We start from the raw sequence: 115,343 nt of genomic DNA, 5'->3' as shown, positions 1-115,343 counted from the left end.
TGAGTACCGGGCCATGGGCATCCCGTTCACGCCGGGCGCGCAACGGATCTCGAAGCTCGAGGAGGTGGTGGCGCTGTTCAAGGCGCACTGCTCCGGCGAGCAGTTGGACATCGCGGGCGACTACGTGACCGCCCGCGACTACGCCGGACTGCCGCTGCCGGTGCAGCGGCCGCATCCGCCGATCATGATCGGCGGCAGCCGCCGCCGGGTGCTGTCGCTGGCCGGCCGCGAGGCCGATATCGCCAGCATCAGCAATGTGCCCTTCGATCCGGTCGACGCGGCGGGCCGGACTCCGCAGCAGGAGGCCGCGCGGCGGCTCGGCTTCGTACGCGACGCCGCCGGAGATCGCTTCGGCGACATCGACATCGAGAGTTCGCCGTTCTTCACCGCCGTCACCGCCGACCCGGCCGCGGCGCTGTCCGGGATCGCGACGGTGCTGCGCATCTCCGCGGACGGCCTCGGTGATCACCCCAACGTACTGACCGGCACCGTCGACGAGATCGCCGACCGGCTGCTGGAACGACGAGAAATCTACGGCGCCAACTACATCACCGTGCAGCAGACCGAATTCGCCGCCTTCGCACCGGTTGTCGAGCTGCTCACCGGCAAGTAGGCCGCGCACCCGGAGCGCGCACCCGATCGAAAGGACCGAGATGGTCAAACGCACACGCTACAGCGAGTACAAGGACCGCTACGCCAACTACCGGTTCGAACTCGACGCCGACGGCATCCTGCTCATGCAGTGCCACACCGACGGCGGCTCGCTGGTCTGGGACTGGAAATCGCACGACGACATGGCCGACGCCTTCGCCGACGTGGCAGGCGACCGGGAGATCAAGGTGCTGATCCACACCGGCACCGGCGAGAACTACAACGCCGACTGGGGTTTCATGCCCGACGGCTCCCGCATCGATCCACCGGTCTACCAGGCCATGCCCGGTGACCGCGGGTTGTGGAAGCTGGACGAGAAGGCCTGGTACAACCGCAATCTCATGTTCAACGTGCTGAACGTGGACGTGCCGATGATCAGCGCGGTGAACGGGCCGTGCAACATCCACTCCGAGGTCCCGCTGATGGGCGATATCGTGCTGGCCTCGGAGGACGCCTGGTTCCAGGATGTCTCGCACTTCCCGCGCGGGCAGGTGCCCGGCGACGGTCAGCACGTGATCTGGAACTTCCTCGTCGGCCACAACCGCGGCCGCTATCTGCTGCTGACCGGCAAGAAACTGTCGGCGCGGGAGGCCCTGGACTGGGGTGCGGTCGCCGAGGTGCATCCGAAGGACCAATTGCTGGACCGGGCCTGGGAACTGGCCCGGGAGCTGGTGAAACGGCCGCCGCTGACGCTGCGCTACACCCGGCAGTTGTTCACCCATGAACTCAAGCGGGCCTTCCTCGACCAGATGGGCCAGGGCATCGGTCTCGAGACCTACGCCCAGCGCGCCTTCTTCCCGGCCGGCGGCCGGATGGCGCCGCTGGACCGGGCCTGGGACGACAAGCCGTGGAGCGGCGGGGCCGAGCCCGGCCCGCAAGGCTGACGAAAATCACAGTGCCGGAAGGCTTCTCCATGCAAGCGCTCAACGGGATCCGGGTCCTGGACCTGGGCACCTATATCGCGGGCCCGTTCTGTGCGACGGTGCTCGGCGAGTTCGGGGCCGACGTCGTCAAGATCGAACGGCCCGGCAGCGGTGACCACCTGCGCCGGTTCGGCACCGAGACCGACTGCGGTGACACCCTGGTCTGGCTGTCGGAGGCCCGCAACAAGCGGTCGGTGACGCTGAACCTCGCCGATCGACGCGGCCGGGACCTGTTGCGGGAGTTGATCGCCGAGGCGGACGTGGTGATCGAGAACTTCCGTCCCGGGGTGATGGAACGCTGGGGGCTGAGCTTCCCGGAGATCCAGGAGCTCAACCCACGCGCGATCCTGCTGCGGATGTCGGCCTACGGGCAGTCCGGGCCGCTGGCCGACCAGCCCGGCTTCGCCCGGGTGGCCCACGCCTTCGCCGGATTGTCGCTGCTGGCGGGCGAACCCGGCGGGCCCCCGGTGACGCCGGGCTCCACCTCGCTCGGCGACTACCTGGCCGGCCTGTACGCGGTGGTGGGAGCCCTGCTGGCGCTGCGCGCCCGCGAGACCACCGGCCGCGGCCAATGCGTCGACCTGGCGCTGTACGAGCCCATCTTCCGGGTGCTGGACGAGATCGCGCCCGCCTACCAGCAATTCGGCTTCGTGCGGGAACGGATGGGCGCCGACACCGTGAACGTGGTGCCGCACAGCCACTATCGCACCGCCGACGACCGCTGGATCGCGATCGCCTGCTCCAACGACGAGATGTTCGCCCGCTTGGCCCGGGCCATGGGTGATCCCGAGCTGGCAGCCCCGGATCGGTTCGGCCCCAAGGCGGCCCGGCTCGCCGCCCGCGACGAGGTGAACGAGCTGGTGCGCGCGTGGGCGGCGGCGCTGCCCCGCGACGAGGCGCTGGCCCGCTGCCGCGCCGCCGAGGTCCCGGCCGGACCGCTGAATTCGATCGCGGACATCTTCACCGATCCGCAGTTCGCGCACCGCGGCACGATCACCGAGGCCGACTCCCGTATCGGAGCACTGGCGGTACCCGGCGTGATTCCGGCGCTGTCGGACACCCCCGGTGCGATCCGCTGGCTGGGACCGGCGCTCGGCGCCGACACCGATGCCGTGCTGCGCGGGCTGCTGCACCGCGAACCCGCCGAGATCGCCGCGCTGCGCGCCGCCGGCGTCGTGTGATCCCGGCCCGAAACCACACCGAGAGAAAGGTTGTGCCATGGCGATTCAAGAGAAACTGGCCACCGGCCGGGGCAAGTTCACGCCCCGATATCCGGAGCTGGGCACCGGCCCGGTCGATTACGACGATGCGGTGTCCGAGGAGTTCTTCCGGGCCGAACGGGAGGCGGTGTTCAAACGGTCCTGGCTCAAGGTCGGCCGCATCGAACAACTCCCGCGCACCGGCAGCTATTTCACCCGGGAACTGCCCGGCCTCGGCTCGATCGTGCTGGTGCGCCAGGCCGACGGCACGGTGAAGGCGCTGCACAATGTGTGCGCGCACCGCGGCAACAAGGTGGTCTGGCAGGAACATCCGGCGGAGGAGACCGCGGGCTCGTGCCGGGTGTTCACCTGCAAATACCACGGCTGGCGCTACGGGCTCGACGGCAAGGTCGCGCACGTCACCAACGAGGACCAGTTCTTCGATCTGGACAAGAACGCCCTCGGCATGCCCGCCCTGCACTGCGACACCTGGGCCGGCTTCGTCTTCGTGAATTTCGATCCGCACGCCCAGCCGCTGCGCACCTTCCTCGGCGAGAAGTTCACCGCGGTGGAGAGCTATCCGTTCGAGCAGATGACCGAGCGCTATGCCTACAAGACCCGGGTCAAGGGCAACTGGAAACTGTCGATCGACACGATCCTGGAGTGGTATCACCCGCCGTACGTGCACGGCCGGTTCATCAATCCGGACGTGTCGAAGGCGGAGAAACTGGTGCCGCCGCCGGACTCCTACCACTACGACCTGTTCACCTCGCACATGCTGAACTCGGTGCCCGGCCCGCCGCCGCTGCCGCCGCGCGCCCCCGGCGCGCTCGGCCCGGCCAGACACGATCAGCGCTGGATCTACAAACTGTTCCGGGCCGGCCTGTTCGGCCCCGACGACGTGCCCGACGTCGGCCCGCTGCCGGATGTGCTGAATCCGGGCCGGATCAAATCCTGGGGCAACGACGCCTACTGGCTGTTCCCGAATTTCTCGGTGCAGCTCTGGGCCCGCAACTACTACATCACCTACCAGTACTGGCCGGAGGCGGTCGACTCGCACAGCTACGAGCTCGACATCTTCTTCGTGCCGCCGCGCAACGCCGCCGAACGGCTGGCCCAGGAGATGACCGCGCAGACCACCATCGAATTCGCGATGCAGGACTCCAACACCGTGGAGGCCACCCATTCGGCGCTGGCCACCGGCGCCAACCGGCAGTTCCACCTGTCGGATCAGGAATTGATGATCCGCAATTTCCACAAGGTCGTCCGCGACACGGTGACCGCCCACCAGAATCTCCCCGGGAAATAGGAGCAGCAGATGACGACCGCACTTCTGCCCGAACCGTTCCGCGATCTCGAACCGTATCTGACCGACTGGGCCCTGCCGACCCGGCAGCAGCGCTACGACACCCGGATGGCGAAGACGATCGAGGAACTCGACGCCTTCTACGACGCGATCGCCCCGCACGCCGAGGCCGCCATCGAATACCTCAACGAATTCGATCTGAACGAGCTGCCCGAGGCCGAGACCCGGCTGCTGCGACTGCTGTATTCGCTGGTGATGGTCTCCTATCCGGTGAACGTGTTCAAACAACCGCGCATCCCCGATTCCGGCGCGTCGTTCTTCGACACCGTCACCGAACCGGCGGTGTGAGGCCGGTATGGCATATTCCGTCACCGAACTCACTCCGACCACCGGTGTGCAGATCAACGGGCTGTCCGGCGCCGCCCTGGTCGATCCCGGCGTCGCCGCGGAATGCGCGGCCGCGCTGGAACTGCGCGGTGTGGTGATCTATCGGGACGCGCATCTCGACGACGACCAACTGGTGGCCTTCAGCCGGCTGCTGGGCACGGTCGTGCCGCTGCCGCTGGGCGGCGAACCACGGCATCCGGAAATCCAGAAGGTGACCCGGGATGCGGCGCAGAGCAAATTGGCCGCATACCGGGAGGGCACCTTCTTCTGGCACATCGACGGCACCACCGCCGCGATCCCGGACAAGGCGACCCTGCTGACCGCCCGGCAGATCGCCGCCGACGACACCGGCGACACCGAATTCGCGAACACCTACGCCGCCTACGAGGCGCTGCCGCCGCAGGAGCAGGCCGCACTGGCGGACCTGCGCGTGGTGCACAGTTTCGCGGCCTCGCAACTGCTGGTGTACCCGAATCCGTCGCCGCGGGAACGGGCCGCCTGGGACCGCAATCCGGCCCGCGAACATCCCCTGGTGTGGACCCGCGGCTCCGGCCGCCGCTCCCTGCTGCTGGGCGCCACCGCCGACGAGGTCGTCGGCCGCTCCCGGCCCGAGGGCCGGGCATTGCTGGACCGGCTGCTGGACTGGGCGACCCAGCCGCGCTTCGTGCTCCGGCACCGGTGGCGCGTCGGCGATCTCGTCGTCTGGGACAACACCGGGCTGCTGCATCGCGCCCGCCCGTACGGCGAGCATTCGGCGCGGCTGATGCACCGCACCTCACTGGCCGGCGAGGAGGCGGTGGCATGACGACCGCGATCGTCACCGGCGCGGGATCCGGGATCGGCCGGGCCGTCGCGCACCGGCTGGCCGAGGACGGCATGCACGTCGCCGTGCTGGACCGCAATTCCGAAGCGGCCGAACGGGTCACCGCCGAGATCACCGGAAAGGGCCACGGCGCGGCCGCTTTCGGCGGGGTCGACGTCTCGGATCGGGCTCAGGTGGAGGCCGCGGTGCAGCGCGTGCGCGACACCGCCGGCCCGGCACTGGTCCTGGTCAACAATGCCGGAATCACCGGATTCAAACGGTTTCTCAACATCACCGACCAGGAGTGGGATCGAATCCTCGCCGTCAATCTCAGTGGGCCGTTCTACTGCACGCAGGCGGTCGTCCCGGACATGGTGGCCGCCGGCTGGGGCCGGATCGTCAACATCTCCTCCTCCAGCGCCCAGTCCGGCCAGCAGTACATGACCCACTACGTGGCGTCCAAGGCCGGACTGATCGGTCTCACGAAATCCCTTGCGCTGGAACTGGGTCCGGCCGGGATCACGGTGAACACCATCCCGCCCGGCTTCGTCGACACCCCGATGCTGCGCGATTCGGAGCAGCACGGACTGCTCGGTGGCAGTGTGGACCAGCACGCCGGGGCCACCCCGGTCCGGCGGGCCGGCCGCCCGGAGGACATCGCCGCGGCCTGCGCATTCCTGTGTTCGGCCGAGGCCGGATACATCACCGGCCAGGTGATCGGCGTGAACGGGGGCCGCAACACCTGACCCGTCATCGAAAAGTGGAGTCGCAGGCCGCCTTTCACGTGTGACCGACCTCACCAGCCACGACCGCCGTCGGATGCTTGGATGGACGAGATCCACGAAGGGATGGTCGGGATGGCAATCACACGAGCCGATGTCGCGCGGCTGGCCGGTACCTCGCCCGCCCTGGTGAGCTATGTGATCAACGGCGGACCACGCCAGGTCGCACCGGCCACCCGCGCCCGCATCGAGGCGGCCATCGCCGAATTGGGCTACCGGCCCAACGTGTCCGCGCGCAGCCTGCGGATGAACCGCGGGCACGCGCTGGGCATGGTGATCCCCGACGGCGCCAATCCGTTCTTCGCCGAACTGTCGGCGGTGATCGAGGCGGCCGCCTTCGCCCGCGGCTATCCCCTGTTCGTCGGCAACGCCGCCGGTGACGAGGAGCGCGAGCGCGCCTATGTGCGTACCTTCATCGACCGCAGAGTCGAAGGGCTGCTGGCGATCTCGTCGTCGTGGGAGACCGGGGTCGCCGACGCCTGCGAGGAGTCGGACATGGCGCTGGTCGCCCTGGACCGCATCATCGATCCGGCGCGCTGCGCGCATGTCATGTGCGATTCGGTGGCCGGGGCGCGGGAGGCGGTGGCGCATCTGATCGCGCACGGGCACCGGGCCATCGCCTGTGTCAGCGGCCCGCACGTGTCGACCGCCGAGGACCGGGTGCAGGGTTACCGGAAAGCGCTGGCGGAGGCCGGATTACCCGAAGGCCCGCTGGTGCGGGCGGATTTCGGCGGGGCCGCCGGGTACCACGCGCTGGCCGCGCTCACCGCCGCCACGCCACGGCCCACCGCGGTGTTCGTCACCAGTGATCTCCAGGCGATGGGCATGCTGCGCGCCGCGCACGACGCCGGGCTGCGGGTGCCGGACGATCTGGCGATGGTGGCCTTCGACGGCATCGAATACGCCCGCTACACCCGGCCGGGCCTCAGCACGATGGTGCAGCCCACCCGCCGCATGGGCGAACTGGCCGTCGACCTGCTGCTGGAGCAGATCGCCACCCGCACCGCCCACCCGGGCGTGGTGCACCTGACCGCCGAACTGACCCGGCGCGGCTCCTGCGGGTGCCCCGACGACTTCTGACCGCACCGGACACGCCCGGATCCCCCGGGTGCCGCGAATTCGCGCGCGTGCGGCCGATACTCGGGCACAGCACGCACCGACCGTTCGGATTCGTCACCGGCACCCGAGGAGCTGTGATGCGGACCGCCGTAGCAACGCCCGACCACCGGAGCCGGCGATGACCGACGGTTCCGGCGTGCACGACCTGCGCTCGGCCCTGGAGCTGCTGCGGCGCCATCCCGGGCAACTGCTCGAGACCTCGCATCCGGTGGATCCCAGCGGCGAACTCGCGGGCGTCTACAAGCGGATCGGCGCGGGCGGCACCGTCGAACGGCCCACCCGGCTCGGCCCGGCGATGCTGTTCGAATCCGTCATCGGATATCCGGGAGCTCGGGTTCTGGTGGGGCTCATGGCAAGCCGGGAACGGGTCGGGCTGCTGCTGGATTCGCCGCCGCGGCGGCTGACGCAGCGGATGGCCGCCGCCATCGACGACGCGATCGCGCCGATCGAGGTCGCCGCCGACATCCCGCCCTGCCGCGAGGTGGTGCACCGGGCCGACGATCCGGGCTTCGACCTGCGGAAGATCCTGCCCGCGCCGACCAATACCGATCAGGACGCGGGCCCATACTTCTGCCTGGGCCTGGTGCTGTCCAGCGATCCCGAGGCCGGCACCGACGTCACGATCCACCGCCTGTGCGTGCAGGGCCCGGACCGGATGACGATCTTCTTCGCCCCCGGCCGCCACATCGACGAATTCCGGAAGAAGGCGGAGGCCCAAGGCAGACCGCTCGCGGTCTCGGTGAACATGGGCCTGGACCCGGCGATCCACATCGGCGCCTGCTTCGAGGCGCCGACCACGCCCTACGGCTACGACGAACTGCACATCGCGGGCGGATTGCGCGGCCGCCCGGTGGAATTGACCGACTGCCTCACCGTGCCGCAGCGGGCGATCGCCGCCGCCGAGGTGGTGATCGAGGGCATGATCCTGCCGAACGTCCGCGAGGCCGCAGACCAGAACACCCGCACCGGCCACGCCATGCCGGAATTCCCCGGCTACACGTCGACCCCCGCCCCTTCGCCCCGGACCTGAACCTCACCTATCCGTGAGCCGCGCCGGTGCGCCGCCGGGAGCGACCGACCCGGGCCATGGCGGCGGTGAAGTCGCCGGGGCCGGCCATCCGCTCCACGTGTGGCGGCATACTCGGGCCGCGCGCATCGGGGCCCGGACACCGCGCCGGTCCGGGCCGGACCTCGGCGACGGCCGCGGTTCCCGGGATCGTCCAATCGGCCATGAATTCCTCAGCGCGGCAGCGCATTTCCGCCACGATAGCCGAGCATCGGATCGTAGAGATCGGTGCGGCGGTCGCGGTGCAGGTCGTTGAGCGCGTTCCAGATCGGCGCCGAGCGGGCCGCGGTCAGGTCGATGTCGGCGTACAGGATGGTGTCCTCGTCGGGCCCCGCGATCCGGCCGATCGGCCAGCCGTCGGTGCCCGGGATCAGCGAATTGCCCATGAATCCCGAGGTGCGCTCGGTGCCGATCCGGTCGGCCGCGGCGAGGAAGACACTGTTGACGTGCGCGGCGGACATGGTCGGATAGGCGGCCATGCAGGTGCCGGAGTCGTCGTACAACGGCGGCGGCGTCCACACCCAGCAGGCCGATCCGGCCGATCCTGGTGTCGAACACCGGATAGCCGAGGTCGCCGGGGGTGAAGCTGGCGGCGGACCACCGGCGCGCGAGCGGGACGGCATCGCACGGTGGATCCCGGGCCGGGAGAACCCGAACGTTCGGCCCGAACGTTCGGGCATAGAAAGGCCGCCACCTGTGCGACCACTCCGATTCCACCGGTCCGGCACCACGCTGACCGCCACGATCCGCGACGGCGAGGGCCCACCCCTGGTGCTGTTACCCGGCGTCATGGCCGACGCGGCGAGCTGGCAACCGGTCGTCGACCACCTCGAGGGACCGTCCCCGGTGGTGACGATCGACCGCCGCGGCCGGGAACCCAGCGGCCCCTCGGCCCCGGCTATTCGGTGCGCACCGAGATCGACGACCTGCACCACGTGCTCGACATCCTCGGCGGCGGCGTCACGCTGTTCGGCTGGAGCTACGGCGGCCTCATCGCGCTGGAGGCCGCCACCGAACGCGGGCTTCTCCACGGAATACGTTGCGGCCCTGCGTAGCACACCGACCTGGCCGGCCCTGCGCCGCCTCGCACCACCCCTGGCCGACGAACTCACCGCCCTCGACGCCCACCACCCCGCCCTGCACAGATACCCGAAACTCCCGATCCCGGTCACCCTGCTGCTCGGCGAACTGAACGAGGGCCGACCCCCGTACGGCACCACCTTCACGACCTTCACCGCCGCCCTCCCCCAGGCCACCGTCGTCCGCCTGCCCGGCCAGGGACATCTGGCGCACGCGCAGGCACCCGACGTCCTCGCACGACACCTCACCGCCGCGTTCACGGCGAACCCGCAGCGCGCCCGACCTCGCCCCGGCCTCGGCGACAGAGGCCGGCCGCAACCACGGGTAGTTCGACGCGCCCGTCGGCCTGCGCGCGCAACAACCAGTCGTCGACGCGGTACCCGGCCGGCGTTCCGCGTGACGATGTGCTCGACCTCCAGCAGGACCGACGGCGACACCACGGTGAGCGCCGCTCGGTCCAACGCCACGCGAGCCTGGGCATGCTCGGGCGGTCTGCTGGATCTCCTCGGCCGATATCGGCCGACCGAAATCGACCACCGGGATATCCCACTCCTCGGACCAACGCCGAGTGCGCAGTGCGATCAGGTGAAAGGCTTCCCCACCGGAGCCGGGACGGCTACGCCGAGCTTCTCCGCGGCGGTTTCGAGTTCGGCCCAGACCTTGGCGGCGACCGGGATGCCGCTGGTGGCACGCTGTTGCGCTGTCGCCGAGGAGGATTCGCCCGGATAGCGGATGTCGGTGCTCGCGTCGGCGCGCGGCAGGGACTTCAGGGTGTCCAGGGTGGTGTCGACGGCGGTGGTGAACCGGTCCCGGTCGCCGAAGGCGGCCGGGTCCAGGGCGATGATCAGGGCGTTCTGGCGGTGTACGCGGCCTTCGGGGTCGTCGCTGTGGAAGGACGAGAGGATCGGTGCGCCGACCAGGACGCTGGTGAGCAGTTCGAACAGCAGCGACATGCCCGCGCCCTTGGCGCCGCCGAGGGGCAGGGGCATCGTCGCCAGGTTCGGGTCGGTGGTGGGGGTGCCGTCCGCGGTGGCGGCGGTGCCCGCCGGCAATGGCTTTCCGGCATTGCGGAATTGGGCGATCCTGCCGAGCGCGATGCCCGCGGTGGCCATGTCCAGCAGCGGGGTGCTGTGGGTCGCCGCGGGAACCGCGATGGCCAGTGGGCTGGTGGCGACCGCGGCGCCCTTGACGCCGGTGTAGCTCATGTTCGGCATGCCCGCGACGAAGCCGATGCCGATCAGGCCGGCCTCGGCGATGCGCGCGGTGTAGTAGCCGATGGCGCCGGTGTGCACGGTGCGGCGCACGCCGACCGCGCCGATACCGGTGGCGCGGGCGCGGGCGCGGGTGATCGCCTCGTCCGCGGCGGCGGTGAGCGCCACCGGGCCGGGGGCGCGGTCGGCGTCCAGCACGGCGACGGCGGCGGCGGTGGAGCTCAGGCGCAGGTCCGGATTCTTGTTCGCCTCACCGGAATCCAGCAGTTCCAGGTAGCGCGGCACCCGGGAGGCGCCGTGCGAGTCGACGCCGCGCAGGCTCGCCCACGCCAGCACCTCGGCGACGGTGGCCGCGTGCTCGGCGGATGTGCCCGCGCGGGTGAACAATGCGGTGAAGAAGGTGGTCAGTTCCGCGGCGGGAACGACGACTGTGGCCGGTGGCACGGATATCACACTCCGGGTGAGGGTCAGCGGGAGACGGCGACGTTGACGACGGCGGTGGTGCCGCCGCGCACGGATTTCAGCGCCCGGTCCAGGGCGGCTTCGAGATCGCTTGCGGTGGTGACGCTTTCGGTGTGGAAACCGAATGGTTCGGCGAACCGGGCCGGGTCGGGCTGGGTGGACAGGTCCACACCCAGCCACTCGCCGGTGTCCACCGCGGCGCCGTCGGGGTAGAAGCGCAGATGGTTCATCTGCATCGAGAGGTACTTGTGATCGTTGAACACCACGATCAGCACCGGCAGGTCATGGGCCTGCGAGGCGTGCAGCGACTGCACGATCGGGTTGTAGAGATAGGCGCCATCGCCGACGGTGAAGACCACGGTCCGGTCCGGGGCGGCCAGTTTCACGCCGAGTGCGACGGCGATGCCCTGGCCGAGCCCGCCCTGCACATAGAAATACGAGTCGGGGGTCTCGCGACGCAGATGCCGCTGTACCACCCGGCTGTGGGTGATGGTCTCGTCCACCACGATCGGATCCTCGTCGGCCAGCAGCCGGCGCAGTGTGGCGGCGACCAGCACCGGATCGATCGCGGTCCCGGCGGCGGCGCGTTCCTCGATCTGCTCGAGCGCCTGTACCTCATCGGTGTGACGCGCCAATTGAGTTGCCCGGTAAGGGCTTTCGGCCGCCCGATCGGTCAGCCGCTGTTCCCGGGCCAGCCGGGCCAGCGCACGCAGCGTGGCGGCGACGCCGCCCTCCAGGTAATGGTCGACACCGAGCCGACCTGGTTGGCCCACTTGGTGAACGGCGCCGCGATGCCCTGCATCCCGCCGACGAAGGACAGGTTGCGGTACCACTGGCCGCCGGGATCCGGGCCCGGACCGTCACCGTAGGTGATCGACTCCGAGGAGGCCACCACCATCGGCACCCCGGCCAGCAGCGCCCCGTGCACCGCCATCGACCCCTGCAACAGGCCGGGGCCGGCGTGCAGCAGCACCCCCTGCGCCCGCCGGGTCACCAGGCCGTAGCCCGTGGCCATGCCCACGGCCACGGTCTCGTGCAGCAGGTCCAGGTAGCGCGGGGCCGGCAGGCCGTCGCGCCAGCGACTCCCACACCGGCGCCCACTCCGAGCCGGAGGCGCAGAAGATGTAGTCCGAACCGATCGCGTCGAAGGCGCCGACGACGGCGTCGCCACCGTCGGGAGTGTAGTTGTCGCTGGTCACATCGAATCCTGTTCCGGTAGTCGCGCTCGGGTGGGTCAGCCCTCGATCGGCCAGCCGAGGCATTCGCTGATGCCGCGGCCCATGATCCACTCGAGCTCTTCCTCGCTGAAGTCGAAGTGCTTGGTGAACTGCTCGATGGTGTCGGTGTAGCTGAGCCCGTGGCCGAGCAGGCGGGTGATGTCGGTGCCCCAGAAGCAGCGCTGCGGGCCCATCTTGTCGACCATCTCGCGCACGTACTTCTCGATGTTCGAGTTCGGGAAGGGCTGGGTCGAATAGCCCGGCAGCGCTGACACTTTCACATAGATGTTCGGGTGCTTGTTCAGGTCCGCGGTCTCGCTCACCCAGTAGCCGATGGCGTCGTCGACGCAGCGGGCCATGATGCCCATGTGGTCGATGATCAGCTTCAGGCCCGGGTGCTTCTCCGCGATCGCGCCGAGCTCGGCCTTCCAGACCGGCGCGTGCACCATGGTCGGGATGTTCAGCGACTCGGCGACCGGCCAGTACCAGTCGTTGGTGCCGTCGATCATCCAGTTCCGGTCCTGCGGCCGGTGGAAGGTCAGCCGGGTGCCCTTCACGTGCGGGTTCTCGGCGTACTCCTCGAGCAGCCGGGTGCCCTCGATCGGGTCGTTCTGCGGGATGCGGGCCATGATGCCGAACCGATCCGGGTGCGCCGCACACGCTTCCAGCGCGTAGTCGATGCGGTCGCCCTCCCAGGACGGCGGCACGATCAGGGCCCGGTTCACCCCGGCCTCGTCCATCAGCGCCAGGCATTCCTCGTAGCTGAACGCCTCCTCGCGGTGGCCGTTGAGCCGAATCCGCTCTCGCGCGCCGGGCACCCACGGCCGATCGGGGGTTTCCTCTTTCCAGATGTGGACCTGGGTGTCGACGACGAACATTGTTCTCCTCGCTTCGTGTCGGGCTCTTGCCGGCGCCGATTCAATTCTTTTCGGCGACAATTCGGACGTTAGTCGAAAAAATTCGCGCCGCGGAGTCCGCGGAATGCAAACGTTTGTTGCGCGTCATGCCGGTATTTTCTTGCCGTCGATGACGTCGGCCACGTATTCCGCGATCGCCATGCACGACGTCGCGGCGGGCGACGGCGCGTTGCGGACAGCGGTGATCGGGCCCAGCCGGTGAATACAGAAATCGTCCACCAGGGCGCCGTCGGCGCCGAGGGCCTGGGCGCGCACGCCGGCGCCGCCGCGCACCACGTCGGCCACACCGATCTCCGGGACGTATTTCCGCGCACCCTGCATATAGGCGCGCATCGAGAACGACCCGTACATCTCCCGGATGCCGGTCAGCCAGTGCTGACGGGCCATCCGCCAGAAACCGGGCCAGGCGGCGATCCCGGCCAGATCGCGCACCGACACCGTGGACCGCCGGTAGCCCTCGCGGGCGTAGGCGAGCACCGCGTTCGGGCCCACCTCCACCTCGCCGTTGACCCGGCGGGTGAAGTGCACGCCGAGGAACGGGTAGCGGGGATCGGGCACCGGATAGATGAGGCCGCGAATCATGTGCTCCTTCTGCGGTTTCAGCAGCATGTACTCGCCGCGGAAGGGGATGATGCGCGGTCCGGGGTCGTCCCCGGCCAGGCCCGCGACGACATCGCTGTGCAGTCCGGCGCAGACGACCAGGCTGGACACGTGGATCGCGTCGGTATCCGAGCTGATCTGTAATCCATTGGGCACCTCGCGAATTCCGGTGACCTCGAAGCCGAACCGGACCTCGCCCCCGGCCCCGCGGATGTCGTCGGCGAACGCCTCCGCGATCCGGGTGTAGTCGGTGATCGCCGTGTGCGGCGAGTGCAGCGCCGCCAAACCCGTTGCGTGCGGCTCGATCTCGCGGATCTCGGCGGCGTCGACGCGGCGCAGGCCGGGCACCGCGTTGGCCCCGGCGCGATCGGCGAGCGCGTCCATCCGGACCACGTCCTCGGGCGTGATCGCCACCACCAGCTTGCCGACCTCGTCGTAGGGCAGCTCGCGGCCGGCACAGTAGTCGCGCAACATGTCCCGGCCGCGGCTGCACAGGGTCGCCTTCAAACTGCCCGGGGTGTAATAGATTCCGGCGTGCACCACGCCGGAATTGTGACCGGTCTGGTGGGCGGCGACCCGATCCTCCTTCTCCACGATCACGATGCGCGCGCCGGGCCGTCGCCGGGTGATTTCCCGGCCGATCGCCAGGCCCACGATGCCGGCGCCGATGATGCCGATGGTTTCCTCAGCCATGAAACGTTGTCCTCTCTCGCCACTGTCTCCGGGCTCGGCAGGATTCTCCCGGATCGATCCGGGCGGCTGCGCCGGTCACGACCGGAAACGAATCGCGAAGGTCTTCACCCGGGTGTAGAAGCGCAATGCTTCCTCGCCCTGCTCCTTGAACGGCGATCCGGAGTCGCGGAACCCGCCGAACGGCAGGTGCACATCCCAGCCCGGGGTGGTCGTGTTGACCGCCACCTGCCCGGTCTCCACCTCGTCGACGAAGCGGTACGCCGCCGCAGCCCGGTGGTGAACACGGCTGCGGCCAGCCCGAAGTCCGAATCGTTGACCGCCGCGACGGCCGCGTCCAGATCGTCGACCGGGGACAGCACCAGCACCGGCCCGAACACCTCCTCCCGCCACATGTCCATCTCCGGGGTGACCCCGGTCAGCAGCGTCGGCGTCACGAAGCAACCATGCGCGAACTCGGCATCGCCGGGCGCGGTCCCTCCGAGTTCGATCCGCGCCCCCTGCGCCACCGCCTTGTCGATCGCCGCCAGCACCCCGTCCCGATGTGCCGGACCGGTCAGCGGCCCGACGGTGGTACCCACCTCGTCACCCGGCCCCACCCGCAGCGCCGCGATCCGCTCCCGCAGCAGGTCCGCGAACCGGTCGTACACCGCCCGTTCCACCAGCACCCGGCTGGTGGCGGTACAGCGCTGCCCCGCCTGCCCGAACGCCGCCGCCGTGATGGTCGTCGCGGCATACTCCAGATCGGCGTCCGCCAGCACCACCGAGGCGTTCTTGCCACCCAGCTCCCCCTGGAACCGCACGGTGCGCGCGGCCACCCGCAGCCGCAGCCCCTCCCCGACGGCATTGCTGCCGGTGAAGGTGACCGCCGCGATCCGCGGATCGTCCAGCAACGCGTCCGCCAGCTCCGAGGTGCGCCCGGTGATCACATTGAGCACCCCGGCAGGCAGCCCCGCATCGTGCAGCGCCCGCGCGAAATGCATTCCGGACAAGGGTGTTTCGGTGGCGGGCTTGAACACCGCCGCATTCCCCGCCGCCAGCGCCGGCGCCAGTTTCCGCGCCGGGGTGATCAGCGGATCGTTCCACGGCGTGATGGCCAGCACGATCCCCACCGGCTCCCGCTGAAAACCGGCCCGGGTATCGGGCCGCGCATCGTGCAGCAACGTCCCGTATCCCGCCCGCGCGATCCCCGCGAAATACTCCAGGAAATCGGCGGCCTTCCCCACCTCCCCGGTGGCCTCGGCCCGCGTCTTGCCGTTCTCCGCGGTGACATCGGCGGCGATCTCCCCCGCCCGCTCCCGCAACAACCCGGCGGCCCGCACCAGCACGGCGGCCCGCTCGAACGGCGAGGTCGCCTTCCACACCTTGAACCCCTGCGCGGCCGCATCATACGCAGCCCGCACATCGTCCACGGTCAACGCCGGAATCCGCGCGATCGGCGCCCGCACATCCGTCGGATCGAACACGTCCAACCAGCTCTGGGCCCCGACCCACTCCCCACCGATCAGGGTCCGGATCGACTGCACGGACTGCACGGGCATCGCTGCTCCTCGGGAAACTCGTCGCGGTGAAATGCGCCGGAAGCACGCATCGTCGGGTCACGATAAGAAATCGCGCCCGGTATCCACCACGGTCCGGGGAGCATCCATTGCTTGCAGGCTCCGCACCCTGTATCCGGCTCCCGCCGTGATCGAATCGGTGAGGATTACACGTTCGACGAAGGAGTATCCGTGCCCTATGCCGTGATCGCCCGCTACCGAGTGGCGCCCGAGGATACCGCAGTGGTCCGCGCCGCACTGGAAGAAATGCGCACACATACCCTGCGAGAACCGGGAAATCTACTCTACATCCTGCACACCGACCCCACCGACCCGGAAATCTTCACCATCTACGAACAATATGCCGACGAATCCGGTTTCCAGGCCCACAAGAACACCCCCCACTTCACCGAACACATTCTCGGCACGGTATTCCCCCGCCTCACCGAGCGGGTGGTGAGCTTCGGGGACGTGCTGGACTGATTCCGGGCTATCCGAGGGCCGGGACGCCGCGGGCGGCGCGGAGCAGGCCGTCGAGCCAGTCCTGGTGGCCGTTGAGCATGGGGTTGGGGTGGCGGCGGGCCAATTCGGCTGCGGGGGTGCCGATTTGGGATTCCTGGGTGAGGATGCGGATGCGGCCGCCGGGCAGGTCCTCCAGGAGCCAGGCGTGCAGGACGTCGAGACGGGATTCGGGTGGGCCGTCCTGGTGGGCGGTCCAGGCCAGGCGCGCGGGGGTGGCGGGGGCCGGGGGGACGCATTGGGTGACCTGTGCGGTCAGGGGCGGGAATCCGAAGGTGGCGAAGGACAATCGCAGGCCCGGGGACAGCTCGGGGCCGCCACCGTCGGGGAAGGTGATGTCGGAGACGTTGTCGTAGTAGGTGGGCCAGGCCTCGGTGTCGGCCAGATAGGGCCAGATCTGCGCGATCGGCGGGCCGGCCGCGATCACCTCGTTGGACACGAAATTGTCGGTCGTACCGGGCAGGTATTCCTCCGGCCAGTCGATCGCGTTCGCCAAGCCCATCGAATGCACCTCCGTGTCGAAGTCGCCGTCGTCAACGCATGCTGCCGACCGGAATCCGCACGGGCCCGCGTCGTTGCGGTCTCCGACCCGAGGGGTGACGATACCGACTTTTCCAGCCCAGGCGCAGGGGGCGTGCGCACCTGTTATCCAGACGCCGAAGAGGGGCCGCGATCGGATGGATCGCGGCCCCTCGGGCCCTGCCGTGGCCGGGCGAGGGGGCTCCGGTGTCCGGCACGAATCACCTGCCGGCCGGGCCGGACTCGACGGGGGTGGCGTCGGTGCTCCGGCCCGGCGGCACGGACCAGCGGCAGGGCGGCCCCGGGCGGGTGCGCGGTGGGGGCGCCCGGGGCAGCCTCGGGGCTAGAGTTCGTTGCCCCAGGTCATACGGGCGCTGGTTTCGACGTGGATCAGCTTGCGGCGCTGGTCCTCGGCGGTGAGCGCGGTGGCGCCGGGGAGGTCGGCGAAGCCACGGCTCGGGCTCACCGCCAGGTCCTCGACGTCCTTCAGTTCGGCGGCGATATCGATGCGGCGCATGATGTCGTCGACGTCCTCCAGTGCGGCGGTCTCGGCGTCGACGACGCCCAGGCAGGCGTCGCGGTCGGCGGGGACCGCGCGCAGCAGGTCCACTTCGGCGTCGGCGCCGGCGAAGTACGGCAGCACCCAGCGGTCCACCGGCAGTTCGGCGAACAGCTGCTCCGCCACCGCCTTGTCGACCGGATCGACCGCGCGGTGGGCCGGATTCAGGCCGATGCGGACGTCCGCCGGTTTGGCGTCGATGCGGATCGCCTGCGCGTCGACGGCGATCGCCTCGTCCAGGGTCAGGGCGTCGGCGCCGCGGGCGAACAGGGCCTTGGCGTAGGCCGGGTTGTTCAGCTGGATCAGCTTCGCGCCCGCGGCGACGACGGCCTCGATCTCGGCGCGCACGATCGCGGCCAGCGCGGCGCCGAGTTCGGCGGCGCTGCCCCACGGGCCGCCGGCCTCGAAGGTGCGGGCGGCCAGGAACGCCGGCGACGGCAGGGTGACCTTGACCGGGGTGGCCACGCCGGGGCCGGGGGCGACGGCCAGGGCGGCGAGGGCGGCGACGTCGGGGGCGATCAGCGGGTGCGTGGCCCCGAGCGCGCCGACGGCGGTCCAGCGGCGGTAGCCGTGCCGGTCGGTGCCGGCGCCGCGGCGGAAGCCGCCGACGGTGTCCAGGATCGCGCCGCGGAAGTCCGCGCGGCGGTAGTCGCCGTCGGTGATCACCGACAGCCACACCGAGCGCTGCAACCGGACGGCCTCCGCGATCGCGGCGTCCTCCACGGCCCGCAACTCGCCGTCACCGAGTTCGCGGGCCTCGTAGCGGGCGCGGGCGGCGATCAGTTCCGCGGAGCGGATCAGGCTGCCGTGGTGGTCGATGCGGAATTTGTAGGTGTCGGCCATTATTTCGCCTCCCCGGACTCGGCCAGCTGCTGCGCCGACTGGCCCCAGGCCCGGAAAACCAGTTCGTAGCCCAGGGATTCGAGCACCTCGTTGCAGGTGGCCTCGTCCTCGTCGGGGGTGCCGCCGGAGATGCCGAGGCCACCGAGCACCTCACCGTCGCGCTTGATGGTGACCCCGCCCTCGGTGGCGACGATCGGGTACAGGCTCATCTGCGAAAGCTTGTCGAAGAAGCCGGGATTGGACTCGGCCCAGGCGTGCAGATTGCGGGTGGGCCGCTCCATCACCGCGGAGCTGTGCGCCTTGGAGATGGCGATGGCGGGGGTCAGCGCCCGCGCGCCGTCGGTCCGCTTGACCTGGAGGATGTAGCCGCCCGCGTCGACCACGGCGACGCTGAGCGCCTTCCCCAGCGCCTCACCGCGTTTCACGGTCTCGGCGATGATCGTATCGACCTCGGCGGTGGTGAGTTTCGTCATCGGTGTGCGGTCACCTTCTGTGAGACGGCTTCCCGGATGCGGACGACGGCGGCGTTGTACAGGTCCGGGCGTTCCCAGTACATCGAGTGCGGGCCGTCGGGGACGATCGTCAGCCGCGAGCCGGGCAGCAGTTCGTGTGCGCGGCGCACGGTCTGCGGCCACAGCACGGCGTCCTTGTCGCCGGCCAGGAACGTGATGTCCAGGCCGGAGGCGGCGATCTCGTCCAGGCTCGGGCCGTCGGCCGACAGATTGCGCAGGTCGGCCATGGTGGCCACGTTGAAGGTGCCCATCTGCTGGAACAGGAACAGCTTCGCCTTCTCCTGCTCTTGGAACCGCTTGCTCATCAGCCGGTCGACGACCGGCAGCTTGTCGGCCTCGGCCCGTTGTGCCGCAACCAGTTCCGACAGTTCCGGATGCTGGATACCGCCGAGCGAGTGGCCGAGCACCACGCCCGAGACCCGTTCCGGGCGCAGCAGCGCCGCCTTCAGCGCCGCCACCGAACCCACGGACTGGCCGATGAGCACGACGTCGTACAGGTCCTCGGCCTCCAGCACGGCGACGATGTCGCCGGGGAAGTCCTGACCGTCGAAGCCCGCCATCGGCTTGCCGGAGTTGCCGAATCCGCGCAGATCGACGGTGACGACGGTGTAGCGCTCGCGCAGTTCGACCACCTGCTGATACCAGATCGCATGGTGGCCACCGGATCCCTGCACGAAGAACAGCGCCGGCCCGTCGCCGTGGCGTTCGTAGTAGATGCTGGTGCCGTCCGGGGCGACGACTTTCGGCATGTTGATTCTCCTTGTGGCCGTTACCGATTCATTCCGGGCGGTTGGCGTGGTAGACCAGTTCGATCATGGTGTGGTCGGGATCGTGGATGTAGCAGAACAGCGAGTTGTTCTCCGGCCGCCGCACCGGGCGGGTGTGCCGGACGCCGATCTGCTTCAGGTGGGCGAGGAATCCGTCCCAGTCGTCGACCTCGACGGCGAAGTGGTAGGGCGCCATCCGATCCATCTCCTCGACCGGGGTGAAGTGCAGGTCGAAGGTGCCCAGCGTCATCAGCAGCACGCGGGTGTTGCTCTTGGGGATGATGCCCTTGAACCCGAAGACCTTCGAATACCATTCCTTGGTCCGCTGGATGTCGGTGGTCGGGAAGTTGACTCGGTGGATGTAGCGGATCTTGCCGTTGGGCTCGACCGCAGTCGTTTCGGCGACGGTGGCTTCGGTCACGGTCGGCACCTTTCTGTGTCGGTATCTTCTTCTGCGACAATCGGATTGGACAACACGCCGATCCCGCTGACCTCGACGTCGACGGTGTCGCCCGGTGTCAGCGCACAGGTGCCGTCGGCGCCCATCCAGAGCACGTCACCGGGTTGCAGCGTGCTGTACTTCGAGGTCTCGACGAGAAAGTCGTACGGATCGAACAGCATTGCCCCGGTGCGGAATTCGACCCGCATCGCCCCGTTCACCCGGATCGTGGTGGTCTGCGCCAGCGGGTCCACGCCGGTCTCGATCCACGGGCCCATCGGTTTGAAGGTGTCGGCGTTCTTGCTGCGCCAGAACGAGCGGTCGGCGTGCTGCCACTCCCGCGCGCTCACGTCGTTGCCGATGGTCCAGCCGAAGACCGCCTCGCGCGCCTGCTCGTAGGAGGCGCGGCGCAGCGGGCGGCCCAGCAATCGAGAAATCCATCCCGCCCGCGGTCATCAGCAGGGTCAGGCCCGCGGCGATCACCGCGACGACGCTGACCTGCCGCAGCACGTTGACCACGTTGGTGGAGGTGAGAAAGGCGTCGGTCTGCGTCGCGGCGAAGACCACGATCAGCACCAGGACCACCAGCAGACCCGCGTGCGGAATCTGCCGCAGCGACGGACGTCGGCGCGCGGCGCGAACACCCGTGGTCCCCGCCTTCGCCGGGCCGTTGTCCGTAGTGGGCACGCCGCCGCTCACCCGAGCGCCGACGCCCGTGCCGTACTCGTCGGGCGAGGACGGAGGGCCTTCCTGGTTACGCTCCGCTGCCGCCGCCGGCCCTTGACTCATGCCGTATCTCCTCCGAGAACCGCGGCGATCAGTTCGTCGCGAGTGATGTCGTCGATCCTGTGCTCCGCGATCGCCCGTCCGTCGCGGACGATGATCACGCGGTCGGCCAGCCGCATCACCTCGTCACAGGACGAAGAGGCCAGCAACACGGCCGCGCCGCGCTCGGCGAGGCGGTCGATGAGCGAGTGGATCTCGGCCATCGCGGCGATGTCGACGCCGTTGGTCGGATCCTCCAGCAGGCAGGCCGCGGGCTCGGTGGCGAACCACTTGGCCAGCAACACCTTCTGCTGATTGCCACCGGAAAGCCGATCCACCGCGGGGTTTTTCGTGAGCGAGACCACGCGGTACTCGTCGCGCAGGGCGGCGGCGCGCCGGCCCAGCCGGTCCCAGCGCTGCACGAACCGGCCGGCCAGCCGATCCTCGGCCAGCACCAGGTTCTCGTCCACCGACAGTTCGGGAACCAGGCCGAGGCGGCGGCGATCGCCTGTCACACAACGCAATCCGCTGGCCAGCGAGCGGCCGACCCGCCCCGGCGGCACATTCCTCCCGCCCACCGCGAGGGTGCCGCGATCGGGCCGGCGACGGCCGGACAGCAGATCGAACAGCCGGGACTGGCCGTCACCGGCCGGGCCCAGGACCGCGACGATCTCGCCGTTGCGCACGTCCACGCCGAAGCCGTCGAGGAACCGGCCCTGGCTCAGATCCCTGATCCGCAAACCGATCTCGTCCCGCGCGGCCGCGCGGGCCGGGCGCACCGAGACCACGTCGCGGCCGACCATGTCGCGGACCAGGCCCGCCTCGTCGGGCGCCGCGGCCGGATAACTCTCGACGACGGCGCCCTCGCGCAGCACGGTCACCCGGTCCGCGATCGACAGCACCTCATCGAGGTAGTGCGAGATGAACACCACCGCGACCCCGTTGTCGCGCAGCCGGCGCACCAGCGCGCGGATCTGCTCCGCGGCCGCGGCGCCCAGACAGGCGGTCGGTTCGTCCAGGATCAGCACCCGGCCGCCGCGGCGCACCTCGCGGGCGACCTCGGCCATGGTCTGCTCGGCGACGGTCAGCTCCCCTGCCACCTGGGTCACTTCGATGTCGATACCCAACTGTGCCAAGGCATTCCGGGCGATCTCGGTCACCGACGACCAGCGCACCACCGACCGCCGGGTGGGCAGGTCGCCGAGCATGATGTTCTCCGCGACGGTCAGGCCGAGCACGAGTTCGCGCCGCTGCGGCACGATCGACACACCCTGGCGCCGGGCGCGGCGGGTACTCCACGCCGATTGCACCCGGCCCGCGACCTCGATCCGGCCGGAATCCGGACCGTGCACCCCGGAGAGCACCTTCACCAGCGTCGATTTACCGGCGCCGTTCATACCCATCAGTGCGTGCACCTCGCCGGGATACAGGTCCAGGCTGACGTTGTTCAGGGCGACCGCGCCGCCGAAACTCTTACAGACCTCGTGCAGGCGGACCACGGCGGCGCCGGTCGCCGGTGTGGCGGTCGTCGCGGGTGCGGCGGTCACGGTATCCTCCCGGTCGAGCGTGGTGGGGGACACCGGGGTCATTCCGGCGCTCCCGCGCCGACGGCCTGTCCGCCGCGGATCAGATGGGCGGCCGGAACTGATCCGGTCCGATCCCCCCGGCTGATTCACCCGGCTGATTCACCCGTACGGATGTGCTCGCGCCACCGATATCCGCGCGCCCATCCACCACATGTCGAACGCGCATTTTCCGCACCGCCACCGCGAACCGCGATCCGGCGGAATACGCGCACGCCCCCGTCGTGCCCGACGCAGCCGCGAAAAACGCTGTGCGCGAAGGGAAACCGATTCGGCGGACAATGCAGGTTTTCCCGGCCGTGCCGGACCGGGAATCACAGAAAGAAAGAGATGAGGAGTTATGTACAGCATCTCCCGGGCCACGGCGATCGCCACCCTGGCCATCGCCGCCACGGCCGGTGCGATGGGCGTCGCCTCGGCCGCACCCGCCGAATCCCCGGTGCCGATCCTGGCGTCCACCGCCGGTGAGACCGGTCCCGCACCGGTCGCCGACCAGGGTCACCCCGACGCCGCACCGGCCCCGGTGATCCCGGAAGTCGAATACGACAAGGCGGTGGGCGCGCTGACCGGCGCGTTCAACAACGCCAACCACGACGGCACCCTCTTCGGCACCGCCGCGGGCGTCGTCATCGGCTGCCCGCTCGGCGCGATCACCGGCGGCACCCTGACCGCGCTGGTGTCGGCCGGTGCGCTGACCCCGGTCGGCGTGGTCGGCGGCTGCATCCTCGGCGGCGTCACCCTCGGCGGTCTCGGCGGTACCTTCGCCGGTGCGATCACCGGATTCCCGGCGCTGGCCGACGCCGCGGGCCAGCAGTACGGCCACCTGCACTCCGAGGGCCTGATCTCGGCCCCCCTGACCACGAATCAGTAACTCCCCCACCGCGAAAGAGCACTGCAATGAAGCACACCACGCACGCGGTCGCGGTGACCGCGCTGGCCGCCGTCGCCCTGGCGGTCGCCGACGGCGCCGCCCACGCCGACCAGGTCCAGCCCACCGACCCAGACAAACTGACCGTCCAGCTCGCCCCCGGCGTCTCCTTCACCGGCGCCGCCTCCGACGGCTCGTCGGTCCTGACCACCCCCGCGGGCACGGTCACCACCCGCGACGGGCAGGTCGCGGTGCAGGACGCCACCGGCATCCCGATGCTCGGCGCCCCGCTCGAAACGGTCGCGAGCAACACCGACATCACCGCCGCGGCCGCCGCACCCGAACCGGTCGCCGGCACCGGTGACGTCCTCGGCAACCTGACCGCCGCCTGGCACAGCGCCGGCGCCTACACCGGCCTCGCCGCCGGGGTCGGCGGCACCGCGGGCGCCCTGATCGGCACCGTCGTCGGCTGCCCGATCGGCGTGATCACCCTGGGCAGCATGGCCACCGTCATGTCCGCCGCGGCCCTGACCGTCCCCGGCATGATCGGCGGCTGCCTCGCCGGCGCCGCCACCACCGCCGCCTTCGGCGGCATGGTCGGCAGCGTCGCCGTCGGCCTCCCCGTCGGCCTGGCCGTCACCGCCCGGAAGTTCAACGAGATCCAGTCCGGTCACGCCCCCGCCGCGCCGCAGCACTGAGTCATCTCTCCCGACCGACGGCCGCACCGAACCCTGTCGAACGCAGGGGATTCCGGTGCGGCCGTCGCCGTACGTGACCACGACAACGTTGTCCGGCACATCAGCCCCACCCGGCACGATTGTCGCTCGGACGCAGCCGACGTGATCGACCCCGCCCGAACCGGAGTCGCCGTGCTCGAGCCGGCGCGGTCGGTGCGGCAGCGCGCCGCCGGCTCATCGGTATCCCCGATTTCTCCGTACCCCGACAGCTTCACCGGATGAGCAACGTGAAGTAACCCACCACCGCGGGCGCGATCAGCAGCAGGGCGACCGTGATGTTGGTGCGCGGCTTCAGCGCCAGCAGCGCCACGAATTCCCGCAGAAAGCCGGTGAGCACGAAGTATCGCGCGGTACGACCACCGACCACCCGAGCCCCGAGCCCGAGACGCCGACTGAGGATCACCGCCCGCAACACATGGAAATCGCTGGTCACCACCACCATTCGCCCTGCCCGGGCACGCAGCCCGCGTCCACGCAACTCGGCATCGGTGCACCGCAGATTCTCCTCGGTGTTCCGCGACCGCCGCTCCCGGATGATCCGCTTCTCCGGAACACCTTCCGCGACAAGATAAGCCGCCATCGCATCGGCCTCGGCCACGGTCTCGCCCGGCCCGCGCCCACCGGAGGCGACCACGATCGGAGTCGCACCCGCCGCCGTCTCCGCGCGATACACCTGCACCGCACGATCCAGCCGGGTGGCCAGCAGCGGCGTGACCTGCTCCCCGTCGAGCCCGCACCCGAGCACCACGATGACATCGCTCCCGGTGGGCCGCGGCAGCCGCGAGTAGGCCAGCGCGTACCCGGTGAAGGCCAGCAACTGCGCGACCAGGAACGCACCGAGCACCACGATCATCCCCGCCGTCACCGAAAGCCACGCGGGCGTACCGGATCCCGGCTCGACGACATCCCGGATCGCCATCGACAACACCAGCAAACCCAATCCTGCCAGCGGCGCGATCACCGTCGCCACCCGCGGACCTTCCCGACGGACCACCACCACCCCGTTCGCCAACAGCCCCAGCCCCGCCACCAACAGCGATACCTGCGACAACACCAGCAACAGCCCGAACCCGAGCAGCTCGGCCGCGACCCGATGCAACGCGCCCAGCCCCAGCACCATCCACGGCGACAACATCGCGGTGGCGCTGAGCAGCAGGGACACCCGCCGCCGCAACACCCGGGGCGGCGCCGTACTGCCGCCGACCTCTGCCGCACCGCCCTGCTCACGACCCGGGACGAGCACCGAACCCATGCCGGAACCTCCTTCGCCGATAACCACCTGCGCCGTGCCGATGACCGCCACTCTCGTCGGCCGACCTGCGCCGACGACGAGCCCCGGCTGGGAGCCCGCTGCGAGTCCATCCGCCCTGCCGGAGCGATGCACCACCGCTCCCGCTGTCGGGGTACCACGCGCAGCGCCATCCTCCCCGATATCTCCCGGCCGATGGCCCGTCCGGCCCCTCCGGGACGAATTCGGCGGTTGCCGGAACAGGGGCACCGCTCACAGCAGACCTGTGCACCCGGCGAACCGCCGACCACTCGCGGCCCCGATATCGAGTTGTCCGGGGCTGTAACGCCGCGATCCGCGATGTCGCCGTCAGATCCACGAAGGATCGAGCACCATGACGAGTATCCCGCACGCTCTCGCCGGTCCGAGATATTCCGAATCCCGTGTTGCACACATCAATTTGTCACACCGGAGGACCAAGTTTCGAACAGTGCCGAACACGCTCGCACACGAATTCCCGCTCCCGTCGGCACCGGTGGGGGCGCACCCGTCCGGCGGCAGTCCGACACGCCCGAATGCGCTGGTAGCGAGAATATTTCGCTAGCGTGTCCGATCCCCGGACGGATATCATGGGAACATGCGTTCGAGCCTCGAAGTTGTCAGCGACCCCGCCGCGGAAACCGCCCTCCGCGCGCTGGAGCACGCTGCTGCCGAGGTATCGAACATGTGCACCCAGGCATTGTCGAATCGGGACAGGCTCAGCCTGATCCGGCGGGTGGAAACCATCACTCGTATGCTGCCCGCCGCGAGTCTGCAATGGACCGCACAGATGCAGGAACAATGGTCGAATACCGAATTCGCCGCGAACAATCTGGTGGATACTCTCGCCGACACACTGCGAATCACCGTGGCGGAAGCGCGTGCCCGCTGGCGTGCCGCCGACGATCTGGCGACCCACATCGGGATGACCGGGGAGACCCTGGCCCCGCCACTGCCCGCGACCGCGACAGCGCAGCGAGAAGGAGCGATCTCACCCACGCATGTGAAGATCATCCGTGACGTGATCCATCGTCTGCCGGTCATCGTCGATGCCGAGACCCGCGCCGATGCCGAGGCGATGCTCGCGGGTCAGGCGCGCGAGTTGCGTCCGGACCAGTTGCGCAAGGTCGCCGACAAACTCGAAGCGCTGATCAACCCGGACGGGACGTTCACCGACACCGACCGGGCGCGGCGGCGGGCATTCACCCTGGGCCGCCAAGGCCCGGACCTGATGTCGAAGTGCACGGTCACCGCGGATCCGGAACTGCGCGCCTATCTGGAAGCAATCTTCGCCACCTACGCCAAGCCCGGACTGCTCAATCCCGATGATCCGGCATCACCGGCCGATGATGAGCCGGATGAGGCTGTCGTGCAACGTGATACCCGCAATGCCGCGCAACGTCAGCACGATGCGATGAAGGCGGTCCTGCGCGACAGTATCGCGTCCGGCCGATTGGGTCGGCATCGCGGTCTTCCGGTCACCGTCGTCATGTCCATGACGGTGCGGGAACTGGAAGATGCGGTCGCCCAGGCCACTCCGGAGGGCTCGGTGGCCGGTCCCGCGGTGGCGACCGGCGGTGGCGCGATGATCTCGATCGGCGATGCGTTACGGCTGGCATCCCATGCCCACCATTATCTCGCGGTGTTCGACGACAGTACCGGTCGCCCGCTGTATCTCGGCCGCTCGAAGCGGATCGCGTCCGCCGATCAGCGGATCGTGCTGCACGCCCGCGATATCGGCTGCACATTCCCCGGCTGCACCAAACCCGGCTATCTGTGCCAGGTTCACCACCGTACCGACTGGGCCGCCGGTGGCACCACCGACGCCGACCAACTGACCTTCGCCTGCGAACCCCACCACCATCTGGTCGGAACACACGCCGCCGGGTGGGGCACTCGCACGGCCGCAGCCGGGCACCCGGATGCCGGCCGCACGCAATGGGCCCCGCCCGCCCACATCGATCCCGCACGCCACCCGAGAGTGAATCGATACCATCATCCTCTCGAATATCTCACGCGCACAAGGGAATCGGTGTCCCGAAAATCGGGCTGAACATCTGCGGCCGCCGCCAACCGCCCCGTCACCGACGGAGGCGGGCAGCGGCATGTGTATTCGCTGCCTCAACTGTCAATATGAGGGTTCAGGACATGGGCTTACCCCGGGATTCGGTTCGGGATCGACCGGATCGGCGCAGCGAAAACAGTCGGCCCCGAATACTCTCCCGCACACCTCAATTGGCCGGACCCGGCCGCAGTGACAGGGACCGCGCCGTGGCGAACGCACTCGAGCACGAATTCCTCCACCTGTTCCGCGGCAATCCGGACCTGGCGGCACGACTGTTGCGGGACTACCTGGGCATCGCGATACCCGAATACACCTGGTGCTCCTGGAACGTCGCGGCATGCCTGTGACAGACGAGGTCCGGAAGCGGATCGCCTCCTGCTCCGATATCGATCAGCTGGAGCAGTGGATCGGCCGGGCCGCCGATACCACCGAGGCCGACGAGCTGTTCGGCTGACGACCGGCCCGGAGTAGCCTGCCCCGTCGATGATTTCGGCGGGGCATCGTTGTGTCGAGATCAGCCGATCGTGGCCGATATCCGGGCCACTCGCGCGATCCGCGGAATCTGGTGTGGCGGGGTCGAATACGTGCGACGGGCGCAGGTGGGCGCCTGAGCCGGGCAAGGCTGTGGCCGGTACCCCGGCGGGTGGTTAGGGTCGCAACCATGGAGTGGAGCTTCCTTTCGGCCGAGCAACTCTTGGCCGCCTTGCGGGCCGGTGAGGTGACCTCGGTGGAACTGACCGATGCGGCGATTGCCCGGATCGAGCGGGACGACAAGGCGATCAACGCGATCTGTGTGCCGGACTTCGAGCGGGCGCGGGCGGCGGCGCGGCGGGCCGACGAGGTCCGGGCCGCGGGTGGGGAGTTGCCGTTGCTCGGGGTTCCGGTGACGGTCAAGGAGTCCTACAACGTCGCCGGGCTGCCTACCACCTGGGGGATGGCGCAGTACGCCGACTATCTGCCCACCGAGGACGCGGTGGCGGTGGCGCGGGTGAAGGCTGCGGGGGCGGTGATTCTCGGGAAGACCAATGTGCCGTTCATGTTGCAGGATTGGCAGAGTTTCAACGATGTCTACGGGGTGACGAACAATCCGTGGGATCACGGGCGTACCCCGGGTGGGTCGTCCGGTGGGTCGGCGGCGGCGCTGGCGGCGGGGTTCGGGGCGCTGTCGATCGGGTCGGATCTGGCGGGGTCACTGCGCAATCCGGCGCACTGCTGCGGGATCTATGCGCACAAGCCGACTCTGGGGCTGGTGGCGAGCCGGGGGATGGTGCCGCCGCCCGCGCCGGCGTTGCCGGTCGAGGGCGACCTCGCCGTCTGCGGGCCGATGGCGCGGACCGCACGTGATCTCGCGCTGCTGCTGGAGGTGATGGCGGGGCCGGATCCGCTCACGAGCGGCATCGCCTACGGGACGGCGCTGCCGGCCGCGCGGCACGAGCGGCTCACCGATTTCCGGGTGCTGGTCCTCGACCAGCATCCGCTGGTTCCGACCGGCTCCGCGGTGCTGGCCGGGGTGAATCGGGTCGCCGAGGCGCTGGCCGAGGCGGGGGCGCGGGTCGAACGGCACAGTCCGCTGCTGCCGGATCCGGCCGAAGCGGCGGGACTGTATGCGCTGCTGCTGTTCTCGAACATCGGGGGGCGGCTGCCGGCCGCGGCGTACGAGCAGGTGCGGGCCCAGGTCGCGGCATGGCCTGCCGACGATCCGAGTCTGGATGCCGTGCGGATGCGCGGCATGGTCGTGAGCCACCGCGACTGGATCGCGGCCGACACCCGCCGGGAACTGCACCGGCAGGGGTGGCGGCGGTTGTTCGCCGAATTCGATGCGGTGGTGTGCCCGATCTCGCCGATTCCCGCGTATCCGCACGCGCACGATCCCGGCCGCCGGGAACTGCGGATCGAGATCGACGGTGTCGAACATCCGTACTCCGACCTGTCGGTCCGGCCCGGTGTGGCCACCATGCCGGGACGGCCCGCGACCGCCGTCCCCGCCGGTCGGTCACCCGAAGGGCTGCCGGTCGGGGTACAACTCCTCGGGCCGATGTTCGAGGACCGCACGCCGCTGCGGCTGGCGGAGTTGCTCGAACAGGCGATCGGCGGATTCCATGCGCCGGGCGACACGTAGCCGATCCGCCGGTCGGCCCCGGCGAGGTCCACCGCGCTGCGGAACTCGTGGACACGAGTCCCTTCAGGTGATCGAACAGCACGCGACACCGCGCGGTGGTCAGCCGCGGGCGGCACCGTCCGGCCAGACGATGTCGACGGTCAGACCGCGTGCTCGGGCCAGCGCCACCACCGAACCGGTGCCGCCGGGATCACCGGCCTGCCCGTCCCAGACGGCGACGAGGCGGTCGCACGAGGCGAGCATCACCTCGTTCGCCGCCTCGTAGGCCGCGACACCGGATTCGTCGAAGTCCATGACGCGCACGGGATCCGCGCGGCCCAGCAATTCGTCGAACAGTGGCGCGTAGTCGGCGGCCACCTTGCGCTGCCGGTAGGTGCGGGAGGGCAGTACCACTTCCAGTCGGCCACCGGCATCGAGTACCGCCTGTGCGAACACCGAATCAGCGCCGCGCGCAAGGCAACTCACGCCGGTCAGGTCCGGGCCCGCGCCGAGACCGGCCAATCGCTCGGTGATCCCGGCATACACCAGGGCCGCCGTGTCCGCGGTGATGTTCATGTGCCCGGTCACGCCTACCCGTATCACTGCCGAACCTCCGCTCTCGCCGATCACGCCACGGTACCCGAGCGGAAAGGTGGTGCCCGGCCCGCGGTTTCGGCGGCTCCGGGCGGCGGCCGGCGCGCCGGCCGCCGGGGGTTGCCCGGCCGCGGCACCCGGGCGCGATGCCGGGCCGGAACACCTTGCCCCGCTACCGGTTCGACACCGCTATGGATGACTGCGGGTGCAGGACAGTTCGCGCCCGTCCGAGGTGCACCACAACTGGTATCCAGAACGGAAGTCGCCGCCCCATTTGTAGTGGTCGTCGTGGGGTTGCGGGAGGATCGCGGCGTAACTGCCGGCGGCGTTGCGATCCCCGGAACCCTTGTAGGCGGTCTGGGTCGGGTAGGGGTAGATCGGGCGGGCCGTGACGACGGGCGCGGTGGGGTCGGGTGGAGTGGGGGCGCTCGCGCCGGCGAAGTGGCCGTCGCTGTCGGTGGCGGTCTTGGTGGCGATCACCGCGTTCGGGGTCTGGTCGCGTTCGGTCCACTGGATCAGCGGGGTGAGCAGGTCGGTGTGGCTGGGGCCGTAACCGCCGGCGCAGTGGAACATGCCGGGGAACAGGTAGAGGCGGTAGAAGCCGTCGGCGATCTGCTGGCCGAGTTTGTCGATCACGGCCTGGCGGTAGGTGATCGAGCCGACCGGCGGGATGTAGCCGTCGGACCAGCCGTGCCACTGGATCAGTTTGCCGCCGCGCTGGGCGAAGGCGGACAGGTCGGGGTCGGTGGCGTCGTAGAGGCCGCCCACCGAATCCAGGTACGACCGGAGGTTGTCCACGGTGAACAGGGAGGCGTCGATCTGCTTGCCCGGATCGGGTTTCCAGGTGCCGAGCCAGCGCAGGAATCCGGTGCCGAGGCGGTACATGAGGATCTGTTCGCGGTGCTGGCCGTCGCGCGGGACGATCAGGCCCACCCACTGCGGTTCGGAGCCGATCGGTTCGCCGCCGGTGTACAGGTGGGTGCCGCCGGAGTCGACGACACCGGTGTAGATCTTGCGGACCACGTCGACCTGTTCGGCGGTCAGGCAGTCGGGGCGGTCGGGACCGGGCGGGCAGGCGATGCTGCCGGGGTCGAAGCTGCACGCGCGCGGGTCCTGGATGGCGCCGTCGCCGAGATCGGGGTCCGCGCAGGCCGCGATCGCCGCGTCGTGCACCACGTCCACCTTGGCGGCGGGCAGGATCACCGAGCCGTCGGGGCGGAAGTCGACCGTCGACAGGTACGCCTCCTCGAAGGCGTTCAGCGCGGTCTGATTGAAGGCGGGGGCGCCGGCGAGCACGCCGTCGAAATCGGTCGGGTAGCGCTGAGTCTCCATCAGGGCCTCGCGGCCGCCGTCGGAACAGCCGTCGAAGTACGAATAGCGCGGCGCCACACCGTAGAACGCGGTGATCACGGCCTTCGCGGCGGCGGCGAAGACGTGCTCGGAGCGATAGCCGAAGTCCGCCTTCAGTTGTGGGTCGGTGGCCCAGACGTCCACCGCGCCGGTATCGCGGTGGCCCTCGTCGTCCTGGCCCAGCGCCAGCGAACCGTCGGTCAGCGGGGCGCAGCCGGTACTGGCCGGCGGATGCTGCCCGAGGTTGATATTGCCGCAGAAGCCGCCGCAACCCTGTTGCAGGTAGCGGCCGCGGTAGGTGGTTGTGGGCAAACGCAATTCGAAGCCGATCTGCGGGTCGATGTAGCCGACCACCTGGCAGTATTCGTAGGGGCTGGCTTCGCTTTTCGGCACCAGGGTGGCGAGCGCGATCGAGACGGCTCCCTCGCTGAGCCGGGTGAAGTCCTGTCCGGCGAGGTCGGGGCAGCCGATCTTCGGGGGGAGCACCTGCAGTTCCTCCCCGGCGGCCAGCCGCGGCACCGAGGGCGGCGGGGGTGGGGGCGCGGTGGTGACACCCGGGGGCGCGGGGGCCGGGGCCGGCGCGTGACCGGACGAGCATGCCGTGACCGCGACCAGCACAGCGGTCAGCGCGGCCGCCGCCATCGCGGGCCGCCACCGCCTTCGCCGCGGAACGGAATCCTGCCCGGGGTAACGCCGCATGGTGCCTACCTGCCTGTGTCGGAGCGAGCGGAGAGGCCGGGCCGAGGCACGGCACGACAGCGGGCGCGCGACCGCGTCGCACGTCTCAGCGAGCACCATAGACCGCGGCGGGCTCGGAACCCCGGACCCGCCTGCCTTCCGTCGCCGTGGTCTCAGGCGGGAACAGACTCCCGTTCGGCGGCCCGATAGGCATCCACCTCGGGATTGCGCCGGATGAAGGCGATCGTCACCACGGCGATGGCGGCCGCGATCGCGAACACCCAGAATCCGGCGGTGTCGAATCCGTGCGACAGCAGCACCCCGCCGAACCACGGACCGAAGATCGAACCCCAGCGGCCGACGCCGGACACCCAGCCCAGCGCGGTCGCCCGCACGCTCGGCAGATAGTAGGTGCTGGTGCTCGCGTAGATCAGCGTCTGCGCGCTGAACAGGAATCCGCCGGTCACGAACACGATCACGTAGGTGAGGACCTGTGAGGTGTGCGCCGCCAGCAGCGCCACGCCGATCGCGGTGCAGGCGAACCAGATCAGCGCCACCCGGCGCGGGCCGAACCGGTCGGCCAGCGGGCCCGCGACCAGCATGCCGACGATGCCGCCGAGGTTGATCACCAGCAGGAAGCTGATGGCCGAACCCAGGTTGTAGCCGTGGCCGCGCATCATCGTCGGCAGCCAGGTGTTCATGCCGTAGACCAGCAGCAGGCCGAAGAACGACGCCACCCAGAACAGCAGCGTGGTGCTCCATACGGTGCGGGTGAACAGCTGCCGGACATCGCCGCGGCGCCGTTCGCCGCCCGCCTCCGGGGCGTAGAACTCCAGCGGCACACCGTATTTCGCGGCCTGGGCCTGTGCCTGCGCGGTGCGGCCGGATCCGATCAGGAAGGTCATCGACTCCGGCAGCAACGCCCAGATCAGCGGCACCGCCAGCAGCGGCAGCGCGCCGAACCAGTACACGGAGCGCCAGCCCAGGTGATGCACCACCGACAGCGCCAATCCTCCGGCGAGCGCCCCACCGGCCTGGTGCGCAGTCATCACGACGGTGACGGCGAGGTTCTTCCGGGCCGGCGGTGCGAACTCCTGTACCAGCGCCAGGCAGGTGGGCAGCAGCGCACCCAGTCCGTAGCCGGAGATGGTCCGGGCGACCCCGAACAGGGTGACGGTGTGCGCGGCGGCGGCCCCGGCCGAGGCGAGCGCGAAGATCGTCACGCCGCCCATCAGCGGCAGCCGCCGGCCGATGCGGTCGTTGAGCAGACCGGCGGTCAGTGCGCCGAGCAGCATGCCCAGATTGGTGCAGCTGCCGATGTCACCGCCGGCGGCCTTGGTGAGGTGGAATGCCTTGTCCTCGAACACGCCGGGCAGCACCGCGCCGTAGACGAACAGGTCGAGGCCGTCCAGCAGGACCAGGAACCAGCACACCGCGATCACTCGGGTGGCCAGCCGGCCGATGGCGGGTGAGCCGCCACGCAGATCTAACGAGGACAAGCTTGTCTCTTTCCTGGGAAACCGTACAACTGTGAGCCAGGCTATATTGCGCCCTAGATTGAGCGCAATACGATACACAAGATTGTTGACAATACTCCGGGAGGGTGCGACCGAGGCGCCGCCGGATACCCGGCGGCGCCCGCAGCTATCGGTCAGCGAATTATGCGCGATCGGTGCCGGCGAGTTGCGCCTCGCGTGCCGACTCGGCGGCGGTGGGGGTGCCGTGGGTGTGGAAGGACTCGATGGTCTTCAGCCCCCACGCCTGACCCTTGGCCCGTTCGGCTTCGGTCCAGTCGACCCGCTTCCAGTCCGGCGCCAGGATCAGCCGGGCGCCCGCGTTGCACAGTTCGATACGGTTGCCGCCGGGCTCGTAGACGTACAGGAAGAAGGTCTGCTGGATGGCGTGCTTGTGCGGGCCGGTCTCGATGAACACGCCCTGGTCCAGGGCGACGTCGCAGGCCCGCAGGATGTCCGCGCGGCTGTCGGCGGCGAAGGCGATGTGGTGCAGCCGGCCGGACAGGCCCAGATTGTCCCTGGTGTACACCAGGTCATAGCTCTTGTTGCCGAAGGTGGTCCAGGCGGCCGCGACGGTGCCGTCGTTCAGCACGATCTGCTCGGTGGTCATCGCGCCCAGCGTGTCCACCAGGAAATCGCGGTTGTCCACCGGCGCCTGCCCGAGGAAGTTGACGTGGTCCAGCCGCCGGGCAGGGACGCCGCCGCCGGGATATCTCGCGGCCTGGTTCTTCAGCGACGGCCGGGTCTCGTCGCCGGGCTCGTACCAGTCCGCATCGTAGAACACGCCGAATTCGTGGCCGTCCGGATCGGTGAACAGGTAGGTGCGGCCGAAGCCGGGTTCGCCGTCCACCCAGCCGATGCCGCGACCGGCCGCCGCCAGCGCCGCCACCCGGCGCTCCAATTCCTCGGGGCCGAAGGCGCGCAACGTGGTCCGGGCGATACCCGCGTGCCGGTGCGCGCGCAGGGTCAGGCTGTGGTGCAGGTAGTCGTCCCAGGCGTGCAGATAGACGTCGTCACCGTCGCGCCCGACCACCTCCAGACCCAGGAAATCGGTGCAGAAGCGGATGCTCTCGTCGAGCTTCGGGGTGAGTAGCGTGACGTGCGCCAGATGCGCTATCTCGTGACCGGGGGCCATGTTTGCCAGTCCTTCTCGGGAAAATCGGTGCGGTTCAGGCACACTCGGCGGCGATGCGGGGAAAGACGGTTCCGGCGAACAATTTCCGGGCGGTGCGTATCACGCCCGCGCGGTGCACGACCGGCGGGGTGACGGCGGTGTCCAGGGCGATGTCGACCAGCAGGTGCCCCGACGGATGCTCGACATCCACCCGGGACAGCGCCGCCGGCCAGTCCGCGGTGAGCTCGTGCCCCACCGCGCCCGGGGTCAGCAGCGCGGTGACCGCGCTGATCGCCGCGAACACCCCGACCGCGGTGTGCGGCTGCACCGGGATGAACGAGCGGGTGCACACCTGGCCGCCGTCGCGGCCGGGCGCCACCAGGATGGTCTTCGGCACCGAGGATTGCGCCACGTCGCCGAGGCCCATCAGCGCGGCGGCCTTGCGGCGCAACGCATCCACCCGGTCGAGCAGGGCGGCGTCGGCGGCCAGGTCGGCGTGCGACTCGTAGCCGGTCAGCCCGAAGGCGGCGGCCGTCGCGACGACCACCGGCATGCCGTTGTCCACGCAGGTGACCTCCATGCCGTCGATCTCGTCGCGGACGTTGCCGGTCGGGAACAGGCCCGGGGTCGCCGAGCCCGCGATGTCCTCGAAGGCCAGCAGTACCGGCGCCGCCGTGCCCGGAACGCCGTCGATCGCGGTGTCACCGGCATAGACCGGGCGGCCCGCGCGCAGCGGGAAGGTCGCGGTGGCGACGCTGTCGGAGTTCACCAGATGGATACGCACCGAACAGGTTTCGGCCCCCGGTGGCGGCTCGATCAGCCCGGACTCGACCGCGAACTGCCCCACCCCGGCGAGGATGTTGCCGCAGTTCTGCGTGTCCGACACCGTGGGCCGGTCGACCCCCAGTTGCAGGAACAGGTAGTCCACGTCGACACCGGGCCGCTGCGAGGCCGAGACCACGGCGACCTTACTGGTCAGTGAGGTCGCGCCGCCGAGGCCGTCGATCTGCCGCGGGTCCGGGGTGCCCATGATCCGCAGCAGCAGGTCGTCGCGGGCCGCCGGATTCGCGGGCAGGTCGTCCGCCCGGAAATATCCGCCCTTGGACGTGCCGCCGCGCATCCACAGGCAGGCGATCCCGGCTGTCCCGGACCGCGGCAACCACTCACTCACTTCGATTCTCCGGCAACGTAATCCGCGTGGGAGACATAGGAGATGCCGAAGTCGGCCAGCTTCGCGCGCATCCCGTAGATGTCCAGCCCCAGTTCGCCGCGGCGGAATGCCCGACGATTGCGCTCCTCCTTCTCCAGCCGGGCCTGCGCGGCGGTGAGCACTTCGGGGACGTTCACGCGGGACACCACGGCGACCCCGTCGTCGTCCGCCACGATCACGTCACCGGGCTGGATCAGCTGCCCCTCCACCACGATCGGCACATTGATCGCGCCCGCGGTGGCCTTCACCGAACCCTGCGCGCTGACCACCGTCGACCAGGCCGGGAAACCCATCTCGCGCAGTTCCGCGACATCGCGCACACCGCAGGACAGGACGACGCCCCGCACGCCGCGCTGCTGCAACGCGGTGGCGAACAGCTCGCCGAACAGGCCGTCGGACGACGGCGAGTTGGTGGCCACGACCAGGATGTCGCCCTCGCGGCACTGCTCGACCGCGACGTGGATCATGAGATTGTCGCCGGGCCAGCACAAGACGGTGACCGCGGTGCCGCCGATCCGGGCGCCGGGCCACGCGGGCCGCAGCCGCGAGCCGAGGTAGCCGATCCGCCCGGCGGCCTCGTGGACGGTGGCGGTGCCGTACTCACCCAACTGGGTGGCGTCCGCGAGCGAGGCGCGCGGCGGATCGGTCACGACGACCGACTTCATGGTGTCCTCCTGTGGTGTGCCGACGGTAGCTCACAGCTATCACCGACGTCGACAATATTGCATACAATCAAAACCCGAGTGGGGCCCGGTGTTGCCCTCATCGTCGACACCGGACGCCCACCCGAGCGGGGATCCGGCGGGGACCTGCCGGACCACGTTCAGCGCCGCACGCCTACCCGGCGCCAGCGGCGATCGCGCGCAGCGAGTCCCGGGCCGCGGTCGCGATGCGGGGTTCGATGCCCAGGTCGGTGAGTTGTTCTGCGGCGGCGGCCATCTCCTCGGCGCGGCGGACCGCGTGGGTGTAGCTGCCTTCGAGGAAGCCGTCGACCATGTCCGGGTCGAAGCGGACGAATTCGGTGGTCAGGTGTTCGTGGAACCAGTCCGCGCAGCCGGCGGCGCGGGCCCCGGCCATCGCCTCCACGATCGCGGCGGCCAGGCCCTTGTAGACGACGCTGCGCAGCAGTTTGCGCGAACTCGCCACCCCGACCGGGCCGGGCATGTGCTCGACGTCGACGCCGTAGGGTGCGAGCAGGTCGCGGAATCGGGCGGCGTCGGGGCCGGAGACGTACATCGGCACGCGCAGGCCCTTGCCGGGCACGGGGGCCATGATCGCGACGTCGACCAGCGTCGCACCGGTTCCGGCGACCAGTTCCGCCAGCCGCACCTTCAGCGCGGGAGCGACGGTGTTCGCCTCGGCCCACAGCGTGCCGGGCCGCAGGCCGGACAGGGCCGCGCGGGTGGCGGCCTCGGCCTCGTCGCCGGTGGTCAGGTCGAACACCAGGTCGGCGTCGCACACCGCATCCGCGTCGCTGTCGCGCTGCCGCACCCCGGCGGGCGCGGCGATCACCGGATCGAAACCCCGGACGTCGGCCCCGGCCGCCACCAGATCGCGGGCGAAGGCGGAGCCGGCCTCCCCGAGACCGAGTATCGCCACCCGTGGCGGGGCACCGCCCACCGCGTTCTCCGGCACTGGATCACCTCGACTCGTCATCACCTCCGGTCACCGGTGAGCGACCGGGACGCACGCCGCGTGCGTCACCTCCGCCAACGACCGTAGGCGCGTGTGCGCAGAATTGTCAACAATTTCGTCGGAGAACGACACCACCGGCACTGCACCGACCCGATGGACGTGGGCTGCCACGTGCTCGGCGGCACGGTCGCGCGGTAGGCGCGGTCACGTCGACGGGCACGGTCACGTCGGTCGGACACGGTCACGTCGACGGGCACGGTCACGTCGATGGACACGGTCACATCAATGGACACGGTCACGTCGATGAACACGGTCACGTCGATGAGCACGATCACATCGGTCGGACACGATCACGTCGGTCGGGCACGGTCACGTCGGTCGGGCACGGTCACGTCGACGGGCTTCCACCGCGACTGTCGCGACCGAATCCGCGCGGCGGCATCGAACCACGAGCAGCGTGACCGATTGCCACACCCGGACACGAATGCCCGGACAACCGCCCTGAACCGCGCGCCGCCGGCGCCCGTCCGATAGGCCGGACACCTTGCAGCTCAGTCGAATCGAGCGAGGGCCACGATGACGCTGTCCAGGTGGTCGCGCATCGCGCGCTCGGCGGCGGGGGCGTCACCGGCGATCACGGCGTCGACCACGGCGAGGTGTTCGCCGAGCGAGACCTGGGGGCGGCCCGGGAGCAGGGCCACCTGGAACTGGTGCCGCACGATCTGGGCGTTGAGACGGCCGATGAGGTCCGACGCGGTGTCCTGTCCGGCGATCTCGCGCAGTACCGCGTGCAGTTCGTGATTGAGGCTGGAGTACTTCAGCGGCTCGCCGTCGCGGACGGCGGTCGTCAGGCGGTCGGAATAGTCGCGCAGGCGCTCCACGTCGGCGGGGGTCACGCGCTCGGCGGCCTTGGCCGCGATGAGGCCCTCCAGCACCTTGCGGCATTCCAGGATCTCCACGGCCTGCCGCCGCGACACCGACCGCACCCGCGCACCCCGGTTGTGGATACGCTCGATCAGGCCCTCGGCGGTCAGTTCGTCGATCGCGGAGCGCACGCTGCCCCGGGTGACCCCGAACTGCTCGACCAGTTCGGCCTCCACCAGGCGCTGCCCGGGAGCCACCTCACCCGCGCGGATGGCACGGCGAAGTCGTTCGGCGGCAATGGCCTTGCCCTGCGTCCCGCGTTGCAACTCGCGAATATCCGACACCGACACCGTCCTGGCGCTCCCCACGATCGTGTTTTGTTGGAAATTATGCCAAATTTTTTGGCAACAATTCACCCGGCCATAGCCGGGGTGCCGCGCGTCACACCGGTATGTGACACCGGGACGATCACGCGGGCGCTGCCACCGGGTCGAACGGGTGGTTCGCCCAGATTCGGGCCGAGGCTTGCTCGGGATAGCGGCCGGTGCCGGACACGATATCGAACAGCCGGGTCTGCTCCGACTCCGGCCCGTAGCTGACCCAGCCAGGAGATCCGTTCGCGGCGAAGGAGATCCAGGCATCCCGTAATTGCTCGCCGAGTGCCGACGTGCCGGGATCCGGTCGGCCGGTGCCGAAGACCAGCGGCACCTCGGCCCCGTGCCCGGCGCCGGACGCGGGCCGCCCGTAGCGGAATTCGTACAGATAGGACGTGCCGCCGCCGCGCGCGTGCGCGCGGGCCAGGAACAGGCTCGGCATCCGATAGTAGAAGTCCGACTGCACGATCTCGTAGAGTTGCCCGTCGCCGACGCCCGGGTAGGCGGCCCGGTATGCCCGCGCGCCGTCGGGCACCGGTGCCAGCTGCCGCAGCAGTTCGTCGGTGCGCGCGGCGGCGATCCGAGTGGCCCCGGCCAGGTACACCCGGTACTCGTCGCGGGTGTGGCCGACGATCAGCGGCACCTCCCGGCTCACGCCGCGCGCCAGCGCGTGATGCGGCGCCTCGGGCAGCACCACGCCGTCCACCACGGGATGGAAGACCGTCACCGCCACCCCCGGCCCCCAGCGCAGCCGGTTCGCGGCGCCGTCGCGGGCCGCCGCCCACACCCCCGCGCCGAGTGCGGCCGGTGGCAGGTCCCGCAGCTCCGCGGCGGTCGCCCGGCGGCCCAGCCGGGCCGTGAGCACGTCGGCGATATCGCGGGCCAGCTCCGGCCGCTGCGAGGACAGGGGCACGCTCTGGCAGATGGCGCCGTGGAACAGGCCCGCCGCGGACGGCATCGCCAGCAGGCAGGCGATCGATCCGGCCCCCGCCGACTGCCCGAACACCGTGACCCGCCGCGGATCGCCGCCGAAGGCCGCGATGTTGTCGCGCACCCAGCGCAGTCCGGCCACCTGATCGAGCAGGCCTCGATTGGCCGGGGCCCCGGCCAGTTGCAGGAAGCCCTCCGCGCCGACCCGGTAGTTGATGCCGACCACCACGGCGCCGCGCTCGGCCAGCCGCCGCCCGTCGTAGCCGGGCAGGCTGGCCGCGCCGCCGGACCAGGCCCCGCCGTAGATCCAGACCAGCACCGGCAACCCGCGGGCCCGCAGATCCGGCGACCACACGTTGACGGTGAGCCATTCGTCGCCCGCCGCACCGGCATTCGCGGCGACGTTCTGCACGCTCGCGGCCACCGGCGGCGGTGGCGGGCCGAACTGCCCGGCGTCGCGGACACCCGGCCAGCCCGGATGGGCGACCGGCGCCTGGAACCGCAACTCCCCCACCGGGGCCGCCGCGAACGGAATCCCCCGGAAGACCGCGACATCCCCCTCCGACCGGCCACGCACCACGCCACCGGTGGTCAGCACATGCGGATGCGCCACCGGCGCACCGACCGCCGCCGAGGACGCGGCCAGCGCCGACACACCGGCCACCGCACTCATCCCGAGAAACCGGCGGCGGTCGAATCCTCGCGCCTTCTCGTTGCGCGCCCGCCGGTTGCCCGACACTTCACACCATCCTGCGTACACACGTCCGAACCGCCCGATTGTGTCCGATCCGAATCCGGGCGTCCAGCCCCGGAAATGGCCCGTACATGCCCGCAACCGATCGACCGGCAGGTTTGCCCGGCGGGCGAATCAGCTGTTCACGAGCCTTTCACCAGGGCATTTCCGGCTGTTCCGACTTCACGCCCCGGCCGCTGGCGGACGGTCCCGAGGCCGATCCGATCGCGAAGTCCGATCGGCCGGGCCACCGACACCGTGCGATTGTCCGTCGGCAGTGCCGCGCACGACGCGACGCCGGTGTGCCACAGCAGGGCCCGCTACAGCGTCCCCGGACCGGACAGCAGGGTCACGGCCGATACCGCGGTGGGGCCACCGAGGTTGTGGGCCAGGCCGATTCGGGCGCCGTCCACCTGGTTGACGGCCTCGCCGCGCAGCTGCTGGAACAGTTCCACGCACTGGGCGACGCCGGTGGCCCCCGGCGGGTGGCCCTTGGTCTTCAGGCCGCCGCTGGGGTTGACCGGGAGGGCGCCGCCGACGGAGGTGACGCCGGCCTCCAGGAGCTTGTAGCCCTCGAAGCGCTCGGCGAAGCCGAGATCCTCGTAGCTCATCAGCTCGATACCGGTGAAATAGTCGTGGACCTCGGCGACGTCGATATCGCCGGGGGTGAGCCCGGCCATCGAGAACGCCTGCCTGGCGGCGCGGACCGTCGCCGGGAAGGTGGTCATGTCCCGCTTGTGCTGGTGCATCACCGAATCCAGGCCGAGCCCGACCCCTCGCACCCAGACCGGGCGATCGGTGTAGCGGTCGACGACGTCCGAGGCGGCCAGCAGCACGGCGGCGGCGCCGTCGCTCTGCGGGGCGCAGTCGAAGCGGCCGAACGGGCTGACCACGGTCGGGGCATTCAGCACCTGTTCGAGGGTGACCTCGAAACGCAAGCGCGCCTTCGGGTTCCGGGCGCCGTGCCGGTGGTTCTTCACCGCCACCATGGCCGTGTGCTCACGGGTGGCAGGCGACTCGTGCAGGTACCGGGCCACGTGCATGGCGAAGCCGGCGGGGGCGATCAGGCCCAGCGGGTAGTCCCAGGCCTGGTCGCGGGTCATCGCCTCCCACTCCCACATCAGGTTCTTCGACGGGGATTCGCGGACCTTGTCCGCACCCACCACCAGCGCCACGTCGAAAGCGCCGGAGGCGATACCGAACAGGGCATTGCGGATCGCGTCGTTGCCGGTGGCACAGGAGTTCTCGATGCGGGTGACGGGAATGTCGGGCAGCCCCAGGGTATCCGCGAGGTTGCCGGAGGGGAATCCGTCGGTGGTGCCCATGGCCCCGAACCAGGCCGCCTGCACGTCCGACTTGCGCAGGCCCTTGTCGACGCTGCCCGCGCACTCGGCGTACGCCATCGGCAGCAGATCCTTGATGCCGAGCGCGAAATGCTCGGCGAACGGCGTCATCCCGGCGCCGACGATGGCGACTCTTCTCAAGACACACCCTCCAGAGGCTCGAAGGCGTAACCGTAGTCGGGCACACCGGAACGAATCGCGACCCGCCGCAACACCATCCGGCCGCGGTCGCCGATGCCGACCACGCCCGGATCGGCGCCGGTCACCTTCACCAGCGCCCGCACGCCGACCTCGTCGAGTTCGACGATGACCAGCGAGTACGGGCTGCGCAGCCCGGGGACCGGAACCTGCACGGTGACACCGGTGTACACGGTTCCGGTGCGCGGCAACGGCACCAGCGTGTAGTCGGTGCTCAAGGTGCCGTCGTCGCCCACCCGGTAGCGCGGCGGGAAGTCCAATTCGTCACTGCCGGAATGCTTTCCGGCCTCCCAGCGCACCTTCGCCTCGAATGCCCGCTCGTAGGCGGCCAGCGAGATCGGGATGTCGCCGCCGGGCACCACATATCCCTCGGGGACCGTGCGCGCGGCCGGTTCGTGCCGATGCACCGCGGCGACGCCGTCGGCGACGGTCACCCCGGAGAGGCTGGCCTGCTCGATACCGGCCAGCAGACCGGTCTGACCCCATTCGGCCATCGCGGCGAGCGCGAACAGTCCGGCGCCGGCGCCCAGGGTGGGCAGCCGGGCCGGCTCGCCGACGCACAGCGCCTCGGCCTCCCGATGGTCCACCCCCGCGACCGCCGCGGGGGTGTCGACCCAGGCCGCCGTCAGCGAGGCCAGCAGGCCGCGCTCGTGCAGCAGTCGCGGATCGCCGTAATCGTGGATACCGACCGCGTTGCGGGTGCGCACCGGCAGGCTGCGCGCGATCCGCGCGGCCGTGCGCACCTGGAGTCCCCGCTCCCCCACCAGCGCGGCCGCGGCTCCGGCCGGCTCGGTGTCCACCCCGATGATCAGGGTGCGGGGACGGGCGGAACTGAGCGCGTCGAGCGTGGCGGGCGCGCCGCCGAGCCGCTCGGTCACCTCCAGTTCCGGATCCAGGCCGAGTCCGGCCAGCAGGACCGCCGCATTGCTGCTCTCCAGCAGCGGCAGATCCCGGCTGACCAGCACGACCCTTTCCACCGTGGCGCCGGCCAGCGCGGCGCGCCCGGCCTCGACGGCGAGGGTGATGGCATCCTCGTCGTCACCGAGCACGCGCGCGTGCGAGGCGCCCCAGCAGGGCAGATAGGTACCTATCGAAGCGATGTACGGCATGGCGACTTCTCCAGCGGCATTAGGTGATCGCGCCCGCTGTCTTGAGGGCGATGATGCGGTCCCAGTCCAGACCGAGTTCCAGCAGGACCTCCTCGGTCTGGGCGGCGAACTCCGGTCCGGGGCGCAGGTCCGGCGCGGTGACATCGAACTGCACCGGGCTGGCGACGAGGGTCAGATCGCCTGCCTGCCGGACGAATTCGTTGGCCCGCACCTGCGGATCGTCGACGGCCTGCAACGCGTCCTGCACCGGCGCCCAGGGCCCGGACAGGGTGGCGAGCTTCTCGGTCCACTCCGCGAGGGTGCGGGAGCCGATGGCCTCGCGCAGGATCGCCACGCCCTCCTCGGTGTGCTCGGCGATCGAGGCCGCGGTGGCGAAGCGCGGATCGTCGGCCAGTTCCGGGCGGTCGATGTGGCGGGCCACGTCACCCCAGAACTTGGTGGGCTGCAACATGACGAACGACAGGTAGCGGCCGTCCTTGGTGGCGTACAGCCCGGACAGCGGGTTGGTCGGCGCGCCGTGGGATCCCACCGGCGGGGCCTGCAACGGCTCCTTCACATAGGCCGACAGCGCGATGGTGTGGCCCATCGACCACAGGCCGCTGGACAGCAGCGACACGTCCACCACCGACGGCTCGCCGGTGCGCTCCCGCTTCAGCAGCGCCGCCGCGATCCCGCCGGCCAGGTTGGTGCCGGAGATGGTGTCGCCGAAGGCCGGTCCGGGCGGGTTGATCATGCCGTCCACATTCGGCGGCGTGATGGTGGCCGCGACCGAGCCGCGGCACCAGTACGCGGTCATGTCGAAGCCGCCCTTGCCGGACTCGGCGCCGCGCGGGCCCAGCGCACTGCCCCGGGCGTAGACGATCTTCGGGTTGACCGCGCGAATGTCGTCGACATCGATGTGGAACTTGGTGCGGTGTGCGGGCAGGAAGCTGGTGAGGAACACGTCCGCGGTCTTCGCCAGCTCGTGGATCACCGCCTGTCCCTCGGGATTGGACATGTCGATGCCGATGCTGCGCTTGCCGCGGTTGGCGTGCTCGACGTTCGGGTTCGGGTCGCCCTCCACCTTGAACTTGCCGATCTGCCGCAGGCCGCGCTGCGGATCACCGGTCACCGCGTGCTCGACCTTGATGACGTCGGCACCCCAGTCCGACAGCACCGCACCGGCCGACGGCACGAAGCCGTACATCGCGACCTCGAGGACACGGATGCCCGCCAGCGGGCCGCTACGCTCCGGCTGCTCGTTCTCGGTCATTATCGGGCCACCTCCGCCAGCGCCTTGATCTCCAGGAACTCTTCCATACCGGCCACACCGCTCTCGCGGCCGATGCCGGACTGCTTGAAACCGCCGAAGGGCACGTCGGCGGAGAAGTAGTTGCCGCCGTTGATACTGAACGTGCCGGTGCGGATGCGCCGGGCCACCGCCTTCGCCCGCTCCTGATCGCCGGAGAACACCCCGCCGGACAGGCCGTACTGCGAATTGTTGGCGATCGCCACGGCCTCGTCGTCGTCATCGAAGGGGATGACGGCCAGCACCGGGCCGAACACCTCCTCCTGCGCGATCTCGCTGTCGGGATGGACATTCGCGAGCAGCGTCGGCTGGTAGAAGAAGCCGGGGTCGACCTTCTCGCCGCCGAAGGCCAGCGTGGCGCCAGCGGCGACCGCGCGCTGCACCAGGCCGTCGACCTTGTCGCGCTGCCGCTCGCTGATCAGCGGGCCCATGTAGGTCTTCGGGTTGTGCGGGTCGCCGTAGCGGACCATGCCGAAGTTGGCCTTGACCAGCTCCACGATCTCGTCGTGATGCTGCCGCGGCACCAGCATGCGGCTGGTCAGCGCGCAACCCTGGCCGGCGTGCGTGACGATGGAGAAGCCGACGAACTGCGCGGCCTGCTTGAAGTCGGCGTCGTCGAGCACGATCGCCGCGGACTTGCCACCCAGTTCCAGGAACACCCGCTTGAGGGTATCGCTGGCCGCCGCCATGATCTTGCGGCCCACCGGGGTGGAGCCGGTGAAGGTGACCGCGTCGACGGCCGGATGCGTGGTCAGCAGCTCGCCCACGGCGACCTCGGTGCCGCCCAGCACGTTCACCACACCCGCGGGGATATCGGTCTTCGCGATGATCTCGCCCAGCGCCAGCGTGGACAGCGGGGTGTCGGGGGCGCCCTTGAGCACCACCGTGCAGCCGGCCGCCAGCGCCGGGGCCAGCTTCGCCAGCGCGAGTTGATGCGGGTAGTTGTAGGCCGCGATCGCGGCGACCACACCCGCGGGCTCCTTCTCCAGCCAGCGGTGGTGCGCGGTGCCGCGCACGTCCACGACGCCGAGATCCTCGGTGAAGGAATAGGTCTTCAGCAGTTCCGCGTAGTAGCGGACGATCTCGAGCGGGATCTCCAGCTGATTGCCCTTGGTGAGCACCACCGTGGCGCCGACCTCGGTGATGGTCAGCTCCCGCAGCTCCTCCACGTCGGCGCGCAACGCCGCGTACAACTGCTCCAGGCAGCGCCGGCGCAGCGCGACGTTCGTGGACCAGTCGGTCGTGTCGAAAGCGCGGCGCGCGGCCAGGATCGCCTGCTCGGCCTGTTCGAGCGAGGCGTCGGGCGCGTATCCGAAGATCTCACCGGTGGCCGGATTGATCGAGGGGAAGGTCTGCTCGGCGGTGACCAGTTGTCCGTCGATCAGCAGCCGCTTCACCACGTCCTCCGGGGCCGCGCTGATCGCGGCGTCGGCCGAGGTCGCCGCCGCTGTTTCCTGAGATGGCATACGGTCTCCTCCAAGATGGAAACAACATTCTCTTTATTGGAGAATGATACATTCGTCTGCGGCGGACTCTAGCAACAATCCCGAACTCTCGACACCCCCGCCGACGACCTCGAATTTTGCCGTCGCCGCATCTCGGCGGTAACTCGACGGCGAGATTGCTACAGCCCTTGCGTAGCCATTCCGCGCGAGAGTACGGTTCTCACATCCGAAAGGGAGATTCTTGTGATCGACACTACAGCACTGAGCCCCGCGTTAGGGGTGGAGGTCACCGGCGTCGACGGGCTCGACGACGCGGTGATCGCCCGGTGCCTGGAAGCGCTGAAATGGCGCGGCGTGCTGCTGATCCGCGGTCTGCACCTCGACGACGAGGCACAACTGACGTTCAGCCGCCGGCTCGGCACGGTGCTGGCGCCGGGCGGCCGGGAGATCTTCACCGTATCCCTGGACCCCGCGAAGACCCCCGCCGCCGAGTATCTCAGGGGAACGCTCTGCTGGCACATCGACGACACCACCAACGACGTCCCGGCGAAGGCGACCATGCTGACCGCCCGGCACGTCGCGATGGTCGGTGGCGGAACCGAATTCGCCAGCACCTACGCCGCCTACGAGGCGATGACCGACGAGCAGAAGAAGCGGTACGACGGCCTGCGCGTGGTGCACAGTTTCGAGGCCGCGCAGCGACTGGTCCATCCCGAGCCCACCGACGCGCAGCTGGCCGACTGGCGGCGACTGCCCACCCACGAGACGGATCTGGTCTGGCAGCGCGCCGACGGCCGCCGCTCGCTGGTCATCGGCGCGACCGCCGATCACATCGTCGGCCTGGAACCCGGCGAGAGCCGTGAACTGCTCGACGAACTCCTGGAGTGGACCACTCAGGAACGCTTCCGCTACACCCACGACTGGACCGTCGGCGACGTCGTGATCTGGGACAACACCGGCATGCTGCACCGCGCGCTGCCGTACGACCCGAAATCCGAACGGACCATGCACCGCACCACCATCGCAGGCGAGGAGCCCTGGGCATGAACGCAGGTAAAACGGCCATTGTCACCGGCGGTGCGTCGGGTATCGGCGCGGGTATCGTCACCCGGCTGCGGGCCGACGGCTACAACGTCGCGATTCTCGACCTGAACCCGTCCGCGGACGACGACTTCGCCTACAAGGCCGACGTCACCGACCCGGACGAGATCGCCGCCGCGGTCTCCTCGATCCGCTCGAAGCTGGGCCCGATCACGGTGCTCGTCAACGGCGCGGGCATGGAGAAGTACCGCCGCTTCCAGAACCTCGACTTCGAGCAGTGGGAACGGATCATCGACATCAATCTGCACGGCGTCTTCCACGGCGTGCAGGCGGTGCTGCCGGACATGATGGAGGCCGGCTGGGGGCGCATCGTCAACATCTCCTCCTCCAGCACCCACTCCGGTCAGCCGTTCATGTCCGCCTACGTGGCGGCCAAGTCGGCGGTCAACGGTCTCACCAAATCCCTTGCCCTGGAACTGGGTCCGCACGGGATCACGGTGAACGCGGTGCCGCCGGGGTTCATCGACACCCCGATGCTGCGACGCTCGGAGGAGAAGCAGCTGCTCGGCGGGACCATCGAGGAGCATGCCCAGCGCACCCCGGTGCGCCGGGTCGGGCTGCCCTCGGACATCGCCGCCGCCGTCGCCTTCCTCGTCTCCGAGGACGCCGGGTACATCACCGGGCAGATCCTCGGCGTCAACGGCGGTCGTAACACGTAACCCCATATCCCACCCGGATTTTCGAGTGGGGCAGCCCGAAGAAGAACTAGGAAAGGACAAGCCGTGGGACGCGTAGAGGGCAAGGTCGCCTTCGTCACCGGCGCCGGACGTGGACAGGGCCGCAGCCATGCGGTCAAGCTGGCCGAAGAGGGCGCGGACATCATCGCTGTCGACATCTGCAAGCAGATCGACACGATCCAGTACCCGCTGTCGCGGCCGGAGGACCTCGAGGAGACCGCCCGTCTGGTCGAGAAGACCGGCCGCCGCATCCACGCCGAGCAGGCCGACGTCCGTGACGGCGGTGCCCTGAAGGCCGTGCTGGAGCGGGGCGTCGCCGAGTTCGGCCACCTGGACATCGTCGTCGCCCAGGCCGGGATCGCCGGTATGAAGGGCGATCCGGCGTGGCAGGCGTGGTCGGATGTCATCGACACCAACCTGATCGGCACCATCAACGCCGTGCAGGCCGCGCTGCCGTACCTGGAGGAGGGCGCCTCCATCATCGCCACCGGTTCCACCGCGGCGCTGATGGATGCCTCCAACAAGCCCCAGGTCGGCACCGATCCGGGCGGTGTCGCCTACATGGTGGCGAAGCGGCTGCTGTCGCAGTACATCAACGACATCGCCACCCATCTCGCGGCGCGCAAGATCCGGGCCAATGTCGTGCATCCGACCAACTGCAACACCCCCATGTTGCAGAGCGAGCCGATGTACCAGTCGTTCCGTCCCGACCTGGAGCACCCGACCAAGGAAGACGCCACCCCGGCGTTCTACGTGCAGCAGGCCATGCCGATTCCGTGGATCGAGCCGGAGGAGATCAGCAACATGGTGCTGTTCCTCGCCTCGGACGAATCCCGTTACGTCACCGGTACCCAGCAGCGCGTGGACGCCGGTGGTTACCTCAAGTGGTACGACTACCACGTCTAGGAGAAAACGCATGAAGGTACGCGTCGATTCGGAGCGCTGCCAGGGTCACACGCTCTGCGCCATGATCGCCCCGAAAGCATTCCAGCTCAGTGAAATCGACGGTCACTCGACCCCGGTGAGCGAAGACGTGCCGGCCGATCAGGAGGATGCGGTCCGCGAGGCCGTGCACTCCTGCCCGGAACAGGCCATCTCCATCTACTGAACAGGACAGCGCAGTGACTGTGGACAACGGGCCCGCCGTGACCGAGCAGGCCGCACACCGACAGCCGACGTTCCATTTCGATCGGCACACCGCGGAATATCGTGAGCAGTTCGGCGATATCACCCGCGACATGCAGGAGAAGTGCCCCGTCGCATGGTCGGAGACCTACGACGGGCACTGGGTGGCCGCGGGCAACCGCGAGGTGTTCGAACTGGCCCGTTGCCCCCACGTCTCCAACGAGAACGATTTCGACAACACCCGCCGCGGGTACAAGGGCATCTCGATTCCGACCCCGGCGCGTGCCCGTGGCGTGCGCGGCGGCATCCTGGAGATGGACGGGTCGGAGCACCGGGAGTTGCGAGGTGCGCTCAATCCGTATCTCTCACCGGCAGCGGTCAATCGGTGGATTCCGTTCGTGGACGAGGTCGTTCGCGCCGCTCTCGACGAGAAGATCGAGAGCGGCCGGATCGACTTCGTCGACGAACTGGCGAACATCGTTCCGGCGGTGCTCACCCTGGCGATGCTCGGCATCCCGCTGAAGAAGTGGGTCGTCTACAACGAGCCGGTGCACGCCGCCGTGTACACCCCGCCGGATTCGCCCGATATCGAGCGGGTCACCGCCCTGCACGCCGAGATGGGCCGGGATCTGCTCACCAACTACTTCGAGGTGAAGCAGAATCCGCGTCCGGGCATGATCAAGGCCGTCGCCCAGTCCACCATGAACGGGGAGCCGATCCCCGACATGGAGGCGCTGGGCATGCTGGGCCTGATCATCGGTGGTGGTTTCGACACCACCACCGCGCTGACGGCCCACTCCCTGGAGTACCTGGGCCAGAATCCGGACAGCCGCGAATTGCTCAGCAAGGAGCGGGATCTGATTCTGGACTCGGCCACCGAGGAGTTCCTCCGCTACTACACACCCGCCCCCGGCGACGGTCGCACCTTCGACGCCGACGTCGAGGTGGCGGGCAAGGAGTTCAAGGAGGGCGAGCGGCTGTGGCTGTCCTGGGCGATGGCGAATCGGGATCCCTCGGTCTTCGAGAATCCCGGCGAGATCGATCTGGAGCGGAAGGGTAACCGCCACTACAGCTTCGGTCTCGGCGTCCATCGCTGCATCGGGTCGAACATGGCCCGCATGGTGTTCAAGCGGATGCTGCTGGCCGTGCTGGACCGGATGCCCGACTACGTCTGCGACGCGGAGGCGACGGTGCACTACGACACCATCGGCGTCATCCAGGGCATGCGGCACCTGCCGGCGACGTTCACTCCGGGACCGAGAATCGGTGCCGGACTGGACGAGACACTGGAGAAGCTCCAGCAGATCTGCGACGAGCAGCAGCTCGCCGAGCCGGTGACCGTCCGCAAGGACCAGGCACAGATCTGATTCCGTCATCCGCCCCGCTGCCGCCGCGACCTTCCGCGGCGGCAGCGGGGCGGTCCATGCACACGATCGACCGAGGAGGCGACATGGCCGACGCATCGGGGCGTCCCCTGCCGCAGCTGACCCTGCTGAACGAGTTCTTCTGGACCTCGGGCGAGGACGGGCAGCTGCGCATCCAGGAATGCCGATCCTGCAACTCCCTGATCCACCCGCCGCAGCCGGTCTGCCGGTACTGCCACGGCACGGACATGGGCGTGCGGGTCGTCTCCGGCACCGGCACCCTCGCCGGATTCACCGTCAACCACCGGTTCCCGATGCCGGGAGTGCCGACGCCGTTCGTCATCGCGCAGGTCGCGCTCACCGACGATCCGCGGGTCCGGTTGACCACCAACATCATCGACGCCGAGCCCGAGGCGCTGGAGCTGGGGCAGCGGGTCGAGGTCGTGTTCGAGCAGCACGAGGACGTGTGGCTGCCGATGTTCCGGCTCGCCGCCGAACAACCGGCGACCCCGGATCCGTTGCCGCGCGACGAGATCGAGCCTGGCGAGTTCGGCAAGCACATCCGGCCGATGCTGCGGCAGCAGAAGTTCGAGGACACCGTCGCGCTCACCGGGATCGGCATGTCGCAGATCGGCCGCCGGTTGATGCGGCCGCCGCTGGCGCTGACCGTCGAGGCGTGCGAGCGCGCGGTCGCCGACGCGGGCCTGACGATGGCCGATATCGACGGCCTGGCAACGTATCCCGGCGGCGGTGAGATGGGCGGCTTCAACGAGGGCGGCGTCACCGCGCTGGAGGCCGCGCTCGGCCTGAAACCCACCTGGCACAACGGCGGCATGGAGAGCTTCGGCCCCAGCGGTTCGATCATCGCCGCGATGATGGCCGTCGCCACCGGAATGGCCCGGCACGTGCTGTGTTTCCGCACGCTGTGGGAAGCCACCTTCACGGATCTGATGCGGCAGGGCAAGATTCGCCCCGGCCGCGGCGGGCGCACCGGCAGCTGGCTGTACCCCTTCGGCGCCTCCTCGGCCGCGCACACGCTGGCGATGAACGCGCAGCGGCATTTCCACCGTTACGGCACCACCAAGGAGACCCTGGGCTGGATCGCGCTCAACGCGCGCGCCAACGCGGAGCTGAATCCCACTGCGATCTACCGGGATCCGATGACGATGGACGACTACCTGTCCGCGCGCCCGGTGACCACCCCGTTCGGCCTGTACGACTGCGACGTGCCCTGCGACGGCGCGGTGGCCGTGATCGTCTCCGCCGTCGACACCGTCGCCGATCTGCCGGTGACACCGATCCTGGTGGAGGCGGTCGGCACCCAGATCGTGGAGCGCATCGACTGGGACCAGTCGACGCTGACCCACGAACCGCAGGTGCTCGGCCCGGCCGCGCACGTGTGGACCCGAACCTCGTTGCGGCCCGGCGATGTCGACGTGGCGGAGCTGTACGACGGCTTCACCATGAACGCGCTGTCCTGGCTGGAGGCCCTGGGCTTCTGCGGGATCGGCGAGGCGAAGGACTTCCTCGACGGCGGCAAGAACATCGCCCGCGACGGGCTGATCCCGCTGAACACCCACGGCGGCCAGCTCTCGCACGGCCGCACCCACGGCATGGGCCTGCTGCACGAGGCCATCACGCAGTTGCGCGGCGACGCCGGGGACCGTCAGGTCGCCGACGCCCGCGTCGCCGTGGTCTCCAGCGGCGGCCTCACCCCCGGCGGGGTGCTGCTGCTCCGGGCGGATTCGTGAGCCGCGCCGCCCTTTCCACCCCCGAGCAGAGCGCCGACGTCGCCGTGAACTGCCGTGAACCGCGCACCCGCACCGGGGTGCCGATCCGGAGGACCGAGTGACGATCATCGACGCCGAGCTACCGATGCTCGGCAACAGCGAACCGGCCCCCGTGCTGGTCGACGTGGACGGCATCCCGATCTCGGGCCTGTTCGCCCCCGCTCCCGAACCACGCGCGGTCGTCCTCGCCTTGCACGGCGGCGCAACCACTTCCGCGTATTTCGACTGCCTCGGCCATCCCGAGCTGTCGCTGCTGCGCCTGGGTCCCGCGGCCGGATTCACCGTGATCGCGCTGGACCGGCCCGGTTACGGCGCCTCCCGGCCCTACGGCGACGAGGTCGCCGACGGGCAGCGCCGCGTCGACCTGATGTACGCCGCCGTGGACCGGATTCTCGGCGATCTGCCGCGCGGCGCGGGGCTTTTCGTGCTGGCGCACTCGGCCGGCTCCGAACTGGCGGTCCGGATGGCCGCCGATCCGGAGCGCGGGCCGCGGCTGCTCGGCGTCGAACTGTCCGGCACCGGGCGGGAGCGGCAGCCGCTGGCCGAGGAGATCCTCACCGTCCGGCCGCGGCCGGACAACGCGCGGGTCGGGAAGCTGCTGTGGCAGCCGGGCCGGCTGTATCCGCCGGAACACGTCGGCGGCGGGCTGATCGGCGCCGCCGGTCCCCGCTACGAGGGCACGCTGCTCAACGAGTGGCCGGAACAGCATTTCCCGGCGCTGGCCGCGCGGATCCGGGTGCCGGTGCGATTCACCGCCGCCGACCACGAGCAGGTCTGGCGCAACGATCCGGAGGGCCTGCGCGAGGTCGCCGCGCTCTTCTCCGCCGCGCCCCGGCTGATCTTCGAGACCCAGGACGACGCGGGCCACAACATCAGCATCGGATACACCGCGACCGCCTACCACCTGAAGGTGCTGGCGTTCGCGGAGGAATGTGCGGTCGCCCGGCGGGCCGGGGCATACTCCGATCCGGCAGAACAGTTCGACGGCGCCGCGGCGCCGGAGCAGAGGAGGTGAGGCGGTGCACGTCACGGATGTCGCGCTGCTGTTGGTCCGCGTGGTCGTCGGGATCACGATGATCGCGCACGGGGTCAACCATTGGATCGGCGGCGGCAAGATCGCCGGCACCGCGCGCTGGTTCGGCGGGCTGGGGCTGAAGCAGCCGGTGCTGCAAGCGTGGCTGAGCGTGCTCACCGAGGTCGGCGCGGGTGTGCTGCTGATCGTGGGCCTGCTGACCTCGTTCGCGTCGGCGGCCGTCGTCTCGGTGATGCTGGTCGCCGGTCTGCTCGCGCATCGGCCCAACGGGTTCTTCGTGTTCAAGGAGGGCTACGAATACGTGCTGGTGCTGGCCGTGGTGGCGGTCGCGATCGGCATCCTCGGGCCGGGCTGGCTGTCGCTGGACCATGCCGCGGGGATCGAGATCACCGGCTGGGCCGGCGGCGGCATCGCGCTGCTGCTGGGCGTCGCCGGTACCGCCGGGCTGCTGGGCGCCTTCTACCGCCCCCAGCCGAAGGCCGCGGCCACCGAGGCCGCGGCGTAGATGTGCCCGGGCGTCGCGGTCGCGGCGCCCTTGTTCGGATGTCAGGAGGACAGCTGATGCGGGTCGGATTCATCGGCCTCGGCAGCCAGGGCGGGCCGATGGCGCGCCGGATCGTCGAAGAGGGCTTCGAGACCACCCTGTGGGCTCGCCGCCCGGAATCGTTGGCGCCGTACGCCGACACGGCGGCGAAGACCGCCGCCACCCCGGCGGAACTGGCCGCCGCCAGCGATCTGGTGTGCCTCTGCGTGGTCGCCGACACCGACGTCCGCCAGGTGCTGGAGGCCGAGGACGGCGTGCTGGCGGGCCTGAAGCCCGGCGGGATCGTGGCCGTGCACTCCACCGTCCATCCGGACACCTGCCGCGAGCTGGCGGACAAGGCTGCCGCGCACGGGGTTTCGCTGATCGACGCGCCGGTCAGCGGTGGCGGCCCGGGTGCGGCCGCCCGCCGCCTGCTGGTGATGGTCGGCGGCCCCGACGAGACGGTGGCGCGGGTGCGCCCGGTCTTCGAGAGCTACGCCGACCCGATCGTCCACCTCGGTGGCGTCGGCTCCGGCCAGGTGGCGAAGCTGCTGAACAACCTGCTGTTCACCGCGAACCTGGCCACCTCGGCCACCACTCTGGCCCTGGGCGAGGCGCTCGGCGTCGACCCGCTCGAGCTCGGCAAGGTCATCTCGCACGGCACCGCGAACAGCTTCGCCCTCGGCCGCATCATCGACGGTACCGGCGCCATGGACCGCCTTGCGCAGCACGCCGGTGGCCTGCTGCGCAAGGACGTCGGCCTGATCGCCGGTCTGGCCGAGGCCGCCGGGGCCACCCCGGGCGTGGTGCTGGAGGCTGCCGACACCACGCTGGGCCTGATGAACCACTCCCGCTGACGATGGCCGTCCCGCCGTCCGAGGGCAGTGCCCACTACTCATCGACGAGGAGACGATTCGCATGCGACTGGGATTCGTAGGCGCCGGCCGGATGGGCCGGCCGATGGTGGACCGGCTGGTGCAGGCGGGCCACGAGGTCGCGGTGCTGGGCCGGTCGCCCGAGAGTCGCGGCGCGCTGGCCGATTCCGGCGCGCAGGCGCATGCGGACCTCGCCGCGGTGGCCGCCGGCGCGGACGCCGTACTGGTCTGTGTCTTCACCGACGACCAGGTCCGGCGGGTGTGCGTCGACGACGGCCTGGTGGCGGCCATGCGACCGGGCGCCACGCTGGTGGTGCACACCACCTGCAACCCCCGCACGGTCGAGGGCCTCGCCGAACACGCTGCCGCACATGATGTCTCGGTGGTGGACGCCGCCGTCAGCGGCGGCCCGCACGATATCGCCGCGGGCCGCCTCACGATCCTCGTCGGCGGTGCCGAGGCGGCCTTCGCCGCCGTCTGCCCGGCACTGTCCGCCTACGGCGATCCGGTGCTGCACGTCGGCGCGCTCGGCCACGGCCAGCGGGTGAAGCTGGTCAACAACGCCGTCTTCACCGCGAACATCGGATTGCTCGCCGCCGCGGTGGATCTCGGCAAACAGCTCGGCATCGACGAGACCACCCTGCTGTCCGCCCTGCCGCACGGCAGCGCCGCCAGCCGCGCCCTGGCGGGCGTCGCCGCGAAGGGTTCGGTCGCCGGATTCTTCGACTCCGTCGGCGAATTCGTCCGCAAGGACATCGCCGTGGTCCGCAGCGTGACCGCCGACCTCGGCACGGATCTCGGCGTGCTGGACGCGGTGATTCCCGCGAACTCCTGACACCGGCCGGTATCGGGCCGAGGCCGTCGGGATCGGCGTATACGGCGGGGCCGGTCACTGCCTATCTGCCGGACTCGGCTGCTCGGTGCCGCCGCAGGCCGCCCGCCGCTCCCGCGATCTCGGTGTCGATGGTGTCCGCGGTGGCGGTGCGCGGGCGGTCGTGGGATTCGGTCGAGATCTCGTCCAGCGCACGGGCCGCCGCGTCGCCGAGTCCGACGGTGATGATGCGGATGTCGTCGGCGCGCATGGCCGCGGCCTTGGCGAGGGCCTGTTCGCGTTTGCCGCCCAGATCGCCGTCGCCGAAGATCACGACGACGCGGTCCAGCCGGGGGTCGCGGGCGCGGAGCAGGTCGTGGGCGGCGTCGAGGGTCGGGTTGATCTCGTTGCCGCCGGAGGCGGCCGCGGCGTCCAGCAGACCGAACACCGGGGCCAGGTCCCGCGTCGGCGCGATGCTCGCCGCGATCGCGTGGTGCCACAGCGTCACGCCGACCTCGTAGTAGGCGGCCACCGCCTCCTCGGCGAAGGTCTTGGCGCCGCGCACCGCGCTCGCCAGCGGCTTGCCGGACATCGAGCCGCTGACGTCGATACACAGCAGCACCACGCCGCCGAACCGCCGCTGGATCGCGGCCAGGTACGGGCCGACCGGGTAGTGGGTCAGCCCGGCGGAGTCGAAATCACGTCGTATCCAGGTGTTCACCGCGTCACCTTTCCGGCGGCACTACAGACGGACCCGGAGCCGGGCGAGCAGGGCCTGCTGCCGGGCGGAATCCGCCGCGTCGAGCACGCCCTCCATGTACGACTCCAGCACCAGGCGCCGGCCGCTGTTCGGTTCGGTTGCGGTGCAACTGATCCGGCCGTCCGCGCCGATGTCGAAGACGATGTCGATCGGCGAACCCGCCGACAGCGGCGGCACGTCCACCAGTTCGCCGTCCAGCACCCGGCGGTTGTGCCCCGGATCCGAGGAGGCGACCGCGCCGGCCTGTTCGTAGACCTCCACCCGGATGCGGTCCTGGCCGTCACGCACCGTCGCGAACCGGGCCCGCGAATTCCGCACCGGCAGGGCGGTATTGGCCTCCACGACATGGTGCACGACGCGGCCCTCGCCGGACGGGTCCCGGCTGTCGTGCAGCAGGATGCCCAGCGCGCGTGGCAGTACCGTGCGCACGGGTGCGGCGAGTACCCGGCCCGCCGCACCGGCGGGCAGCGCCGGATGCGACGGCGCGGCCAGGTGGTACGCGTGCATGGCGGCCCCTTTCGCCACGGCCAGATCGGGTTCGAACACGGCGACGCCGACACCGAAGTGCGCCGCGAGCGCCGCGCGGATCATCGGCATCCGGGTCGCGCCGCCGACCAGCAGGATGCGCTCGAGCCGGCCCGCGCCCCGGGAGCGGGCGGCGGCGAGCGCGCGATCGGCGACGGTGAGGCAGTTGCCCACCAGCGGGGCCGTCGCCGCCTCGAATTCGGCCCGGGTGAGCTGCACGATCCGGCGCTCGGCCGCGTACTCCAGCACGACCGGAACCGAATCCCGGCCCGTCAGCGCGATTTTCGCCCGTTCGGCCGCGGCGGCGAGCGCTTCGGCGAAACCGGGGTCGACGGCCGCGTCCTCGGCGGTCCCGGATTCCATCGCGGCACTGAACTTCTCCCACAGCAGCTCGCCGAGCCGATCGTTCCAGTCCAGCCCGCCCAGCTGCGAATCACCGTCGGTCACCACGACTTCCGGGACGCCCGCGGTGATCCGCAGCACCGTGGTGTCGAAGGTGCCGCCGCCGAGGTCGAAGACCAGCACCGCACCGCTCGCGGTCCGCCCGGCCCCGTAACAGGCCGCGGCGGCGACCGGTTCGGCGACCAGATCGAGCAGCGTCAGCCCGGCCAGCCGCACCGCCTGCGCGGTCGCCTCCCGTTCGGTCACACCGAAATACGCCGGGACGGTGACCACGGCCGCCAGCTCACCGGCCGGGCAGCCCAGCGCCGCGGCGGCATTGTCCGCCAGCGCCTTCAGGATCAGCGCGGACACCGTCTCGGGGGTGTACTCGGCACCGTCGAACCCCAGCGTGAAGCCGGTGCCCATGTGACGTTTGATGCCGCGCACCACGCGATCCGGATCGGCGAGGCCGAGCGCGTTCGCCTCCGCGCCGACCACCACCCGCTCGTGATCGATGTGGACCACCGACGGGGTGATCGCGCGGCCGTCGGGCGCCACGATCACCCGGGGTGCGGCGGAGCCGTCGAAATGGGCCACCACCGAGAAGGTCGTGCCGAGATCGATGCCGATGGCGATCATGGCGCGCGCTACTGCCACGGGAACGGCACCAGATGTGAGATCGTGTGCTGCCACCGCTGCAAGGTGTGCACGATGTCGTGCTGCGGGGTGGCCCAGCCGCCGCTGGCGTAGTAGCCGACGGTCAGCGCGACCGCCACCAGCAGGGCGAGCACGACGGCGCCGGCCAGCGCCCGGCGCAACAGGTTGACGGTAAGCGGGAGAACGGGATTCACCGGTGTCCTTCGATCGAGAGCGGAACTACAGCCGCATCCCCGCGGCGGGAGCGGGCACGAGATCCACGCCCACCTGCCGGGTCAGCCAGTGCAGGGTGTGGACCGGATGACAGGGGTCCGCGACGGACAGCCCCATCGAATCGGCCAGGAAGTAGTGGACGGACCGGAAGTCCTGCCGCGCCCGGGCCACCAGATTGTCCAGACCGTGATCGACCAGCCACCCCACGATGGTGTCCTGGTCGCGGGGGTCCAGACCGCCGTCGAAGCCCAGCCGGCGCAGGTCGTCGACCTTCGACACCACGATGCCGAGCGCGCGCTTGTTGGTGTGCAGCCCGGCGGACCGCAGCTGTTCGATGGTGATCGAATACGAATCCTCCGGGGCGGCGGCGCCGACGACCAGTCCGGCGGTCGCCGGGTCCGGGATCGCGGCCCGCAGTTCGTCGGTGGCGAACGGATCGATCACCAGCAGCAGTGTCTCGGCCGAGTGCAGATAGTGCAGCGACTCGGCGCCTTCCTTCATCGAGAAATGCTCACCGGCCGCGTCCAGCAGATGCAGTTCGAAGGGCCGTTTCCGTTCCGGGGTGACGAGGATGCCGAGGGCCTCCGGGGTCGGACCGTGGGCGGTCTTCACCGTCCGGCGGCCGGCGGTGATCAGGTCGCGGGCGCGTTCGAGTTCCTCGCCGGAGTGGTCGTCCAGCGGTTCGATCGTGGTGTTGCCGGCGGCGTACACCTCGTACAACCCGACCGCGGCCGCGAACAGCAACCGGGTCTTGCCCGCGCCGACGGCCCCGAAGGTGGGCACCTGGATGGTCTGGCGGCTGCCGGTGCCCTCCGGCAGGCCGTGCCCGCACCGCGGGCAGACGATGTTCTTCCGCAGCGCCCAGCCGGAGGCCCGCGTGATCATGGTGGGCAGCACCGCGGCACATTCGCAGCGGTGCCACAGCACCCCGAGCCGGCCGGGCCGCAGATCCCGGTGCACGATCGAGCAGCCGCCGCACCGATAGCTCGGAAGCGGCGTGACCTCATAGCATTTCACGCATCGCGTCGAGAGCCGGAACACCCGCCGGATCACCGCGTCCACCGCGCGCAGCGCCACGATCGCCGTGCATTGCAGCAGCCAGCCGATCAGCACGGCGACCGTGCACACGGCCAGCAGGAAGGTCGCGGACACCACGAACCCCACCGCGAACGCGAGGTGCGGCAGCGCCCCGAACAGTGTGTAGAGCAGCAGCGGCGCCGGATCGGCGCATTCCGACCACACCTGCCGCGACCGGCCGCCGAGGAAGGCCGTGGCGGCGCGGGCCGCGTCCACCAGGTCCCGCCGCGCCTGGAACGGCAGATATCGGGGCCAGGCCCGATCCCAGCCGAACCAGCGCGACTCACCGCGCGGCGGGCGGCCGAAATAGTCGTGGTCGGCGACGTCCGCGGGTGTGACGGTGCGCTCGGCGCGATGCCCGGCGGTGAGCAGATCGCGCGCGACAACCACGGCGGCGCAACCGATCCCGGCCGGCAGGCCGAGCAGAACACTCGCCGGGTAGTAGACCATCACCAGGTAGGACAGGCCGTACAGGGTCGCCGCCAGCACCACCCAGACGACCAGCACGCCCAGTGCGAACGCGACGGTGAAGAAGAGCAGTCCGCCGACCGCCTCGCCGCCATCTGCCAGGATCATCGGCTGTCCTTCCGGAATTTGCGCAGCGGCGGGAGGGCGCGCGGCAGCGAGCGCTGCGCGGCCCGGCCCGCGGACACCGTGTCGAGGAGCATGTTCCAGTCCGCCTGCGCGCGCCGCTCCAGCTGCGCACCGGCCTCGACCGCGCGTTTCTTGTTGCCGCTCTTGCGCATCCAGTCGGCGAAGGCGCTCTCGACCGGATTGCGCATCCAGGCAAGCACATCCGGCGACCGGCACAGCCACAGCAGCTGCGGCGCGAAATCCGGCAGATCCCGCTGCAATCGGGCGATCGTGCGCAGATAGAAGTCGTCCACGAGGTGATACGAGCGGGTCGCGCTCAGATAGCCGCTCACCCCGGCCAGGTCCCGCTGTATCAGCAGATACTCCGCGATGGTTGCGGCGTAATAGGTTTCGAACCGGGAGTCGATGGTCCGCAGCTGCTCGATCGCGGGATTGGCCACCTCGGACCGGCAGGCCAGCAGCGTCCGCAGGATGTCCTGGGCCCGAACGTGTTCGGTGATGATGTCGGCGAGTGCCGGCGGCAGGCCGGGCAGCCGGACGATGCGGTCCAGCAGCCGGTGCGCGCCACGGAAGAGTTCCTGTTCGATCGCCGCGGCGACGAGGTCGGCGAAGCGCCGGTCGTCCACGGCGGCCGGGTCACCGGTGATCCAGACGCCGAGCATCTCCGGGTCGGCGGCCCGGCCGGTCTCGAAGAACAGCGACCAGTCCGGCGCCGGCGCCGTGCGCAGGAACTCCCCGAGCAGGGCGGGGCGCCGCGACTGCGGGGCGGCGGCCACGGCCGCGGCGGCGAGCGCCGTGGCCACGACCGGCGACCGGTAGCGATCGGCGCGCTCCCGCAACCGATCCCAGCGGCCGGACAGCATCGCCGCGCGCACGCCCTCGTCCCGGTCCCGGATCCGCGTCTCCAGTTCCTGCCACAGCAGCGCCTCCAGGGCGGGATAGAAGGCGGTCCGGGCGCCGTCGGGCACCGCGTCCGGGTGACCGGCCCAGTAGCCGGCCAGCCGCTCCCCCGCCGGCCGCACCGACTCCCAGTCGATCCCGAGACCTAGTTCCGGGATGATCGTGAACAGCGCGGCGAGCGACGAATCCCGCGCGGTGGTAAGGGTTTCCGAGAGCAGCCGGCGGGCGCGGCGCTGGGCGTCGGCACTGGTCCAGCGGGCCCGCACGGTCGCACCGGCCGCGAGGCCGCGGGCCGCCTCGCACCAGCGCACGCCGTAGCTGTCCGGGAACAACCGCGCGCCTTCGAGCAGGGCCAGGGTCAGCGCTTCGGCGGCATCGTGATGACGGTTGCGGCGCAGGGTGAGCGCCGCGCGGTGCAGCGCGGCCGGATCGTCGGTGGCCGCCGGGCGGATCGACAGCACCGATTCGGCCAGCACCTCACCGTATTCGTCGATGTCGTCGGGTTCGTGCTCGGAGACCGCGGCGAGGGCGTCGGCGACGGCCGCCACCTCGATGTCCGGTCCGGCCGCGCGGCCGAGGCAGACGATCGCGGCCATCCTCGTCGCGGCGGCCGGCGAGGCCAGATGCGGCTGCCAGCGCCGGCCCAGCTCGATCGCCTCCAGCGAATCGAAGGCGTCGTACTCCAGGAACCATCGGGCGTAGGTGAGCGCGGATTCCGAGGGCGTGATCGCGGAGGTCCGCAGCGAATCCAGATCGATACCGCTGAGGGCCGGCGGCAGGGCCTCGATCGCGGGTGCCGACCGGGTCAGCGCGGGATGGAAGACCGCGATCGAAAGATCGTCCGCGAGCGGCGTTTCCGTGAAGACGCGGAACGACAGGCTCAGCACGTCGGCCGGATCCAGGAACAGCCCGCCCAGCGCGATCCAGCGCACCGCCTGCTCGAGTTCGGTGGCCGCGACGACGATCTTCTTCCGCTGCGCCCCCGCCGCGTCCTCGAAGGCGGTCAGCAGCTTGGGCAGGAATCCCTCGATACCGGGCTGGGCGCAGGCCATCGCGTGCAGCGCGGCCGGTTGGTACGCCTCGGCGACGTGCAGTGGCGCCGCGACCGGCTCCAGCCGGACCGATTCGGACGGCTCGGTCAGCCAGGCGCCGGACCGGAACAGCTGTGCGGGCCGGGCCGGGCGGATGTCGCCGGGATCGTCGGTCACCAGGCAGTGGCTGAGCTGATTGCCCTCGCGGCCGCGACTGTCCCGCCCGGCGTAGCGGCCCACCGCGAGGTAGTGCTGATCGCGAATCCGGTGATAGGAGAACGACAACGGGTGCGCGTCGACCGGTGTGTCCGCGGCCATCAGCGTCCGGCTCGGCCGGTACAGCAGGTGCGCCACGACGGCCTGCTCCATTTCCGCGGTGGCGTCCGGACTCTCGGCCTGGAACTGCATGCCCTCCCGCCCGTGCACCGACCGGTCGGGGCGGCACTCGGTGTACAGCAGCGAACTGAACGCCATGGCTATTGCCCCTTGCCGGAGGCCGGTGCTCTGCCGGAGGCCGGTGCTCTGCCGCAGGCCGGTGCTCTGCCGCAGGCGACGATGCCCCGATCGGCCATCAACCACAGCAGCGGTTCGCTGACCCGGTGCGGGCGGACCCCGCGGACATCGGTGCGGCCGGACCGGTAATCCGGTTCCGCGCCCAGGGCCGAGACCGCGAACAGCCGGAAGGTCCGGTAGTTCAGCTCGAGGTGGCGCAGGACGTCGTCGCCGCCCCATTCGTCGATGAGCCCGGCGACGTGCTGGTGGATGTCCAGGGAGTCGCCGTCGTCGAAATGCGGGGTCGTCGGCGCCGGCCGGCGGATGGGGCTGTCCGGCGGGATCTGATCGTAGAAGGCGTCGATCTTGGTCACCGCGACCGCGAGCGGCCGGGTGATCTTCCGGTCCTGCCGGACGCCGTCGGCCGCGCGCAGCATCTCGGTCACGTTGGCGAGCACCTGAACCGGGTGATCGGGGTCGTAGCGGTCGGCGACGCCACGCGCCGAGGCACGGGTGGCGTTGCCCGCGATCTGGAAGGGGTCCAGCACCACGATCAGCCCGTCGGCGGCGGCCAGATACTGCTGATCGGTGGTCTCCCTGGCGGTTTCCAGATCCTCACCGGCGGTGTCGTAGAACGACAGCGCCGTCGAGGCCACCCGGCGCACGCCGATACCGTTGCGCCGCTCCTGCTGCCAGTCGATCACCACCGGGGTCCGCGCCTGCGTCCCCGCGCGCTGGGTGAGTGCGGGCAGCCGTCCCTCGTCCATCGCCTGCCGCCAGGCCCGGACATCGTTGATCATCGGGGATTCGCCGACGAAGTAGGTGGCCGCGCCGAACCGCCGCCGGGTCGGTTCCTGGAGTTCGCTGACCAGCACCGTGAGATAGACCGTCTTACCCGCGGATCGGGTGCCGACCATGCCGAACATCGGGCTGCCGGAACCGAATGCCGACGGCAGCACCGACCGGCACGCCGGGCACACCCGGGTGCCCGCGGGACCCGCGCATTCCGGGCAGCGCGCCCGTTGCCCGGAGCGGAACAGTCTGTGCGGCGAGGAGAAGCAGGGCAGCATCGGGGTGGCGTCGTCGAGCTGGCGGACCCGCTCCGGATCGGTCTCCGGCAGACAGGGATCCTTCCCCGGCGCGGAGCGGCCGCTGCACCGGAACATGATGCTGTTCAGTGCGATCCGGTGGTAACAGTACGGGCAGGCGGCTCTGCCGGTGAGCAGCGCGAGCATCGTCAGCGTCCTTTCAGGGTGTCGGACGGCGGGCCGGTGAGGGTGAGGGTTTCCGGTGACTCGGCGAAACACCGCACCCAGTACGGTTTCGGCAGCGGCGGCAGCGGCACCGGGACGCACTGCGGCTCCCCCGGCGGGATCTCGAGCGTGATGCGTTGCACCACACAGCTTTCCAGGCAACGCTGCGGCAGATAGGGGCCGCTCTGGGCCTGCACCAGCACGACCGCGCCGTAGGTGGCGGTGTCGGCGCTGAACTCGATCTGCAACGGCCCGCGGCCGATCAGCCGTGCGGGCCACAGCATCCGGTACCGCGCGTGCAGGCTCGCCCCGTCCAGACGCAGCGCCACCTCCGGCGACGACCAGCGCCCCTCGGCCGATTCGACGATGCTGGACAACCCGATTCGCGCGGCGGCCGGGCCGACCTCGATCCGCATCCCGCCGTTGCGGAGGTATTCCGGCCGGCTGATCCGGGCGGTGCCGCGCTGCCCGCCCGACGACCAGACCGCCTCCACCCGATAGTCGTCGCGCGGCCAGCGCCAGCTGATCACCGCCTGATCGCCGAATCGTTCGACGCGGGCCTCGGTCACCGGCTCGCAGATCGCCAGGGCGGCAGCCTGTCCCGCGATCGCGGCGGACCGATCCGGGGTGATCGCGAGATAGTGGCACAGGCCGGTGGGAACGGTGGCGGTCAGCCGCACCGCCTCGCCGGTGCGGTGCAGCACCCCCGGAATCCGCGCGCCCTCGGCGGCGGTCAGCGCGGCGTGGTCGACAGTGGCGCCGACGGCCCAGCCCGGCCGGTTCGGGAACCGCCAGATCTCGACATCCGAGCCCGGCGGCGCCGTCCATTCGGCGATCACCTCGGCCCCGGCGTCGGTGACCCGGTGCGGGCGGACCACCAGCGTGGTGACCGGCCCGGCCTGCCGCCGCGGGATCGCCCGCACCCGCACCGGCGCCGCGGCCAGCACTTCGCCCCGGGCGCCGAGGTATTCGGCCGTCAGGTCGAAGACGTAGGTCTGTGAGGTCCGAAGCCCCTGTGCGGACACGGAATTCGAGGTTCCCGGCGACAACGGGTGCTGCCGGCCGTCCGGGTCGGTCCGGATCACGGTGGTGCGCACCGCGTTCGCGGGCGCGATCCACTGCACCCCGACCGCCGTCGGCTCGGTGGTCACCACGACGTCGTGGACCGGTGGCAGCAGCACGATCTCGGCGACGGTGACCGGCGACGCCTCGCCGCCGCGGCGCGCGGCGACCGCATACCACAGCGGTTCGGCCACCGGGGCGCCGGCGTCGAGGGCCTCGGTCGCGGCGGTGGCGGCGATCGCGACCCCGTCGCGGATGTCGCGCGGCGCCGAGCCCGCCTTCCGCACCACCTCGTATCTCGTATCCTCATCCGCCCCGGCGCTTTTCGGCCAGAACAGGCGCACTCCGCTCGCAGGCGCGAAGACGGCGGTCAGGCCCAGCGAGGCCGGCGGCGCGGGCGGCAGCGAGGCGACCAGCCGGGCCAGCGCCTCGTCGTCCTCGGCCAGAGTGGCTGCCTGGCCGAGCAATTCGGTGGCCGCGGTGACCCGGCCCGCGCGCAGTGCCTGCTCGGCCTCCGCGCGCAGCCGATCCACTTGCGCTTCGGTGCGGGACAGGGTGGTGAGGGCCTGTGTCATGACGTCCGAACCGGCGTGCGCGTCATTGTTGGCCAGCGCGGAGTACAGGGCCCGTGCGGCGCGCAGCTTCCGCTCCGTGATCAGCTCCAGCACCCGTTCCGGGGTGTCACGACTGGTCCGGGTGGCCGCGGCGTCGACGCAGTGCAGCACGATCCGCGCGGCGTCCACCCGATCCAGGCCCTTGTCGGCCAGGGCCTGCACGGCGAGCGCGACGATGCCGCCCTGGAGCACCTCGCGGGCCAGTTCGAGCACCTGCACCAGCGCCAGCCGGGCCGGATCGGCCCCCTTGTCGCAGGCGTCGCGCAGCGCGTGCAGCAATTTCTTCACCGGCTCGATATCGCCGCCCGCTCGCTTGTCGCAGGCGTCCAGGGCCGCCCGGATCGCCGCGGCGTCCGGATCGGGGTGCCCCGGGCAGGCGAAACCGCCGATCAGCCGGAAACCCGAGGGCGGATCCTCGACGAAGACCGCGTCCAGGACCGTCCGCAGCGTCACCGTGGCGGCCCATTCCCGGCGCACGGTGGGGGGCAGTGACAGCTCCGGTTCCTCGAAGTCGTCGACCAGCCGCAACGCCGCCGACGCGGTCACGCAGGCGGTGAGTTCGGCGTCGGACAGCCGGGCCAGCCGGCCGTCGGTGGCCGCGGCGGCCCGCACCTGGGCGAGGGTGACGACACCGAAATCGCGGTACTGGTTCTCCAGCAGCGTGCCGACCGCCGCCAGGGCGGCGGCGGACTGCCGGTCACGCTGTTCGCGCCAGCGACGCCAGAAGTCCGCGCTCGCCATGTCGCGATGTCTCGCCGCGAGCGCGGTGTCGAGGATGCCGCAGAATCTGGCGACATCCTTGAATCCGCCGCGTTGCATGGTGGCGTTCCACCACAGCCGCACCTCGCGCAGGCGCGCCGCGATCTGCGCGTCGTCCATCGCGGCATCGACGGCGTAGACCAGTTCCAGGTCGAGTTTCGCCGGGAAGTCGGCGCCGTTGTTCAGATCCGCGATGCCGTTGTTCAGATCGTTGATGTAGACCTTGCGCAGCGGGCCGAGCACGGTGGTCCGGTAGGTCGAGGCATCCACGGGACTACGACTCCAGTACGAGTGCCCGGACCAGCTGCTTCGCCGCCTCGACCTCGTCGGCCTGCAGGACGGAGACGCTCACGGTGAGGGTGAGCCGTTTGCCCGACACCGGTTCCACGGCCTCGATCCCGGCCAGCCCCTCGGCGTCGATGGTGACGGTGATGTGGATCGGCGAATCGGCGGGCAGCGCGGGCAGACCGGTGATCACGGCGCCGCCGGTAGGGGTGATCTCGCGATTGTCGGCGGGGCGCCGGGATTCCACCTCACCACCCTGTTCGAAGACCTGGATCTGCACCTGGGTCTGGTCCGCGGCGAAGGTGTACGCGGTGATGGTCTCGCGCAGCGGCAGTTCGTCGTTCTTGTGCGCCAGGAATCCGATGTAGTCCTCCGGTTGCGGACCGCTGGTGTCGACGAACTGGATGCCCAGGCCCTTGGGCAGCACATTGGTGATCCGGCGCGGCGCGGCCTGCGGGCCGGCGCCGGCCGGAAGGGTATGGCGGGCAACGGGTGTCGCGTCCGGGTCGAAGGCGGCGCGTTCCGCCGCCGACAGCGCGGCGTAGAGCGCGGCCCCCTTGGCGACCGAGAGGTTGGGATCGGACAGCCGCGCCTGCCAGCCGTAGTGCGCGCGCAGCATCGCGCCGACCGCGGGCATCTGCGCGGAGCCGCCGACCAGCAGCACCTCGTCGATGGTGAGGTCCGGGACCTTCTCGCGCGCCGACGCCAGCGTGCGGTCGACGATGTCCTTGGTCTGCTGGATCAGTCCGCTGGTGAGTTCCTCGAACTCGCCGCGGGTGACCTCCAGTTTCGCCCGATGGTTCCCGTATTTGAGCGCGAGGGTGGTGCGTTCCTTCTGCGACAGCGAGATCTTCACCTTCTCGACCTGCTCGTAGAGTTCCTGCGCGAAGTACTCGTCCAGCATCGGATCCTCGTCGCAGCCGGTCTCGGCCATGAACCGGTCGTTGAGGTGACCGGCCAGCCGGTCGTCCCACTGCGCGCCGCCGAGGGTGCGGTTCCCGTCGATCGCCACCACGTCCAGTGCGGCGGGCGAGATCCGGAGGATCGTGGTGTCGAACGTGCCGCCGCCGAGGTCGTAGATCAGGACGGTCTTGCGCTCGTCGCGGAATGTGACGCCGTAGGCCAGCGCGGCCGCGACCGGTTCGGTGACGATACCGATCACCTCGAGCCCCGCGATCACCCCGGCCTGCCGGGTCGCCTCGCGTTCCCGGACACCGAAATACGCGGGGACGGTGATCACCACGCGCTCGACCTTGGTGCCGGTGCCGTCCTCGGCGTATTCGGCCAGCGACCGCAGGATCAGGCCGGAGATCGATTCCGGGGTGTGCTGCTGTCCGTCGAATTCCAGGGGGTGGGTTTCGCCCATGTACGCCTTGATGAGCGTCACCACCCGATCGGCCGCCACCTTCGCGGTGTTCTTGGCCTCCTGGCCCACCACGATGTGCCCGGATTCGGGTTCGAAGAACACCGCCGACGGCGTGGTCGGCAGACCGTTCGGATTGTTCACGACGACCGGCTGCCCGAAGTCGTCGATGTGGGCGATCGCGGAGAAGGTGGTGCCGAGATCGATGCCGAAGATGTCAGTCACGAGAAATCCGATCGTTGCTGCCGCGTGCGGTGGCGAATGGTTCAGGGCGCGAGGTATTTCCACACCGAGACCTTGGCGTGGACCACCGGCTGGTCCGAGCCGATGTGCCGGAAGCCCTGGTGATACACGGCGCCGACGCGGTCGTGCCGGGCCTCGACATCGGTGGCCACGGTCGCGCACGGCTGGTGGATCCGCCGGTCGTACGGGTCGCCCACCGCGGCCTCGATCGACACCGCGCCCAAGGCCTCCAGAATGTCCTCGATGCGGCCCGCCGCGGTGCCGAAATCCTCGGCGAAGGCCAGGGTGAGTTCGGTGTCGGCGGTCACGCGGACGTGCTGCGCGTAGCGGTGACATTCCCCGTGCAATTCGGCGAGCGCCTTGATCACCGGGCGCAGGCTGGCCCGCAGCAGATCACCCTCGAGCGCCGCCACCCGCTCGTGCATGCGTTTGTTGATCGCCTCCAGGCCCTCGGAACGGTCGTTGAGCCGGCGGATCTCCGCGGTGAGATCCCGCAGTATCGCGCCGGGCGCCGGACCGGCGCCGAGTATCTCGTCGACCGGTTCCTCCGCGCGGCCCCGCAGTTCGATCTCGCTGGGGTGATTCACGATTCCCTCCCGTTCGTATCCGGCGCTCCGGAATGCCGATCAGAACCAGCGCTGTTGAATGTCGCGGGCACAGATACGCGATATGACGCCGGTGCCGATCACCAGCGCGATGAACACCGCGGCGCGCAGCAGATCCCCGTTCGGGTCGGCGCCGCCGGTGTAGGCGGACTGGCCGTAGGCGAAGAACACCACATCCGTGACCAGCAGGATCGCCAGCGAGATCCAGGCCCAGGTGCGCCGCGGCGGCTGCTGCCCCTGCGTGATGTTCACGTGCTGGGACCCGCCGTTGTTGGTGAAGACGTTGCTCTTGTTCTTCGCCTTGTTGACCTGCCGGCCCGGCGGCCCGGGTGGCGGGGTCGGGCCCGGCGGCGGCGCCGTCACGACCGGCCCCGCGGGTCACCGTGGATCGTGATGTGCTGTGTCCCACCGTTGTTGGCGACGATGCTGCTGTTGTCCTCGGCGTGGTTGATCTGGGTGGAGTGACCGCGCGCCGGCGGCGTCCCGTCGCCGGGCGCGGCGGTGTCCGGCAGCAGCCGGTCGAGCAGGCCGGTGATGTCGGTGTCCATCGTCCGGTGCCGGATCGGCCAGAACTGCGAGCGGCCCAGTGCGCGGATATCGCCGGGCAACCGGTCCACCGGCGGCAGCGGGGTGTCGTCGAGCAGGACCGGGATCACCGGGATGTCCTTCTCGTAGGCGGTCCGGATCTCGTAACGCACCCAGTCCTGGCCGTTGTCGATGCGGCGGTGCCCCTGCTCGTCGGTGATGTCGAGCCACTGCGGGCCGATCACCGCGACGACCATGTCGCACTGCTCCAGCGCGCGCCGGATCCGTTGCGCGTACACCGTTCCGAGCGCGAGGGAATCGTCGTCGCGGAACACGTTGTCGCGGCCGATCCGCTCCGCCATCCGGTTCGAGATCTCGCGCACCGCGTAGGCGCTGTCCACGATCCGGTAGCTCAGGAATATCTTCGTCAAAGGGAAGCTCTCCTCGGGAGTCGATCGCCCGGGACCTCGTTCCGATTCGACGATCGACTACCAGGATGCGACGCCCGGCCCGCGCCGGACAGTGGTTGCCCGTTGTCTGCGGGCGGGCAACGGGCAACCCGTGGCCGCCGGGTTCACAGCGCGCGCAGCCGGTGCACCAGTTCGGCGGTCTGCTCGGCGCCGAAGCCGGCGGGCGGGGTGAAGGACAGCCGGGTCAGCAAGCCGCCGAACCGGTCGGCCAGCCGCTGCGGCAGTTCCGCCGGCGGCGCGACGACGACGAAGGCGTCCAGCATCTCGTCGGTGATCAACGCCGGCATCTCCGCCCAGCGGCCGGCTTTCGACAGCGCGGTCAGCGCCTCGTTCACCCCGTCCCAGCCGTGCAGTGCGAAGATGCCGCGGTAGGCCGGGGTGGAGGCGTAGAAGGCGATGCGCGCACGGGCTTTCGGCACCCCCTCGGCGATCTGCTGTGCGGTGCCGGTGACGACGAACGGGGTCGCGACGATGTCGAAGCCGTCGAGATCCGCGCCGGACCGCGCGCGACCGGCCCGCAGCGCGGGCAGCGTCCGCTCCCGGATCCAGCGCGCGGTGGTGAAGCCGTGGCAGAGGAAACCGTCGGCCACCTCCCCCGCCACCCGGGTCATCGCCTCGCCCACTCCGGCCAGCAGCACCCGCGGCGGGCCGTACTCGTGCCGGGGCGGAACGAAATCCCGCGGCATCAGGGTGTGCCGGTAGTACTCGCCCTCGAAGGCCAGCGGGCTGCCCTCGGCCCAGGCCGCCCAGATCGCGCGCAGCGCCGACACGTATTCGCGCAGCTGCGGCGCGGGCCGGCCCCACGGCATCCCGAATCGCCGCTGCACGTGGGCCTTCACCTGGGAGCCGAGGCCCAGATGCAGCCGCCCGCGCGAATGTCGTTGCAGATCGGCCGCGGTGTAGGCCAGCGTCATCGGGGAGCGCGCGAACGCCACCGCGATCGAGGTCCCGATGTCGAGACGCTCGGTGACCTCCGCGGCGATCGCCAACGGCAGGAACGGATCTCCGTTCATCTCGCCGGTCCGGACACCGTCGAAGCCCGCGGCCTCGGCGGCGCGCGATCGTTCGGCGGCGTCGGCCAGCCCGCCCAGGAAGGTGTCCACCCGCATCGTCACACCGGTTCCAGGCCGTCGACCCGCAGCAGCGAACCGGTGGTGTACGAGGACGCGTCGCTGGCGAAATACAGTGCCGCGGTGACGATCTCGTCCGGATAGCCGAACCGCTTCAGCGGCGCTCCGGGCACCTCGGCGCCCGGTGTCGCCCAGCCCTTGGAGATGTCGGTGTAGAAGCCGCCGGGCGAGATGACGTTGAACCGCACCTTCGGCGCGAACTCCTGCGCGAACGCCACGCTGATCGCGTTGAGCGCGGCCTTCGATCCGGCGTAGGGTCCGAAATTCGGCGACGGCCGCAGCGCGCCGCTGCTCGAGATGCTGATCACCGATCCCCCGGCCCCGGCCGCCATCCGCTCCGCGATCAGCGCCGACAGCCGGAACGGGCCCTTGAAGTTCACGGCGACGACCTTGTCGAACAGGTCCTCGGCGGTCTGCGCCGACGAGGGCGCCAGCGGCGACAGCCCGGCATTGTTGACCAGGATGTCGACCGTGCCGAAGTGCTCGTAGGCCCGATCGGTCAGGGCGCCCAGGTCGTCCCAGCGGCCGACGTGGCAGGCGACCGGCAGCGCCGTGCGCCCGAGCGCCTCGACCTCGGCGGCCACCGCCCGGCACGCCTCCAGTTTGCGGCTGGCGATCACCACGTCCGCACCCGCGGCGGCCAGCCCGAGCACGATCGCCCGGCCGAGCCCGCGGCTGCCGCCGGTCACCAGCGCCACCTTGCCGGTCAGGTCGAACAATCGGGCCGGGGACCGGGTCACCTCCGGCCGTGCCTCGTGCGCCATCGCTGCTCCTCACCGGCCGCCCGGCGGCGTCCACCCCCGACGTTATGAGAATCTCGCTCTCTCGGTCAAGAATGCAGTTCCGGACCGGGACGTGTGATACCAAGGTGTGCGACGTGCAGACCCTTACTCCCGGAGGCGAGTGACCGTGCCCGAACCCCTGGTCCTGGTCGACACCACCGATCGCATCGCGACCGTGACCCTCAACCGTCCCGAGGCACGCAACGCGTTGAGCCGCGCGCTGACCCGGGAGCTCTGGGACGCGGTGGCCGCGGCCGACCGGGACCCCGAGGTGGACGTGCTGATCCTCACCGGCGCCGATCCGGCGTTCTGCGCGGGCGTCGACCTCGCCGAGGCGGCCGCCGGGCTGCCGCCGGAGCCGCCGCGACCGGCGGGCGCCGGACCGGAACGCACCAGCAACGGGCTCTACCGCTTCCTGCCGGTCACCACGAAACCGCTCATCGGGGCGATCAACGGCGCCGCCGTGACCGGTGGCCTGGAGGTGGCCCTCCAGTGCACCTTCCTGGTGGCGTCGGACCGGGCACGATTCGCCGACACCCACGCCCGCGTGGGGGTGATGCCCGGCGGCGGCATGACCGTGCTGCTGGCCCGCGCGATCGGCCTGGCCCGCGCCGTGGAGATGTCGCTGACCGGCAACTTCCTCACCGCCGCCGACGCATTGCGGCTCGGCCTGGTGAATCATGTGGTCCCGCACGAGGATCTGCTGCCGTTCACCCGGCAGCTGGCCGCCGACACGGCGGGCAACGACGGCACCGCCGTGCGGCTGTTGTTGCGGCACTACCGCCGGCTGGCCAATGCCGCCACTCTCGACGAGGCCCACCTGCTGGAGGGCATCCTCGCCGAAACCTGGGCGCCCGGAACGGATCTCGTCGCCGAGCGCCGCGCCGCGGTGACCGCGCGCGGTCGTGCCCAGACCGGCCGCGGCTGACCCGAGCGCAGTCGCGACCGGCCGGTGCACCCCCCGGCGGCTCAGATGACCAGCGAGTCGTGACCCTCCCAATACTGTTCGCGCAGACGCCGTTTGTACAGCTTGCCGCTCGGATCGCGGGGTAGTTCGGGAACGAAGTCGACCGTGCGCGGGCATTTGTAGGCGGCCAGTTCGGCCCGGCAGTAGTCGATCAGCGCGACCGCGAGCTCCGGCGAGGCGGCGGCCGGATCCATCAGCTGCACCACGGCCTTGACCTGCTCGCCCATCTCCGGATCCGGGACCCCGATGACCGCGGCGTCCGCGATGGCCGGATGCCCGGCCAGCAGATTCTCCGTCTCCTGCGGATAGATGTTCACCCCGCCGGAGATGATCATGTGGGCCTGCCGGTCGGTGAGGTACAGGTAGCCGTCCGCATCGAGATAGCCCATGTCACCGAGGGTACGCCAGCCCTTGGGATGCGCGGCGGCAGCGGTTTTCGCCGGATCGTGGTGGTATTCGAAGGGCCGGCCGCCGTGGAAGTAGACGACGCCGACCGAACCGACCGGCAGTTCCTCGCCGTCCTCGCCGACGATGTGGCACTCCTGCCGCGGCCGCCCCACCGAGCCCGGATGCGCCAGCCATTCCGCCGCGCTGATCTGGGTGTGCCCGACATCCTCGGTGCCCGAATAGTATTCGCTGATGATCGGGCCCCACCAGTCCATCATCTGCCGCTTCACCGCCACCGGGCAGGGCGCCGCGGAGTGGGTGACGTCGATCAGGCTGGAGGTGTCGTAGCGGGCCCGCACCTCGGCCGGCAGTTTCAGCATCCGGATGAACATGGTCGGCACCACCTGGGCATGTGTCACCCGGTACTGCTCGACCAGTTGCAGGAACCGCTCCGGTTCGAAGCGCTCCATCACGATCACGGTGCCGCCGAGGCGGTGCCACGACATCGAGAAGACCAGCGGCGCACCATGATACAGCGGCGCAGGGGACAGGAACACCGCCCCCTCGACGGCGCCGGTGATGGCCAGCCCGCGCGCGATCTGCACCGGGCCCGCGCTCGGATCACCGAGCGCGGTGGCCGGCAGCGGCTTGCGAATCCCCTTGGGCCGCCCCGTCGTTCCCGACGAGTACAGCATCTCCCGGCCCTCGCACTCGCCGTCGAGCGGTCCGCCCGGCTGTTCGGCCAGCAGGTCCTCGTACCGCTCGAAGCCGTCCAGGTCGCCCGCCGCGCACACCCGCGCACCCAGCTTCGACAGCTCCAGGCCCGCGACCACGTCGGCCATCGACTCGCTGGTCACCAGCGCGGTGGCGCCGCAGTCGTCCAGGATGTACTGCACCTCCGCGGCCCGCAGGTGCCGGTTCACCGCCGTGTAGTAGAGCCCGGAACGCTGTGCCGCCCAAGTGATCTCCAGGAAGGCCCGGTTGTTCTCCATGACGATCGCGATATGGTCGCCGACGGTCAGCCCGCGCGCCCGCAGCGCCTGCGCGAACCGGACGGAGCGGTCCTCCAGCTGACCGTAGGTCACCGTCTCGCCGCCGAAGCCCATCACGAACGCCGGGCGGTCCGGATCCTTCTCGGCGAACCGGGCGGGGGTCAGCTCCGCGGCGCTCATCGCGCCGCTCCCGGCCGGATCGGCCAAGAATGAGAATTCGCGCCAGAGAGAATTTTATTCTTACCCACGTGAACGATGCTCCCACCAGGGTGGCCCGCGCGCGGCGAAACGCGCAAGTTCGCGCACCCGCGGCCGCACCGCCACGACCGCCCCGGAATGCACGAAAGCCACTGCGGTACAAGCACATACCGCAGTGGCTCGCGTAGGCGCGCGGGGCGCTCAGCTGAGGTCGATGGCCCGCTCCGGGCAGGCGTCGGCGGCATTGCGCGCCGCCGCCTCGAGCTCCACCGGCACAGCCGGATCCGGCACCTCGGCATAACCGTCGGCGCTCAGGACGAACACCTCCGGACAGATCGTCGTGCAGACGCCGTGGCCACGGCAGCGATCCCAATCAACGGAAGCCTTCATCGGGCCGCCACCTCCACCAGGTCGAATTCCATGTGCAAGGACATCAGGCCGCGCAGGATGAACGTCGGCAGATAGTCGAACTTCCGGGCGCCGGCCGGGCCGTGCACCGACTCGACGATGCGCAGATCGGTGGTGCGATCGAGGATGCGCTCCAGCGCCACCCGCGCCTCGGCCCGGGCCAGCGGGGCGCCCGGGCAGGTGTGCGGGCCGCGGCCGAAGGCGATGTGCGTGCGGGCATTCGAGCGGGCCGCGTCGAACCGGGACGGATCCTCGAACTTACGCGGATCGCGGTTGGCCGCCCCGTTGCTCACCAGCACGATGGTCCCCGACGGCAGATCCACGCCGCCGACGGTGGTCGGCACCTTCGACAACCGGAAGTCGCCCTTGACCGGGCTCTCGGTGCGCAGCACCTCCTCCAGGAAGTTCGGGATCCGGCTGCGGTCCGCGCGCAGATACCGCTGGAGTTCCGGATCGTCGGCGAGCAGCTTCAGCGCATTGCTCACCAGCCGGACCGTGGTCTCCTGACCGGCCGAGAACAGATTCACCGCCACCCGCACCACATCCAGCACCGTCGGCTCCGAGCCGTCCGGGAAGGTCGCGGTGGCCATGCTGGTCAGCACGTCGCCGGTGGGTTCGCGGCGGCGGTCCTCGACGTAGGAGGAGAACCGGCCGTAGAGGAACTCGATCGGGTTGTGCGCCATGGCCTCACCCTCGGTGCTGCCGAGACCGCCACCCTCCTGGTGGTGCCCGCCGCGCTGCAACGCGTGCAGGAACTCCTGCTGGTCGTCCTCGGGGACACCCAGCAGATCGGCGATCACGTAGAGGGTGAACGGGCCGATGAAATCGGCGATGACGTCACCGGATGCGACGCCGTTCGCGTCGGGGGTCAGGTAGGTGTCGAGGACGCGGTCGGCCAGCGACCACATCGCATCCTCGTTCTCCTTCAACCGCTTCGGGGTGATCAGCCGCATCAGCAGCGCCCGATGGTCGGTGTGCACCGGCGGATCGAGGCAGGGCAGCTGATCGGACAGCGGCAGGCCGTCCCGGTACTTCTCGATCAGTTCGGGCACGTCGTCGCGGCCCTCCACCGGAACGGGCAGGCCCGGGAACGGACCGGTCACCGAGAGGCACGACGAGAAGTTCTCCACATCGTTGAGCACCTCGAGTGCCTCGTCGTATCCGGTGATCATGGCGACGTTGTGGTGCGGTTCCCGGGTGACCGGGCCCCGGGCGCGCAACGCGTCGAGATACGGGTACGGATCCGTGACCAGCGTGCTGTCGGTGAAATAGTTCAGCGACCCGATGTCGTCGTCCGCCACTCGACTCCCTTTCGCACCGCGGCCGGCGACTGGCGCCGTACTGCCCGCGACACCACCTGGGAGTCTCGAGCGAGAATGCCACTCTCAATATTGTACGTGCCGATTCTCACAGGCGGGGCCGAAGGCGTCAACCTAGGCTGCCCTGACCTCGGGGTCGTCGCGGGCGATTCGGGCTCCGGGGGCGGTCAGGCGACCGCTTCTTCGCCGACGAGGGTAGTGCGATGCATCAACCGTCGCGAGCTGACCTCGTACGGCTGTGCGCGATGCAACATTCCGGTGTTGTCCCACACCACCAGATCGCCTGGTCGCCACTGGTGCCGCAGCGAGAACTCGGGCCGGGTGGACCATTCCAGGAGCCGATCGAGTATCGCGCGGCCCTCCTCCTCGCAGCGGCCGACGATGCTCGCCGCGGTCGCGCCGATCAGCAGCGATTTGCGGCCGTTCGACCTGGTCCAGACCAGCGGATGCACCCGGGTGGGCACCTTGTCCCAGGCGGCGCGCTGCTTCTCGGTGGGTTCCGGATTGGCCAGCTGCTGCGAGTGCGCGAAACTGTGCACCACCTGCAGGCCGTCGTATTCGGCCCGGTCCGCCTCGGGCAGTGCCGCGAAGGCGGCGAAGGTATTGGCGAATTCGGTGTCGCCGCCGTCCGCGGCGACCACCTTCGCGGTGAGCAGCGTGGCCTGCTGCGGCACCGCGTCGGTGGCGCCGTCGATGTGCCAGAAGAAGGTGCCCTCGCGGTAGGCGGCCAGCACGCTCTTGGACGGATCGCGGGTGACCGCCTGCACCTCCGGGAATTCCTTCTCCCCGCCGTAGGGCGCCACCACCACCTCGCCGAGATGGCGGCTCAGCTCGACCAATTGGGCGTCGGTCACGTGCGCCTCGCGGTAGACGATGACGCCGTACCGGTCCAGGGCGGTGCGCAACCGCTCGGCGGCGGTCGCGCCGGTCAGATCGGCGCCGGTCATCCCGGAGACCTCGAGCCCGATGTGGTCGCTGATTTCGGTGGTGGTGACGGTCACGGCGGACCCCTTCGATCCGGCAGCAGCCGGGAGCGGGCCTGCCCCGGCGGAATGCTGAACTGGTGCTCAAACAATTGGCGTGTTTATGCTTAACACCGTGACTGAAGCGAGGTCAAGAGGCCGTTCGAGCGGCGCCGGGCCCGCGCGCACCGGCGCCCGGCGCGTGGGCGCGGCGGATTCCGCCACCCGGCTGGCGATCCTGGACGCGACGACGACGATCATGCGCGAGGAGGGGCACGGTGCGGCCACCTCCCGCCGCGTCGCCGCGGCCGCCGGGGTGAAACCGCCGCTGGTGCACTACTACTTCCCGACCATGGACGACCTGTACCTCGCGGTGTTCCGGCGCGGCGCGGAAGCGCACGTCGAGCGGCAGCGCCGGGCGATCTTCTCCGACCGGCCACTGCGCGCGCTGTGGGATCTCAGCCGTGAACCGCACGGCACCCGGCTGCAACTGGAGTTCATGGCCCTGGCCAACCAGCGCCCCGCCATCCGCGCCGAACTGGCCGCCTACACCGACCGCTTCCGCGAGATCCAGGTGACGGCGCTGACCTTCATCGCCCGCGAGCGCGGCCTGGACCTGGCCGAATTCCCGCCGGTGGTGGTGTCGCTGCTGATCGCGAGCCTGTCCGGGGTGCTGGCCACCGAGAACGCGCTGGGCATCCATCGCGGGCACGCGGAGCTGGTGGAATTCGTGGAGAGCCACCTGGACCGCTTCGAATCCGCGGCCACCGACCATCCCGCGGCCGGCTGAACCACGCTGAGCACAAGTTCAGCAGTTTCTAGAGCAAGCGCTCAGCATTGTCCTGACATCGGGACCCGGGCGAAACTATACGTCGAGGTCTAGTTTTCGTGCCAGGCCCGATCCTGGCAGACTGCACCGCATGACGCCGAGCCGCACCCCTCCCGCCGCCTCGGGCGACAACGCCGATCCTCGCGCCCGGCGGGGCGGGCGGCCGACACGGGCGCAGGCCACCGAATTGGATCGCGCACTGCGCGGGGCGGCGCTGCACCTGTTCCTGGACCAGGGTTACGACGGCACCTCGATGGAGGCGATCGCGCGCGCGGCGGGCACCACGAAAGCCTCGCTGTACACCCGTTTCCCGAGCAAGGAGGCGATGTTCCGGTCGGTGCTGGAGTGGGCGGTCCAGCGCGCCGACTGGCCGACCCCCGAACCCACCGCCCCGGCCCCCGGCGACCTCACGCACGCGCTCACCGAGATCGCCGCCACCGCCTGGGCCCGCTCCCTGCACCCCGACCTGGTCAAACTCCGCCGGATCGCGGCGGCCCAGGCCGAACGCCATCCCGACCTGGCCCGGCAGGCCACCTCGTGGCCGGCCGAACAGCTGATCGCCGACCTGCTGCGCCACCACGCCCGCCTCGGCGCGATCGTCGCCGACGATCCGGAACTGCTGGCCGGCCACTTCCTCGCCATGGTGACCGCCCCCGGCCGCTCGACCGTCTTCGGCCACGCCCGCCCCGGCCCCGCCGCCGCCGACCGCACGATCTCCAGTGCGGTCCACCTCTTCGTCCGCGGCTTGCGCCCGGACCCGGTCCCCGCCGCGATCACGGCCACGACCACCGCCGCACTCGCCACCGCGCACGCCCACCTGGCCCCTGCCGCAGTGACCGCTGTGCCGGACACGGCACACTCCGGCGCGGCTCCGGCCACGGTGGCCGACGCACCGGCTGCCGCGATGCCCGGTACGACACCGGCCGATCCAGTCGAAACCAGCACGGCGGCAACCGGATCCGCATCACCACTGACGCGCGGCAACGCGATCCCCGCAGACTCGCCCGCCGGTGCGGCGCTATCCGACACCCCTCCCGCGGCCGTCCCGGCCGCGCCCTCGGCGCCGTACCCTGCGACATCCCTTGCGCCGGAGGCGATCTCCACCGCTCCGGGCACGGTCGCCCCGGCCACCTCGTCCGCCGTCACCATCGGTGTGCCCGCCGGCACCGGCGCGACGGCCGAGAACGGGCTGCTCGGCGCGACGACGAACGCCCCCGGCTCGATGCCCGGTGGCCCCGCGTACGCGGCGGCCGCGCCCTGGGCCGCGACACCCGGACCCGCACAATCCCTTCCACCGGACATCGACCCGATGCCGCGCCGCCGCAACGGGAACGGTGAGCCGAACGCCCGGGAACAGCTGCTCAACGCCACCGCGCAGGTGATGGTCACCGAGGGCTACGCGGCGGCGACCTCACGCCGGGTGGCCGCCGTGGCGGGTGTGAAACCGGCACTCGTGCACTACTACTTCCCCACCATGGACGATCTGTTCCTGGCGGTGTTCCGCCGCGGCGCGCAGCGCCACCTGGACCGGGAACGGCACGCCCTCGACACCGGCCGCGCCCTGCGCTCGATGTGGGACCTGCACAACACCAATCGCGACACCGCCCTGGTCCTGGAGTTCATCGCACTGGCCAACCACCGCAAGGAGATCGGCTCCGAGGTCGCCCTCTACACCGAGATCTCCCGCGAGACCCAGCGCACCGCCCTGACCCGCCTCCTCCCGAACGGCCTGCGCGCGACCGCGATTCCGCCGAGCGTGCTGGGCTTCGTCCTCGCCGCCGTCACCCGCCTGCTGATCTCCGAGCAGATGCTCGGTATCACCGCCGGCCACACCGACACCGTCGCCTGGTTCACCACGCAGCTGAACGCGGCGACCCGCCGGCCATCGGCCTGAGCACTCCGGACCCACCGCGAGCGGCGCCGGACCGCCGGGAGCTGCGCCACGCCGGGCGAGAGCCGAGGCGCCCCGCCGACCCGAGGCGCCGCCGGTCCCGCCGCCACACCCGCCTTTCCTCCAGCGGCGCGGCCGGGGAACCACGGGCCAGGTCAGCGGCGGCTGCGGGCGGCGGGACCGGCGGCGCCTTGACCGGGTCGGCGGGCGAATGTTAGACATGTGCCAACTTTGTTTGGGCATTTGCTCAGGGCGTCTTCCGGAGGGCCGGACAATCATGACTTTCGAGCTGACCGCGGACCAGCGGTTGTTCCAGTCGACCACGCGGGAGTTTCTCGCCGACACCATGTCGATCGCCGCGGTGCGCGCGCTTGCGGAGGCGGAGGCCGGATTCGATCGCGGCTGGTGGCGGCAGGCGGCGGAGCTGGGGTGGACGGCGATGCTGGTACCCGAGCAGTGGGGTGGCGGGTCCGTGTCGGGCCGGCCGCTGACCGAGCTGGCGCTGGTCGCCACCGAGCTGGGGCGCAGTTGCGCGCCGGGGCCGCTGGTCACCACCAGTGCGGTGCTGGCCGGGCTGGCGGCGGCCGGCGAGGGGTTCGCGGAGGTGACCGGCGAGATCGTCGCCGGCGAGCGGATCGCGGTGTGGGCGGTGTACGAACCGGGCCACGGGCTGACGTTCCCGGCCGGTGACACGGTGGCCGGGGTGACGACCACGCTGACCGCCGACGGCGGCGACCACCGGCTCAGCGGCGTGAAGGATCGCGTCGAGGCCGCCGAGCAGGCCGATCTGTTCCTGGTGACCGCGGCCGGTCCGGACGGACCCGTACAGGTTCTCGTGCCCGCCGATGCGCCGGGCGTGACGATCACACCGACCTGGACCCTGGATCTGGTCCGCCGCACCGCCGAGGTGCGCTTCGAGAATGTCGCGGTCCCCGCGGCCGCCGTCGTGCACACCGGCGCCGCGGCCGCGGCCGCACTGGTGGCCGAGATCCAGGTGACGGCGACGCTGACGGCGGCGGAGGCGGTCGGCGCCACCGACCGCGCCTTCGATACCACCGTGGCGTGGATGTTCGACCGCTACACCTTCGGCCGCCCGCTCGCGTCGTACCAGGCGTTGAAGCATCGGATGGCGGACAACAAGACCTGGCTGGAGGCCTGCCGCGCGACCGCCGAGGCGGCCGCCGCCGACCACGACGACGATCCGGCCGCGGCCGCCGAATCCGTCAGCGTCGCGAAATCCTATGTGGGCGCGAAGACTCCGCTGATCGTGCAGGACTGCGTGCAGATCCACGGCGGTATCGGCGTCACCTGGGAACACGACCTGCACCTGTACCTGCGCCGGGTCACCCTGGGCCGCGCGCTGTACGGCACCCCGGAGGAGCACCGCCGGCGTATCACCGATCTGATCACCGCCGCGGCCTGACCGTGGACAGCTTGCATCGGCGCACCGAATACACTGCGCCGCAACCACTTTCCCACATCCGGTCGAATCCGGATGTGCGCCGATCGAGAGAGGCCGGTGGGCCGGTATGAGCACCGAACTGGAATCCGTCGACGAGTTCCGCGACCGCGCCCGGCGCTGGCTGAAGGACAATCTGCCCCTCGCCACCGGCCACTACTCCGGCCCCGAGAACGACGACATCTGGGGCCGGTCCCGGGAATTGCAACGCATCCTCTCCGACGGCGGCTTCGCGGGCCTGTGCTATCCGAAGGAGTACGGCGGCCAGGGTCTGACCACGGCCCACCAGCGTGCCTTCACCGAGGAGTCGTTCTCGTACGAGATGCCGCTGGTGTTCAACATCCCGACGCTGTCGATCTGCGCCCCGACGATCCTGGACCTCGGTACCGAGGAGCAGAAGCTCAAGCATCTGCCGGCCGTGCTGCGCGGCGAGCAACTGCTGGTGCAGTTCCTGTCCGAACCCCGCGGCGGCTCCGATCTGGCCGGACTCACCACCCGCGCCGACCACGACGGCGACGAATGGGTGCTCAACGGCTCGAAGATCTGGAGTTCCGGCGCGTACGCCGCCGACTACGGCCTGTGCCTGGCCCGGACCGACTGGGACGTCCCCAAGCACGACGGCCTCACCCTGTTCCTGGTGCCGGTGCACGCCCCCGGCGTCACCATCCAGCGGATCAAGCAGGTCACCGGCAGCACCGAGTTCTGCCAGGAGTTCTTCGACGACGTCCGGCTGCCCGCCGACGCCGTGCTCGGCGAGGTGAACGGCGGCTGGGCCGCGGCCTCGCGGCTGCTGTTCCACGAGCGCTCCGCGATGGGCGGCACCTCGCCGTACACCAGCGGAAACCGCGCCCGGCTGTCCGCGGACCTCAGCGAACTGGTGAAGCTGGCCCGCTCGGTGAACCGCCTCGACGATCCACGGGTGCGCGAGGACATCGGCGAGGCCCGGGCCATGTTCCGGGTCCGCGACCAGCTCGTCGCGCGCGTCTCCCGGCAGCTCGCCACCGGCGAGCTGCCGCCCCCGGCCAGCTCGATCGTGCGGTTGTTCAGCGCGGAGAACGCACAGTTCCAGATCGACACGGCGATCCGGATCGCGGGTGCGTCGGCGGCCACCGCGGCGCCCGACGGCACCGGTAAGCAGCTCGGCATCGACTACCTGTTCCGCAATTCCTGGAGCCTGGCCGGCGGCAGTGCCGAGATGTCGCGCAATGCGATCAGCGAACGGCTGCTGGGCATGCCGCGCGAGTTCGCCGCCGATCGCGGGGTGCCGTTCAACCAGGTCAAGCACGGTCGCTAGGCCCGGAGCGAGCCTCTCGCCGAATCCACACGTGCGGCGAGAGGCTTGTTCTATCTCATGAAGAATGCTAAATGCAGTAGTGGCTAAAACAGGATTCTCGCCCCCGGCGTGACGTCCGCCCGCCGGACCGACGCGGCCCCGGCATCGAGCAACGAGGTGACGATGCGATTCTTCTTCCATTACCCCGAAACCGCCGGCTACGACGGCGACGTACTGGATGCCGGGCCCCTGCGTGACGTGGCCGTCGCCGTGGAACGCGCCGGATTCGACGGTTTCTCGCTCAGCGAGCATCCCATCCCCGGCGCCCGCTGGCTGGCCGCCGGAGGTCATCAGACCCTCGACCCGTTCGTGTCGCTGGGCTTCGTGGCCGCGGCGACCGAGCGGCTGAAGCTGCTGACCTATCTGGCGGTGGCGCCCTACCGCAATCCGTTCCTGCTGGCGAAATCGGCCGCGACACTGGACAAGTTGTCCGGCGGCCGGGCGATCGTCGGGCTGGGCACCGGCTACCAGAAGAGCGAATTCCACGCTCTCGGTGTCGATTTCGAGGAACGCAACGCATTGTTCGACGAGGCCCTGGACGTGCTGCCGCTGCACTGGAGCGGCGAGCCGTTCAGCTACGAGGGCCGGCACTTCAACGCCCGCGACGTGGTGGCCCGGCCGAAGCCGGTGCAGAGCCCCATCCCGATCTGGATCGGCGGCAACTCGAAGCTGACCCAGCGCCGGGTCGGGCAGCGCGCGCAGGGCTGGATCCCGATGAGCGGCGGCGGCGAACTGAACTCCACCGCCCGCACCCCGGAGCTCGGCGGCTTCGACGAGCTGGCCGGGAAGATCGCCGCGATCCGTTCCGCCGCGAGCGAGGCCGGGCGCACCGAGCACATCGATGTCGTCTACTCCTACAACGACACCACGATCCTGAACCCGACCGCCGACGCCGACCGGCACCGCGAGGTCATCGCGCATCTGGAGAAGATCGGCATCGACTGGGTCACCGTGTCCAGCCGCAGCAACGAGGCCTCCGCCACCCTCGACTTCATCGAGGGCTTCGGCGCGACCTACCTCCGGGGGTGACGGCGATGGGATGGTTCGAGCAGCGCGCCGGGCTCGACGGCACCGTCGCCGTGATCACCGGCGGCGCAGGCGGTCTCGGCCAGGCGATCGTCACGGATCTGGCCGCCAACGGCGTCCGCACCGCGGTCCTGGACACCGACGGCGAGGCGATCGAGCAGTTGCGCGCCCGCCTGGCCGCCGACGGTCACGAGGCCCTGCTCCGGCAGGGCGACGTCCGCGACCCCGACACCCTGGCCGCGCTGTTCACCGCGGTGGACGATCGCTGGGGCCGGCTGGACACCCTGGTGAATCTGGCGGGCGGCACCTTCCGGGCCCCGTTCACCGACACCAGCCCGAATTCGTGGAACGCCCTGCTGCGGATGAACCTGCTGCACGTGCTCCAGGCGTGCTCGCTGGCCGTCCCCCGGATGCGGGCCGGCGGCCGCGGCGGCAGCATCGTCAACATCACCACGATCGAAGCACACCGCGCCGCACCGGGTTACGCGGTCTACTCGGCGGCCAAGGCCGCGGTGGAACAGTTCTCGCGCACCCTGGCCGTCGAGGTCGCCCCCGACAACATCCGGATCAACAACATCGCACCGGATTTCGTCCCCACCCCGAATCTGGAGAAGATGGCCGGCGGCAACGGGCACAGCGGCGACCGCTCGCTGTACGAACCCGACGGCGTGCGCGTCGCCATCCCGATGGCCCGCGCCGGTGCGGTCACCGACATCTCGAACTGCGTGGTGTTCCTGGCCTCCCGGCTGTCCACCTATCTCACCGGCACCACCCTGCACCCCGACGGCGGCACCTACGCCTCCGCCGGCTGGTTCAACTGGCCCGGTGACGGCTGGGCCAACCACGCCCCGCTGAATCTCATCCGCGGCGGGCACTGAGGCCGAAAACGCTCCGGAGGAGGCCGGGCGAGAGTAACGTTCTCATTTGAGTAAGTGTGGTTCTCATTACAGTCGGGAAGCCGCACCTCTCGAGAGGAGGACCTACGTCGATGAGCGACGAATCGGCCGTCACCGACGATGCGCGGCACCCCCACCGCTACCACTTCGACCGGCACACCCCGGAATACCGGCACCGGTTCCAGGAGATCACCCAGCAGATGCACTCCGGGTGTCCCCTGGCCTGGTCCGACACCTACGACGGGCACTGGGTCGCCGCCGGCAACCGGGAGGTGTTCACCCTCGCCCGGTCGCCGCTGGTCTCCAACGACAACGACCTGTTCGGTGAGCGGCGCGGCTACCGGGGCATCACCATCCCGCCGCCGCCGAAGGGCACCCAGCACGCCCGCGGCGGCATCCTGGAGATGGACGAGCCCGAGCACCGGGAATACCGGCAGCTGCTCAATCCGTACCTGTCGCCGGCGGCGGTGACCCGCTGGGTCCCGCTGGTCGACGAGGTGGTGCGCGCCTGCCTCGACGAGCGGATCGAGAGCGGCAGTATCGATTTCGTCGACGATCTGGCGAATGTCGTTCCGGCCGTGCTGACCCTGGCGATGATGGGCATCCCGCTGAAGAAGTGGACCATCTACAACGAGCCCGCGCACGCCTCGGTCTACACGCCCCCGCAATCCCCGGACATGGCCCGGGTGCTCGACCTGATGATGGCCGAGTACACCGATCTGGCGCTGAACATGGCCGAGGTGAAGGCGAATCCGCGCCCCGGCATGATCAATGCCCTGGTCCAGGCGCGCATCGGCGGCGAGCCGCTGCCGGATGTGGAGATCCTGGGCAACCTGGCGCTGATCATCGGCGGCGGCTTCGACACCACCACCGCGCTGACCGCGCATTCGCTGGAATGGCTGTCGGAACATCCCGAGGACCGCGAAACCCTCAGCCGGGAACGGGAACTGCTGCTCGACTCGGCCACCGAGGAATTCCTGCGCTTCTACACCCCCGCCCCCGGCGACGCGCGCACCGTCTCCGGCCCGATCGAGGTCGACGGCACCACCCTCCAGGAGGGTGAGCGGCTGTGGCTGTCGTGGGCGATGGCCAATCGCGACCCGGCGGTGTTCGAGAATCCGAACGAGATCGATATGGAGCGGAAGGGCAACCGGCACTACAGCTTCGGGCTCGGAGTGCACCGCTGCATCGGATCCAACGTGGCGCGCACGGTGTTCAAGCGGATGCTCACCGCGGTGCTGGACCGGATGCCGGACTTCCGGTGCGATCCCGACGGTGCGGTGCACTACGAGACCATCGGCGTCATCCAGGGCATGCGGCACCTCCCCGCGACCTTCACCCCGGGCCCCCGGCTCGGCGCGGGTCTCGACGAGACGCTGGAGAAATTGCAACTGGTGTGCGACGAACAGCGGCTCGCCGAGCCGGTGACCGTCCGCAAGGACCAGGCCCAGATCTGACCGACGCACCGGGTGCGCCGGCCGGAGTCGTGGCCGGCCCGGCGCACCCGGGCACGAGGGGCCGGATCACTTCGACGTGATCCGGCCCTTCGTCGCGTGCAGCCGGGCCTCGAATTCGGGGGACTCGATCGAGGCCAGCTGCGGCACGATCTCGGTGTCCACGGCCTCGGCGTGGGTGTCGAGGGTGCGGGTGGTGCGCATCGAGCGCTTGGTGGTGATCAGCAGTTCGCGCGGCGCCTCGGCGGCCGCGGCCGCGAATTCCACGGCGGCCGACACCAGCGCGTCGTGGTCGCCGTCGACCACCCGATGGGCCAGCCCGGCCGCGAATGCCGCGTCGGCGTCCAGGATTTCGCCGAACAGGGTCATCGCCGCCGCCCGCTGCGGGCCGACCAGGGCCTGCAACATCCAGGTCATCCCGCCGCCGGGATGGATGCCCAGCCGCAGGAAGCGCGCGTCGAAACGGGCACGGGGACCGGCGATCCGGACGTCGGCGGCCAGCGCCAGATTCAGGCCCGCGCCGACGGCCGCGCCGCCCACCGCCGCCACCGTCGGCAGCGCGCACCGCGCCACCGCGAGGAAGCCGGCGTAGATCGCGCGCAGGCCCTGCTCGCGCGCCTCCCCCAGCGCCGACAGGTCGGCCCCGGCGCAGAAGGCCGGCGGCGTCCCGGTGACCACCAGCGCGTGCACCCCGGTGTCCTGCTCGGCGGCGGCCACCGCCGCCGCCAGTTCCGCGGACAGGTCCAGCGTCAACGCGTTTCGACGCTCCGGGGCGTGCACGGTCACCACGGCGACCCGGTCCCGATGCTCTACGAGGATCTCAGCCATGCCCCGATCCTAGGGAAGTGATTTTTCCTGTGACGAGCACCACACTGTAGTTAGTACGCGCTAAGCAACTATTCTGAACCGGGTCGGTGCTCCGTCCCCCTAGGAGGCGCAACGATGTCAGACTCTCGCACCGATTCCCGTCCGGGCCTCGGCGATTCGCCCACACGCGCAGGCCGGTTCCGGTTCGATCGCGAGCACCCGAACTACAAGTGGGTGGTGCTGTCGAACACGACGCTCGGGATGCTGGTGGTCACCATCAACTCCTCGATCGTCATCATCTCGCTGCCCGCGATCTTCCGCGGCATCGACCTGAATCCGCTGGCGCCCGGCAATGTGAGCTATCTGCTGTGGTTGCTGATGGGCTTCATGCTCGCCTCGGCGGTGCTGGTGGTGATGTTCGGCCGCCTCGGCGACATGTACGGCCGGGTCCGCATCTACAACTACGGTTTCGTCGCGTTCACCATCGCCGCGATAGCCACCTCGTTCGATCCGTTCCAGCACGGCGGCGGCGCGATCTGGCTGATCGCCTGGCGCGTCATCCAGGGCATCGGCGGCGCCATGCTGATGGCCAACGCGGCGGCGATCCTCACCGACGCCTTCCCCGCCGAACAGCGCGGCATGGCCCTGGGCATCAACCAGGTCGCCTCCATCGCCGGTCAGTTCCTCGGCCTGGTCGTGGGTGGCGCACTGGCGGAATGGGATTGGCGCGCGGTGTTCTGGGTCAGCGTGCCGTTCGGCGTGATCGGCACCATCTGGTCCTACCGCTCACTGCACGAGATCGGCCGCCGCACCCCGGGTTCGCTCGACGTGCCCGGCATCGTCACCTTCGCCGTCGGCCTCACCGCACTGCTCACCGGCATCACCTACGGCATCCAGCCCTACGGCGGCTCCACCACCGGCTGGTCCAATCCGTGGGTGCTCGCGGGCATCATCGGCGGCATCGTGCTGCTCGGCGTCTTCTGCCTGGTGGAAACCAAGGTGGCGCAACCGATGTTCCAGTTGACGCTGCTGCGCAACCGGGCCTTCGCGCTGTCCAATCTGGCCGGTCTGATGTCGTCGGTCGGCCGCGGCGGTCTCCAGTTCATGGTGGTGATCTGGTTGCAGGGCATCTGGTTGCCGCTGCACGGCTTCAGTTTCGAGTCCACGCCGCTGTGGGCCGGAATCTACATGCTGCCCACCACGATCGGCTTCCTCGCCGCCGGCCCGCTGTCGGGCTGGCTGTCCGACCGGTACGGCGCGCGCTGGCTGGCCACCGGCGGATTCCTGGTCACCGCCGCGGGTTTCGTGCTGCTGATCGTGATACCCGTGGATTTCCAGTACGGCTGGTTCGTGCTGATCCTCTTCGGCGCGGGATTCGGCATGGGCATGTTCTCCTCGCCCAACACCGCGGTCGTGATGTCCAGCGTGCCCGCGGGTCAGCGCGGCGCGGCCTCGGGGGTGCGCGGCACGATTCTCAACAGCGGCCTGGCCATCTCGATCGGAGTCTTCTTCTCGCTCATGATCATCGGCCTGTCCCGGACCCTGCCCGGCACCCTCGGCAGCGGCCTGCGCGATCAGGGCGTCCCCGGCCACATCGCCGACCAGGTGGCGAACCTGCCACCGGTGGGCAGCCTGTTCGCGGCGTTCCTGGGCTACAACCCGATCAAGGAACTGCTCGGCCCGACCGGCGCCCTGAACCAGCCCGGCGTGCACGGCGATGTGCTCACCGGACAGCAGTTCTTCCCGCACCTGATCTCCGGCCCCTTCCATTCCGGCCTGGTCGTGGTGTTCCTGACCGCCGCGGCGATGATGCTGGTCGGCGCGGTGTCCTCCTGGTTCGCCGGCGACGGCCGCGCCGTCCCCGACGACCTCGTCCCGGCCACCGCACCGGCCACCCCCGCCGCCGTGAACACCAACGGCGCCAGCGCCGAATCCGCCGCTGTGGCAACCGAATCCAACGGCAGCGCACCGGCCGACCCCACCACCGACGGCCACCACGCGCAGACCCACCCGCAAACGCAGGAGCACTGACCCGGCTCGTGGCGAGGGCGGTCACTGTGCGGCCGTGCGACTCCGGGCCTGCCGGTTGCACGGGCCACACAGTGCCGCCGCCGGCATCGGTCAGCGGCTCGCGGCCGGGCGGCTGCGCGCGACCGCGAGATACACCACCGCGGTGAGCAGGGTGGTGGCCACGACCAGCCACCAGCCCTGCCGGAACACCTGTTCGGGATCACCCGAACGGGCAAGTACCGCAACGAGTCCCGCGACGCCGAGCACCGCGCCGACCTGCCGGGCCATCGACACCACGGCCGAGCCGGTGGCGAAGCGGTCCGGCGGGACCGAGGTGACGGCCGCGCCGATCAGGGTGGGCAGGGTCAGCCCGACGCCGACACCGGTGAGCAGCATGCCGGGCAGCATGGCGACCGGATAGTCGGCGGCCGTCCGCATGGTCGCGATCCACCAGCCGATCCCGGCCGCGAAGACCACGCACCCGGCCGCCGTGACCCGGGCCGGGCCGAACCGGGTGACCAGCGGCCCGCCCTTGGCCGCCAGCAGCGGCACCATCAGCGGCCCGGGCGCGACCGCGAGCCCGGTGCGCATCGCCGACCAGTGCCAGACCCCTTCGGCCCACAGCACACTCGACAGCAGCATCGCCGCGAACGGCACGGCGAACAGCAGATTCGCCAGCGAGGCGGCCGCGAACGGCCGAATCCGCAACAGCGACAACGGCATCACCGGCGTGGCCGACCGCGCGCACCAGGCCACGAACAGCCCCAGCAGCACCACGCAGGCCGCCAGGCTGCCGAGCACCGCCGCCGAGGTCCAGCCCCAGTCCGAACCCTTCACCACCGCCAGCGACAGCAGCCCGATCGCGGCGGTGACCAGTGCGGCGCCCAGGAGATCGGGCCGCCCGGTGCCGGAGCGCGCCGCCGGCTTCGGCAGCAGCGCCGGACCCGCCACCAGCACCGCCAGCCCGATCGGCACGTTGATCAGGAAGACCCAGCGCCACCCGCCCGCGGTGAGCAGGCCGCCGAGCGCCGGACCCAGCGCCGCCGCGGCGCCGCTGAGTGCGGTCCAGCCCCGGATCGCGGTCAGCCGCTTCTGCGGCGGCGTCGCGGCCAGCAACACGCCCAGCGAGGCCGGGACCATCGCGGCGGCCCCGACCGCCTGCACCGCCCGGAACACCACCAGCAGCCAGACGTTCGGCGCCAGCGCACACGCCAGCGAGGCCACCGTGAATCCGGCGACGCCGATCAGATAGACCCCGCGCGCGCCGAAGCGGTCGGCCAGATTCCCGGCCGGTACCAGCAGCGCCCCGAACAGCACCGCGTACGCGTTGAGCACCCAGGACACCGAACTCAGCGACGAGTGCCCGAGGTGGTCCCCGATCTGCGGCAACGCGACGTTGACGATGAACTGGTCCAGATTCGACATCGCGACGCCCGCGCCGACGATCAGGAACGCCGCGCCGAAGGAGCGACCCCGCCCCGGCGGCTCCCCCACCGAGTTCCGTTGTGCCACTGGATCACTGGCCAGCTCGCTCACACCCTCACCTCACTGCCGGAGTCGTATCGTGTAAGTTTGGAATTCAAACTCACTTGAGGCTAAGCGAGTCGGTTGGATATGACAACCTAGGAGGATGACCGTGGATCCGATGCCCGAACGGCGCCCGGCGGCCGAGGTACCGGGCCGGCCCTGTTCGATCGCGACGGCGCTGTCGATCGTCGGCGAGCGCTGGGCCCTGCTGGCGATCCGGGAGATCAGCCTGGGCAACCGCCGCTTCGGCGCCATCGCGGCGAGCACCGGCGCGCCCCGGGACATCCTGACCGCCCGGCTGCGCACCCTGGAGGCGGCGGGCATCATCCACCGCACGCAGTACAACGAGCATCCGCCACGCTTCGAATACCGCCTCACCACCGCCGGCCGCGACCTGCAACCGGTGCTGACCGCGCTGCGGCTGTGGGGCGACCGCTGGCTGGTGGACGAGCCACCGGTGATCTTCGAGCACAACTGCGGCACCCCGATCCAGGTGGCCACCCGCTGCCCGCGCTGCGAGGTCGACATCGACCACGCCACGGTCACCGCGCACGCGAACGATCCGCACTGGCACGAGAACAACCCGGCCTGGCCCACGCCCACGCCGTGAGCCATGAGCCATGAGCGGCCCGCTGCCGGGAACGGGTTTGCGTCCGCCGAGTCCGGACAGAATACTGTTCTTATGGGCGAGAATCTCATTACTGGCACCAGCGGCACCACTCCGGCCGGCGACGGCAGCACGTCGGCCGATGCCGTGCCCGCCGGTGGCGACCTGGCCAGCCGCATCGCGCAGCGGTCGCTGGCCAAGCGCGAGGCCGGCTACGCCAGCGAGATCCGGCGCCTGCTGGATGCCGCGCTGGCGGAGATCCGCACCCGCGGCACCACCGCCCGCGTCCGGGTCGCCGATGTGGTGGCGGCGGCCGGATTGTCCAATGATGCCTTCTATCGCCACTTCCCGTCCAAGGACGCGCTGCTGGGCGCGCTGCTCGAGGACGGCACCGAGCGCCTGCTCAGTTACGTGACCCACCAGATGGCCAAGGAACCCACCCCCGAGGGCCGGATCCGGCGCTGGGCGGCGGCGGTGCTGTCGCAGGCCACCGACGACATCGCCACCACCACCCGCGCGATCCTGTGGAACGCCGGCGGCCCCACCACCGACTTCGAATCCGGTCCGCCGCTGCCCGGCAGCCGCCTGGCCGCGCTGTTACGGCCGGCGTTCGCCGAATTGGGCAGCGCCGACCCGGATTTCGACGCGGCGGTGGTCTCGCACGCCACCGTCGGCGTCCTCACCGACTACCTGTGGCGCCGCGCCCAGCCCACCCCGGACGAGGTGGACCGGATCGTGGCCTTCGCGCTGCGCGCGGTCACCCCCGTCTGACGCGAGACCGCTCAGCGCGACGCGGCGGCCAGTTGGACGGCCGCCAGCACCCCGCCGTCGACCAGCAGATCGATACCGTTGAGGAACGAGGCGTCGTCCGACAGCGCGAAGGCGACCACCGCGGCCACTTCCTCGGCCCGGCCCAGCCGGCCCAGCGGCGTCGCGTCGATCAGCTTCTGGATCGACGGATGTTCCGCGGCCTCCTGCGCCTGCTGCGGTGTGTCGATGGTGCCCGGCGAGATCGAGCAGATCCGTGCCCGCGCCGCGCCGAGCCGCACCGCCTCGTGTTTCACGAACCGGTGCACGCCGCGCTTGGCCCACGAATAGGCGTACCCGGTGTCCTCCAGGCCCGGTCCCACGACCTCGCGCAGCCGGTCCAGGAAGTCCGGCGCCAGCGGATCGTCCAGCACGGCGATCGCGGCGGGGTCCGGCTGGGACGGGTCCAGCAGCGGTGCCATCGAGGCGAAGCAGGTGAACGCCGTGCCCTCGACGGCCAGCGGCCGCAACACCTCGGCCAGTCGCGCGGTCGCCACCAGATCGACGGTCAGGATGCGCCGCCAGTCGGCCATCGTCGGCGAGATGCCCGCCGCGTGCGCGACCGCCCGCAACGTGCCCAGTTCGGCGGTCCGAGCGGCCAGCCGCGCCAGGCCGTCGTCGTCGGTGACATCGAGGACGAACGCCTCGACGGCAGCCCGGTCGCCGGCCAGCTCGGCCGCCGCGGCCTTCGCGGTCGCCTCGTCCCGGTCGACCAGCAGCAGCGCGTCGACCGCGCCGGTCAGCCGCTTGGCGCAGGCGAGGCCCATGCCTCGTCCCGCACCGGTCACGATGCCCACGGTTGTCATAGGTGTATCCCTTCTCGTAGCCGGCCGGAGCCGGCGGTGTGCATTGGGCAGGAGTGCGGCCCGGCCGTTCACACCACCGCGGCCCAGCACTGCCGCATGCCGGGCTCGACGCGGCGATCGACCAGTTCGATGCGGAATCCGCGCGCGGAGGACAGGAAGGCGAAGAACAGCACGCCGTCGGCCGGATCGGTGCCGGGCATCGGCCGGGTGGCCTCCACTTCCCAGCCGTTGCGGGTCAGTTCCGCCACATCCGCGGCCACGTCGTCGGCCCAGTAGCCGAGGTGGTGGATGCCGCCGCCGGGCACCGGCTCCCACAGCGTGCCCGCGACCGAGCTCACGATCTCCAGCCGCGGCTGCTGGATGGAGAACTGGCAGGTCAGCTCGACCTGCCGAGGGCCGGTCGGCAACTCGACGTCGACCGGATTGGTCATCCGGATGCCCCACTCGTAGCCGAGCGTCGCGGTCAGCGCGGCCACGGTGGCGTCGAAGTCGGTGGTCACGATGCCCAGGTGGAACTGGTCGTCGGCCTTCATGCCGCACCCCCTCGCACAACGATCTTCGTCTCGTCAAGAATTGCGTTCTGTAACACGAGAAGGATATTCTCACCTTTCGAGAGGAGGCGCAATGTCGTGGGATTTCGAAACCGAGCCCGAGTACCAGAAGAAGTTGGACTGGGCCGACGAGTTCGTTCGTGAAGAGGTCGAGCCGCTCGACCTGGTCTGGGAGCACCAGCAGTTCGTGCCGCTGGCGGGTAAGCGCCGCGAGGCGATCCAGCCGCTGAAGGAGGAGGTGCGCCGCCAGGGCCTGTGGGCCACGCACCTCGGCCCCGACCTCGGTGGTCAGGGCTACGGCCAGCTGAAGCTGGCCCTGCTGAACGAGATCCTGGGCCGCTCGTCGTGGGCGCCGATCGTGTTCGGCTGCCAGGCCCCCGACACCGGCAACGCGGAGATCATCGCCCACTACGGCACCGCGGCGCAGAAGCAGCAGTACCTGCAGCCCTTGCTGGACGGTGAACTGTTCTCCAGCTACTCGATGACCGAGCCGCAGGCCGGCGCCGACCCGACCCAGTTCCGGACCCGCGCGCACCGCGACGGCGACGACTGGATCATCAACGGCTGGAAGTTCTTCTCCTCCAACGCCGGAACCGCGTCGTTCCTCATCGTGATGGCGGTGACCAACACCGAGGTCAGCCCGTACAAGGGCATGTCGATGTTCCTGGTGCCCACCGATACGCCGGGTATCGACATCGTGCGCAACGTCGGCCTGTACGGCGAGCCGATGAACGAGGGCCAGCACGCGCTGATCCACTACGAGAACGTCCGCGTGCCCGCGGAGGCGCTGCTCGGCGGCGAGGGCCAGGCGTTCGTGATCGCGCAGACCCGCCTCGGTGGCGGCCGCATCCATCACGCGATGCGCACGATCGGCCTGGCGCAGAAGGCGATCGACATGATGTGCGAGCGCGCGCTGTCGCGCACCACGGCCGGCTCCAAGCTGTCGGACAAGCAGTTCGTGCAGGGCTACATCGCCGACTCCTACGCGCAGCTGGCCCAGTTCCGGCTGTTCGTGCTGCACACCGCGTGGAAGATCGACAAGTACAACGACTACAAGAAGGTCCGCAAGGACATCGCCACCGCGAAGATCGTGATGCCGACCGTGCTGCACGACATCGCTTGGCGCGCAATGCAGATCCACGGCGCCCTCGGCACCACCAACGAGATGCCGTTCTTCCGGATGATCCACGGCGCCGGTGTGATGGGCCTGGCCGACGGCCCGACCGAGGTGCACAAGATGACCGTCGCCAAGCAGGTGCTGCGCGACTACACCGGCACCGACGACATGTGGCCCACCGAGTGGATCCCGCGCAAGCAGGAGGCCGCCAAGGCGAAGTACGCCGAATTCCTGGAGCACGAAGTAGGAAATCTGTGAGCGAGAACGAGAACACCACCCCCACACTGGACGCGGCGCGCCTGGGCGCGTGGATGGACGAGCAGGGCCTGCCCGGCAAGGGCGAGCCGACCGAACTGCACTTCCTCTCCGGCGGCACCCAGAACGAGATCTACCTGATCACCCGCGGCGAGCACCGCAGCGTGATCCGGATGCCACCGGCCAGCGCCCCCGCCGAGCGCGACGAGGGCATCCTGCGCGAGTGGAAGATCACCGCCGCGCTGGACGGCACCGACGTCCCGCACACCCCGGCCATCGCGGTGTGCACCGACAACGCGGTGCTCGGCCGCACCTTCTACCTGATGGGTCACGTCGACGGCTGGTCGCCGATGAGCACCCGCCGCAAGTGGCCGGCGCCGTTCGACACCGACCTCACCGCGCGCGCGGGCCTGGGCTACCAGCTCGCCGAGGGCATCGCCCTGCTGTCCCGAGTCGATTGGCGCGCACAGGGTCTGGAGGGCCTGGGCCGTCCGGAGGGCTTCCACGAGCGCCAAGTGCAACGCTGGACCACCTTCTTCGAGCGGATCAAGGGCCGCGAACTGCCCGGCCTGGACGTCGCCGCCGACTGGCTGCGCAACCACCGCCCGCTGGACTACATCCCGGGAATCATGCACGGCGACTACCAGTTCGCCAACGTGATGTTCGAAAACGGCGCTCCCGCCAAGCTGGCCGCGCTGGTCGACTGGGAGATGGGCACCGTCGGCGATCCGAAGCTGGACCTGGCCTGGATGGTGCAGGGCTGGCCCGCCGACACCTCCTCCCCCGCGGCGGCCGAGTCGAGCTACGTCGACATGCAGGGCATGCCGAGCCGGGATCAGGTGGTGGCGCACTACGCCGAGGTCTCCGGCCGTCAGGTCGACGATCTGGACTACTACCTGGTGCTGGCGAAGTGGAAGCTGGCTATCGTGCTGGAGCGGGGCTTCCAACGCGCCGGGGACGATCCGAAGCTTCAGGCCTTCGGCCCGGTGGTGGCGGATGCCGCGAAGGCGGCCGCGGATCTGGCCGAGAGCACGGACTACAAGGGGTAATTCGCATGACGACCAGTCAGGACAACGCAGACCAGGTGATCGTCGAGCGGCGCGGCAATGTGCAGCTCATCCGGATCAACCGGCCCGAGTCGCGAAACGCGCTGAACGGAGCCGTGATCGCGGGCATCGGCGCGGGAGTGCTGGAGGCAGAAGGCGATCCGCAGTTGCGCGCGATCGTGCTGATCGGCACCGGTGACCGGGCCTTCTGTGCCGGTATGGATCTCAAGGAGTTCTCCTCCGGCGGCACCGGCGCCGGGCTGGGCTCGAGCGAGGCCGGCGAGGCGTACCAGCGGCTGTCGCGCGGCCAGGTGAGCGTGCCGGTGGTCGGCGCGGCCAACGCCACCGCCGTCGGCGGCGGCCTGGAACTGCTGCTCGCCGCCGACCTGATCGTGGCCTCCAGCGCCGCGAAATTCGGCTTCCCCGAGGTGAAGCGGGGCCTGTACGCGGCCGGCGGCGGCACCGACGTGGGCACCCGGATTCCGCTCAACATCGCGCTGGAGCTGTTGCTCACCGGCGATCCGATCACCGCCGAGCGCGCCTATCAGGTCGGCCTGGTGAACCTCATCGCCGAGCCGGAGCAGGTGCTCGATTCCGCGCTGGCGCTGGCGGAGCGGATCGCCGCCAACGGGCCGCTGGGCCTGGCCGCCTCCAAGGAGCTGGCCCGGCTGGCGGTCACCGACCACGCCGAGGCCCGGCGGCGGCAGGGCGAGCTCCAGAAGTCCGTGTTCTCCAGCGCGGACGCCAAGGAGGGCGCGATGGCGTTCATCGAGAAGCGATCGCCCAACTGGCAAGGCAGATGACCGGCGTGCGGGCGATCGTCTGCCACGCCTACGGCCCACCGGAGTCGGTGCGGCTGGAGGAGGTCCCCGCCCCCGGCCTCGCCCCCGGGCAGGCCCGGGTGCGGGTCGCCGCGGCAGCGGTCAACTTCCCGGACGTGCTGGTACTGGCCAACGAGTACCAGGTGAAGGTGCCGGCACCGTTCGTGCCCGGCAGCGAGTACGCCGGTGTGGTCACCGCGGTCGCCGCCGATGTCACCGCGGTGGCCGTCGGTGACCGGGTGACCGGCACCGGCATCGTCGGCGCGTTCGCCGAGGAGGTCGCCGTGCCCGCGACGGGCCTGACGGCCATCCCGGCCGACGTCGGCTTCCAGGACGCGGCCGCCTTCGGCGTCGCCCACCGCACCGCGTATCACACGCTGCGGTCGGTGGCGCGGCTCGAGGCCGGGCAGCGACTGCTGGTGCTCGGCGCCGGCGGCGGGGTCGGGCTGGCCGCGGTGCAACTCGGTGTCGCACTCGGCGCCGAGGTGACCGCGGTGGCCTCCTCGGACGACAAGCTGGCGGTGGCGCAGCGGTACGGCGCGAAGACCCTGGTCAACTACCGGTCCGGGGACCTGCGCACACTGCTGAAGCAGGCGCTGCCCGAGGGCGCGCACGCGGTGGTGGATCCGGTCGGCGGCGACCTGTCGGAGCCGGCGCTGCGCGCGCTGCGCCGCGGCGGGCGCTTCGTCACCATCGGTTTCGCCTCCGGCGCCATCCCGCGCATTCCGCTGAACCTGGTGCTGGTCAAGGGGATCCAGGTCCTCGGCTTCCAGTTCCAGGATCTGGATCGTGACGAGTTCCGGCGCAACGAGGCCGAACTGCGCGAACTGCTGGCCACCGGCGCGGTGCGCCCGCACATCGGCGCGGTGTATCCACTCGCGGAGACCGCGGCGGCGCTGCGTGAGGTGGCCGACGGCAAGGCGATCGGCAAGGTGCTCATCGATCTCGCTCGATGAGCACGGCGCCTCCGGTTGTCCGGGCGGGGCGGGCCACCGCCCCGCCCGGACCGCCGGAGCGGCCGCTCTTTTCACCACTGGTAATACCCGCGTGAAACAGGGAGAGAGAATTCTTCCAGTGCAACCGGACCGCGTACGGAACCGATCCGCGCGCGGAACGCCCGGCATTTATCCGGCCGGTACCCGGCCGTCACAATCCTGCTCGCGAACCGGTCCCCGCGACCCCTCATTTCCCGCCGATTACGCCGTACAGCCGATCCCGTCCTTCACAGCGAACGCTCATCCCGCGCACAGCGGTCGCCGGGACGTCACATCTGTGCTATGCAGCGCGTCGGGTTGCGTAGCCGAGACTCCGTCGCGCCGTCACCGGCCGTTCAATTGTAAGGTGACCGGTTGTGAGTAAGGTCGACCGGCGGGATTTCGGCGGAAACAGCGCAGCCGATAGTGAGGTAGCATCCACGCCGGTTTCGATCGGGGAGACGTTCCCGCTTTCTCCCGCGCAGCTGGGTATCTGGTATGCCCAGCAGTTGGATCCCGAGGCGCCGATCAGCATCGTGCAGTATGTGGATCTGCGCGGAGCGCTGGATGTGCCGCTGCTGAGTCGCGCGCTGCTGGACACCGGACGCGAGCTGGGTTCCGGCGTGCTGCGGATCGTGGCACCCGACGGCCGGCCCCGGCAGTACGTCGACCTCGCCTACGACCAGCGGCTGCCGGAGGTGGATCTGCGCGGCGAGCCGGATCCGGAGGCCGCGGCCCTGGCCTGGATGCGCGCGGACTACGGCCGCCCGCTGGATCTGCTGTCGGACCGGCTGGTCTGGTCGGTGGCGCTGCGACTGTCCGACGATCGGTGGTTCTGGTACGTCCGGGCGCACCACATCGCGATGGACGGCTTCGGCGCGATGGTCAACCTGCGCCGGATCGCCGAGCGGTACACCGCGTACGTCGCGGGCGCCGAGGCACCCCCGGCGAAGATCGCACCGCTACGCGAACTGGTGGACGCGGAGCTGGCCTATCGGGAGTCCGCCCGCTTCGAATCGGATCGGCGGTACTGGGCCGAGAAGGTCGCCGGCCTCGAGACCGGATCCGGGCTGACCGGCCGCTCGGCGCCCCCGGCGGCGGTGAACCGGGTGGTCTCGGCGATGCTGCCGGAGGATCGGCATGCGGAGCTGGAGGCCGCGGTCGCACGGTTCGGGTCCTCCTCGGCCGGACTGCTGATCGCGGGCTTCGCGGCGTATCTGGCGCAGTGGACGGACACCGACGAGGTGATCCTGAGCCTGCCGGTGACCGGCCGGGTCACCGCGGCCATGCGCCGCGCCGGCGGTACCGCCTCCAATATCGTGCCGTTGCGCCTGCGCGTCGGCGACACCACCACGATCGCCGAACTGCTCGCGCAGGTGCAGGTCGAGGTGTCGGGGGCGCTGCGGCATCAGCGCTACCGGCACGAGGACATCCGCCGGGACAGCTCCGGCGACGGCGTGGTGACCGCCGAATTCTTCGGCCCGTGGGTCAACATCATGCTCTTCCACGACGAGCTCACCCTCGGTGAGCTGGCGGGGCAGATGCACGTGCTGTCGACCGGGGCGATCGAGGACCTCGGCGTGAACTTCTATCAGACCGCGAGCGGCACCCGCGTCGACTTCGAGACCAATCCGAACCTCTACAGCGCCGCCGAGACTCGCGACCACCACGCCCGCTTCCTGGACTTCTTCCACCGCTTCGCCGCCGCCGGACCCGAGCAGGCGCTGTGGACGCTGCCGATCACCACCGAGACCGAACTCGACCGCACCCTCGCGGCCTGGAACGACGCCGAACATCCGGTGCCGGACACCACGCTGTCCGCGCTGCTGACCGCCGCGGCCGCGGCCGCCGACCCGGACGGGATCGCGGTCGGGTTCGGCCCGGACACGCTCACCCACGCCGAGTTCGGTGCCCGGGTGAACCGGCTGGCCCGATTCCTGATCGCCGACGGCGTCGGCCCGGAATCGCTGGTGGCGCTGGGCATGCGGCGGTCGGTGGATCTGGTGGTCGGCATGCACGCCGTGCTGCACGCCGGTGGCGCCTACGTGCCGATCGATCCGGACCATCCCGCCGAGCGCACCGCCTACATCCTCGACGGCGCCGATCCGGTGTGTGTGCTCACCACCAGCGGCGACGGCCTCGAATTGCCGGACACCGTGCGTCGCGTGGAACTGGACACGCTCGACGTATCGGAATTTTCCGATGCACCGGTGACCGATGCGGACCGGCTCGCGCCGCTGCGGCCGGACAACACCGCCTACGTCATCTACACCTCGGGCTCGACCGGCCGCCCCAAGGGCGTCGCCGTCACCCACCACGCGATCGTCAACCAGCAGCTGTGGATGATCGACGAGTACGCGCTGACCGCGGGTGACGTCTATCTCCAGAAGACCGCCACCACCTTCGACGTCTCGCTGTGGGGCTACTTCCTGCCGCTGCTGACCGGCGCCACCCTGGTCGTCGCCGATCCGGACGGGCACCGCGACCCGCTGTACATCGCCGAGATGATCCAGCGGCACCGGGTGACCGTCACCGATTTCGTGCCCTCGCTGCTGACGGTGTTCACCGCACATGCCACCGCCGCCCAATGCGCTTCGCTGCGTGCGGTTTTCGTGATCGGCGAGGCATTGCCGCCGGAGACCGCGGCCGCGTTCCGGGCGATTTCCACCGCCGGACTGCACAATCTCTACGGGCCCACCGAAGCAGCGGTTTCCGCGACCTCTCACGAATCGACCACGAGCGATATCGCCACCGTGCCGATCGGTGTCCCGGAATGGAATGTCGAAGTCTTCGTGCTCGATTCCCGGCTGCGGCCGGTACCGGTCGGCGCCGCCGGTGAATTGTATCTGGCCGGTAGGCAATTGGCCCGCGGATATCGCGGCCGCGCCGATCTGACCGCGGATCGATTCGTCGCGAATCCATTCTCCGACACCGGCGCACGCATGTACCGCACCGGCGATCTGGTCCGCTGGGCCGAGCGCACCGGCGATACCGGGGAATACGGTGTGCTCGAATACATCGGCCGCACCGATTTCCAGGTGAAATTCCGCGGTCAGCGGATCGAACTCGGCGAGATCGAGACGGTGCTGCTGGCATATCCGACCGTCGGGCAGGCGGTGGTCGTGGTGGCGGGCACCGCCACCGGGCAGCAGCTGGCGGCTTATCTCGTCCCGGCACCGGGCACGACCGGCACCGCGGCGGGCCGGGTCACCGATACCGCGGCGGACCGCACCCTCGATGCCGCGGGCAGTGCGCTCGACCCCGCCGCGATCACCCGGTTCGCCGCCGGACGGCTGCCCGCCTACATGGTCCCGGCGTCGATCACGGTGCTGGACGCGTTGCCGCTCAACACCTCCGGCAAGCTGGATCGGAAAGCGCTGCCGGAGCCCGTGTTCGGCGCGGACGCGGCCGGGTATCGGGTGCCGGGGACGGCGGCCGAACAGATCGTGGCCGGGGTGTTCGCCGACGTGCTCGGGTACGAGCGGGTCGGCGCGGACGACGACTTCTTCGCACTCGGCGGTAATTCGCTGGTCGCCACGCAGTTGGTGGCACGGGTCTCGGCCGCGTTCGGTGTCCGGCTCGGGGTGCGGGCGGTCTTCGAAACGCCCACCGTCGCCGGGATCGCGGCGCGGGCGGTGGCCGCCACACCCACGGGAGCGGCCCGGCCGCCGCTGGTGGCGCGGCCGTTGCCCGAGCGGGTGCCGCTCTCGCCGGCGCAGCAGCGGATGTGGTTCCTCAACCAGTTCGATCCCGGCGCACCGACCTACAACCTGCCGTTCGTGGTGCGGCTGCGCGGCGGGGTCGACATCGCCGCCCTCACCGCCGCGCTGTCCGACGTCATCGAGCGGCAGCAGGCGCTGCGCACCGTCTTCCCGGACTCCGGCGACGGCGGCCGGCAGCAGGTCGTGCCCGTCGGCGAAGTGAACCTGGCGATCGAGACGGTGTCCGTCTCCCCAGCCGAATTGCCCACGGCCCTGGAACGATTCGCGGCCGTCGGATTCGACGTCAGCCGTGAACTGCCGATCCGGGTGCGCGTCCATCGAGTCACCGGCGCCGCGCCCGCAGATCCCGGCGATGCACCGGTCACAACCGCGGATTCGGCGATCGCGCACGGCGCGGGACATGCGGCCGTGGACAGTGCGGAGCACACCGGCGCACGCAGCACACCGCGGTCGGATACGGACACCGAATACGCCGTCGCGTTCGTCGTCCACCACATCGCCGCCGACGGTTTCTCCTTCGGCCCCTTGGCTCGTGACATCGCCACGGCGTACGTGGCCCGCACCACCGGCGCCGCGCCGGGCTGGCTGCCGCTGCCGGTCCAGTACACCGATTACAGCCTGTGGCAGCGCGAACTACTCGGGGCCGAGTCGGATCCGGCGTCGCTGGCCGCCGCGCAGATCGACTACTGGCGAACCACTCTCGCCGGACTACCGGACCATCTGGAGCTGCCCGCCGACCGGCCGCGGCCGGCCGAGCCGACCTACCGCGGCGACCGGGTGGGGTTCGAGATCGATCCGGAACTGCACGCCCGGCTGTCGAGTGTGGCTCGGGCACAGGGCGTCACGCTGTTCATGGTGCTGCACGCGGCGCTGGCGGTGCTGCTGGCCCGGCTGTCGGGCACCACCGACATCGCCGTCGGCACCCCGGTCGCGGGTCGCGGCGAGCAGGCCCTCGACGACCTGATCGGCATGTTCGTCAACACCCTGGTGCTGCGCTCCGAGGTCGACGGCGCCGAATCGTTCACCGAATTCCTCTCCCGCACCAGGGAATCGGACCTCACCGCGCTCGCGCACGCGGATGTGCCGTTCGAGCGGCTGGTGGAGGTGCTGGAGCCGACCCGATCGCTGGCATGGCATCCGCTGTTCCAGGTGATGCTGTCGTTCCAGGAGATGGCACACGCCGCGCTGGAGATGGGTGAGCTGCGGGTCACCGCCGACGAGCTCGAACTGCCGGTCGCCAAGTTCGACCTGCAATGGACCCTGACCGAAAGGTTCGGCGCGGCAGGCGAACCCGCGGGGATCGAGGCGGTCGCGCAGTTCGCCACCGACCTTTTCGACGCCTCGACCGTGACGGCGTTCAACACCCGGTTCCTGCGGATCCTGACGGCGGTCGCGGCCCGCCCGGAGATCGCCGTCGGTGACATCGACCTGCTCGACGCCACGGAACTGGCGACGGTGACCGGGGAGTGGACCTCCTCGGGACCCGACCGCGGCCGGGACGCCACGCTGCCCGGCCTGTTCGACGCCACCGTCGCGGCGCATCCGGACCGGGTCGCGGTGGTCGCCGACGCCGAGCGGCTGAGCTACCGCGAGCTGGATCGCCGCGCGAACCACTTGGCGCACAGCCTGATCCGCACCGGCGTCGGACCCGACACCCTGGTGGCGGTGGCACTGCCGCGGTCGGCCGATCTGGTCGTCGCCCTGCTGGCGGTGCTGAAGGCGGGCGGCGGCTACCTGCCGATCGACCCGTCCTATCCGGCCGAGCGAATCGCATTCATGCTCGCCGACGCGGCTCCGATCTGCATGGTAACAACCGAGCAACACGAATTGATCGTGCCGACCGGACTACCCGTGCTGCCGGTCCCCCGGCCGGACACGGCCGGGCCGGACACGGCCGGGCCGGACACGGCCGGGCCGGAACCGGTCGCCGGGGCCGGGCGCGCCGTGCCGCGCCCGGACAACATCGCCTACGTCATCTACACCTCGGGGTCGACCGGGCGGCCCAAGGGTGTCGCGATCCCGCACCGCAACGTGATCCGGCTGTTCGACAACACCCGCGCGGCCTTCGGTTTCGACGAGCACGACGTGTGGACCATGTTCCACTCCTACGCCTTCGACTTCTCGGTGTGGGAGCTGTGGGGGCCGCTGCTGCACGGCGGCACTCTGGTCGTGGTCGACTTCCACACCGCCCGGGCCCCGGAACAGTTCCTGGAACTGCTGCGCGCGCACCGGGTCACGGTGCTGAACCAGACGCCGTCGGCCTTCCATCAACTCGCCGAGGCGGATCGGGCCGCCCCGGCGCCGCTGGCGTTGCGCTACATCGTCTTCGGCGGCGAGGCGCTCGAACCCCGGCGTCTCACCGACTGGTTCGCCCGGCGCGGCGACACGATGCCGCGGCTGATCAACATGTATGGCATCACCGAGACCACGGTGCACGTCACCTACCGCGCGCTCGACGCGGCCGTGGCACGGGCCCACGGCAGTGTGGTGGGCCGGGCCGTCCCGGGCCTGCGGACCTATCTGCTGGACAGCCGCCTGCGTCCGGTCCCGATCGGGGTGCCCGGCGAGATCTACATCGCCGGAGCGCAATTGGCACGCGGCTACCTCGGCCGCCCGGCGCTGTCGGCAGCGCGGTTCGTGGCGGACCCGTTCGGTGCGCCCGGCTCCCGGCTGTACCGCTCGGGCGACCTCGCCCGCTGGAGCGCCGCCGGCGAGCTGATCCATCTCGGCCGCGCCGACGACCAGGTCAAGGTGCGCGGCTACCGCATCGAACTGGGTGAGATCGAGGCCGCGGTGCTGGCTCATCCGCAGGTCACCCACGCGGCCGTGATCGTCCGCCCGGGCGGGCGGCTCGGTGACCAACTGGTCGCCTACCTGGTCACCGACGGCGGGACCGATCCGGACGCGGTGAAGACGTGGTTGCAGCGCGACCTACCGCCGCACATGATGCCCGCGGCCTTCGTGGTCGTCGACGCGATTCCGTTGACCCCCAACGGGAAACTGGACCGCCGGGCGCTGCCCGCGCCGGTGTTCGAAGTGCGCGAATTCCAGGCGCCGACGACGCCGATCGAGGAGATCGTGGCCCAGGTCTTCGCCGACGTCCTCGCACTCGGCGCGGACCGCCGCGTCGGCCTGCACGACGACTTCTTCGCCCTCGGCGGCAATTCGCTGATCGCCACCCAGGCCTCCGCCCGGCTCGGTATCGCGCTGAGCACCAAGGTCCCGGTGCGGATGCTGTTCGAGGCCCCCACGGTGGCGGCGCTGGCCGCGCGGGTGGAATCACAGGTCGGCAGCGGCGCCCGCAAGGCGCTGGTGGCCCGGCAACGGCCCGCTCAGGTGCCGCTGTCGCTGGCGCAGCAGCGGATGTGGTTCCTCAATCGCTTCGACAACCGCAATGCCGTGAACAACATCCAATTCGCTATTCGGTTGTCGGGTGAGTTGGATGTGGCGGCGTTGCAGGTGGCGGTGATCGATGTGATCGATCGTCATGAGTCGTTGCGGACGGTGTTTCCGGAGACGGGGAATGGTCCGGTGCAGGTGGTGTTGGATGCGGCGCAGATTGTGCCGGATTTGACGCCGGTGCCTGTGACGGAGGGGAATTTGATCGATCATCTGGTCGAGTTGGCGTCGATGGCGTTCGATGTGACCAGTGAGGTGCCGTTGCATGCGCGGTTGTTCGAGGTCAGTGAGACCGAGTTCGTGCTGGGGATGGTGGTGCATCATATTTCTGCTGATGGCTGGTCGATGGGGCCGTTGGCGCGGGATGTGATGGTGGCGTATGCGGCGCGGACGTCGTGGGAGCAGCCGGCGTGGGCGGCGTTGCCGGTGCAGTATGCGGATTATGCGTTGTGGCAGCGGGAGGTTTTGGGGTCGGAGGCTGATGGGGGGTCGTTGATTTCGGGGCAGATCGCGTATTGGGGGGCGCGGTTGGCGGGGTTGCCGGATGAGTTGGTGTTGCCGTGGGATCGGCCGCGGCCGGCGGTGGCGTCGTATCGGGGTGGGACGTATCCGTTCGTGGTGCCGGCGGAGAGGCAGCGGCGGTTGCTGGAGTTGGGGCGGCGGCATAATGCGTCGTTGTTCATGGTGATGCATGCGGCGTTGGCGGTGTTGCTGGCGCGGTTGTCGGGGACGTCGGATATTGCGGTGGGGACGCCGGTGGCCGGGCGTGGGGAGGCGGCGCTGGATGATTTGATCGGGATGTTCGTCAATACGCTGGTGTTGCGGGTGCCGGTGGAGCCGGGTGCGGGGTTCGCGGAGGTGCTGGCGGGGGCCCGGGATGCGGATTTGCATGCGTTCGCGCATGCGGATGTGCCGTTCGAGCGGTTGGTGGAGGTGTTGAATCCGGCGCGGTCGCAGTCGCGTCATCCGTTGTTTCAGGTGATGTTGACTTTTCAGAACACGCGGCAGGCGTCGCTGGAGTTGCCGGGGTTGCGGGTGTCGGGGGTGGAGTACGACTCGCGGTTGGCGAAGTTCGATGTGCAGTTGACGTTGCAGGAGGTGGTGGACCGTCACGGGGAGGTGGCGGGGATGTCGGCGGAGTTCTCGTATGCGCTGGATTTGTTCGACGAGTCGACGATCGCGGGGTTCGCGGGGCGGTTGGATCGGATTCTGGCGGCGGTGATCGCGGATCCGGACGCGCCGGTGGGGGATATCGATGTGTTGTCCCCGGATGAGCGGGAGCGGGTGCTGAGGTCGTGGAACGACACCCGGTATGCCCTGCCGGGTGCGCCGGTGCTGCCCGCTGGTGGTGGTAAGCGTTCTCGTAAGGGCGGTAAGGGTTCTCGTGGCGCGGTGTCGGTGCTCGGGCCGGAGACGCTGGTGTCGTTGTTCGCGCAGCAGGCCGTGGCGACGCCGGAGGCGGTGGCGCTGGTGTTCGAGGGTGAGCAGCTCAGCTATGGGCAGTTCGCGGCGCGGGTGCATCGGCTGGCGCGGCGGCTGGTCGTGCTGGGTGTGGGTCCGGAAACTCTTGTCGCGGTGGCGATGCGGCGTTCGCTGGATCTGCTGGTCGCGGTGTATGCGACGCTGGAGGCCGGTGGCGGTTACGTCCCGCTGGACCCGGACCAGCCCGCCGACCGCATCGACTACGTCCTGCACACCGCCCGCCCGGCAGCCGTCCTGACCACCGTGGGCGACGATTTCGTCACCGGTCACAACCTCCCGGTCCTGGAGATCGACGCGCTCGACCTGAGCTCGTATTCCGATGTCCCGCTGGAGGATTCGGAACTCACTCAGCCGCTGCGACCGGCCCACACCGCGTACGTGATCTTCACCTCGGGTTCGACCGGCCGTCCGAAGGGTGTGGCGGTCACTCATGCGGCGATCGTGAACCGCTTGTTGTGGATGCAGCACGAGTATCCGTTGACGGCTGCGGATGTGGTGTTGCAGAAGACTCCCGCGACCTTCGATGTGTCGGTGTGGGAGTTGTTCTGGCCGTTGGAGGTCGGTGCGAGTCTGGTGGTCGCGCGTCCGGACGGGCATCGGGATCCGGTGTATCTGGCGCGGGTGATCGCCGAATACGGTGTGACGACGGCGCATTTCGTGCCGTCGATGTTGTCGGTGTTCGTGTCGGCGTTGGATACCGCGGCGGCGGAGGTGTCGGCGAGTGGTCTGCGGCAGGTGTTCGCCTCCGGTGAGGCGCTGCCCGCCCCCACCGCGCAGCGGTTGCGGGAGTTGACCGGGGCCCGGTTGCACAACCTGTACGGCCCCACCGAGGCCGCCGTCGACGTCACTTATCACGAGGTCACCGGCAGCGACACGGTGGTGGTGCCGATCGGTCGTCCGATCTGGAACACCCGCGTCTATGTCCTCGATGCCCGCCTGCACCCCGTCGCTCCCGGTGTACCCGGTGAGTTGTATCTGGCGGGTGTGCAGTTGGCTCGTGGCTATCTCGGGCGGGCGGATCTGTCCGCGGATCGTTTCGTGGCCGATCCGTTCTCCGTGACCGGGGAACGCATGTACCGTACCGGTGACCTCGTGGCCTGGACCGCTGATGGTGAACTGAACTATCTGGGTCGCACCGATTTTCAGGTGAAGCTGCGGGGCCTGCGGATCGAGTTGGGGGAGATCGAGTCCGCGTTGCTGGGGCAGCCGGGGGTGGCGCAGTCGGTGGTGGTGGTCAGGCAGGATCCGCACGCCGGTGATCAGGTGGTGGGTTACGTGGTTCGTGAACCCGATGCGGTGATCGTGACCGATGCGGTGAAAGCGGCCCTGTCGCAGACACTTCCGGCCTATATGGTCCCGGCCGGGATCGTGGTGCTCGACGAGTTCCCGCTCAACGCCTCCGGCAAACTCGACCGGAAGGCCCTGCCCGCACCGGTCTTCGAACCGCGCCGGTTCCGGGCGCCCGCCACACCCGCCGAGGAAGTGGTCGCGGCGATCTTCGCCGAGTTGCTCGGCGTCGAGCGGGTCGGAGCCGACGACGACTTCTTCGAACTCGGCGGCAACTCGCTGATCGCCACCCGGGTCGTGGCCCGGCTGTCGGCCGCACTGCGCACCGAGGTCGGCGTGCGGACCGTCTTCGAAGCCACCACCGTCGCCGCGCTGGCGGCCCGCGCCGAGCAACATCGGGGAACCGGTTCGCGACCGCCGCTGGTCCCGCAGGAGCTGCCGCCGCGTGTGCCGTTGTCCCCGGCACAGCAACGGATGTGGTTCCTCAACCGATTCGACCCCACCACACCGGCCTACAACCTGCCCTTCGCGGTCCGGCTGCGCGGCACGCTGGATCCCGCCGCGCTGGAGGCGGCCCTACGGGATGTCGTGCAGCGGCAGCAGGTGCTGCGCACGGTCTTCCCGGATTCGGCGCAGGGCGGATATCAGCGCGTGGTGTCCGCCGACGAGGTCACCTTCGATCTCACCGCGCGGGACCTCACCGCATCCGACCCCACCGGATCCGAATACCACCGCGCGCTGACGGAATTCGCCGGCGCCGGTTTCGATGTCACCCGGGAGACGCCCGCCCGGGTCCGGCTTTTCCGGCTCGCCCCCGACGACCACGTGCTGGCGATGGTCGTGCATCACATTGCCGCCGACGGCTTCTCGCTCGCCCCGCTCGCGGCCGACCTCACCGCGGCCTATGCCGCCCGCGCGGCCGGCCAGGCGCCGGCCTGGACGCCGCTGCCCGTCCAGTACCGGGACTACAGCGTCTGGCAGCGCGCGCTGCTCGGCGACGAATCCGATCCGGACTCTGTCGGCGCGCGCGAAATCGCCTTCTGGCGCGCCACTCTCGCGGGTCATACCGGGGAGCTGACCCTGCCTTCGGCGCGCACGCGGCCCACCGAGCCGACATTCGCCGGCGCTCAGGTGAGCTTCGCACTGCCCGCCGACCTGCATCGCGAGCTCGCCGGATCCGCACGCGCACACGGCGTCTCGGTGTTCATGCTGGTCCATGCGGTCCTGGCCGCATTGCTGGCCCGGCTGTCCGGTGACGACGACATCGCGGTGGGCACACCGGTGGCCGGTCGCGGCGAGCCCGCGCTCGACCCGCTCGTCGGGATGTTCGTCAACACCCTGGTGCTGCGGACCCGGGTGCACTCCGGCGAGAGTTTCGCCGCGCTGCTCGCCCGCGTCCGCAACGGCGACCTGGCGGCGTTCGCGAATGCCACGCTGCCCTTCGAGCGGCTGGTGGAGGTGCTCGAACCGGCGCGCTCCCGGACCCGCCATCCGCTGTTCCAGGTGGCGCTGTCCATGCAGAATCTGCCGGCCGCCGAACTGGCGCTGCCCGGCCTGACCGTCTCCGCCGGTGAGGTCGAGGTCGGCATCGCCAAATTCGATCTCCAGTGGACCCTCGCCGAACGTCTCTGCGCCGCAGGCGAACCCGACGGCATCGACGCGACCGTCCGCTATGCCGCCGACCTGTTCGACGCCGCCGCCGTGACGGATCTGACCGAGCGGTTCACCCGGTTGCTCACCGCCGCCGTGGCGGCCCCGCACACCCCCGTCGGCGACCTGCCGCTGCTGTCGGTGGCCGAATACACCGCGCTGACCCGCCGTTCCGGCGGCCCGGTCGCGCGCACCGCCCTGCTCCCGGACCTGCTGGCGGCAGCCGCCGCCGCGGCGCCGGATCGGATCGCGGTGTCCGGCCCGGACATCGCCCTCACCTACCGGGAACTCGACGAACGATCCACCCGCTGGGCCCGGCTGCTGATCGGCCGCGGCATCGGCCCGGACGATGTGGTGGCCGTGGGCATTCCGCGTTCGGCGGACTCGGTGCTCGCCGTCTGGGCGGTGGCCAGGACCGGCGCGGCCTGGCTGCCGGTCGATCCGGCCCAGCCCACCGACCGCATCGCGCACCTGGTCGCCGATTCCGGCGCGGCCCTCGGCCTGACCGTGGCCTCGGTACGCGCCGCGCTCCCCGGCCCGGTCGACTGGCTGGCCCTCGACGAGCCCCGACTATCCGGCGCCGCGGGCGAATTCGCGGTCACGCCGATCACCGACGCCGATCGGGTGCGACCGCTGCGGCCCCGGCATCCGGCGTACACGATCTACACCTCCGGCTCGACCGGACTGCCCAAGGGCGTGGTGGTCACGCAGGCCGGTCTCGCCGGCCTGGCGGACGAGCAGACCATCCGCTACGCGGGCCACGGGGACGCTCGCGTCCTGCACTTCGCCTCCCCGTCCTTCGACATCTCCGTGGCCGAACTGCTGCTCGCGGTGAACTCCGCCGCGACCCTGGTGGTCGCCCCGGCGGGCTGCACCGCCGGACCCGAACTGATGGAACTGCTCCGGGCACAACGGGTCACCCATGCCCTGATGACCCCGTCCGCGGCGTCCTCGCTGGAACCGGCCGCACTGCCGGACCTGCGGACCGTCGTGGTCGGCGGCGAGGCGTGCCCGCCGGATCTGGTGCGGCGCTGCGCCGCCGCCGGGGTCGACCTGATCAACGGCTACGGTCCGACGGAAACCACTGTCGTCGTGAACATCTCGGACCCGCTGCGGGCCGGCGAGCCGGTGGTCATCGGCGCCCCGCTGCGCGGGGTCCGGGAATGGGTGCTCGACGACCGGCTGCGGCCGGTCCCCGACGGCGTCACCGGTGAGCTGTACGTCGGCGGCGAGCAGGTGGCGCAGGGCTACCGGGGCCGCCCGGGGCTGACCGCGGACCGGTTCGTCGCCTCCCCGTGGGTGCGCGGCGAACGCATGTACCGCACCGGCGATCTGGTCCGCCGGACCATCGGCGGACCGCTGGAGTACCTGGGCCGCAACGACTTCCAGGTGAAGATCCGCGGCTTCCGGATCGAACTCGGCGAGATCGAGGCGGCGATCGGCGCACAGCCGGGCGTGCGCCGCGCGGTCGTGGTGGTCCGCACCGACGAGCATCGCGGCGATCACCTGGTCGCCTACCTGGTACCGGACGCCGTGCCGATCGATCTCGACGCCGTCCGGGCGGCGGTGGCGCGACGGCTGCCGGGCTACATGATGCCCGCCGCCCTCGTCGAGCTGGACGCGATCCCGTTGACCCGCAACGGGAAACTGGATCAGCGGGCACTGCCCGCACCGGAGTTCCGCGGCCACGAATTCCGTGCCCCCGCCACCGCCGCCGAACAGGCGGTGGCCGAGGTGTTCGCCGAACTGCTCGGCGTCGACCGGGTCGGCGCGGACGACGACTTCTTCGCGCTCGGCGGCAATTCGCTGCTGGCGACCCGGGTGGCGGCGCGGCTGAGTGTCGCGCTGAGCACCGAGGTCCCGGTGCGGCGGCTGTTCGAGGCGTCCACCGTGGCCGAGCTGGCGGCACTGCTGGAGCCGGAGACCGGCCGTGGCGCTCCTGCGGCCCTCGTCGCGGGTGTGCGCCCCGACCCGGTGCCGTTGTCACCGGCCCAGCAGCGCATGTGGTTCCTGAACCGCTACGACACCTCCTCCCCCGCCTACAATCTGCCGCTGGCGATCCGGCTGACCGGTGAACTCGACACCACCGCACTGGAATCGGCGGTCTTCGACGTCCTCGAGCGGCACGAGTCGCTGCGCACCCGCTATCCCGGGCACGGCGACGCCGCCCGGCAGGTGGTGGTGCCCCCGGCACAGGTCGCGCCGGACCTGCGGGTGCATCCGATCACCGCGGCCGAACTCGGCGGCGCGATCGCCGCCTTCGCGGCGATCGGATTCGACGTCGCCGAACGGGTCCCGTTGCGCACCCGGCTGTTCCGCCGCACCGACACTTCCGCGGACACGGCCGAGCACATCGTCGTGCTCGTGGTCCACCACATCGCCGCCGACGGCTTCTCACTGGGCCCGCTGGCCCGGGATCTGGCCACCGCCTACGCCGCCCGCCGCACCGGCCACGCTCCCGGCTGGACCCCGCTACCGGTGCAGTACGCGGATTTCGCGGTGTGGCAACGGGATCTGCTGGGCGCCGACGACGACCCGGCCGCCCCGGCCGCCCGGCAGCTCGACCATTGGCGCCGGGCGCTGCGCGGCATCCCCGACGAACTGGCGCTGCCCACCGACCGACCCCGGCCGCCGGTGGCCTCGCATCGCGGCGCCACCCTGCACCGGTCCCTGTCACCGGCGGTGACCGCGGCGCTCGGCGACACCGCGCGCCGCAGCGGCTCGACGCTGTTCATGGTGCTGCACGCCGCCCTGGCGGTGCTGCTCGGCAAGCTGACCGGCGACGCCGATATCGTGATCGGGACCCCGGTCGCGGGGCGCGGCCACGCGGTCCTGGACAGCGTGGTGGGCATGTTCGTCAACACGCTGGTGCTGCGGACGTCGGTGCATCCGGCCGAGCCGTTCACGCATATGCTCCGGCGCGTACGCGATTCCGATCTGGATGCGTTCGGCAACGCCGAGCTGCCGTTCGAGCGCCTGGTGGAGGTGCTGGCGCCGCAGCGCTCCCACGCCCGCAATCCGCTGTTCCAGACCGTGCTGGCCTATCAGAATCTGGATCGTGGCAGCCTCGCGCTGCCGGGCCTGACGGTGTCCCCGCTGGACCTCGAGGAAACCACCGCCCGCTTCGACCTCCAGTTCACCCTGTCGGATCCGCCCGGCGGCACTGCGCCGGACGGACTGTCGCTGGCGCTCACCTACGCCACCGATCTGTTCGATCCGGAGACGGCGGACGCGATCGCGCACCGCTGGATCCGGGTGCTCGAGGCGATCGCCACCGACCCGGAGCGGCCGGTGGGCGCGATCGACATCCTCGATGCCGGGGAGCGCACCGATCTGCTGACCCGCCGCGGCCTGCCTGCCGCACCTCCGTGCACCCTGCCCGAGCTGTTCGCCGCGGCCGCGATCGCCGGCCCACAGCGGCCCGCGGTGGTGTCCGAGGATCGGCGGCTGTCCTGGGCCGAATTCGATGCGCGCTCGAACACTTTGGCACGCTTGCTGATCCAGCGCGGTGCCGGACCGGAGGACCTGGTCGCGGTGGCGGTGCCGCGATCGGAGCTGTCCTGCCTGGCGCTGTGCGCGGTCTCGAAATCGGGCGCGGCCTTCGTCCCGGTCGACCCGACCTATCCGGCCGACCGGATCGCGCACATGATCGCCGATTCCGGGACCGCCCTGGGCCTGACCGTCGCCGCGGCGCGCGCCGGACTCCCGGATTCGGTCGACTGGCTGATCCTCGACGACCTCGCCGCCGACGGGTTCTCCGCCGCGCCGGTCACCGATGCCGAACGGGTGCGACCGTTGCGGCCGGATCATCCGGCCTACGTCATCTACACCTCGGGCTCGACCGGCGTCCCCAAGGGCGTGCTCGTCACCCACACCGGCACGGTCAACTTCGCCGCCGAGCAGGTCGCCCGCTACGGACTCGATTCCGGCACCCGCGCACTGCATTTCGCCTCGCCGAGTTTCGACGCCTCGATCCTGGAATGCCTGCTCGCCGTCGGCGCGGGTGGCACGCTGGTGATCGTGCCGCCGGGTGTGTACGGCGGCGGCGAACTCGCCGGCCTGATCCGCCGCGAACGGGTGACGCACGCGATGCTCACCCCCTCGGCGCTGGCCACCCTCGATCCGGCCGACCTCACCGGCCTGCGCGTGGTGATCGCCGGCGGCGAGGCCCTCCCGGCGAATCTGGTCACGAAATGGGTTGGCGAAGCCAAGGATCGCGATCGCCGTCTGTACAACGCCTACGGGCCCACCGAAACCACCGTCGCGAGCAATATCAGCGACCCGCTCGTCCCGGGCGGCCCGGTGACCGTCGGCGGCCCGGTCCGGGGCATGCGGTCGCTGGTGCTCGACGCCCGGCTCCAGCCGGTCCCGGTGGGTGTCGCGGGTGAGCTGTATCTGTCCGGCGTCCAGCTGGCCCGCGGCTATCACGCCCGGTCCGCCCTGACCGCCGCACGTTTCGTGGCCGACCCGTACGGCGCCGGCGAACGCCTGTACCGCACCGGCGATCTGGTGCGGTGGACGCGGCGCGGCGAGATCGAATACCTGGGCCGCACCGACTTCCAGGTGAAGGTGCGCGGTTTCCGCGTCGAACTCGGCGAGATCGACGCGGCGCTCACGGCACACGACACGGTCGGCTTCGCGGTGACCGTCGGGCATCGGGATTCGGCCGGCGCCACCACGCCCGCCTCGTATGTCGTTGCCGCCGAAGGCGCCTCGATCGACGTGGCCACGCTGACCGCCTTCGTCGCACGGCGGCTGCCCGGCTACATGGTGCCGCCGACGATCACCGTGCTCGACCGGATCCCGGTGACCCCCGCCGGAAAACTCGACCGCGCCGCACTACCGGAACCCGTCGCGGCGCCGACGCCCTACCGGGCGCCCGAGACCCCCGCCGAACAGGCGGTGGCCGCCACGATCGCCGAGGTGCTCGGCCTGGACCGGGTCGGCCGCGACGACGACTTCTTCGCCCTCGGCGGCAATTCGCTGATCGCCACCCGCGTCGCCGCTCGCCTCGGCGCCGAGGCGGCCACCGAGGTGCCGGTGCGCTGGCTGTTCGAGGCGCCGACGGTGGCGGGGCTGGCCGCCCGCCTGACCGCCGAGGCGGCCCCCGCCACCCGGATCCCGCTCACCGCCCGCCCCCGGCCGCAGGCGGTCACGCTCCCCGACGGCGATGTCGCGCAACTGCTTCCGCTGTCGCCGGCCCAGCAGCGGATCTGGTTCCTCAACCGCCTGGATCGGCACGGCACCGCCGACAACGTGCCGCTGGTGCTGCGCCTCACCGGCGATCTCGACCTGGACGCCCTCACCGCCGCGGTGCGCGACGTGGTGGCCCGGCACGAGACGCTGCGCACGGTCTACCCGGAATACGGTGGCACCGGCCGGCAACGGATCCTGCCGATGTCGGAGATCCGGCTGGACCTGATCGCCGAACCGGTGTTCGCCGACGAGGTTCCGGCGCGGCTGGCCGAGATGATCCACACCGCCTTCGACGTCACCACCGAGGTGCCGTTGCGGATCGGACTGCTCCGCATCGACGGCGATCCGAACCGGCACCTGGTGGTGCTGGTCCTGCACCACATCGGCATCGACGGGTTCTCGCTGCGCCCGCTGGTGCGGGATGTGCTGAGCGCCTACGGCGCTCACCTGTCCGGCACCGCACCGGCCTGGCCGCCGCTGCCGGTCCAGTACGGCGACTACGCGCTGTGGCAGCACGAGGTCCTGGGCTCGGAGCAGGATCCCGGATCGCTCGCGGCCGCCCGCATCGGCCACTGGGTGCGCGAACTCGCGGATCTGCCGGTGGAACTGGGCCTCCCGGTCGATCGGCCGCGTCCGGCGGTCGCCTCCGATCGTGGTGCGGTGCATCGCTTCCCGATCGACGCCTCCCTGCTGCGCGCGGCGGGCACGCTGGCCGCCGAGCACGGCGCGAGCCTGTTCATGGTGATGCACACCGTGTTCGCCGCACTGCTGGCGCGCCTGTCCGGCGCCGCGGACATCGTCATCGGCACCCCCGTCGCCGGTCGCGGCGAGCGCGCGCTCGACGAGCTGGTCGGCATGTTCGTCAACACGCTGGTGTTGCGCACCCCGGTGTCCGGCGCGGAACCCTTCCGCGAGTTGCTGCGGTCGGTCCGCGCGATCGACCTCGCCGCGTTCGAGCACGCGGACCTGCCGTTCGAACGACTGGTGGAGATCCTCAATCCGATCCGCTCCCGGGCCCGCCATCCCCTGTTCCAGGTGATGCTGTCGTTCCAGAACATCGAACAACCCGCCCTGGAACTGCCCGGCCTGACCATCGCACCCGTCGAATTGCCGGTCGACACCGCGAAATTCGACCTGCAACTGGTGCTGACCGAACCGGCCCCGGACCGGCCGCAGACGATCGCCGAATTCGTCTACGCCACCGACCTCTTCGACGCGGGCACGGTGGCCGCGATGGCGGACCGGCTGGTGCGCCTGCTGACCGCGGTGGTCGCCGATCCCGGGACGGCCGTGGGCGACATCGACCTGCTGGACCCTGCCGAGCGCCGCACCGTCCTGGTCGAGTGGAACGCGACCACCCACGTCCTCGATCCGGCCGCGGCGACGCTGGCCGCCCTGTTCGCCGACCGCGCCCGGCGCGACGCCGACCGGGTCGCGGTCACCTTCGAGGGGACACGTCTGTCCTATGCCGAGTTCGCCGCCCGGGTGAATCGCCTGGCGCGCAAGCTGATCGAGGCCGGTGTGGGACCGGAGATCCGAGTGGCGCTGGGCATGCGGCGCTCGCTGGACCTGGTGATCGGCCTCTACGCGGTGATCACCGCCGGTGGCGCGTACGTGCCGCTGGACCCGGACCATCCGGCCGACCGCACGCGGCACATCCTCGGCGCAGCCCGGCCGCTGTGCGTCCTGACCAGTGGCGCGGACTGTTTCGACGAACCGGACGTGCCGGAGCTGCGGATCGACCGGCTGGACCTGTCCGGATACTCGGCCGCGCCGCTGACCGATGCGGACCGGCGGGCCCCGCTACGGCCGTCCAACACCGCCTACGTCATCTTCACCTCCGGTTCCACCGGACGGCCCAAGGGTGTCGCCGTCGCGCACGACGCGATCGTCAACCGGCTGCTGTGGATGCAGGCCGAGTACCGGCTGACCGCCGACGACGTGGTGCTCCAGAAGACCCCCGCGACCTTCGACGTGTCGGTGTGGGAGTTCTTCTGGCCCTTGCAGATCGGCGCGCGCCTGGTCGTCGCCCGCCCCGACGGCCACCGCGACCCGGACTACCTGCTCCGCGTGATCGCCGAACAGGGCGTGACGACAGTGCATTTCGTGCCGTCGATGCTGTCGGTGTTCGTCGCGGCGCTGGAACTCACCGCTGACCGTGCGGTACTCGACCGCACAGTGCGCCGGGGCTGGCCCGTGGCGGACGGGGATGCGTCCGGGTCCCCACATGCTCCGGGCAACACCATCACTCGGACGTCCTTGCAGCAG

At 70.3% G+C, this 115,343-nt stretch carries 91 protein-coding genes and 1 pseudogene (1 of these 92 running past the window's edge); 42 read left to right on the top strand and 50 right to left on the bottom strand.

Translation table 11 applies throughout. The features are described 5' to 3' along the window. The 9 genes from LBW94_RS00460 to LBW94_RS00420 all read left to right on the top strand — a co-directional run. Nucleotides 1-613, top strand: the 3' portion of a protein-coding gene (locus tag LBW94_RS00460; protein ID WP_225056034.1) for a TIGR03621 family F420-dependent LLM class oxidoreductase. 350 nt of this gene lie to the left of the window's left edge; 613 of the gene's 963 nt are visible here — the last part of the coding sequence; its start codon lies off the left edge, out of view; its stop codon occupies nt 611-613. Between the two features lie 40 nt (nt 614-653). Then, nucleotides 654-1,535 (top strand): enoyl-CoA hydratase/isomerase family protein, encoded by an 882-nt coding sequence (locus tag LBW94_RS00455; protein ID WP_225056036.1) that lies wholly within the window; start codon nt 654-656, stop codon nt 1,533-1,535. A gap of 29 nt (nt 1,536-1,564) precedes the next feature. Then, nucleotides 1,565-2,755: a CaiB/BaiF CoA transferase family protein gene (locus LBW94_RS00450; protein ID WP_225056037.1), complete on the top strand. Its 1,191-nt coding sequence runs from the start codon at nt 1,565-1,567 to the stop codon at nt 2,753-2,755. Between the two features lie 37 nt (nt 2,756-2,792). Beyond that, nucleotides 2,793-4,082 carry an aromatic ring-hydroxylating oxygenase subunit alpha gene (locus LBW94_RS00445; RefSeq protein WP_225056039.1) on the top strand — a complete coding sequence of 430 codons (1,290 nt, stop codon included), beginning with the start codon at nt 2,793-2,795 and terminating at the stop codon, nt 4,080-4,082. Nucleotides 4,083-4,091: 9 nt separating this feature from the next. After that, nucleotides 4,092-4,427, top strand: coding sequence for a hypothetical protein (locus tag LBW94_RS00440; protein WP_225056041.1), 336 nt, complete (start codon nt 4,092-4,094; stop codon nt 4,425-4,427). 7 nt (nt 4,428-4,434) lie between these two features. After that, a complete protein-coding gene (locus LBW94_RS00435) occupies nt 4,435-5,271 on the top strand; it encodes a TauD/TfdA dioxygenase family protein (RefSeq protein WP_225056043.1) in 837 nt (278 codons plus the stop codon). Further along, a complete protein-coding gene (locus LBW94_RS00430; RefSeq protein WP_225056044.1) occupies nt 5,268-6,014 on the top strand; it encodes an SDR family NAD(P)-dependent oxidoreductase in 747 nt (248 codons plus the stop codon). Before LBW94_RS00435 ends, LBW94_RS00430 begins: the two co-directional genes overlap by 4 nt. A gap of 111 nt (nt 6,015-6,125) precedes the next feature. Then, a complete protein-coding gene (locus tag LBW94_RS00425) occupies nt 6,126-7,130 on the top strand; it encodes a LacI family DNA-binding transcriptional regulator (protein WP_225056045.1) in 1,005 nt (334 codons plus the stop codon). 157 nt (nt 7,131-7,287) lie between these two features. Next, a complete protein-coding gene (locus LBW94_RS00420; RefSeq protein WP_225056046.1) occupies nt 7,288-8,199 on the top strand; it encodes a UbiD family decarboxylase in 912 nt (303 codons plus the stop codon). A 209-nt stretch (nt 8,200-8,408) separates the two neighbouring features. On the opposite strand, the gene LBW94_RS00415 is transcribed toward LBW94_RS00420, so the two are convergent. Continuing rightward, nucleotides 8,409-8,738, bottom strand: coding sequence for a hypothetical protein (locus LBW94_RS00415; RefSeq protein ID WP_225056047.1), 330 nt, complete (start codon nt 8,736-8,738; stop codon nt 8,409-8,411). Nucleotides 8,739-9,140: 402 nt separating this feature from the next. On the opposite strand from LBW94_RS00415, the gene LBW94_RS00410 reads away from it, so the two are divergent. Beyond that, nucleotides 9,141-9,290: an alpha/beta fold hydrolase gene (locus tag LBW94_RS00410; RefSeq protein ID WP_225056048.1), complete on the top strand. Its 150-nt coding sequence runs from the start codon at nt 9,141-9,143 to the stop codon at nt 9,288-9,290. A 606-nt stretch (nt 9,291-9,896) separates the two neighbouring features. Here LBW94_RS00410 and LBW94_RS00405 read toward each other — a convergent pair. The 6 genes and pseudogenes from LBW94_RS00405 to LBW94_RS00380 form a co-directional block, all read right to left on the bottom strand. After that, on the bottom strand, nt 9,897-10,970 hold the full coding sequence (locus tag LBW94_RS00405) for an Ldh family oxidoreductase (RefSeq protein WP_225056049.1): 1,074 nt from the start codon (nt 10,968-10,970) through the stop codon (nt 9,897-9,899). 23 nt (nt 10,971-10,993) lie between these two features. Then, complete coding sequence (locus LBW94_RS00400) at nt 10,994-11,761, bottom strand: thiamine pyrophosphate-dependent enzyme (RefSeq protein ID WP_225056050.1); 768 nt, start codon at nt 11,759-11,761, stop codon at nt 10,994-10,996. Beyond that, nucleotides 11,662-12,003 carry a thiamine pyrophosphate-binding protein gene (locus LBW94_RS00395; protein ID WP_255633953.1) on the bottom strand — a complete coding sequence of 114 codons (342 nt, stop codon included), beginning with the start codon at nt 12,001-12,003 and terminating at the stop codon, nt 11,662-11,664. Before LBW94_RS00395 ends, LBW94_RS00400 begins: the two co-directional genes overlap by 100 nt. A 219-nt stretch (nt 12,004-12,222) precedes the next feature. Next, nucleotides 12,223-13,083, bottom strand: coding sequence for an amidohydrolase family protein (locus LBW94_RS00390; protein WP_225056053.1), 861 nt, complete (start codon nt 13,081-13,083; stop codon nt 12,223-12,225). A gap of 123 nt (nt 13,084-13,206) precedes the next feature. Continuing rightward, the gene (gene lhgO / locus LBW94_RS00385) at nt 13,207-14,415 is read right to left on the bottom strand and encodes an L-2-hydroxyglutarate oxidase (RefSeq protein ID WP_225056055.1); all 1,209 of its coding nucleotides are present in this window, start codon (nt 14,413-14,415) and stop codon (nt 13,207-13,209) included. 75 nt (nt 14,416-14,490) lie between these two features. Further along, nucleotides 14,491-15,953 (bottom strand): annotated as a pseudogene (locus LBW94_RS00380) (aldehyde dehydrogenase family protein). Nucleotides 15,954-16,142: 189 nt separating this feature from the next. Here LBW94_RS00380 and LBW94_RS00375 point away from each other — a divergent pair. Continuing rightward, entirely contained in the window at nt 16,143-16,433 is a 291-nt protein-coding gene (locus LBW94_RS00375; RefSeq protein WP_225056057.1) for a putative quinol monooxygenase, read from the top strand. 7 nt (nt 16,434-16,440) lie between these two features. On the opposite strand, the gene LBW94_RS00370 is transcribed toward LBW94_RS00375, so the two are convergent. From LBW94_RS00370 to LBW94_RS00340, 7 genes are all read right to left on the bottom strand, one after another. Further along, nucleotides 16,441-16,971, bottom strand: coding sequence for a hypothetical protein (locus LBW94_RS00370; protein WP_225056058.1), 531 nt, complete (start codon nt 16,969-16,971; stop codon nt 16,441-16,443). Between the two features lie 360 nt (nt 16,972-17,331). Continuing rightward, a complete protein-coding gene (locus LBW94_RS00365) occupies nt 17,332-18,390 on the bottom strand; it encodes a hypothetical protein (RefSeq protein WP_225056059.1) in 1,059 nt (352 codons plus the stop codon). Next, nucleotides 18,390-18,863: a GlcG/HbpS family heme-binding protein gene (locus LBW94_RS00360; RefSeq protein ID WP_225056061.1), complete on the bottom strand. Its 474-nt coding sequence runs from the start codon at nt 18,861-18,863 to the stop codon at nt 18,390-18,392. Before LBW94_RS00360 ends, LBW94_RS00365 begins: the two co-directional genes overlap by 1 nt. Then, a complete protein-coding gene (locus LBW94_RS00355) occupies nt 18,860-19,651 on the bottom strand; it encodes an alpha/beta fold hydrolase (protein ID WP_225056062.1) in 792 nt (263 codons plus the stop codon). Before LBW94_RS00355 ends, LBW94_RS00360 begins: the two co-directional genes overlap by 4 nt. A 28-nt stretch (nt 19,652-19,679) precedes the next feature. Then, on the bottom strand, nt 19,680-20,090 hold the full coding sequence (locus tag LBW94_RS00350; RefSeq protein ID WP_225056064.1) for a VOC family protein: 411 nt from the start codon (nt 20,088-20,090) through the stop codon (nt 19,680-19,682). Further along, on the bottom strand, nt 20,087-20,536 hold the full coding sequence (locus LBW94_RS00345) for a fumarylacetoacetate hydrolase family protein (protein ID WP_225056065.1): 450 nt from the start codon (nt 20,534-20,536) through the stop codon (nt 20,087-20,089). Before LBW94_RS00345 ends, LBW94_RS00350 begins: the two co-directional genes overlap by 4 nt. A gap of 357 nt (nt 20,537-20,893) precedes the next feature. Further along, nucleotides 20,894-22,462: a sugar ABC transporter ATP-binding protein gene (locus LBW94_RS00340; protein ID WP_225056067.1), complete on the bottom strand. Its 1,569-nt coding sequence runs from the start codon at nt 22,460-22,462 to the stop codon at nt 20,894-20,896. Nucleotides 22,463-22,796: 334 nt separating this feature from the next. Between LBW94_RS00340 and LBW94_RS00335 the strand changes: the two genes are divergently transcribed. Then, nucleotides 22,797-23,327 (top strand): hypothetical protein, encoded by a 531-nt coding sequence (locus LBW94_RS00335; RefSeq protein WP_225056074.1) that lies wholly within the window; start codon nt 22,797-22,799, stop codon nt 23,325-23,327. Nucleotides 23,328-23,353: 26 nt separating this feature from the next. Next, nucleotides 23,354-24,022: a hypothetical protein gene (locus LBW94_RS00330; RefSeq protein WP_225056076.1), complete on the top strand. Its 669-nt coding sequence runs from the start codon at nt 23,354-23,356 to the stop codon at nt 24,020-24,022. A gap of 250 nt (nt 24,023-24,272) precedes the next feature. Here LBW94_RS00330 and LBW94_RS00325 read toward each other — a convergent pair whose 3' ends face one another. After that, nucleotides 24,273-25,313, bottom strand: a complete 1,041-nt coding sequence (locus LBW94_RS00325; protein WP_266269418.1) for a YdcF family protein — start codon at nt 25,311-25,313, stop codon at nt 24,273-24,275. A 613-nt stretch (nt 25,314-25,926) separates the two neighbouring features. On the opposite strand from LBW94_RS00325, the gene LBW94_RS00320 reads away from it, so the two are divergent. The 3 genes from LBW94_RS00320 (at nt 25,927) to LBW94_RS00310 (ending at nt 29,512) form a co-directional block, all read left to right on the top strand. Then, nucleotides 25,927-27,381, top strand: a complete 1,455-nt coding sequence (locus LBW94_RS00320; RefSeq protein WP_225056078.1) for an HNH endonuclease signature motif containing protein — start codon at nt 25,927-25,929, stop codon at nt 27,379-27,381. 218 nt (nt 27,382-27,599) lie between these two features. Further along, a complete protein-coding gene (locus tag LBW94_RS00315) occupies nt 27,600-27,740 on the top strand; it encodes a hypothetical protein (RefSeq protein WP_225056080.1) in 141 nt (46 codons plus the stop codon). Nucleotides 27,741-28,054: 314 nt separating this feature from the next. Beyond that, nucleotides 28,055-29,512, top strand: coding sequence for an amidase (locus tag LBW94_RS00310; protein WP_225056082.1), 1,458 nt, complete (start codon nt 28,055-28,057; stop codon nt 29,510-29,512). A gap of 99 nt (nt 29,513-29,611) precedes the next feature. On the opposite strand, the gene LBW94_RS00305 is transcribed toward LBW94_RS00310, so the two are convergent. The 14 genes from LBW94_RS00305 to LBW94_RS00240 all read right to left on the bottom strand — a co-directional run bounded on the left by LBW94_RS00305 (nt 29,612) and on the right by LBW94_RS00240 (nt 45,891). Continuing rightward, nucleotides 29,612-30,094, bottom strand: coding sequence for a hypothetical protein (locus tag LBW94_RS00305; protein WP_225056083.1), 483 nt, complete (start codon nt 30,092-30,094; stop codon nt 29,612-29,614). A gap of 180 nt (nt 30,095-30,274) precedes the next feature. Then, on the bottom strand, nt 30,275-32,134 hold the full coding sequence (locus LBW94_RS00300) for a tannase/feruloyl esterase family alpha/beta hydrolase (RefSeq protein WP_225056085.1): 1,860 nt from the start codon (nt 32,132-32,134) through the stop codon (nt 30,275-30,277). Nucleotides 32,135-32,286: 152 nt separating this feature from the next. Next, nucleotides 32,287-33,612 (bottom strand): MFS transporter, encoded by a 1,326-nt coding sequence (locus LBW94_RS00295; protein ID WP_225056087.1) that lies wholly within the window; start codon nt 33,610-33,612, stop codon nt 32,287-32,289. 160 nt (nt 33,613-33,772) lie between these two features. Further along, nucleotides 33,773-34,762, bottom strand: coding sequence for a VOC family protein (locus LBW94_RS00290; protein WP_225056088.1), 990 nt, complete (start codon nt 34,760-34,762; stop codon nt 33,773-33,775). Between the two features lie 34 nt (nt 34,763-34,796). Further along, a complete protein-coding gene (locus LBW94_RS00285; protein WP_225056096.1) occupies nt 34,797-35,912 on the bottom strand; it encodes a 4-oxalomesaconate tautomerase in 1,116 nt (371 codons plus the stop codon). Then, nucleotides 35,909-36,616: a 4-carboxy-4-hydroxy-2-oxoadipate aldolase/oxaloacetate decarboxylase gene (locus tag LBW94_RS00280; protein ID WP_225056098.1), complete on the bottom strand. Its 708-nt coding sequence runs from the start codon at nt 36,614-36,616 to the stop codon at nt 35,909-35,911. The genes LBW94_RS00285 and LBW94_RS00280 overlap by 4 nt, the downstream gene beginning before the upstream one ends. Before the next feature lie 172 nt (nt 36,617-36,788). Next, nucleotides 36,789-37,586 carry an NAD(P)-dependent oxidoreductase gene (locus tag LBW94_RS00275; RefSeq protein WP_225056100.1) on the bottom strand — a complete coding sequence of 266 codons (798 nt, stop codon included), beginning with the start codon at nt 37,584-37,586 and terminating at the stop codon, nt 36,789-36,791. A 65-nt stretch (nt 37,587-37,651) separates the two neighbouring features. Further along, on the bottom strand, nt 37,652-37,915 hold the full coding sequence (locus LBW94_RS00270) for a hypothetical protein (protein WP_266269412.1): 264 nt from the start codon (nt 37,913-37,915) through the stop codon (nt 37,652-37,654). 222 nt (nt 37,916-38,137) lie between these two features. After that, entirely contained in the window at nt 38,138-38,794 is a 657-nt protein-coding gene (locus tag LBW94_RS00265) for a GntR family transcriptional regulator (protein WP_225056102.1), read from the bottom strand. A 124-nt stretch (nt 38,795-38,918) separates the two neighbouring features. After that, a complete protein-coding gene (locus LBW94_RS00260; RefSeq protein WP_225056104.1) occupies nt 38,919-40,493 on the bottom strand; it encodes a carboxylesterase/lipase family protein in 1,575 nt (524 codons plus the stop codon). A 314-nt stretch (nt 40,494-40,807) separates the two neighbouring features. Next, nucleotides 40,808-41,971: a thiolase C-terminal domain-containing protein gene (locus LBW94_RS00255; protein ID WP_225056106.1), complete on the bottom strand. Its 1,164-nt coding sequence runs from the start codon at nt 41,969-41,971 to the stop codon at nt 40,808-40,810. Further along, complete coding sequence (locus LBW94_RS00250; protein ID WP_225056108.1) at nt 41,968-43,137, bottom strand: OB-fold domain-containing protein; 1,170 nt, start codon at nt 43,135-43,137, stop codon at nt 41,968-41,970. Before LBW94_RS00250 ends, LBW94_RS00255 begins: the two co-directional genes overlap by 4 nt. Before the next feature lie 19 nt (nt 43,138-43,156). Then, complete coding sequence (locus LBW94_RS00245; protein WP_225056110.1) at nt 43,157-44,389, bottom strand: CaiB/BaiF CoA transferase family protein; 1,233 nt, start codon at nt 44,387-44,389, stop codon at nt 43,157-43,159. Further along, nucleotides 44,389-45,891, bottom strand: coding sequence for an aldehyde dehydrogenase family protein (locus LBW94_RS00240; protein ID WP_225056112.1), 1,503 nt, complete (start codon nt 45,889-45,891; stop codon nt 44,389-44,391). Before LBW94_RS00240 ends, LBW94_RS00245 begins: the two co-directional genes overlap by 1 nt. 222 nt (nt 45,892-46,113) lie before the next feature. On the opposite strand from LBW94_RS00240, the gene LBW94_RS00235 reads away from it, so the two are divergent. The 10 genes from LBW94_RS00235 (at nt 46,114) to LBW94_RS00190 (ending at nt 55,193) form a co-directional block, all read left to right on the top strand. Next, nucleotides 46,114-46,917, top strand: a complete 804-nt coding sequence (locus LBW94_RS00235) for a TauD/TfdA dioxygenase family protein (RefSeq protein WP_225056114.1) — start codon at nt 46,114-46,116, stop codon at nt 46,915-46,917. After that, nucleotides 46,914-47,630, top strand: coding sequence for an SDR family NAD(P)-dependent oxidoreductase (locus LBW94_RS00230; RefSeq protein ID WP_225056116.1), 717 nt, complete (start codon nt 46,914-46,916; stop codon nt 47,628-47,630). Before LBW94_RS00235 ends, LBW94_RS00230 begins: the two co-directional genes overlap by 4 nt. A gap of 63 nt (nt 47,631-47,693) precedes the next feature. Continuing rightward, the gene (locus LBW94_RS00225) at nt 47,694-48,554 is read left to right on the top strand and encodes a mycofactocin-coupled SDR family oxidoreductase (RefSeq protein ID WP_225056118.1); all 861 of its coding nucleotides are present in this window, start codon (nt 47,694-47,696) and stop codon (nt 48,552-48,554) included. A 10-nt stretch (nt 48,555-48,564) separates the two neighbouring features. Then, a complete protein-coding gene (locus tag LBW94_RS00220; protein ID WP_225056120.1) occupies nt 48,565-48,756 on the top strand; it encodes a ferredoxin in 192 nt (63 codons plus the stop codon). A gap of 13 nt (nt 48,757-48,769) precedes the next feature. Continuing rightward, the gene (locus LBW94_RS00215; protein ID WP_225056122.1) at nt 48,770-50,140 is read left to right on the top strand and encodes a cytochrome P450; all 1,371 of its coding nucleotides are present in this window, start codon (nt 48,770-48,772) and stop codon (nt 50,138-50,140) included. A gap of 83 nt (nt 50,141-50,223) precedes the next feature. Then, nucleotides 50,224-51,888 carry a thiolase C-terminal domain-containing protein gene (locus LBW94_RS00210; protein WP_225056123.1) on the top strand — a complete coding sequence of 555 codons (1,665 nt, stop codon included), beginning with the start codon at nt 50,224-50,226 and terminating at the stop codon, nt 51,886-51,888. Between the two features lie 124 nt (nt 51,889-52,012). Then, nucleotides 52,013-52,942, top strand: coding sequence for an alpha/beta hydrolase (locus LBW94_RS00205; RefSeq protein WP_225056212.1), 930 nt, complete (start codon nt 52,013-52,015; stop codon nt 52,940-52,942). 4 nt (nt 52,943-52,946) lie between these two features. Continuing rightward, nucleotides 52,947-53,465, top strand: coding sequence for a DoxX family protein (locus tag LBW94_RS00200; protein WP_225056125.1), 519 nt, complete (start codon nt 52,947-52,949; stop codon nt 53,463-53,465). Nucleotides 53,466-53,521: 56 nt separating this feature from the next. Beyond that, nucleotides 53,522-54,340, top strand: coding sequence for an NAD(P)-dependent oxidoreductase (locus LBW94_RS00195; RefSeq protein WP_225056126.1), 819 nt, complete (start codon nt 53,522-53,524; stop codon nt 54,338-54,340). A gap of 61 nt (nt 54,341-54,401) precedes the next feature. After that, nucleotides 54,402-55,193 (top strand): NAD(P)-dependent oxidoreductase, encoded by a 792-nt coding sequence (locus LBW94_RS00190; protein WP_225056128.1) that lies wholly within the window; start codon nt 54,402-54,404, stop codon nt 55,191-55,193. A 61-nt stretch (nt 55,194-55,254) separates the two neighbouring features. Here LBW94_RS00190 and LBW94_RS00185 read toward each other — a convergent pair whose 3' ends face one another. The 13 genes from LBW94_RS00185 to LBW94_RS00125 all read right to left on the bottom strand — a co-directional run bounded on the left by LBW94_RS00185 (nt 55,255) and on the right by LBW94_RS00125 (nt 70,872). Continuing rightward, nucleotides 55,255-55,890 (bottom strand): vWA domain-containing protein, encoded by a 636-nt coding sequence (locus tag LBW94_RS00185; RefSeq protein WP_225056130.1) that lies wholly within the window; start codon nt 55,888-55,890, stop codon nt 55,255-55,257. Between the two features lie 21 nt (nt 55,891-55,911). Further along, nucleotides 55,912-57,492: an Hsp70 family protein gene (locus LBW94_RS00180; RefSeq protein WP_225056132.1), complete on the bottom strand. Its 1,581-nt coding sequence runs from the start codon at nt 57,490-57,492 to the stop codon at nt 55,912-55,914. After that, nucleotides 57,483-57,686 carry a hypothetical protein gene (locus tag LBW94_RS00175; protein WP_225056133.1) on the bottom strand — a complete coding sequence of 68 codons (204 nt, stop codon included), beginning with the start codon at nt 57,684-57,686 and terminating at the stop codon, nt 57,483-57,485. The genes LBW94_RS00180 and LBW94_RS00175 overlap by 10 nt, the downstream gene beginning before the upstream one ends. A gap of 25 nt (nt 57,687-57,711) precedes the next feature. Beyond that, the gene (locus tag LBW94_RS00170; RefSeq protein ID WP_225056136.1) at nt 57,712-59,358 is read right to left on the bottom strand and encodes a TRAFAC clade GTPase domain-containing protein; all 1,647 of its coding nucleotides are present in this window, start codon (nt 59,356-59,358) and stop codon (nt 57,712-57,714) included. Then, on the bottom strand, nt 59,355-61,781 hold the full coding sequence (locus LBW94_RS00165; protein ID WP_225056138.1) for a hypothetical protein: 2,427 nt from the start codon (nt 61,779-61,781) through the stop codon (nt 59,355-59,357). The genes LBW94_RS00170 and LBW94_RS00165 overlap by 4 nt, the downstream gene beginning before the upstream one ends. Before the next feature lie 2 nt (nt 61,782-61,783). Beyond that, nucleotides 61,784-63,034 carry a TRAFAC clade GTPase domain-containing protein gene (locus LBW94_RS00160; protein WP_266269398.1) on the bottom strand — a complete coding sequence of 417 codons (1,251 nt, stop codon included), beginning with the start codon at nt 63,032-63,034 and terminating at the stop codon, nt 61,784-61,786. 2 nt (nt 63,035-63,036) lie between these two features. Further along, nucleotides 63,037-65,757: a hypothetical protein gene (locus LBW94_RS00155; protein WP_225056140.1), complete on the bottom strand. Its 2,721-nt coding sequence runs from the start codon at nt 65,755-65,757 to the stop codon at nt 63,037-63,039. A gap of 4 nt (nt 65,758-65,761) precedes the next feature. Beyond that, the gene (locus tag LBW94_RS00150) at nt 65,762-67,360 is read right to left on the bottom strand and encodes an Hsp70 family protein (RefSeq protein ID WP_225056142.1); all 1,599 of its coding nucleotides are present in this window, start codon (nt 67,358-67,360) and stop codon (nt 65,762-65,764) included. Between the two features lie 41 nt (nt 67,361-67,401). Continuing rightward, nucleotides 67,402-67,965, bottom strand: a complete 564-nt coding sequence (gene grpE, locus LBW94_RS00145; protein WP_225056144.1) for a nucleotide exchange factor GrpE — start codon at nt 67,963-67,965, stop codon at nt 67,402-67,404. A 39-nt stretch (nt 67,966-68,004) separates the two neighbouring features. Next, nucleotides 68,005-68,346 carry a hypothetical protein gene (locus LBW94_RS00140; protein WP_225056146.1) on the bottom strand — a complete coding sequence of 114 codons (342 nt, stop codon included), beginning with the start codon at nt 68,344-68,346 and terminating at the stop codon, nt 68,005-68,007. Continuing rightward, a complete protein-coding gene (locus tag LBW94_RS00135) occupies nt 68,343-68,939 on the bottom strand; it encodes a toll/interleukin-1 receptor domain-containing protein (protein WP_225056147.1) in 597 nt (198 codons plus the stop codon). Before LBW94_RS00135 ends, LBW94_RS00140 begins: the two co-directional genes overlap by 4 nt. Nucleotides 68,940-69,082: 143 nt before the next feature. Continuing rightward, on the bottom strand, nt 69,083-70,087 hold the full coding sequence (locus tag LBW94_RS00130; protein WP_225056214.1) for a TIGR03617 family F420-dependent LLM class oxidoreductase: 1,005 nt from the start codon (nt 70,085-70,087) through the stop codon (nt 69,083-69,085). Between the two features lie 2 nt (nt 70,088-70,089). Next, entirely contained in the window at nt 70,090-70,872 is a 783-nt protein-coding gene (locus tag LBW94_RS00125) for an SDR family NAD(P)-dependent oxidoreductase (protein ID WP_225056149.1), read from the bottom strand. Between the two features lie 145 nt (nt 70,873-71,017). Between LBW94_RS00125 and LBW94_RS00120 the strand changes: the two genes are divergently transcribed. After that, on the top strand, nt 71,018-71,818 hold the full coding sequence (locus LBW94_RS00120; RefSeq protein WP_225056151.1) for an enoyl-CoA hydratase: 801 nt from the start codon (nt 71,018-71,020) through the stop codon (nt 71,816-71,818). Between the two features lie 41 nt (nt 71,819-71,859). Here the strand turns inward: LBW94_RS00120 and LBW94_RS00115 are convergent, their stop codons facing one another. From LBW94_RS00115 to LBW94_RS00100, 4 genes are all read right to left on the bottom strand, one after another. Further along, on the bottom strand, nt 71,860-73,416 hold the full coding sequence (locus LBW94_RS00115) for an acyl-CoA synthetase (protein WP_225056152.1): 1,557 nt from the start codon (nt 73,414-73,416) through the stop codon (nt 71,860-71,862). 219 nt (nt 73,417-73,635) lie between these two features. Then, nucleotides 73,636-73,824, bottom strand: coding sequence for a ferredoxin (locus LBW94_RS00110; protein WP_225056154.1), 189 nt, complete (start codon nt 73,822-73,824; stop codon nt 73,636-73,638). Further along, on the bottom strand, nt 73,821-75,143 hold the full coding sequence (locus tag LBW94_RS00105; RefSeq protein WP_225056156.1) for a cytochrome P450: 1,323 nt from the start codon (nt 75,141-75,143) through the stop codon (nt 73,821-73,823). Before LBW94_RS00105 ends, LBW94_RS00110 begins: the two co-directional genes overlap by 4 nt. Nucleotides 75,144-75,328: 185 nt before the next feature. Further along, a complete protein-coding gene (locus LBW94_RS00100) occupies nt 75,329-76,162 on the bottom strand; it encodes a TauD/TfdA dioxygenase family protein (RefSeq protein WP_225056158.1) in 834 nt (277 codons plus the stop codon). Between the two features lie 97 nt (nt 76,163-76,259). Here LBW94_RS00100 and LBW94_RS00095 point away from each other — a divergent pair, with 97 nt between their 5' ends. The 7 genes from LBW94_RS00095 to LBW94_RS00065 all read left to right on the top strand — a co-directional run bounded on the left by LBW94_RS00095 (nt 76,260) and on the right by LBW94_RS00065 (nt 85,014). Beyond that, nucleotides 76,260-76,913 (top strand): TetR/AcrR family transcriptional regulator, encoded by a 654-nt coding sequence (locus tag LBW94_RS00095; protein ID WP_225056160.1) that lies wholly within the window; start codon nt 76,260-76,262, stop codon nt 76,911-76,913. A gap of 130 nt (nt 76,914-77,043) precedes the next feature. Further along, nucleotides 77,044-78,846 carry a TetR/AcrR family transcriptional regulator gene (locus tag LBW94_RS00090; RefSeq protein WP_225056161.1) on the top strand — a complete coding sequence of 601 codons (1,803 nt, stop codon included), beginning with the start codon at nt 77,044-77,046 and terminating at the stop codon, nt 78,844-78,846. 274 nt (nt 78,847-79,120) lie between these two features. After that, nucleotides 79,121-80,266 carry an acyl-CoA dehydrogenase family protein gene (locus LBW94_RS00085; protein WP_225056163.1) on the top strand — a complete coding sequence of 382 codons (1,146 nt, stop codon included), beginning with the start codon at nt 79,121-79,123 and terminating at the stop codon, nt 80,264-80,266. A gap of 106 nt (nt 80,267-80,372) precedes the next feature. Further along, entirely contained in the window at nt 80,373-81,596 is a 1,224-nt protein-coding gene (locus LBW94_RS00080) for an acyl-CoA dehydrogenase family protein (protein WP_225056165.1), read from the top strand. Between the two features lie 108 nt (nt 81,597-81,704). Next, a complete protein-coding gene (locus LBW94_RS00075) occupies nt 81,705-82,664 on the top strand; it encodes an LLM class F420-dependent oxidoreductase (RefSeq protein ID WP_225056166.1) in 960 nt (319 codons plus the stop codon). Between the two features lie 5 nt (nt 82,665-82,669). Next, nucleotides 82,670-83,539 carry an SDR family NAD(P)-dependent oxidoreductase gene (locus LBW94_RS00070; protein ID WP_225056168.1) on the top strand — a complete coding sequence of 290 codons (870 nt, stop codon included), beginning with the start codon at nt 82,670-82,672 and terminating at the stop codon, nt 83,537-83,539. A 110-nt stretch (nt 83,540-83,649) separates the two neighbouring features. Continuing rightward, nucleotides 83,650-85,014 (top strand): cytochrome P450, encoded by a 1,365-nt coding sequence (locus LBW94_RS00065; RefSeq protein WP_225056170.1) that lies wholly within the window; start codon nt 83,650-83,652, stop codon nt 85,012-85,014. A gap of 66 nt (nt 85,015-85,080) precedes the next feature. Here the strand turns inward: LBW94_RS00065 and LBW94_RS00060 are convergent, their stop codons facing one another. Next, nucleotides 85,081-85,839 carry an enoyl-CoA hydratase gene (locus LBW94_RS00060; protein ID WP_225056172.1) on the bottom strand — a complete coding sequence of 253 codons (759 nt, stop codon included), beginning with the start codon at nt 85,837-85,839 and terminating at the stop codon, nt 85,081-85,083. 114 nt (nt 85,840-85,953) lie between these two features. Here LBW94_RS00060 and LBW94_RS00055 point away from each other — a divergent pair, with 114 nt between their 5' ends. Continuing rightward, complete coding sequence (locus tag LBW94_RS00055; RefSeq protein WP_416276833.1) at nt 85,954-87,849, top strand: MFS transporter; 1,896 nt, start codon at nt 85,954-85,956, stop codon at nt 87,847-87,849. A gap of 90 nt (nt 87,850-87,939) precedes the next feature. Here LBW94_RS00055 and LBW94_RS00050 read toward each other — a convergent pair whose 3' ends face one another. Beyond that, entirely contained in the window at nt 87,940-89,364 is a 1,425-nt protein-coding gene (locus LBW94_RS00050) for a DHA2 family efflux MFS transporter permease subunit (protein WP_225056174.1), read from the bottom strand. Between the two features lie 94 nt (nt 89,365-89,458). Here LBW94_RS00050 and LBW94_RS00045 point away from each other — a divergent pair, with 94 nt between their 5' ends. Together LBW94_RS00045 and LBW94_RS00040 are read left to right on the top strand one after the other, a co-directional pair. Continuing rightward, nucleotides 89,459-89,965 carry a winged helix-turn-helix transcriptional regulator gene (locus LBW94_RS00045; RefSeq protein WP_225056176.1) on the top strand — a complete coding sequence of 169 codons (507 nt, stop codon included), beginning with the start codon at nt 89,459-89,461 and terminating at the stop codon, nt 89,963-89,965. Between the two features lie 72 nt (nt 89,966-90,037). Then, nucleotides 90,038-90,733, top strand: coding sequence for a TetR/AcrR family transcriptional regulator (locus LBW94_RS00040; RefSeq protein WP_225056178.1), 696 nt, complete (start codon nt 90,038-90,040; stop codon nt 90,731-90,733). An 11-nt stretch (nt 90,734-90,744) separates the two neighbouring features. On the opposite strand, the gene LBW94_RS00035 is transcribed toward LBW94_RS00040, so the two are convergent. After that, the gene (locus LBW94_RS00035) at nt 90,745-91,575 is read right to left on the bottom strand and encodes an SDR family oxidoreductase (RefSeq protein WP_225056180.1); all 831 of its coding nucleotides are present in this window, start codon (nt 91,573-91,575) and stop codon (nt 90,745-90,747) included. Between the two features lie 68 nt (nt 91,576-91,643). Further along, the gene (locus LBW94_RS00030) at nt 91,644-92,108 is read right to left on the bottom strand and encodes a VOC family protein (protein ID WP_225056182.1); all 465 of its coding nucleotides are present in this window, start codon (nt 92,106-92,108) and stop codon (nt 91,644-91,646) included. Nucleotides 92,109-92,199: 91 nt separating this feature from the next. Between LBW94_RS00030 and LBW94_RS00025 the strand changes: the two genes are divergently transcribed. The 5 genes from LBW94_RS00025 to LBW94_RS00005 all read left to right on the top strand — a co-directional run. Next, nucleotides 92,200-93,501, top strand: coding sequence for an acyl-CoA dehydrogenase family protein (locus LBW94_RS00025; protein WP_225056187.1), 1,302 nt, complete (start codon nt 92,200-92,202; stop codon nt 93,499-93,501). Between the two features lie 53 nt (nt 93,502-93,554). After that, nucleotides 93,555-94,547 carry a phosphotransferase family protein gene (locus tag LBW94_RS00020; protein WP_225056218.1) on the top strand — a complete coding sequence of 331 codons (993 nt, stop codon included), beginning with the start codon at nt 93,555-93,557 and terminating at the stop codon, nt 94,545-94,547. A gap of 5 nt (nt 94,548-94,552) precedes the next feature. Then, a complete protein-coding gene (locus tag LBW94_RS00015; protein ID WP_225056188.1) occupies nt 94,553-95,347 on the top strand; it encodes an enoyl-CoA hydratase-related protein in 795 nt (264 codons plus the stop codon). 5 nt (nt 95,348-95,352) lie between these two features. After that, nucleotides 95,353-96,321: an NADPH:quinone oxidoreductase family protein gene (locus tag LBW94_RS00010; protein WP_225056220.1), complete on the top strand. Its 969-nt coding sequence runs from the start codon at nt 95,353-95,355 to the stop codon at nt 96,319-96,321. 395 nt (nt 96,322-96,716) lie between these two features. Beyond that, a partial coding sequence (locus LBW94_RS00005; RefSeq protein WP_266269376.1) for a non-ribosomal peptide synthase/polyketide synthase occupies nt 96,717-115,343 on the top strand: 18,627 nt, incomplete at its 3' end.

The organism is Nocardia sp. alder85J (assembly GCF_020176955.2).
Lineage (GTDB): Bacteria > Actinomycetota > Actinomycetes > Mycobacteriales > Mycobacteriaceae > Nocardia.
The sequence above is the reverse complement of the archived record's forward strand: the minus strand, read 5'-3'. Positions and strand labels throughout refer to the sequence as shown.

Bases quoted from the DNA above. Each gene is read 5' to 3' on its own strand.
- LBW94_RS00300 (WP_225056085.1), bottom strand. From the start codon at position 32,134: ATGCGGCGTTACCCCGGGCAGGATTCCGTTCCGCGGCGAAGGCGGTGG.
- LBW94_RS00330 (WP_225056076.1), top strand. From the start codon at position 23,354: ATGAAGCACACCACGCACGCGGTCGCGGTGACCGCGCTGGCCGCCGTC.
- LBW94_RS00210 (WP_225056123.1), top strand. From the start codon at position 50,224: ATGGCCGACGCATCGGGGCGTCCCCTGCCGCAGCTGACCCTGCTGAAC.
- LBW94_RS00360 (WP_225056061.1), bottom strand. From the start codon at position 18,863: ATGACGAAACTCACCACCGCCGAGGTCGATACGATCATCGCCGAGACC.
- LBW94_RS00060 (WP_225056172.1), bottom strand. From the start codon at position 85,839: ATGGCTGAGATCCTCGTAGAGCATCGGGACCGGGTCGCCGTGGTGACC.
- LBW94_RS00390 (WP_225056053.1), bottom strand. From the start codon at position 13,083: ATGTTCGTCGTCGACACCCAGGTCCACATCTGGAAAGAGGAAACCCCC.
- LBW94_RS00195 (WP_225056126.1), top strand. From the start codon at position 53,522: ATGCGGGTCGGATTCATCGGCCTCGGCAGCCAGGGCGGGCCGATGGCG.
- LBW94_RS00055 (WP_416276833.1), top strand. From the start codon at position 85,954: ATGTCAGACTCTCGCACCGATTCCCGTCCGGGCCTCGGCGATTCGCCC.
- LBW94_RS00325 (WP_266269418.1), bottom strand. From the start codon at position 25,313: ATGGGTTCGGTGCTCGTCCCGGGTCGTGAGCAGGGCGGTGCGGCAGAG.
- LBW94_RS00230 (WP_225056116.1), top strand. From the start codon at position 46,914: ATGAACGCAGGTAAAACGGCCATTGTCACCGGCGGTGCGTCGGGTATC.
- LBW94_RS00320 (WP_225056078.1), top strand. From the start codon at position 25,927: ATGCGTTCGAGCCTCGAAGTTGTCAGCGACCCCGCCGCGGAAACCGCC.
- LBW94_RS00040 (WP_225056178.1), top strand. From the start codon at position 90,038: ATGGGCGAGAATCTCATTACTGGCACCAGCGGCACCACTCCGGCCGGC.
- LBW94_RS00110 (WP_225056154.1), bottom strand. From the start codon at position 73,824: ATGAAGGCTTCCGTTGATTGGGATCGCTGCCGTGGCCACGGCGTCTGC.
- LBW94_RS00310 (WP_225056082.1), top strand. From the start codon at position 28,055: ATGGAGTGGAGCTTCCTTTCGGCCGAGCAACTCTTGGCCGCCTTGCGG.
- LBW94_RS00020 (WP_225056218.1), top strand. From the start codon at position 93,555: ATGGACGAGCAGGGCCTGCCCGGCAAGGGCGAGCCGACCGAACTGCAC.
- LBW94_RS00450 (WP_225056037.1), top strand. From the start codon at position 1,565: ATGCAAGCGCTCAACGGGATCCGGGTCCTGGACCTGGGCACCTATATC.
- LBW94_RS00335 (WP_225056074.1), top strand. From the start codon at position 22,797: ATGTACAGCATCTCCCGGGCCACGGCGATCGCCACCCTGGCCATCGCC.
- LBW94_RS00340 (WP_225056067.1), bottom strand. From the start codon at position 22,462: ATGACCCCGGTGTCCCCCACCACGCTCGACCGGGAGGATACCGTGACC.
- LBW94_RS00395 (WP_255633953.1), bottom strand. From the start codon at position 12,003: ATGGCCACGGGCTACGGCCTGGTGACCCGGCGGGCGCAGGGGGTGCTG.
- lhgO (WP_225056055.1), bottom strand. From the start codon at position 14,415: ATGGCTGAGGAAACCATCGGCATCATCGGCGCCGGCATCGTGGGCCTG.
- LBW94_RS00205 (WP_225056212.1), top strand. From the start codon at position 52,013: ATGCTCGGCAACAGCGAACCGGCCCCCGTGCTGGTCGACGTGGACGGC.
- LBW94_RS00025 (WP_225056187.1), top strand. From the start codon at position 92,200: ATGTCGTGGGATTTCGAAACCGAGCCCGAGTACCAGAAGAAGTTGGAC.
- LBW94_RS00065 (WP_225056170.1), top strand. From the start codon at position 83,650: ATGAGCGACGAATCGGCCGTCACCGACGATGCGCGGCACCCCCACCGC.
- LBW94_RS00370 (WP_225056058.1), bottom strand. From the start codon at position 16,971: ATGGGCTTGGCGAACGCGATCGACTGGCCGGAGGAATACCTGCCCGGT.
- LBW94_RS00165 (WP_225056138.1), bottom strand. From the start codon at position 61,781: ATGGCGTTCAGTTCGCTGCTGTACACCGAGTGCCGCCCCGACCGGTCG.
- LBW94_RS00170 (WP_225056136.1), bottom strand. From the start codon at position 59,358: ATGATCCTGGCAGATGGCGGCGAGGCGGTCGGCGGACTGCTCTTCTTC.
- LBW94_RS00035 (WP_225056180.1), bottom strand. From the start codon at position 91,575: ATGACAACCGTGGGCATCGTGACCGGTGCGGGACGAGGCATGGGCCTC.
- LBW94_RS00160 (WP_266269398.1), bottom strand. From the start codon at position 63,034: ATGCTCGCGCTGCTCACCGGCAGAGCCGCCTGCCCGTACTGTTACCAC.
- LBW94_RS00085 (WP_225056163.1), top strand. From the start codon at position 79,121: ATGACTTTCGAGCTGACCGCGGACCAGCGGTTGTTCCAGTCGACCACG.
- LBW94_RS00425 (WP_225056045.1), top strand. From the start codon at position 6,126: ATGGCAATCACACGAGCCGATGTCGCGCGGCTGGCCGGTACCTCGCCC.
- LBW94_RS00280 (WP_225056098.1), bottom strand. From the start codon at position 36,616: ATGAAGTCGGTCGTCGTGACCGATCCGCCGCGCGCCTCGCTCGCGGAC.
- LBW94_RS00445 (WP_225056039.1), top strand. From the start codon at position 2,793: ATGGCGATTCAAGAGAAACTGGCCACCGGCCGGGGCAAGTTCACGCCC.
- LBW94_RS00245 (WP_225056110.1), bottom strand. From the start codon at position 44,389: ATGACCGAGAACGAGCAGCCGGAGCGTAGCGGCCCGCTGGCGGGCATC.
- LBW94_RS00080 (WP_225056165.1), top strand. From the start codon at position 80,373: ATGAGCACCGAACTGGAATCCGTCGACGAGTTCCGCGACCGCGCCCGG.
- LBW94_RS00455 (WP_225056036.1), top strand. From the start codon at position 654: ATGGTCAAACGCACACGCTACAGCGAGTACAAGGACCGCTACGCCAAC.
- LBW94_RS00250 (WP_225056108.1), bottom strand. From the start codon at position 43,137: ATGCCGTACATCGCTTCGATAGGTACCTATCTGCCCTGCTGGGGCGCC.
- LBW94_RS00430 (WP_225056044.1), top strand. From the start codon at position 5,268: ATGACGACCGCGATCGTCACCGGCGCGGGATCCGGGATCGGCCGGGCC.
- LBW94_RS00115 (WP_225056152.1), bottom strand. From the start codon at position 73,416: ATGAGCGCCGCGGAGCTGACCCCCGCCCGGTTCGCCGAGAAGGATCCG.
- LBW94_RS00420 (WP_225056046.1), top strand. From the start codon at position 7,288: ATGACCGACGGTTCCGGCGTGCACGACCTGCGCTCGGCCCTGGAGCTG.
- LBW94_RS00030 (WP_225056182.1), bottom strand. From the start codon at position 92,108: ATGAAGGCCGACGACCAGTTCCACCTGGGCATCGTGACCACCGACTTC.
- LBW94_RS00355 (WP_225056062.1), bottom strand. From the start codon at position 19,651: ATGCCGAAAGTCGTCGCCCCGGACGGCACCAGCATCTACTACGAACGC.
- LBW94_RS00090 (WP_225056161.1), top strand. From the start codon at position 77,044: ATGACGCCGAGCCGCACCCCTCCCGCCGCCTCGGGCGACAACGCCGAT.
- LBW94_RS00220 (WP_225056120.1), top strand. From the start codon at position 48,565: ATGAAGGTACGCGTCGATTCGGAGCGCTGCCAGGGTCACACGCTCTGC.
- LBW94_RS00365 (WP_225056059.1), bottom strand. From the start codon at position 18,390: ATGGCCGACACCTACAAATTCCGCATCGACCACCACGGCAGCCTGATC.
- LBW94_RS00290 (WP_225056088.1), bottom strand. From the start codon at position 34,762: ATGGCCCCCGGTCACGAGATAGCGCATCTGGCGCACGTCACGCTACTC.
- LBW94_RS00125 (WP_225056149.1), bottom strand. From the start codon at position 70,872: ATGGCGCACGAGGCACGGCCGGAGGTGACCCGGTCCCCGGCCCGATTG.
- LBW94_RS00435 (WP_225056043.1), top strand. From the start codon at position 4,435: ATGGCATATTCCGTCACCGAACTCACTCCGACCACCGGTGTGCAGATC.
- LBW94_RS00190 (WP_225056128.1), top strand. From the start codon at position 54,402: ATGCGACTGGGATTCGTAGGCGCCGGCCGGATGGGCCGGCCGATGGTG.
- LBW94_RS00045 (WP_225056176.1), top strand. From the start codon at position 89,459: ATGACCGTGGATCCGATGCCCGAACGGCGCCCGGCGGCCGAGGTACCG.
- LBW94_RS00440 (WP_225056041.1), top strand. From the start codon at position 4,092: ATGACGACCGCACTTCTGCCCGAACCGTTCCGCGATCTCGAACCGTAT.
- LBW94_RS00240 (WP_225056112.1), bottom strand. From the start codon at position 45,891: ATGCCATCTCAGGAAACAGCGGCGGCGACCTCGGCCGACGCCGCGATC.
- LBW94_RS00070 (WP_225056168.1), top strand. From the start codon at position 82,670: ATGGGATGGTTCGAGCAGCGCGCCGGGCTCGACGGCACCGTCGCCGTG.
- LBW94_RS00015 (WP_225056188.1), top strand. From the start codon at position 94,553: ATGACGACCAGTCAGGACAACGCAGACCAGGTGATCGTCGAGCGGCGC.
- LBW94_RS00130 (WP_225056214.1), bottom strand. From the start codon at position 70,087: ATGCGGGTGGACACCTTCCTGGGCGGGCTGGCCGACGCCGCCGAACGA.